The sequence below is a fragment of the Komagataeibacter saccharivorans genome (assembly GCF_003207825.1).
GTDB lineage: Bacteria > Pseudomonadota > Alphaproteobacteria > Acetobacterales > Acetobacteraceae > Komagataeibacter > Komagataeibacter saccharivorans.
Genome location: NZ_NKTY01000003.1, coordinates 115344 through 205955, shown reverse-complemented (window position 1 = coordinate 205955; position 90612 = coordinate 115344). Strand labels below are relative to the sequence as shown.

75 protein-coding genes, 1 tRNA gene and 1 riboswitch (1 of these 77 cut by a window edge) are annotated in these 90612 nt (G+C 64.8%); of the genes, 42 read left to right on the top strand and 34 right to left on the bottom strand.

What is annotated here, in order from left to right:
- Window positions 1-619: 619 nt before the first annotated feature.
- The 5 genes from CFR79_RS03825 to CFR79_RS03800 form a co-directional block, all read right to left on the bottom strand.
- Window positions 620-1162, bottom strand: coding sequence for a hypothetical protein (locus tag CFR79_RS03825; protein WP_110546993.1), 543 nt, complete (start codon window positions 1160-1162; stop codon window positions 620-622).
- 582 nt (window positions 1163-1744) lie between these two features.
- Window positions 1745-2764, bottom strand: coding sequence for a DNA polymerase III subunit delta (gene holA / locus CFR79_RS03815; RefSeq protein ID WP_110546974.1), 1020 nt, complete (start codon window positions 2762-2764; stop codon window positions 1745-1747).
- Window positions 2761-3597 carry an LPS assembly lipoprotein LptE gene (locus tag CFR79_RS03810; protein ID WP_110546973.1) on the bottom strand — a complete coding sequence of 279 codons (837 nt, stop codon included), beginning with the start codon at window positions 3595-3597 and terminating at the stop codon, window positions 2761-2763. Before CFR79_RS03810 ends, holA begins: the two co-directional genes overlap by 4 nt.
- 2 nt (window positions 3598-3599) lie before the next feature.
- Entirely contained in the window at window positions 3600-6233 is a 2634-nt protein-coding gene (gene leuS, locus CFR79_RS03805) for a leucine--tRNA ligase (protein ID WP_110546972.1), read from the bottom strand.
- Window positions 6234-6340: 107 nt separating this feature from the next.
- Window positions 6341-6874 carry a DUF3576 domain-containing protein gene (locus CFR79_RS03800; RefSeq protein WP_110546971.1) on the bottom strand — a complete coding sequence of 178 codons (534 nt, stop codon included), beginning with the start codon at window positions 6872-6874 and terminating at the stop codon, window positions 6341-6343.
- 297 nt (window positions 6875-7171) lie between these two features.
- Between CFR79_RS03800 and CFR79_RS03795 the strand changes: the two genes are divergently transcribed.
- Window positions 7172-9121 carry a glycoside hydrolase family 3 protein gene (locus tag CFR79_RS03795; protein WP_258373411.1) on the top strand — a complete coding sequence of 650 codons (1950 nt, stop codon included), beginning with the start codon at window positions 7172-7174 and terminating at the stop codon, window positions 9119-9121.
- Window positions 9122-9135: 14 nt separating this feature from the next.
- Here the strand turns inward: CFR79_RS03795 and CFR79_RS03790 are convergent, their stop codons facing one another.
- The 6 genes from CFR79_RS03790 to CFR79_RS03765 all read right to left on the bottom strand — a co-directional run bounded on the left by CFR79_RS03790 (window position 9136) and on the right by CFR79_RS03765 (window position 15865).
- Entirely contained in the window at window positions 9136-10176 is a 1041-nt protein-coding gene (locus CFR79_RS03790) for a transglycosylase SLT domain-containing protein (protein ID WP_102324861.1), read from the bottom strand.
- A 47-nt stretch (window positions 10177-10223) separates the two neighbouring features.
- On the bottom strand, window positions 10224-10667 hold the full coding sequence (locus CFR79_RS03785; protein WP_110546969.1) for a DUF1489 family protein: 444 nt from the start codon (window positions 10665-10667) through the stop codon (window positions 10224-10226).
- Between the two features lie 19 nt (window positions 10668-10686).
- Entirely contained in the window at window positions 10687-11808 is a 1122-nt protein-coding gene (locus CFR79_RS03780; protein WP_408884557.1) for a nucleoside hydrolase, read from the bottom strand.
- 52 nt (window positions 11809-11860) lie between these two features.
- Window positions 11861-13048: a radical SAM family heme chaperone HemW gene (gene hemW / locus CFR79_RS03775; RefSeq protein WP_181417345.1), complete on the bottom strand. Its 1188-nt coding sequence runs from the start codon at window positions 13046-13048 to the stop codon at window positions 11861-11863.
- A gap of 5 nt (window positions 13049-13053) precedes the next feature.
- Window positions 13054-15054: a potassium transporter Kup gene (locus CFR79_RS03770; protein ID WP_102324754.1), complete on the bottom strand. Its 2001-nt coding sequence runs from the start codon at window positions 15052-15054 to the stop codon at window positions 13054-13056.
- Window positions 15055-15178: 124 nt separating this feature from the next.
- Window positions 15179-15865 carry a YggS family pyridoxal phosphate-dependent enzyme gene (locus CFR79_RS03765; protein WP_110546966.1) on the bottom strand — a complete coding sequence of 229 codons (687 nt, stop codon included), beginning with the start codon at window positions 15863-15865 and terminating at the stop codon, window positions 15179-15181.
- A gap of 83 nt (window positions 15866-15948) precedes the next feature.
- Between CFR79_RS03765 and CFR79_RS03760 the strand changes: the two genes are divergently transcribed.
- The 4 genes from CFR79_RS03760 (at window position 15949) to CFR79_RS03745 (ending at window position 20886) form a co-directional block, all read left to right on the top strand.
- The gene (locus CFR79_RS03760; RefSeq protein WP_110546965.1) at window positions 15949-17283 is read left to right on the top strand and encodes an RsmB/NOP family class I SAM-dependent RNA methyltransferase; all 1335 of its coding nucleotides are present in this window, start codon (window positions 15949-15951) and stop codon (window positions 17281-17283) included.
- A 65-nt stretch (window positions 17284-17348) separates the two neighbouring features.
- The gene (rpe, locus tag CFR79_RS03755) at window positions 17349-18026 is read left to right on the top strand and encodes a ribulose-phosphate 3-epimerase (RefSeq protein ID WP_110546964.1); all 678 of its coding nucleotides are present in this window, start codon (window positions 17349-17351) and stop codon (window positions 18024-18026) included.
- A 41-nt stretch (window positions 18027-18067) separates the two neighbouring features.
- Window positions 18068-19774, top strand: a complete 1707-nt coding sequence (locus tag CFR79_RS03750; protein ID WP_110546963.1) for a heparinase II/III family protein — start codon at window positions 18068-18070, stop codon at window positions 19772-19774.
- Entirely contained in the window at window positions 19771-20886 is a 1116-nt protein-coding gene (locus CFR79_RS03745; RefSeq protein ID WP_110546962.1) for a glycosyltransferase family 4 protein, read from the top strand. The genes CFR79_RS03750 and CFR79_RS03745 overlap by 4 nt, the downstream gene beginning before the upstream one ends.
- Window positions 20887-20985: 99 nt before the next feature.
- Here the strand turns inward: CFR79_RS03745 and CFR79_RS03740 are convergent, their stop codons facing one another.
- Both CFR79_RS03740 and CFR79_RS03735 read right to left on the bottom strand, forming a co-directional pair.
- Window positions 20986-21522, bottom strand: a complete 537-nt coding sequence (locus CFR79_RS03740; RefSeq protein WP_102324748.1) for a hypothetical protein — start codon at window positions 21520-21522, stop codon at window positions 20986-20988.
- Entirely contained in the window at window positions 21519-22766 is a 1248-nt protein-coding gene (locus CFR79_RS03735) for an aminopeptidase (protein WP_110546961.1), read from the bottom strand. The genes CFR79_RS03740 and CFR79_RS03735 overlap by 4 nt, the downstream gene beginning before the upstream one ends.
- Window positions 22767-22879: 113 nt before the next feature.
- Here CFR79_RS03735 and CFR79_RS03730 point away from each other — a divergent pair, with 113 nt between their 5' ends.
- The gene (locus tag CFR79_RS03730; RefSeq protein ID WP_110546960.1) at window positions 22880-23245 is read left to right on the top strand and encodes a Rieske (2Fe-2S) protein; all 366 of its coding nucleotides are present in this window, start codon (window positions 22880-22882) and stop codon (window positions 23243-23245) included.
- On the opposite strand, the gene CFR79_RS03725 is transcribed toward CFR79_RS03730, so the two are convergent.
- The 3 genes from CFR79_RS03725 to CFR79_RS03715 all read right to left on the bottom strand — a co-directional run bounded on the left by CFR79_RS03725 (window position 23172) and on the right by CFR79_RS03715 (window position 25712).
- Window positions 23172-23678, bottom strand: a complete 507-nt coding sequence (locus CFR79_RS03725) for a DUF4186 domain-containing protein (protein WP_110546959.1) — start codon at window positions 23676-23678, stop codon at window positions 23172-23174. The two genes, CFR79_RS03730 and CFR79_RS03725, sit on opposite strands and share 74 nt — an antisense overlap.
- Before the next feature lie 12 nt (window positions 23679-23690).
- A complete protein-coding gene (gene tyrS, locus CFR79_RS03720; RefSeq protein WP_110546992.1) occupies window positions 23691-24935 on the bottom strand; it encodes a tyrosine--tRNA ligase in 1245 nt (414 codons plus the stop codon).
- 111 nt (window positions 24936-25046) lie between these two features.
- Window positions 25047-25712 (bottom strand): alpha/beta hydrolase, encoded by a 666-nt coding sequence (locus CFR79_RS03715; protein WP_102324744.1) that lies wholly within the window; start codon window positions 25710-25712, stop codon window positions 25047-25049.
- 575 nt (window positions 25713-26287) lie between these two features.
- Here CFR79_RS03715 and CFR79_RS03710 point away from each other — a divergent pair.
- From CFR79_RS03710 to CFR79_RS03670, 9 genes are all read left to right on the top strand, one after another.
- Window positions 26288-27421: a cysteine desulfurase family protein gene (locus CFR79_RS03710; RefSeq protein WP_110546958.1), complete on the top strand. Its 1134-nt coding sequence runs from the start codon at window positions 26288-26290 to the stop codon at window positions 27419-27421.
- On the top strand, window positions 27418-28599 hold the full coding sequence (locus CFR79_RS03705) for a cysteine desulfurase family protein (RefSeq protein ID WP_110546957.1): 1182 nt from the start codon (window positions 27418-27420) through the stop codon (window positions 28597-28599). The genes CFR79_RS03710 and CFR79_RS03705 overlap by 4 nt, the downstream gene beginning before the upstream one ends.
- Window positions 28600-28628: 29 nt before the next feature.
- Window positions 28629-28943, top strand: coding sequence for a ferredoxin family 2Fe-2S iron-sulfur cluster binding protein (locus CFR79_RS03700; RefSeq protein WP_102324741.1), 315 nt, complete (start codon window positions 28629-28631; stop codon window positions 28941-28943).
- Window positions 28944-29071: 128 nt separating this feature from the next.
- Window positions 29072-30166 carry a tRNA 2-thiouridine(34) synthase MnmA gene (gene mnmA / locus CFR79_RS03695; RefSeq protein WP_102324740.1) on the top strand — a complete coding sequence of 365 codons (1095 nt, stop codon included), beginning with the start codon at window positions 29072-29074 and terminating at the stop codon, window positions 30164-30166.
- Entirely contained in the window at window positions 30163-30831 is a 669-nt protein-coding gene (locus tag CFR79_RS03690) for a glutathione S-transferase family protein (RefSeq protein ID WP_102324739.1), read from the top strand. The genes mnmA and CFR79_RS03690 overlap by 4 nt, the downstream gene beginning before the upstream one ends.
- A 13-nt stretch (window positions 30832-30844) precedes the next feature.
- A complete protein-coding gene (locus CFR79_RS03685) occupies window positions 30845-31942 on the top strand; it encodes a glycosyltransferase family 4 protein (protein WP_110546956.1) in 1098 nt (365 codons plus the stop codon).
- Between the two features lie 114 nt (window positions 31943-32056).
- Complete coding sequence (locus CFR79_RS03680; protein ID WP_110546955.1) at window positions 32057-33058, top strand: CobW family GTP-binding protein; 1002 nt, start codon at window positions 32057-32059, stop codon at window positions 33056-33058.
- On the top strand, window positions 33055-34116 hold the full coding sequence (locus CFR79_RS03675) for a WD40 repeat domain-containing protein (RefSeq protein WP_110546954.1): 1062 nt from the start codon (window positions 33055-33057) through the stop codon (window positions 34114-34116). The genes CFR79_RS03680 and CFR79_RS03675 overlap by 4 nt, the downstream gene beginning before the upstream one ends.
- Before the next feature lie 39 nt (window positions 34117-34155).
- Entirely contained in the window at window positions 34156-35193 is a 1038-nt protein-coding gene (locus CFR79_RS03670) for a glycosyltransferase (RefSeq protein WP_110546953.1), read from the top strand.
- Here CFR79_RS03670 and CFR79_RS03665 read toward each other — a convergent pair.
- The 3 genes from CFR79_RS03665 to CFR79_RS03655 form a co-directional block, all read right to left on the bottom strand.
- Window positions 35176-36528, bottom strand: coding sequence for a chloride channel protein (locus tag CFR79_RS03665; protein WP_110546991.1), 1353 nt, complete (start codon window positions 36526-36528; stop codon window positions 35176-35178). The genes CFR79_RS03670 and CFR79_RS03665 overlap by 18 nt on opposite strands.
- Before the next feature lie 198 nt (window positions 36529-36726).
- Window positions 36727-37629: a cation diffusion facilitator family transporter gene (locus CFR79_RS03660; RefSeq protein WP_102324857.1), complete on the bottom strand. Its 903-nt coding sequence runs from the start codon at window positions 37627-37629 to the stop codon at window positions 36727-36729.
- Between the two features lie 22 nt (window positions 37630-37651).
- Window positions 37652-38701 carry a cation diffusion facilitator family transporter gene (locus CFR79_RS03655; RefSeq protein WP_102324734.1) on the bottom strand — a complete coding sequence of 350 codons (1050 nt, stop codon included), beginning with the start codon at window positions 38699-38701 and terminating at the stop codon, window positions 37652-37654.
- Window positions 38702-38853: 152 nt separating this feature from the next.
- On the opposite strand from CFR79_RS03655, the gene CFR79_RS03650 reads away from it, so the two are divergent.
- Together CFR79_RS03650 and CFR79_RS03645 are read left to right on the top strand one after the other, a co-directional pair.
- On the top strand, window positions 38854-40539 hold the full coding sequence (locus CFR79_RS03650; protein WP_110546990.1) for an NAD(P)/FAD-dependent oxidoreductase: 1686 nt from the start codon (window positions 38854-38856) through the stop codon (window positions 40537-40539).
- An 11-nt stretch (window positions 40540-40550) separates the two neighbouring features.
- Entirely contained in the window at window positions 40551-41978 is a 1428-nt protein-coding gene (locus CFR79_RS03645; protein WP_110546952.1) for a DNA methyltransferase, read from the top strand.
- 3 nt (window positions 41979-41981) lie between these two features.
- On the opposite strand, the gene CFR79_RS03640 is transcribed toward CFR79_RS03645, so the two are convergent.
- Window positions 41982-44228 (bottom strand): primosomal protein N', encoded by a 2247-nt coding sequence (locus tag CFR79_RS03640; RefSeq protein WP_110546951.1) that lies wholly within the window; start codon window positions 44226-44228, stop codon window positions 41982-41984.
- Between the two features lie 148 nt (window positions 44229-44376).
- On the opposite strand from CFR79_RS03640, the gene CFR79_RS03635 reads away from it, so the two are divergent.
- Genes CFR79_RS03635 through CFR79_RS03625 form a run of 3 tightly spaced genes read left to right on the top strand, consistent with a single transcriptional unit; the run spans window position 44377 to window position 47294 of the window.
- A complete protein-coding gene (locus CFR79_RS03635; protein WP_181417347.1) occupies window positions 44377-45366 on the top strand; it encodes a tyrosine recombinase XerC in 990 nt (329 codons plus the stop codon).
- Window positions 45367-45378: 12 nt separating this feature from the next.
- The gene (gene pip, locus CFR79_RS03630) at window positions 45379-46335 is read left to right on the top strand and encodes a prolyl aminopeptidase (RefSeq protein ID WP_110546950.1); all 957 of its coding nucleotides are present in this window, start codon (window positions 45379-45381) and stop codon (window positions 46333-46335) included.
- A 50-nt stretch (window positions 46336-46385) separates the two neighbouring features.
- Complete coding sequence (locus CFR79_RS03625; protein WP_110546988.1) at window positions 46386-47294, top strand: aspartyl protease family protein; 909 nt, start codon at window positions 46386-46388, stop codon at window positions 47292-47294.
- Between the two features lie 25 nt (window positions 47295-47319).
- Here CFR79_RS03625 and CFR79_RS03620 read toward each other — a convergent pair whose 3' ends face one another.
- Window positions 47320-47808 carry a hypothetical protein gene (locus CFR79_RS03620; protein ID WP_110546949.1) on the bottom strand — a complete coding sequence of 163 codons (489 nt, stop codon included), beginning with the start codon at window positions 47806-47808 and terminating at the stop codon, window positions 47320-47322.
- 41 nt (window positions 47809-47849) lie between these two features.
- Entirely contained in the window at window positions 47850-48188 is a 339-nt protein-coding gene (locus CFR79_RS03615) for a P-II family nitrogen regulator (RefSeq protein ID WP_102324728.1), read from the bottom strand.
- A gap of 203 nt (window positions 48189-48391) precedes the next feature.
- On the opposite strand from CFR79_RS03615, the gene CFR79_RS03610 reads away from it, so the two are divergent.
- Genes CFR79_RS03610 through CFR79_RS03595 form a run of 4 tightly spaced genes read left to right on the top strand, consistent with a single transcriptional unit; the run spans window position 48392 to window position 53299 of the window.
- Window positions 48392-49624, top strand: coding sequence for a UbiH/UbiF/VisC/COQ6 family ubiquinone biosynthesis hydroxylase (locus tag CFR79_RS03610; protein ID WP_102324727.1), 1233 nt, complete (start codon window positions 48392-48394; stop codon window positions 49622-49624).
- A 53-nt stretch (window positions 49625-49677) separates the two neighbouring features.
- The gene (gene cysE, locus CFR79_RS03605; protein WP_102324726.1) at window positions 49678-50541 is read left to right on the top strand and encodes a serine O-acetyltransferase; all 864 of its coding nucleotides are present in this window, start codon (window positions 49678-49680) and stop codon (window positions 50539-50541) included.
- Complete coding sequence (locus CFR79_RS03600; RefSeq protein ID WP_110546948.1) at window positions 50541-51797, top strand: TIGR03862 family flavoprotein; 1257 nt, start codon at window positions 50541-50543, stop codon at window positions 51795-51797. Before cysE ends, CFR79_RS03600 begins: the two co-directional genes overlap by 1 nt.
- Window positions 51794-53299: an ATP-binding protein gene (locus CFR79_RS03595; protein ID WP_110546947.1), complete on the top strand. Its 1506-nt coding sequence runs from the start codon at window positions 51794-51796 to the stop codon at window positions 53297-53299. The genes CFR79_RS03600 and CFR79_RS03595 overlap by 4 nt, the downstream gene beginning before the upstream one ends.
- Before the next feature lie 231 nt (window positions 53300-53530).
- On the opposite strand, the gene CFR79_RS03590 is transcribed toward CFR79_RS03595, so the two are convergent.
- Entirely contained in the window at window positions 53531-56464 is a 2934-nt protein-coding gene (locus CFR79_RS03590) for an Rne/Rng family ribonuclease (protein ID WP_110546946.1), read from the bottom strand.
- A 101-nt stretch (window positions 56465-56565) separates the two neighbouring features.
- On the opposite strand from CFR79_RS03590, the gene CFR79_RS15770 reads away from it, so the two are divergent.
- The 3 genes from CFR79_RS15770 to CFR79_RS03565 all read left to right on the top strand — a co-directional run bounded on the left by CFR79_RS15770 (window position 56566) and on the right by CFR79_RS03565 (window position 59973).
- Window positions 56566-56748, top strand: coding sequence for a hypothetical protein (locus tag CFR79_RS15770; RefSeq protein WP_162900392.1), 183 nt, complete (start codon window positions 56566-56568; stop codon window positions 56746-56748).
- Between the two features lie 374 nt (window positions 56749-57122).
- Window positions 57123-58073 (top strand): N-acetylmuramoyl-L-alanine amidase family protein, encoded by a 951-nt coding sequence (locus CFR79_RS03575; protein ID WP_110546945.1) that lies wholly within the window; start codon window positions 57123-57125, stop codon window positions 58071-58073.
- Between the two features lie 325 nt (window positions 58074-58398).
- Window positions 58399-59973 carry a 2-isopropylmalate synthase gene (locus CFR79_RS03565; protein WP_110546943.1) on the top strand — a complete coding sequence of 525 codons (1575 nt, stop codon included), beginning with the start codon at window positions 58399-58401 and terminating at the stop codon, window positions 59971-59973.
- A gap of 86 nt (window positions 59974-60059) precedes the next feature.
- Here the strand turns inward: CFR79_RS03565 and CFR79_RS03560 are convergent, their stop codons facing one another.
- Window positions 60060-60593: a hypothetical protein gene (locus tag CFR79_RS03560; protein ID WP_102324718.1), complete on the bottom strand. Its 534-nt coding sequence runs from the start codon at window positions 60591-60593 to the stop codon at window positions 60060-60062.
- A 304-nt stretch (window positions 60594-60897) separates the two neighbouring features.
- On the opposite strand from CFR79_RS03560, the gene CFR79_RS03555 reads away from it, so the two are divergent.
- The 6 genes from CFR79_RS03555 to CFR79_RS03530 all read left to right on the top strand — a co-directional run bounded on the left by CFR79_RS03555 (window position 60898) and on the right by CFR79_RS03530 (window position 67134).
- Window positions 60898-61944, top strand: coding sequence for a rod shape-determining protein (locus tag CFR79_RS03555; RefSeq protein ID WP_102324717.1), 1047 nt, complete (start codon window positions 60898-60900; stop codon window positions 61942-61944).
- A gap of 143 nt (window positions 61945-62087) precedes the next feature.
- The gene (gene mreC, locus CFR79_RS03550) at window positions 62088-63002 is read left to right on the top strand and encodes a rod shape-determining protein MreC (protein ID WP_102324716.1); all 915 of its coding nucleotides are present in this window, start codon (window positions 62088-62090) and stop codon (window positions 63000-63002) included.
- Window positions 62999-63565, top strand: a complete 567-nt coding sequence (locus CFR79_RS03545) for a rod shape-determining protein (RefSeq protein ID WP_102324715.1) — start codon at window positions 62999-63001, stop codon at window positions 63563-63565. Before mreC ends, CFR79_RS03545 begins: the two co-directional genes overlap by 4 nt.
- A gap of 36 nt (window positions 63566-63601) precedes the next feature.
- On the top strand, window positions 63602-65521 hold the full coding sequence (gene mrdA / locus CFR79_RS03540; RefSeq protein WP_102324714.1) for a penicillin-binding protein 2: 1920 nt from the start codon (window positions 63602-63604) through the stop codon (window positions 65519-65521).
- 63 nt (window positions 65522-65584) lie between these two features.
- Window positions 65585-66739 (top strand): rod shape-determining protein RodA, encoded by a 1155-nt coding sequence (gene rodA / locus CFR79_RS03535; RefSeq protein ID WP_102324854.1) that lies wholly within the window; start codon window positions 65585-65587, stop codon window positions 66737-66739.
- Entirely contained in the window at window positions 66739-67134 is a 396-nt protein-coding gene (locus tag CFR79_RS03530; RefSeq protein ID WP_110546942.1) for a DUF3293 domain-containing protein, read from the top strand. Before rodA ends, CFR79_RS03530 begins: the two co-directional genes overlap by 1 nt.
- Before the next feature lie 30 nt (window positions 67135-67164).
- Here CFR79_RS03530 and glyS read toward each other — a convergent pair whose 3' ends face one another.
- Window positions 67165-69225, bottom strand: coding sequence for a glycine--tRNA ligase subunit beta (gene glyS, locus CFR79_RS03525; RefSeq protein ID WP_110546941.1), 2061 nt, complete (start codon window positions 69223-69225; stop codon window positions 67165-67167).
- Window positions 69226-69232: 7 nt separating this feature from the next.
- On the bottom strand, window positions 69233-70123 hold the full coding sequence (locus CFR79_RS03520; RefSeq protein ID WP_102324853.1) for a glycine--tRNA ligase subunit alpha: 891 nt from the start codon (window positions 70121-70123) through the stop codon (window positions 69233-69235).
- A 212-nt stretch (window positions 70124-70335) separates the two neighbouring features.
- On the opposite strand from CFR79_RS03520, the gene CFR79_RS03515 reads away from it, so the two are divergent.
- Both CFR79_RS03515 and alkB read left to right on the top strand, forming a co-directional pair.
- Window positions 70336-71085, top strand: a complete 750-nt coding sequence (locus CFR79_RS03515; RefSeq protein WP_110546940.1) for a DUF2076 domain-containing protein — start codon at window positions 70336-70338, stop codon at window positions 71083-71085.
- Window positions 71086-71156: 71 nt separating this feature from the next.
- Window positions 71157-71813, top strand: a complete 657-nt coding sequence (gene alkB, locus CFR79_RS03510) for a DNA oxidative demethylase AlkB (RefSeq protein WP_110546939.1) — start codon at window positions 71157-71159, stop codon at window positions 71811-71813.
- Between the two features lie 47 nt (window positions 71814-71860).
- On the opposite strand, the gene eda is transcribed toward alkB, so the two are convergent.
- From eda to ssb, 7 genes are all read right to left on the bottom strand, one after another.
- Window positions 71861-72475 carry a bifunctional 4-hydroxy-2-oxoglutarate aldolase/2-dehydro-3-deoxy-phosphogluconate aldolase gene (gene eda, locus CFR79_RS03505; protein WP_102324709.1) on the bottom strand — a complete coding sequence of 205 codons (615 nt, stop codon included), beginning with the start codon at window positions 72473-72475 and terminating at the stop codon, window positions 71861-71863.
- 42 nt (window positions 72476-72517) lie between these two features.
- Window positions 72518-74356 (bottom strand): phosphogluconate dehydratase, encoded by a 1839-nt coding sequence (gene edd / locus CFR79_RS03500; RefSeq protein ID WP_110546938.1) that lies wholly within the window; start codon window positions 74354-74356, stop codon window positions 72518-72520.
- Between the two features lie 719 nt (window positions 74357-75075).
- Window positions 75076-75151: transfer RNA gene (locus CFR79_RS03495), tRNA-Lys, on the bottom strand.
- A 230-nt stretch (window positions 75152-75381) separates the two neighbouring features.
- Window positions 75382-75873 (bottom strand): peptidylprolyl isomerase, encoded by a 492-nt coding sequence (locus tag CFR79_RS03490; protein ID WP_110546987.1) that lies wholly within the window; start codon window positions 75871-75873, stop codon window positions 75382-75384.
- 63 nt (window positions 75874-75936) lie between these two features.
- Window positions 75937-76449 carry a pantetheine-phosphate adenylyltransferase gene (gene coaD / locus CFR79_RS03485; RefSeq protein WP_102324851.1) on the bottom strand — a complete coding sequence of 171 codons (513 nt, stop codon included), beginning with the start codon at window positions 76447-76449 and terminating at the stop codon, window positions 75937-75939.
- Window positions 76442-79234: a DNA gyrase subunit A gene (gene gyrA / locus CFR79_RS03480; RefSeq protein ID WP_102324707.1), complete on the bottom strand. Its 2793-nt coding sequence runs from the start codon at window positions 79232-79234 to the stop codon at window positions 76442-76444. The genes coaD and gyrA overlap by 8 nt, the downstream gene beginning before the upstream one ends.
- Window positions 79235-79384: 150 nt before the next feature.
- Entirely contained in the window at window positions 79385-79942 is a 558-nt protein-coding gene (gene ssb / locus CFR79_RS03475; protein ID WP_110546937.1) for a single-stranded DNA-binding protein, read from the bottom strand.
- Window positions 79943-80256: 314 nt separating this feature from the next.
- Between ssb and uvrA the strand changes: the two genes are divergently transcribed.
- The 3 genes from uvrA (at window position 80257) to speE (ending at window position 84899) form a co-directional block, all read left to right on the top strand.
- Window positions 80257-83286, top strand: coding sequence for an excinuclease ABC subunit UvrA (gene uvrA, locus CFR79_RS03470; protein ID WP_110546986.1), 3030 nt, complete (start codon window positions 80257-80259; stop codon window positions 83284-83286).
- A gap of 159 nt (window positions 83287-83445) precedes the next feature.
- Window positions 83446-83910, top strand: coding sequence for an adenosylmethionine decarboxylase (speD, locus tag CFR79_RS03465; RefSeq protein ID WP_025437442.1), 465 nt, complete (start codon window positions 83446-83448; stop codon window positions 83908-83910).
- Window positions 83911-84035: 125 nt separating this feature from the next.
- On the top strand, window positions 84036-84899 hold the full coding sequence (gene speE / locus CFR79_RS03460; protein ID WP_102324705.1) for a polyamine aminopropyltransferase: 864 nt from the start codon (window positions 84036-84038) through the stop codon (window positions 84897-84899).
- Between the two features lie 83 nt (window positions 84900-84982).
- Here the strand turns inward: speE and CFR79_RS03455 are convergent, their stop codons facing one another.
- Window positions 84983-85294: a putative quinol monooxygenase gene (locus CFR79_RS03455; protein WP_110546936.1), complete on the bottom strand. Its 312-nt coding sequence runs from the start codon at window positions 85292-85294 to the stop codon at window positions 84983-84985.
- Between the two features lie 103 nt (window positions 85295-85397).
- A riboswitch (glycine riboswitch) is annotated at window positions 85398-85487 on the top strand.
- A 257-nt stretch (window positions 85488-85744) separates the two neighbouring features.
- Here CFR79_RS03455 and gcvT point away from each other — a divergent pair.
- The 4 genes from gcvT to CFR79_RS03435 all read left to right on the top strand — a co-directional run.
- Window positions 85745-86878, top strand: coding sequence for a glycine cleavage system aminomethyltransferase GcvT (gene gcvT / locus CFR79_RS03450; protein ID WP_102324703.1), 1134 nt, complete (start codon window positions 85745-85747; stop codon window positions 86876-86878).
- A gap of 48 nt (window positions 86879-86926) precedes the next feature.
- On the top strand, window positions 86927-87292 hold the full coding sequence (gcvH, locus tag CFR79_RS03445; RefSeq protein WP_102324702.1) for a glycine cleavage system protein GcvH: 366 nt from the start codon (window positions 86927-86929) through the stop codon (window positions 87290-87292).
- Window positions 87293-87319: 27 nt separating this feature from the next.
- Entirely contained in the window at window positions 87320-90214 is a 2895-nt protein-coding gene (gene gcvP, locus CFR79_RS03440) for an aminomethyl-transferring glycine dehydrogenase (protein ID WP_110546935.1), read from the top strand.
- 73 nt (window positions 90215-90287) lie between these two features.
- Window positions 90288-90612: the beginning of an ABC transporter substrate-binding protein gene (locus CFR79_RS03435; protein ID WP_110546934.1), read on the top strand. Its footprint extends 731 nt past the window's final position; 325 of the gene's 1056 nt are visible here — the first part of the coding sequence; the start codon lies at window positions 90288-90290; its stop codon lies beyond the right edge, outside the window.

Here is a 90612-nt window from a genome sequence, read left to right as displayed (position 1 = left end):
CTTCAACCACATCATCGTCAGCCGCAACAGCCAGCTTTACGATCTGGTCGGGCGGGACGGAAACTCCGTCGCCGGACGTATTCAGGCCGCTTTCTAAAATATTGTCTGAAAAGAAATATTCATAAAAAACGGGAAAAGCTTTTGGGTGTTGCCTTTTTTAAAGAGGCAACACCTTTCGAAGTTTTTTGAAAAGGCTTCACCAAAAACTTTCTTATGATTTCTGTCTGTTTTTTTTTGGATATAATATTTAATGTGGCCATGTAAAATGGTCCCATGACGTAAGTATATTTCCGTCTGTTAAAAAACAGGTGGGAGTATTGTCATGATACGTCCGTATGATACCTTGGATGGACTGGCATTACGTAGCATGGGAAGAGCGTTTCCTATAACTGCGGATGCACCATCGGGCCGGGCTACATTCTTTCACCTGCCGCGCCGTGGCATTTTTGGTCCCGCTGACGACCCGGATTCCGGGGGCGTGTCACACAGGGGCAGCCTGTTGCACAGTCCCTCATGTCCGCTATGTTGCGCGGCTTGGGAGCGACCAACCGGCTACGGAATGCCCGATCCGGGTGGTTTAAGTCCCATCGCCGGAAAAACTGTCGTCAGTAACAGGCGTTTACTGCAGCCATTCCTGCTCGTCATCAAGATCATGCAGCAGGGCTTGCGTCAGAGCCTGATGGGATTGGATCAGTTTCACATTGTCCCGGTTAAGCGCAGGTGCATCCTTTCTGGATCGGGGTATTTCCTGCATCCGCGCGGCGGTCATTTCAAAGGTGGTCAGCGCCATGACAAAATCCTGCGCTGACATGTTGTACTGCTGAAGGATGGGCTGAAGTTCCGGCATCGCCTGCGTGCGGCGGATGGTTGTCGCCAGCGTCATGTTCTGGGTCTGGGTCGGGGCCGTGATATGGGCGCGCCTGATCTGGCGGACCATGGGGAGCATGCGGGCAAAGAAATCCGTAGGCAGCCTGTATTGCGCCACGGTCTGTATATCGTGCTGGAGTGCTTCGTGCACGGCGCGCTGGATTTCCGCCTTCTGTTCGGCGGTCGGCCCATGCTGTTCGGCCTGCTGGGCGGCAGCAGGGGCAACCGGCAGGCTGGCCGCCACAAGGATAAGGGCCGTAACCAGAAGGGGCAGGCGCGGGGAATAGGCAATCATGATCGGTCGTTCCATTCGCCCCGGGCGACGGGGGCACAAATATCATCATGGCTGATAGCATCCATGCTGATTTTGCGGGACCTGATCGTCCAGTCAATACGGAAGAAACCGGGGATAATACGGATCGGTTTTTCGGATCATCATTCAACGTGGCGGCGCATATCCCGGCGCTCACGTCAGGCCATAAGGCCCCGTTCCGAAAGGTGGTGTCCGCGGCGGGATTCGAACCCACGGCCCCAGGATTCATACCACTTCGACTTTCGCCGCCGCCATGAAGCCATGGCGTTCGTGGTCTGGACTGTCCCTTCACCATGGGCCGCGAACGGCCTGCAGGTGCTGCCCATCCAGTCTCTACACCTTGCCGGGTGAACCGGCCTTGGCTCGGGATTGGCACGGTATGAAACCAGAGCGTTCCCCGAATTTGAGCAGATCCGTCACGTGGTTTCCCGTCGTGACGCCCAATTGAAAACCAGGAATCCTGTGCTCTATCCGGCTGAGCTACGCGGACACACACAGGCGTTTTCTAACCGAGAGCACGCACCCCGGCAAGGTGTTTCAGGGCAGGGTGGGCATATTTCGCACTTACCGCCGCCTGCGGTCCTGCTGCGCCTGCGCGCACAGGCGGGCGACATGGCGCAGGCACAATACGATATCGGGGCTGCCGGTCTGTTTGCAGGCCAGTTCCAGCGCCTGCGTTTCCTCTGCCGCGCGCAGCAGGGCGGCAGCGGACCAGTGCCCCAGCGCCTGCGTGAAACTGTCCGTGCGCTTGAAAAATACGGGCGGGCGCAACTGGCGCATGGCATCAGCCCGGCTCATGCCGCCATCGACGGCAATCCGCGCGCGGCGCAGGCGATGGATGTGCGACAGCAACGCGCGCGCAAGGGCGATGGGACTGCTGCCATCGGTAGTCAGTGCCCGTTCGGCTGCCGCGTCCGCCGCCTTGCGATCTCCCGCCATGGCCGCAAAGGCCGCGTCTTCCAGCGAGACCCCGGCGGCATCACCCACGCAGGCGCGCACGTCCTCAAGCCCCAGCCTGCCCCCCGCGCCCGCGAACAGAGCCAGCTTTTCCACCTCGCTGCGGGTCGCCGCGCGGTCTGGTCCGGCGCGTTCAACCATCCATCCCAGCGCATCGGGGTCGATGCCGACATTCTGTGCTGACAGCATCTGCCGGATCGCGCCCTCAAGTGCGCGACCTTCCTCCGGGTAACAGCCGATGACGCCGCACAGTCTGTCCTTTTCCGCAAAGGCGCGGAGCCTGGCGCGCGCGGGCAGTCCCGCTGCCTCCACGATGATCAGCGTATCGGATGGCTGCGCCAGACTGCGCTGAAGCGGGGCAAGCAACCCATCACCCGCGTCACGCACCCAGATCACGCGACGGCCACCAACCAGCGAAAGGGCGGTGACTTCCTCCTCCAGCCGGTCATGCTCGTCACGTCCCAGCACGGCAACGCGGAAGGGATCGTTCAGGTCGGGGCAGATCGCCCGGGCGGCGGTCGTGGCGCGTTCGCGGATCAGGCCCGCATCATCCCCATGCAGGATGATGGCCCGCAGCGCGCCCGGCGCCTGCAGGGTTGCACTGGTGGCGCGGGCGTCGATCTTCACTGGTTTTCGTTGCCCCCGATACTGATGCCCGATGTGTCATTATCATTATCATCGGACCCGGCATGGCTGCGGGCAGGCGTTGTATCCGTCGTCGTGCCGGACCCGGTGGACACGTCCATATCTTCGTTATTCTGTTCGTTAAGCTGTGCGTCGGTCCGGCCTGTCGCCAGCGCGGGCAGGCCATCGGCGCCCGGTGCCTGGGCGGGCATCTGGTTGTTTGGATTGACGATGGCGTTGGGGTCGGTATAGCGCGGCTGGTTCCTGCCCGCGACCGACCCGTTGACGGCTGGCTTGGCATGTGTGCGGAACCACACGCTGACCTGCTGTGTAATCTGGTCCGCCATGTTCTTCGCAACACGGGTGCGGACGTTTTCCAGATTCAGCGTCAGGGCGAAATACTGTTCGTAATTGTTGTTGACGCCATCCACCACCGAGGCATCGCCGCTGGCCAGAAGCTGCGGGTCCTCCGCAATGGTGTAAAGCTGCCAGTGGGCGAAGGCTGTGGTGCGGGTGCGGCCACTGGTGTTGTCGGCATGGATGTCGACGGCCTCGTTCATGAGGTAGGTGCCGATGTGCAGCGAGTACCGGGTGGGGTTTTCAGGCCCGTCGCCCGACATGTCCTGCTGCAGGAACTGGCGTAGCTGCTGGCCGTAGCGTTCCTTGATCAGCGGCACGTAAACCTGCTTCAGTTCCGCCAGCACGTTCCCCACGGTCGGCTTGCCATCCGCGCCCAGATGGGTGCCCGTCGTCTTGTACATCGGGGAAAAGCCGCAGCCTGCCAGCGTAAGCAGCGTGCAGATCAGGCCGGTGTAACGGACGACGGGATGGGCCATGTCTATTTCGCAACCACGAAGTTGACGATACGGCCGGGCACGTGGATGCGCTTTACGATCCGCGCACCTTCCAGCAGGCGCGCGACATTCGGTTCCGCCTGCGCCAGCGCAATCACTTCGTCCGCGGGCATGTCCGGCGGGACGGCGATCGTGCCACGCAGCTTGCCCATGATCTGCACCGCGATGGTCAGTTCACTGGCCTTGAGCAGTTCGGGAATGGCGGTCGGCCATGTCCGCTCCACCACCGGCTTACCCGCCGGTTCCAGCAGCGCCATCATGGCTTCCGCCTGATGCGGAACCATGGGGGCTATCAGAAGGGAGATGACACTTGCGGCTTCGCGCCGGGCAAACGCCATGCCGTCTTCGCCCGCCGTCTTTTCCGCATCGGCCAGGGCGGAGGTCAGTTCATGCAGGCGGGCCACGGCCACGTTGGCGCTGAAGGCTTCCAGCGCGTCCGTTACCGCAACGATGGTGCGGTGCGTGGTCCGGCGCAGGCTGTCCGCCGCGCGGGACAGCGTATCGGGGCAGGTGGTGTCGGCGGATGTCTGTTCCGCCACGGTGCGGACCACGCGGAACAGACGCTGCAGGAAGCGCGCGGCAGCCGCGACACCGGCTTCCGTCCATTCCATATCGCGTTCCGGCGGGCTGTCAGACAGCACGAACCACCGTGCCGTATCGGCGCCGAAGCGTTCGATGATGGCGACAGGGGCAACCGTGTTGCGCTTGGACTTGGACATCTTTTCCACGCGGCCGATAGTGACCGGTGCGCCGGTGTCGCGGCGGACGGCGGTATCCCCCCGGCGCTCGACTTCATCGGGATAGAGCCAGTTGCCTGCGGCGTCACGATAGCTTTCGTGATTGACCATCCCCTGCGTGAACAGGCCGGCAAAGGGTTCATCCACATGCAGGTGCCCGGTCTCGTGCATGGCGCGGGTGAAGAAGCGCGCATACAGCAGGTGCAGGATCGCGTGTTCGATGCCGCCGATATACTGGTCCACCGGCAGCCAGCCATCCGCCGCGGCCGGTACGGTCGGGGTGGCGGCATGCGGGGCGGTGAAGCGGGCGAAATACCACGAACTGTCGACAAACGTGTCGCAGGTGTCGGTTTCACGCAGTGCGGGCCTGCCACAGGACGGGCAGGCCACATGCTTCCATGTCGGGTGGTGTTCCAGCGGGTTGCCGGGACGGTCGAAGGTCACGTCCTCGGGCAGGGTGACGGGAAGCTGGTCGTCGGGCACGGGCTGCGCGCCGCAGTCGGTGCAGTGGATGACCGGGATGGGGCAGCCCCAGTAGCGCTGGCGCGAAATGCCCCAGTCGCGCAGCCGCCAGTTGACGACACCCTGACCGATCCCCATGCCTTCCAGCCGGGAAATGGCTTCCTTTTTGGCCGCATCCGTGTCCAGCCCGTCCAGAAAGCCGGAATTGAACAGGGTGCCCTGTCCTTCATACGGTTTGTCCGTCGTGGTGAAGGTGGCCGCTTCCTCGCCGGGCGGCAGGATGACCGTGGCGAAGGGAAGGTTGTATTTGCGGGCGAAATCGAAATCGCGCTGGTCGCCGCAGGGGCAGCCGAATACGGCGCCCGTGCCGTAATCCATCAGCACGAAATTCGCGATCCATACCGGAAAGGACTGATCGGGCAGGAAGGGGTGTGCTACGCGCAGGCCAGTGTCAAAACCACGCTTTTCCGCCGTCTCGATCGCTTCTTCCGATGTGCCCAGCCGGTGGCATTCGGCAATGAATTCCTGTGCGCCCGGATTGTTGGCCGCAACCTTGGCCGCGAGCGGATGGTCGGCGGCAATGGCCAGGAAGGACATGCCGAACAGCGTATCGGGACGGGTGGTGAACACTTCGACCGAATCAAGGTCGGTGTCGAAACCTGCCGGGGGTTCATGCAGCCCGAAGCGGACTTTCGCCCCTTCCGATCGGCCGATCCAGCGTTCCTGCATGGTCCGCACCCGTTCGGGCCAGCGGGACAGGGTGGACAGGCCATCCAGCAGTTGCGGGGCGAACTGGGTGATCTTCAGGAACCACTGCGAAAGCTTCTTCTGTTCGATCAGCGCGCCCGAACGCCAGCCGCGCCCGTCCACCACCTGTTCGTTGGCCAGAACGGTATTGTCCACCGGGTCCCAGTTGACCCAGCTTTCGCGGCGTTCAACCAGCCCGCCACGCAGCATGTCGATGAACAGCTTCTGCTGCTTGCCATAGTATTCCGGCAGGCAGGTCGCGATTTCGCGGTCCCAGTTGAAGGAAAAGCCCAGCCGCTTGAGCGTGGCGCGCATGGCGGCGATGTTGTCCATCGTCCACTTGCCCGGATGCACGCCACGTTCGCGCGCCGCGTTTTCGGCGGGCAGGCCAAAGGCGTCCCAGCCCATCGGGTGCAGTACGCTGAAGCCGCGCGCGCGCTTGTAACGCGCCACCACATCACCCAGCGTGTAGTTGCGCACATGCCCCATGTGAAGCTGGCCCGACGGGTAGGGGAACATCTCCAGCACATAATATTTGGGCCGGTCGGCGGGGGGCACGTCGGGAACATCGAAGATGCCCGATGACGCCCAGCGTTCCTGCCACTGCGGCTCTGCCGTGTGGAAATCGTAGGCGGGGGCGGTGCTGTCCGGTGGGGTGCTGGTTTCAGTCATCTTCTTCTGGTTCGGTATGCGGTGGCAGGCGACGGGGCCTGCGGGAAAGGGCGCGGGCGGCCCGGTGGGCTACCCGGCGGGAAAAAGGAAGTGGCGGCGCCAGAGGATCAGTGCTGTCCGCTATCGGTGCGGAGCTGGCGCGCGCGGGTCAGGATGCGGGCGGTGATGTCGGATACGGTATTGGCCGCAACGGGGGTATCGACCCACTGGCTGTTTTCATAAACCTGACGGAAAACCGATACCCGCAGCGCATCCGAACGCAGGCTGCGCGACAGGATGAAGCAGGTGATCTTGAAGCGTTCGTCCTTGGTCGCAGGCGGGGTGTACCAGTCCGTCAGGATCACGCCCGCCACCGCATCGGCTGACGAGAACGGCATGAAGGACAGCGTATCCAGCGCCCCGCGCCACAGGAAGGCGTTGACCCCGTCATTCTCCAGCGGGGTGGAGCCGCCATTGGCGCCGCGATCTTCCTTCAGCAGGCGATTCTGCGGTATGGCCAGCCCGCTTTTGTCATGTTGCGGTGCGCTGCCGCAGCCCGCCAGCACGGCGGTCGCCAGAAGGGCGGGCAGGGCCGCGCGGGGTAGCATGCGGCGGCCCGCATGCGTGGCGGAGGGGGCGGGATAGGACGGGCGAAGGGTCATGATGCCTCTGTGGACGCCGGGGATGGCCCCCGCATGTGGTAATCCGGCCATGCGCCTGCCCCGCTGGCGATACCGGGCGGGATGCGTTCTGGCCTGTCGCATTGTCTGTTCTTCATATCCTGCCCCGCCTGTCCCGCCAAGTCGCATGGCCATTTTACCTTGCGTTGCGTGACAACCGGGGCATTAAGGCGCAAAAATAAGGGGATTTTTCAACAGTAACGGGACAGGATGAAACATTCAGCCAGATGGCGTGCAGCCATGCTGTGCGCGGTGAGCCTGCTGGGGGCCGGAACCCCAATGTTAGCCCATGCAGGTGTAGGAAATGGTCAGGGCGCCGTGCATGCCGCGGAGATGGCCGCGCGCATGCAGCCTGCCGAACAGCAGGCGGTGGTGCAGGCGCGTCCGACGGGTGCGGGCGGCAGCGGGCTGCTGGCATGGCCCGGCGTGCCCCGTCTGGGTCTGCCCGTCCTGCGCATGCCGGATTTTTCCGCACCCATGCAGTCGGGTGCGGGCAATGCCAGCCCGATGCTGCCGTGGCTGGCCCTGGCCGCGACATGGGACCCTGATCTTGCACATCGCGCGGGAACGGCACGGGCACGGGCTGAATGGCAGCATGGCCGTGCGGTCGTGCGCGTGGGCGGGGTGGACCTGCTGCCCTCAGGCCGGCTTCAGGCTGGTGAGGATGAAGTCCTGTCCGGCACGATGGCGGGGGTGATCGGCGCGGGCCTGCTGGCGGGGCATGTGCTGCCGGTATTCGGTTCGGTCGTGGCGGAGGAACAGGCACGTGCCGATGGCACCGTGCCCGCGCGCGCGCAGCCTGTTCCCGCCGCCCGGCTTGCGTCCCATAGCCTGCTGGGGGTGGCCATGGCGCTGGAGATCGCCCATGGCGGGGCCATATTATGCGGTGGCATGGCCCCATGCCCGACCGTGACCGATCTGGGCGCCATGGTGCATGACGCATGGCGCTTCCCCGGCATGGTCATCGCCCCGCCCGGTGGGGCAGGCCGTTCCATGAAGGAAGATGACGCGGACCCCGCAATTGCCGCCGTCGCGGCCGGGGTCGATATGGAACAGGTCGCGGCCGGTGAAGACGGGCATGATGTGTTCGGCGCAGTCCTGCGGCAGGCGGTGCAGGCCGGTAATATAAAGTCCGCGCAGGTACAGGCCATGGCGACCCATATTCTGGCGTCCTTTTACATGGCGGGCAGCCTTGACCATCCCCCGCCATTCGCCAGCACGCGCAATGCGTCAACGCCGCCGGGGACTAACGATACGCTGGTGAGCGATGTGGAGATGGAGGGTGCCGTCCTGCTCCAGAACGAGAACCGGGTCCTGCCTTTCGATCCGGCCCTTGGCCCGGTGCTGCTGCTGACACGTAATGCCATGCGTCCTGCCGGTGATCTGCTGGCGGCGGCCCTGCGTCATGCGGGACTGACTGTTACCACCGCCACCGTGCCCGATGGCCCGGGTGCATCCCCGCCGCCCGCCGCGACACAGGCCGCGCGGATACTGATGCTGACCGGCAGTAATGACGATAACAGGCTGATTACCACACTGGCCGATCTTGGCGGTCATGTCGCGGTGGTCCTGACTGCCGATGACCCGGACCGGCAGATGCCATGGCTGGATATGGTGGACAGCGTGGTGCAGGCCTGGGCATGGCGCGATGAATATGCCCAGGCCCTTGCCGCCCTTCTGTCTGGACAGCAGGATTTTTCCGGTCATCTGCCCGTAACCCTGACCGGCGGGTTCTACCCGCCGGGCATGGCTGATGCGGATTACCGGGCCTTCGCATCTGCGCATATCGTGCCGCTGTTTCCCTTCGGCTATGGCCTGTCCACGCGTAGTCACCTCACGCTGGGCGATCTGCATGTAACCCGTGAGGGCAATCATCTGCTCGCCAGCTTTTCCCTGACCAACCCCGGGGACGGGCCGGTAAGGGCGACGCCGCAGCTTTATGCGGAAATGCCGCCTGACATGGCCGGTGCGTCGCGGCGGCTTGCGGGGTGGCGCAGTATCATGGTTGCGCCGGGGCATACGGTGCGGCTGGGCGTGCCCGTCAGCCTGCGACTACTCGGGCAATGGGAGCAGGGGAGCGGGAACTGGAATGTGGCGGCGGGGGACTACACGCTTTCGCTCGGCTTCTCATCCGTCATGCTGCTGCGCCATGTCACCCTTCACCTGCCCGCGCTGCATGTGCCGGGCGCGCTGGAAAACGCGCCCCTGCCGGGTGTTGCGGCGGAATAAGGCTATGGGCCGCCCTACTGTCCCGGCCTGATGACGGAACAGGGCAGCCCCTGATTTTTAAGCGTGGCGCATGCCGATACCGCCGCCACCTGTGACAGACCGGCCAGACGGGCGCGATAGATCACGCCAGCCGGCCTGTTGACCGGTATGACCATGCTGCGCGCGCCCTGTAGCTGCGCAAAATCGCCCTGCCGCGCCATGGTGGTGGCGAAGCGGGCCTGTCCCTCCGCCGAGAAGGCGCCGACCTGCACCATCCATGTCCCGTAATCCACGCCCGTGCTGGTCGCGGGCGGTGCGGCGGCGCGGGTGTCGGTGCGGCAGTTGGCCGTGCCGGGCTGGTACGCAAGATTTGCGTCCTGCACACAGGCGGTGCGGTGCTGCACGGGGGCGGGCGGGTTAAGTGTTGCGTACTGGATATAGGTATGGTCCGGCTGGACCGTGTTGCCCCTGCCCAGCGGGGGCGGGTTGGCGCTTACCGGCTGCGACGGCGCGCCGTAGACCGCCAGCGGGCCACTCAGGGCGACCTGCGTGCCAAGGTTGGGTGTGATGATCCGCAGGTAGCGCACCGTCTGGCTTGGCAGCGGACGGCCGTTTTCCAGATAGTCGTTCAGTCGTTCCGTGCCCGCGTTATAGGCCGCAAGGAACCCCGGCGCGCCATACAGGCCGTAAAGGATGCGGATATAGGCCGTTCCCGCCAGAATGTTGTTGTGCGGGTCATACGGGTCGGAGCCAAGGTGATTGCGGCGCTGCATGTCGGCATAGGTGGGCGGCATGAGCTGCATGAGGCCGATTGCCCCGCTGGCCGAACGGGTCAGGTGGCCATCGATATATTCATGGCCTCCCGATTCCTTCTGGATAACGGCGCGTATCCATTCCGGCGGCACCGAAAAGCGGTTCGACGCATCATTGATATAGGGCTGCCACGGGTCTGATGGGGGACCGGGGGGGCGGTAGGCGGCCTTGCCTTCGTAATAGTTGCCGTAGCGCGAACCGCCGGAACTGGCGCACCCGGCAAGGCCGAGCCCCGCCATGCCCAGCAGCAGCAGGCGTGTCAGGCCGCGCAGTGTCGGGGCAGGAAGCAAGGCAGGTCGTGGTGGCGCGATCAGATCAGACACAGTTCAGCCAGTTCGTTGCGTAAGGCTTCGGGCAGCACGTCGCCGGTATGGCCATTGGCGGTCAGGTCGGGTGGCGCGTCCTCGGGGCGGAGGTAACGCCAGCCCTGGAACGGACGCATGGCGCGGGGCGAGACCGGGATGATTTCGGGGTCCATCACCACCAGCGCGCAGGATGCGCCATCATCGCGCGTGTCGGGACGGATTGCGGTAATGCGCTGCCGACACAGGATACGGCCCGCGATCACGCGGTAGATGGACCCGCCATCGACAATTTCCGCCGCCCTTCGTGGATACATGCGGGTGCGGAACCACGGCATGCCCGTGGCATCCGTGCCGTCAAGGTCATCGACCGGCGGTGTCTGGTGGGACTGGCGGCGGGCCAGATCCTCGATCGACTGGATACCAACCGCCAGTTTGACCATGTGCAGCATGCGATGCGCTTCCCCGTCCTTACTGTGCGTGGGCGGGCAGGTCCGTCTGCGCCTGACGGAGGAACATTTCCCGGAACCGGTCGCTGTCCACCGTGCGCACGATATGGACCGGACGCATGGGGCTGTCATGCGGGGCCAGTGCGTCCGGCACGACAAAGGCATGGCCGTAATGCGGGCCACGGCTGGTGTCGATATCCATGCGCGCATCCACAGCGGAGGTGATCAGCGTGGGATCGGTCGCGATGGCGGTGGTCAGTTCATCCCACAGGGGCAGCGGGTCGTAGTAACGGCCGATATAGGCGGTAAGCGGTGTCTTTTTGCTGGTGATCCGGTCCAGATATGCGCGCGACAGCATGAGATCGTTCGAAACGCTGCCGACACCCGTAATCGCTTTCCATGGCGCGGTCAGCGTGATGTGCGCGGCTTCGGGGTCGAAGATCATATTGAAATCGGAAGCAAAGTCCGCATTGCCGGTAATGGACATCATGCTCGTATCCAGCATGCCGCCCATGAAAATAAGCTGCTTCGCCGTGGCGGCGAAAGTCGGGTCCTGGCGTATGGCAAGCGCCAGATTGGTCAGCGGACCCGCGGCAATGATGGTCACTTCATGCGGGTGGGCATGCACCTGTTCGATCAGGAACTGCGCCGCACTCTGCGCCACGGGGGCAAGATGCGGCGCTCCTTCCTTCATGGCGGGAATGGCGGGCTGCACGTCAGGCGCCTTGTCTATGGAACCAAGGCCACCCCATGCGCCTTTCCACGGTATGGCGCCGAACTGCTGTTCATGCACCCGCATCGCCGCGCGCGTGTTGACCAGCGGGTAGACCGCGCCATCGGCCACCGGCACATCGGTCCGGCCCACGATTTCCAGCAGGCGGCGCAGATGGGCGGATTCCGCGTTTTCCCATCCATCGCCCGATACGACCGTAAAGCCCAGCACGCGCACATGCGGGTTGAACAGGAGCGGAATGGTGGAAAGCTGGTCCGACCCACCGGGGCCAAGGAAATCATTATCCTCGATCACCAGTTCGGGCCCGTCGGATGCGGGCGCGGGAGCCGCGAAAGCGGTGGAGGCCATAAGGGTCAGGGCTGCGGCGCAGGTAGCCAGCCGGGCGGGAAGCGACAGGATGGAAGAAAGCACGCGGTGAACTCCTTGCCGTGGATGCGCATCCGCCATCGTATTGCCTAAATTCCTAAAGCACCAGCGCGGCAAGCAGGCTTTCCAGCCGCAGGCGGCCCGCAGCCGTCGCGCGCAGTATGCCGGTGGCCTGATCATGGACCAGATATTCTTCCCCGATTGCTGCGTGCAGTATGTCGGGATCGGTTGCGTCGGGCACGGTCATGCCGGTACGGCGGCGAAAACGCGTGGTGGAAATGCCTTCGGCCAGCCGCAGGCCCATAAGCAGCATTTCCCGCGCGCGGTCGCGGTTATCCAGCCGTTCCTCGGGGTGGGCACCGGTACCGGTGCGCTCCACCCGTTCGGCCCATGGTTCGGGCGCGCGGTGGCGGCGCGTGGCGAAGGTCGCGCCATTGCGCGTCAGCCGCCCGTGCGCGCCGGGGCCGATGCCCAGATAGTCGCCATAACGCCAGTATGTAAGGTTATGGCGGCTTTCAGCCCCCGGACGGGCGTAGTTCGAGATTTCGTAGCCCCGCAGCCCGTGCGTCGCCGCAACGTCCGCCGTCAGTTCATACAGGGCCGCGGCGTCATCATCATCGGGCAGGTGGAACCGGCCCTGACGGAACAGGCTTTCAAAACGGGTGCCGGGTTCGATCGTCAACTGGTACAGCGACAGGTGATCCGACACCAGCGCCAGTGCTGCATCCAGTTCCCGCCGCCATGCCCGCGCATCCTGCCCCGGGCGGGCATAGATCAGGTCGAAGGAAATGCGGCTGAACAGGGCGCGCGCGGTTTCCAGCGCCGCGATGGCCTGTGGCGCATCGTGTTCACGGCCCAGAAAGCGCAGGGCTTCGGGTTCAAGGCTCTGGATACCCATGGAAATGCGGTTGACCCCCGCATCGCGGAAGGCGCGCAGCAGCCCGGTTTCCACGCTGGTCGGATTGGCTTCGAGCGTGATTTCCACGTCGTCCGTCATGCCGAACAGCGTGCGTGTATCCTCGATCAGTCCGGCGACCGTCTCCGGCGCCATGAGGGATGGCGTGCCCCCGCCGAAGAAGATGGAACTGACCACCGGGCGTTCCGCCCGTTCCCCCATCCGGCCTGCTTCATGCGCCAGTTCGCGCCGCAGGGCATTGCCAAAGCGTGCGCGCGGGATTTCCGCGCGCACATGGCTGTTGAAATCACAGTAGGGACATTTGGACAGGCAGAACGGCCAGTGCACATAAAGCGCCAGCGGTTCTTCCCTGCCCATCGGGCCATCCATGCGGATCAGATCCCCAGCCGCACGCCCAGTTCGACCACCCGGTCCGGCGGGATGCGGAAGAATTCCGTGGCCGGCGTCGCATTGCGCGCCATGAACAGGAACAGCGACATGCGCCAGCGCGAAAGCTTGGGCACGGACGAACGCACCAGCAGTTCCCGGCTGGTGAAATACGATGCCTGCAACGCGTCGAAATCAAGGCCGTTGGCCTTCAGGTCTTCCAGCGCGCGGGGCAGGTTTGGCATTTCCATGAAGCCGTAACGCAGGATGATCCGGTAAATATCGGGTGCAAGTTCCTGCAGCGCGACACGGTGGCCATGATCGGCTTCGGGCTGGTCCAGTGTCTGCACGGTCACGAACAGCACATGGTCATGCAGCACTTTGTTGTGCTTGAGGTTGTGCAGCAGGCACGCAGGCACGAAATCGGGGTTGCCGGTCATGTAGACGGCCGTGCCCGGAACGCGGATGATGCGTGACTGCGGCAGGCGCGCAAGGAACGAGTTCATCGGCATGCTGTCCTGCTTCTGCCGGTTCATGATGAGCTGGCGACCTTTTTTCCATGTCGTCATCATGAGTGTCAGGACAATGCCCAGCAGGACAGGCACCCAGCCACCCTGCGGGATCTTGAGCGCATTGGACGCGAAGAACGTCGTATCAAGCAGGAAGAAGCCGCCAAAGGTCGCAATCGCGGCAGGCCGCGACCAGTGGTACAGCCTGCGGAACACCACCATCGCCAGCACGCAGGTACACATGAACGTGCCCGTTACCGCAATGCCGTAGGCGGAGGCCAGGGCTTCCGAACTGCGGAAGCTCAGCACCAGCAGCAGCGCGCCGACCATCAGGAAGCGGTTGAATTCCGGCAGGTAGATCTGGCCCTCTTCCTCCGCATTGGTGTGGGTGACGCGCATGCGCGGCAGGTAGCCAAGCTGGATGATCTGGCGGCATAGGGAGAAGCCGCCCGAAATTCCCGCCTGGCTGGCGATGACCGTGGCCATGGTGGACAGGATGATCATCGGCACCTGCAGCCAGTGCGGACCGAGCAGGAAGAACGGATTGGCCAGTGCCTCGGGGCTGGTGATGATCAGCGCGCCCTGACCCAGATAGTTCAGCGCAAGGCACGGCAGCACGCAGAACAGCCACGCATAGCGGATGGGCTGGCGGCCGAAATGCCCCATATCGGCATAAAGCGCTTCCGCACCCGTGACAGACAGCACGACGGAGCCAAGCGCGATGAACGAAAGCCAGCCGTGATAGACGATGAACTGCACCGCATAGGTGGGCGATATGGCCAGCAGAACCGTGGGGTGATGCAGGATCTGGAGCGCACCCAGTATGCCCAGCAGGCTGAACCATACCAGCATGATCGGCCCGAATATGGCCCCTACCTTGCCCGTGCCGTAGCTCTGCACGGAAAACAGCCCGACCAGCACCAGCAGCGCGATGGGAATGACAAGGTCGTGGGCGGCGGGAAAGCTGACTTCCAGCCCTTCCACCGCGGACAGGACCGAAATGGCGGGGGTAATCATGCCATCGCCAAAGAACAGGCAGGCCCCCGCGATTCCGACCATGCCAAGGCCGATGCGCAGCCGGTTGCTGGGGGCCACGCGTTGCGCCAGCGACATGAGGGATATGATCCCGCCCTCACCATTATGGTCGGCGCGCATGATCAGGATGACGTATTTTACCGTCACGATCAGGAACAGCGACCAGATGATAAGGCTGAGGACGCCCAGCACTTCCCACGGTTCGATCTTATGGTGCTGCGATACGACCATGATGGTCGAACGCAGGGCGTAAATCGGGCTTGTGCCGATATCGCCGAACACCACCCCCAGCACCCCCAGCAGCGCGGCGAAGCCTACCGGGTTGGCGGCGTGTTCGTGCTGGTCGGCACCGTATTCGGTAATCTTGGACGGCGCGGGGTTCTTGTCCGCGGCGGCGGCGGTGTGGCCACCGCCATCCGGCGTCGTTGATGATCCGGGGGCAGAAGGCCCCGTGGGTTGCGTCATGTCGTGACGGCTCCGCGGCAATAAAGACAGAAAACCGGCATCAGATCGCGACCGGATAATCCCGCATTACCGTCTCGACCCATGCACAGCAAGGGCCGTATCTACGCAGGTGCTATTCACATCGTTAACAGGGGTGGGCTGGCCGCGTCCCGAAAATGGCGCTGCCCACCCGTACCAGCGTGGCGCCACAGGCAATCGCCTGCTCGAAATCGGCTGACATGCCCATGGACACGACCGGCAGGCCGTGGCGCGTTGCCATGTCGGCCAGCAGGCGGAAATGGGGTGTCGGGTCCTGATCGTGCGGGGGGATGCACATAAGCCCCCGCACCGACGGGCCGAAGCGGGTCAGGCTGTCTTCAATGAACCTGTCGGCGTCTTCCAGCCTTATGCCGGATTTCTGGGTTTCGTCGCCCGTATTGACCTGTACCAGCAGGCCCGGCAGCCTGCCCGCCTTATCCGCGCCGCGCGCGATCGCATCAGACAGGGAAGGCCGGTCGAGGCTTTCGATCATGTCCGCGATCCGTACGGCTTCCGCCGCCTTGTTGGTCTGCAGGCCGCCGATGATGTGCAGCCGCAGGTCGGGCCAGCGGGCGCGCAGGTCCGGAAATTTCGCGGCCGCTTCCTGCACGCGGTTTTCACCGAACAGGCGCTGTCCGGCCTCAAGGGCCGCGATGACGCTGGACTGCGGATGGAACTTGGAAACGGCGACCAGATCCACGCTGGAAGGGTCACGGCCAGCGGCGCGCGCGCTGGCCGCGATACGGGTGCGGATGCCCGACAGGGCATCTGCTATGGATGCGGATGTTGACATGGCTCTAGGCTTGGCCTGAATACCTCCCCGGTCAAGTCCCCGGTCCGGCCGTCCATGCGCCACCGTTCTCAGGTCAGGATTACATGAAGTCTCCCTCGTCCCCCGCCTCCCGCCCCACTGGCCGCCGTCCTGCCTCGGGCCGCCCCGACCGGCGGGGGGGCAAGGTCGCCCCGGACCCGACGCGCGATATCGCCTTTGATATTGTCGAAGGCGTGATCGCCCACCGGCGCATGCTCGACACATCGCTGGAACATTCTGTCGCCGCCCGCACGGCGGAACCGCGCGACCGCGCCGCCGCCCACCGTCTGGCCGCGACCGTGCTGCGCCATATGGGCACGGCGAACGAAATTCTGGCCCCCTTCCTCAAGCGTGAACCGCCCGAACCGGTGCGCGTGGTCCTGCTGATCGGGGTAACGCAGCTCCTGTTCCTCGATACGCCGCCGCATGCTGCTGTCGCCACGTCCGTCGCCCTTGCGCGCAGGCGGGGGCTGGTGCCTTTCGCCGGGCTGGTGAACGCGGTGCTGCGCCGCGTATCCGCCGGTGGGGCGGAAGCGCTTGAGGGACTGGACCAGCCACGGCTGGATGTGCCCGCATGGCTGTGGCAGTCGTGGGGCAGGATGGCGCGCCCCATTGCCAGCACGCTGGGTCATGAACCCCCGCTTGATCTGACCATCCGTCCCGGCAGCGAAGCGCCACCGGGTGGCGAGGTCCTGCCCAATGGCAGCGTGCGGTTTCCGGCGGGCGCGGTGAAGGTTGCCGAACTGCCGGGCTTTGCCGAAGGGACTTTCTGGGTGCAGGACATGGCGGCGACCCTGCCCGCGCGCCTGCTTGCCGCCAGACCGGGCGAACGGGTCGCCGATCTGTGCGCGGCCCCCGGCGGCAAGACCGCCCAGCTTGCCTGCGCCGGGGCGGAGGTCTTCGCCATCGAACGTGAGGGACGCCGCCTTGAGCGCCTGCGCGCGAATCTGGCCCGGCTGGGGCTGGATGACGTGCATGTGGTCCATGCGGATGCGGCTGAATGGCGGCCCGATGCGCCGCTGGACGCCATTTTGCTGGATGCACCCTGTTCGGCGACCGGCACCATCCGCCGCCATCCCGATGCAATGTGGATCAAGCGCCCGCGCGACATCGCCACCATGACGCAGGGGCAGGACCGCCTGCTGGCCGCTGCCCGCGACATGCTGCGCCCCGGCGGGCGGCTGGTCTATGCCGTGTGCTCCCTCCAGCCCGAGGAAGGTGAACAGCGCGCCGCCGCGGCAGCCGCCATGGGGCTGGTTCCCGATCCCTTTACGGAGGAGGAACTGGCCTTCCTGCCGCAGGCCCGCACGCCCGAAGGCTGGCTGCGCACCCATCCGGGCATGCTGGGGGAACGCGGCGGGATGGACGGCTTCTTCGCCGCGCGCTTCCGCCGTGCCTGATGCGAGGGGGAGGGGCCTGCGATGAAAGCTTGGCGTCAGTCATGGGTTTCTGTTAAAAAACAGGCATGGCTGCTCTTAAAACTCCCCTCATCGCACCCAGCGTCCTGTCCGCTGATTTTTCCCGCATGGCGGACGAAGTCGCCGCTGTTGAAAAAGCGGGGGCGGACTGGCTGCATCTGGATGTAATGGACGGGCATTTCGTGCCGAACCTGTCCATGGGGCCGCAACTGATCAAGGCGCTGCGCTCCGGATCGAAGCTGCCTTTTGACGTGCATCTGATGATCGCGCCGGTCGATCCGTATATCGAAGCCTTCGCCAGGGCGGGCGCTGACCATATCCACCTGCATGTCGAAGCGGGGCCGCACACGCACCGCTCCCTCCAGCATGTGCGTGACCATGGGGTGAAGCCCGGCGTGGCCATCTGTCCCGCCACCCCGCCCGAAGCGGTGGGGGAAGTGCTGGATCTGGTGGACATGATCCTTGTGATGACGGTCAACCCCGGCTTCGGTGGCCAGAAATTCCTGACCAGCCAGCTACGCAAGATCGAAACCCTGCGCCGCATGGCCGATGCGACGGGCCGTGACATCCGCATCGGCGTGGATGGTGGCATCACGGCCCAGACCGCGCCGCTGGCGGTGGCGGCGGGCGCCGATGTGCTGATCGCGGGCACCTCGGTCTACGGGCAGGATGATTACGCCGCCGCGATAAAGGGCCTGCGTGGCGGAGCGCACAGCCCGGCGTGAGGACATGCCACGCGACGATGCTCCGCGGGGGTAGGTAGGCGATGACGTTGAAGCGTATGACGCGTGGCGCGCGCCTGTCGCTTGCGCGGCTGCCCCTGTTCGGTGGCGGCAGGAACCTGCCTGCGGCCCCTGTTCACAGCATGCGCGACCTGTGGCCGGGCGATCCGGTGGCGGGCGCACAGCTTACGCGCGGCAGCCTGACATGGGCGGGCTATACCCATCCCATCGGGCCGGGGCTGTGGGATTCACCACAGTTCGAACCTGCTTTCCGTGAGGGGCTGCTGGGGTTCCGCTGGCTGCGCGACCTGCGCGCGGTGGGCACGGATGCCGCGCGGCTGAAGGCGCGCGCGCTGGTGGATGACTGGCTGCATCATCCCTCCCAGGATCCTGTTGCGCTGGAATGTGGCGTGATTGGCGCGCGGGTGGCGGCGTGGCTGGGGCATTATGATTTCTTTGCCGCTTCCGCCAGTGATTCCTTCCGTCAGCGGCTGATGGCCCGCCTGCTGGTGGAAGGGCGCACCATCGCAGCCATCATGCCGCCCGAACGGCATGGCTGGCAGTCCCTGACCGCCCTTAAGGGATTGCTGGCGGTTGCCGTGGCCATGCCTGAATATACCGGCTTCCTGACCCGCTACCGCCGCTATATCGATGCGGAGGTGGAAAGCCAGATCCTGCCCGATGGCTGGCATATCGAACGTAGTCCGGAAGTGCAGTTGCGCGCGCTGCGGGAACTGGCGGAAATGCGGGCCATGATGCAGGCCGCGCGCCATGCGCTGCCGCATTCCGTGGCCCTTGCGCTGGACCGGATGAGCCCGGTGCTGCGCGCCATGCGCCATGGGGACGGCGGGCTTGCCCTGTTCAATGGCAGCCATGAACGCACAAATGCACTGATTGAAATGGTGCTGTCACAGGCCACGCGGACGCGGGTCGTGGCCCACACCATGCCCGATGGCGGTTTCGTGCGCATGCAGGCGGCCCGTTCGCTGCTGCTGGTCGATGCCGGGATTCCTGCCCCGCCGGGTTACGACCACAATGCCCATGCCGGAACGCTGTCGTTCGAGTTTTCGTGCGCGCGCCAGCGCCTGATCGTCAATTGCGGGGGCGGCGTGCTGCCCGCGTGGAAGGACGCCCTGCGGCAGACGGCAGCCCATTCCGTTGTGGTGGTGGAGGACATGTCATCTTCCGAATTCGCACCCGATGGCACGGTGGCGCGCAGGCCCCCGCATGTCGGCGTGGAACATGTGGTGGCGGAAGGCGCGCACTGGCTGGACCTGTCGCATGATGGCTATCATGCTTCCGCCGGGGCCACGTATTATCGCAGGCTCTATCTCGGTGCGGATGGTGAGGTCCTGCGCGGGGAAGAAACGGTGGAAGGCGAGCGTGAAGTTGCCTTCGTGCTGCGGCTGCACCTGCATCCGTCCGTAACCGCCGTGGATGCGCGTGACGGTTCCATCCTGCTGGGCGCGGGGGAGCAGCACTGGCGCTTCCGTGCGGCGGGCGGCACGGTCGGGATTGAGGAAAGCGTGTATTGCGGCGGGCAGAACCCGCGCGCTTCCCTGCAACTGGTGGTGCGGGTCGATCCCGCCGCCAGGAAGGCGCGGGAGGAAGCGGAGGCCGAAGCAGAAGCCGATACCGCGCCCCCGGCACAGGATGATGATATGGATATGCCCGATGCCAGCAGGCCGGGCATGGTGCGGCAGGTGGTGCGCTGGGCGCTCCAGCGTGAAAAAATCCTGCTGCTGGCATGAAGATCCTTGAAGTCACGAATGTTGACTTCTCCCTGCGGCAGTTTCTCTTTCCCCTGATGGTGGCGCTGCGGCGCGAAGGGCATGACGTGGCTGGCGTGTGCGCCGACGGGCCGCTTGTAAACAGCGTGCGGGCACAGGGGCTGCGGGTGGTGCCCGTGCCCATGTCCCGCACTTTCTCGCCTGTGGCGCAATGGCGGGCATGGCTGGCGCTGGTGCGGCTGATCCGGGCTGAAAAACCCGACATGGTGCATGCCCACATGCCCATCAGCGGCCTGCTGGCGCGTTTTGCCGCATGGTGGTGCGGTGTGCCGCGCGTGGCCTATACCGGTCATGGTTTCCTGTTCAACCAGCCCGGCCCATGGCCGCGCAGGGCGCTGGCGCTGGCGCTGGAATGGCTCGCCGGACGGGTGAGCGACATCTACATGACCGTATCGGAAGCGGATGCCCGGCAGGCCCGGCGGCTTGGTATCCACCCCGCTGCAACCGCCACGGGCAACGGGCGCGATCCGGCCCTGTTCCGCCCTGATCCCGACCGCCGTGCCATGCTGCGTCACCAGTTTGGTGTAAGGGAAGGGCAGGTTGTCATCCTCGCCGTTTCAAGGCTGGTGCGGGGGAAAGGATACCCGGAACTGCTGGCGGCCATGACGGATCTGCCGGATAACGCGGTACTGTGGATTGTGGGGGAACGCCTGCCCAGCGACAGGGGGCCGGATATGACACCCCTTCTGGCGCAGGCCCGGTCAAGGCTGGGTACGCGGCTTGTCTGTCTGGGGTATCGTGATGACGTGGCGACCATCATGGCGGCGGCTGATATTTTTGTGCTGCCCAGCCATTTTGAAGGTCTGCCGATGAGCGTGATCGAGGCAATGCTATGTGGCCTGCCGGTGGTGGCCAGCGATATTTCCGGCCCGCGTGAACTGGTGATCCCCGGTGAAACCGGCACGCTCGTGCCCCCGGCCAATGTGCCGCTTCTGGCCACGGCGCTGCGCCAGATGGTGGAAGACGGGGCAATACGCCAGCGCATGGGGCAGGCGGGCAGGGCGCGCGCCCTGACCCGTTATACCGAAGCGGCTGTCATGGCCCGTACGCTGGTCCTGCTGGGCGCGGCCTGAACCGCAGCCTTCGCCCCATAAAGAAGGCTTTGGTGAAGCTTTTTGCAAAAAGCTTCGGCAGATGCCGCCTTTTTTGAAAGACGGCACCCAAACTTTTATCTAGCGCGCCGGGGCCTGCTGGCCGCCCTGACCGCCGCCCATGGCCTGAAGCAGGGCCTGCACTTCGGGCTGGTGGGTCTTGATCAGGGTGATGTTATGCGGGTTGAGCGGCGGCATGTCCTTGCTGTCCTGCGGCGGATGCTGCAGCACGGCCTGCGTCATGCCGAAAGTGGTGATGTTCATGACGAACTCACGCGGGGACATGCGGTTGCGCTGCAGGATCGGCAGGAGCTGCGGCATGGACTGGGTACGCTGGATGGTTTCCTCCAGCGTCATGCTGGGGGTTTCCGGCGGATTGATATGGGCCAGCTTGATCTGCTGGATGACCGGCAGCATGCGCGCGAAAAAATCATCCGGCAGGCGATACTGCGCCACGGTCTGCACGTCGCGCTGGATGGCGGCCTGCTGTTCGGGGGTGAGTTCCTGCTGCTGTGTGGGCTGCTGGGCCATTGCCGGGCGCATGCCGCCGGGCATGTGGGCTACGGCAAGGGCGCACACGGTGGCCAGAAGCGCTTTGCGCACGAAGGAAGAGGTCATGGCTGGTTGCTCCATTCGCCCTGTCTCATCAGGGGTTCGCGGCTGCCATCGTGGTTGATGGCGTCGACATTGATTTTGCTGGACCCGATCATCCAGTCAATATGGATGAAACTGGTATTGGCGCCCTGCTGCGCCAGATGGGCTTCGGTCAGGCTGTCCGCATCGACCATGCACTTGGCATAGGACTGGCCCAGCGCGATATGGCTGGCCGCGTTCTCGTCAAACAGCGTATTGCGGAACAGGATGCCGCTTTGGGAAATGGGGGACGATGCGGGCACCAGCGCCACTTCACCCAGCCTGCGCGCGCCCTCATCGGTATCAAGGATGCGTTCCAGAACGGCCTGACCGCTGCTGGCACGGGCTTCGACAATGCGGCCTTCCTCAAAACGGACGGCGATATTGTCAATCAGCGTGCCCTGATGGAACAGCGGCTTGGTCGCGCATACCGTCCCGCTGACCTTGCGGGCATGCGGGGTGGTGAACACTTCCTCGGTCGGGATGTTGGGATTGCACACGATTCCGTTCCCGGCGGGTTCGGCGCCGCCTGCCCAGGCGTGGCCATCCGCCAGCCCCACGGTCAGGTCCGTGCCCGGTCCGGTGAAATGCAGGGCCGCGAAGCGCCGCTGGTTCAGCCATGTCGTGCGCCGGTTCAGGTAGGCGTTATGGGCTTTCCATTCGGCCACCGGGTCATCCACCGTTACGCGCGATGCCTGAAAGATCGCATCCCACAGGCGGCTGACCGCTTCATCCTGCGGCAGGTCGGGGAAGACCTGCGCTGCCCATGCGGGGGTGGCGAAGGCCACGATGTTCCAGTTGACGGCAAAGCGGGTGATCAGTTCCATGGCCGGGCGACCGGCGCGCGATGCCGCGCGTGACACGCGCGATACCCGTTCGGGGTCCTGATTGGCCAGAAGGACGGGATTGCCGCCCGTGATCGCCATGCGCGCCGCACCCTTGCGATAGGCATTGGCCATGCCTTCGTGCAGCCAGTCGGCTGCGGTATCCAGCGTATCATCGGCGGCGTAATGGAAACGGGCGAGCGTTGCCTCATCATCCGCATAGAATGGTGTCACCAGCGATGCACCCGCCCGGTAGGCATGTTCGGTAATCCGGCGCACCAGCGGCACGGCGTCAAGCGGGGCGGTGATGAGAAGCTGCTGCCCGTGCGCGATGTTCACGCCAGTACGGACGGCGACCTCGGCCAGGCGGTCCAGAAGCTGTTCATGCCGGGGGGAGAAAGCCATGCGTCATCAAATCCTGTAAATGGCGGGCGATGCCTGCGGAATGCTGTCAGGATAGACGACACGCCCACCGCGCGTAAGATGGTATCCGCAAACCGGGCGGGAGTAAGGCATTAATGAAACGGGCGTTACCGGGTTCCCGCATGCTGTGTACTGTGGGGGATGCGCGCATGGCCCCGCAACGCGTGCTGTGTGCCGGGCGGGCGCTGGTGGTATGGATGGCGGGTGAACGTCCCGCCGTGCTGGATGACCGCTGCCCGCATGGCAATGCCCGCCTGTCCGCCGGTTATGTGCTGGATGGGCGCATTGTCTGCCCGGCCCATATGTGGGGCTTTGCGCCCGATGGCACCGCCCATGCGCCGGGTACTGATGTGGCGGCTCCCGTGGCGCAATCTTATGAATGCTGGATCAGCGACGATCGGATATGGGTGTGTCTGCCGCATCCTGTGCCGCAGCATCCCGGCGCAGCCATTCCTGTATGACGGCCAGCAGATAGGCCTGCTGCCCGTCATCAAGCGGCTGGCCCGCCGGCATGGCGTGCCATTTGGCGACACATCCCCGGCAGCATGTGCCGGTCGCATGCTGGGCGATGAAGACCGGATGCCCGCGCCAGGGCGTCTGCCTGCCATCCTTGTCGGGATGGGCGGGGGCCAGACGGGTCGCAAGGAACCGGGCAGCATGCGTCATGACTTCCGACAGGCCATGTCTGTCCAGATAGGCGCGTTCCCTTGCGCCCAGATGGAACCGGGCGCGAAAGCGCGAATAGGCCAGCCGTTCCCATAGGGCGGGCGGTATGGCGGGCAGGTCCCGTGGCGGGGCGGCCTGTTCCGGTGCCACCGGATCTGGCGGCGCAGGCGCGAACAGGTCGGCCTGCCGCGTTGCTGCCGCATCCCTGCCTGTGCGCCTGCGGGGCATGGCCGTATTACCTCAGGCCGGGCGGACCAGAATGTGCCGCTTGCGCCCTGAGGAGAGCTTGATGGCGCCATCATGCAGGTCAGCAGCGGATACGGCCTGCGCCTCATCCGTCACCACCACATCATTCACGCGCGCGCCGCCACCACGGATCAGGCGGCGGGCTTCCCCGTTGCTGGCGGCGAAACCGGCTTCCACGAACAGGCGGAAGGCGGGTAGTCCTTCGGTCAGCAGGGCGGACGGTATGGTAACCGTGGGCAGGGCAGCGGTCGTGCTGCCTTCCTCAAACGTGCGGCGGGCGGCTTCGGCGGCTTCCTCGGCGGCGGCGCGGCCATGGCACAGGGCCGTGGCTTCGGTGGCTAGGATCTTCTTCGCCTCATTGATTTCGGCCCCGCCAAGGGCGGCAAGGCGGTCACATTCGTCGATCGGCAGGTCGGTGAACAGCCTGAGGAAGCGGCCAACATCCGCATCCTCCACATTGCGCCAGAACTGCCAGTAATCGAATACCGGCAGGCGGTGGGCCGAAAGCCAGACGGCACCCTGCGCCGTCTTGCCCATCTTGGCCCCGGAACTTGTGGTCAGCAGTGGCGTTGTCAGGCCGAAAACCTGTGCCCCATTCATCCTGCGGACAAGATCGATGCCCGACACAATGTTGCCCCACTGGTCCGATCCGCCCATCTGCAGCGTCACACCATGACGGCTGTTCAGTTCCTTGAAATCGTAGGACTGGAGAATGGAATAATTGAATTCCAGAAAGGTCAGGCCCTGTTCGCGGTCAAGACGCGAACGGACCGAGTCGAAGGACAGCATGCGGTTGACGGAAAAATGGATGCCCACATCGCGCAGCAGGTCGATGTAGGACAGCCGGTCCAGCCAGTCGGCATTATTGGTCAGCAGCGGTTCGTTCGGACCGGTGCCAAGCGGCAGGAACTGGCGCAGGCAGCCTTCCACCCCACGCAGGTTGGTGGCGATGGTTTCCGCCGTCATGAGCTTGCGCGCTTCTTCCCGGAAGGAGGGATCGCCAATCCGCGCCGTGCCGCCACCGGCCAGCGCCACCGGGCGGTGGCCATGGCGGTGCAGCAGGCGCAGCATCATGATCTGGATAAGGCTGCCCACATGCAGGCTGTCCGCCGTGGGGTCGAAACCGATATAGCCCGCTACCGGACCGGCCTGCATGGCGGCGTCCAGCGCCTCCATGTCGGTGCACTGGAATATGAAGCCGCGTGCTTCGGCTTCCCGGAGGAATTCACTCTTGGGCATGATCTGTTCCGCGCTGAGATGTGCATCGCTGGCCGGGCCGCCCCGGCGCGGACCAGCCTCTAGCATGTTCGCCGCACTTCATGGAACAGCCCGCCCCACCGGGTGGGTGAATCAGTCGGCGGCCAGCGCCAGCGCCTTGCGGTTCATGACGGTGCTGACATGGTCTTCCACCGCGTCGGCCACCTGATCGGCATGGTTGGCGAAAACATGGTCCGCACCCTTGAAAATGCGGTAATCCACGGTCACGCCCTTCTGGGTGTTCAGCTTGTCCACCAGCTTGCGCACGGCGGGTTCGGGTACGAGTTCGTCGTTTTCCCCCGCGATCATGAGCCCGCCACAGGGACACGGGGCAAGGAAGCCGAAATCATAATGGTTGGCAGGTGGCGCCACGCTGATCCAGCCCGTGATTTCCGGGCGGCGCATGAGAAGCTGCATGCCGACGAACGCCCCGAACGAATACCCCGCGATCCACAGGCCGCTGGCGTTCGGGTTGACCATCTGCATCCAGTCAAGGGCTGCTGCGGCGTCCGAAATCTCGCCGATGCCACCATCATAGCGGCCCTGTGAACGGCCAACCCCGCGTGAGTTGTAGCGCATGACGGAGAAGCCCATCTTCTCGAACGTGCGGTACATCGCGTAGGTGATGCGGTTATTCATGGTCCCGCCGTGCAGCGGATGGGGATGCAGCACCAGCGCAAGCGGCGCGTTGGGCGCGCTTGAATGGTGGTATCGACCTTCCAGACGGCCATCAGGGCCGGCAAACATGACCTCAGGCATAGGTATCCCGCATTTTCGTTTCCCGACGCATTTCAGGCATTGCATCGGGAAGGTTACTGTTACAGCCTGCTGACCGGCGATGCCCCGTCAGGTCGGCAGGCAGAGAATACGCTGTTACCCGTCATTCCCGCGCCGGGGGCGGGATGGTACCCGGTATTCATCCGGCTCTGACTGGGTGGAAACAGAAACTGCCCGGTCTGGAACTGTCAGCCCGGAAGTATACCAACCCACCCGATAATGGGCATTCCACCTACTGTATGAAAGTGCATCTTCGGCAGGCGTGCCCTGCGCGGGGGGCAGATATGGTGCAGGGTTTGTTGGTGTCCCGGCCCGCAGAATGGCTTTTATGCGCCGTCCGGGCGGGGTGTATCGTGCTGGTTCGCTCTCCTTGCCATGCCCGGCAGCCGGGCGGGCGACATTGAGGCAGCGGTATGAAAAGATGCGGCCATCCCCCATAACACGTTGCAATAAATATTATGTTGCGCTGCCTTATAGCGGTGTGGATTCACAAAATGCCAGATAAATCGTAATTCCTGTCGCAAAAGGACTTGGCGCAACCCATATGGCCGGACAGCATGAGTACCCCACGCGATAGCTTTACCTACCTTGACGCGAATGCGTCCGAGCCCATCCGGCCAGAGGCGCTGGCGGCCATGATGCAGGCGGCGCAGGTGGCGGGAAATCCGTCATCCGTGCATCGCGCGGGACGTGGTGCGCGGGCGGAACTTGAAACCGCGCGCGAGGGGCTGGCCGCCCTGTTTGGCGTGCAGGCGGAAAACTGCGTCCTGACATCGGGCGGGACGGAGGCGAACGTGCTGGCGGTTACCGGGCTGGGTGCCGGGCGGCGCGTGCTGGCGGGGGCGACGGAACATGACGCCGTGCGCGCGGCGGGGGTGGCCGGTGTCATTGCGGTGCGCCCGGACGGCGTGCTGGACATGACTGCGCTGGAACGGATGCTTGCGGCGGCGGATGATCCGGCGCTGGTCTGTGTCATGCTGGCCAATAATGAAACGGGCGTCATCAATCCGGTGCGTGAAATCGCCGCGCTGTGTCACGCCCATGGCGCGCTTGTGCATGTCGATGCGGTGCAGGCGGCGGGGCGGATCGCATTCACGCTGGACGGTCTGGACGCGGACAGCATCGCGATTTCAGGCCATAAATTTGGCGGTCCCAAAGGCGCGGGCGCGCTGCTGCTGGCGGGCGACCGCTTCCGCAGCGTCCAGCCGCTGCTGGCGGGCGGGGGACAGGAACAGGGGCGGCGCGGCGGTACGCCGGGCCTGCCCGCCATTGCAGGCATGGCTGCCGCAGCCCGCATCGCCTGCGCGGGCATGGCGGCGCAGGCGGACCGACACCGCAGATGGCGTGACCGGATTGATGCCGCTGCCGTGGCCGCGGGGGCTACGATATGCGGGGCAGGCGCGCCGCGCCTTGCCAATACAGGCACGCTGCTGCTGCCCGGATGCAGTGCGCAGACCCAGATCATCGCGCTGGACATGGCGGGATATGGTGTCTCGGCCGGGTCCGCATGCTCGTCGGGCAAGGTGGCGCGATCGCATGTGCTTGAAGCCATGGGCTATGGAGAGGATGCGGGCTGCGCCATCCGTGTCTCCCTGCCATGGTCGATCACGCAGGCCGAAGTCGATGGTTTCATTGCCGCCTATACCGCCATGGCACTGCGGCTGGGCGCGCGGGCAGGGGGCAGGCCATGAACGCGCAGGACCTGATCTATCTGGATTATCAGGCCACGACACCGTGTGATCCGCGTGTGGTGGCTGAAATGCTGCCATGGTTTACCGACAGCTTCGCCAATCCCCACAGTCTGGATCACGTCGCCGGTCGCGCGGCCCATGATGCGGTGGAACAGGCGCGTGGCGAAGTGGCGCAACTGCTGGGTGCCGAAGCGCGTGAAATCGTGTTCACATCCGGCGCGACCGAAGCCAACAACCTCGCCATCAAGGGGGCTGTCCGTCACCTGCTGGAACGTGGCGATCCGCGCAGGCGCGTCATCACGGTGGCGACGGAACATAAATGCGTGCTGGAATCCGTGCGCGACCTTGCGCGCGAAGGGTGCGAGCCGGTGATCCTGCCCGTCAGGCCCGATGGCACGCTGAACCCCGAAGTGCTGGCCCGTGCGCTGGAAGTACCCACGCTGCTGGTCAGCATCATGGCGGCGAATAACGAAACCGGCGTGCTGCACGACCTCGCCGCCCTCGCGCCGCTGGTGCGCGGGGCGGGCGCGCTGCTGCACAGCGATCTGGCGCAGGCGGCGGGCAAGGTGGATGTGGACGTGCGGGCGTGGGATATCGATCTGGCTTCCGTTTCCGCGCACAAGCTGTATGGGCCGAAAGGGGTGGGCGCGCTGTTCGTGCGCCGCAGGCCGCGCGTGCGGCTGGCCCCGCTGTTTTCCGGTGGCGGGCAGGAGCGCGGGCTGCGTTCGGGCACGCTGCCCGCGCCACTGCTGGTCGGATTCGGCGCGGCCTGCCGCATCGCACGGGAAGAAGGCGCGCAGGAACGGGTCATGATGGCCAGCCTGCGTGACCGGCTGCTGGCGGCGCTGCGGGCCGGGTGTGGGGACGTGCATGTGCATGGCACCCTGTCCGGGCGGCTGGCGGGCAACCTGAACCTGCGCTTTTCAGGGGTGCGGGCGGTGGACCTGCTGGCGGCGGTGCCGGAACTGTGCCTGTCCACGGGTTCGGCCTGTTCCTCGGCGGAGGTGGTGCCGTCCTACGTGCTGACGGCGATGGATATGGACGCGGCGCAGGCGGCGGAAGGCTTGCGTCTGGCCGTCGGACGCTATACCTCACCCGCCGATGTGGATCGCGCGGCGGAGATCCTGTGCCAGGCTGTGGCACGGTGCCGCGCGACAGGCAGTTCTTCGCCCCGGTAACGGGCGGATGATACAGGCAGGATGGAAAGATGGCGCATATAGTATTCATAGAGCGTGACGGCACCCGCCGCGAAGTCGCGGCCCCGCTGGGTCTGTCGGTACTGGAAATCGCCCATAAGAACGGGGTCGACCTTGAAGGCGCATGCGAAGGCTCGCTGGCCTGCGCGACCTGCCACGTGGTGGTGGACCCGGAATGGGCCACGAAGCTGACCCCGCCGACCGAGGACGAGGAAGACATGCTCGACCTTGCATTCGGTCTGGAAAAGACATCCCGTCTGGGCTGCCAGATCGTGATGACCGAAGCGCTTGATGGACTGGTCGTGCGCCTGCCGCGCACGTCCTGACGGCTGGACAGGCAGGCGCCGGCCCCGGATGGCCGCGCCCTGTCGTAAACATGATGTTTGACCTGTGGTGCCCGGGGGCTGATAGTCCTGCGGGCATTGCTGGCATTTAGGGAAAGTGGAACCGAGCCATGCGCATTCTTGTGGCCATGTCTGGCGGGGTGGACAGTTCTGTCGTTGCCGCACGTCTGGTGGACGAGGGGCATGAAGTGATCGGCGCCACGCTCCAGCTTTACGATTCACGCGAAAGCAGCAAGAAGGGCGCATGCTGTGCCGGGCGCGACATTCACGATGCCCGTCGCGTGGCCGACAGGCTGGGCATCCCCCATTACGTGATCGATGCCGAACGCCGTTTTCATGACAGCGTGATCGGCACTTTCGCCGATGCCTATGCGGCGGGGGAAACCCCGGTTCCCTGCGTTGCGTGCAATCAGGGCGTCAAGTTTACCGATCTGCTGGGCATGGCGCGCGACCTTGGCGTGGATGCCATGGCCACCGGGCATTACGTCCGCCGCGTGGAAGGCCCCGACGGGGTTGAGATGCACCGCCCCGTGGACGCCGGGCGCGACCAGTCATGGTTTCTGTTCGCCACCACGCGCGACCAGCTTGATTTCCTGCGCTTTCCGCTGGGTGACATGCCTGACAAGGCTGCCGTGCGCGCGGAAGCTGAACGTTTCGGGCTTGCCGTCGCCGCCAAGCCAGACAGTCAGGACCTGTGTTTTGTTACCGATGGTTCCTATGCCGGGCTGGTGGAAAAGCTGCGCCCGGACGTGACCGGGGCCGGTGAGATCGTTGACCAGAGCGGCCATGTGGTCGGCCAGCATGAAGGTGTGACCCGCTACACCGTGGGCCAGAGCAAGCGGCTGGGCAATGCGGCGATGCGCGAAGGCGAACGCCAGATGGTGGTGGGCATCCAGCCCGCGACGCGGCGCGTGGTGATCGGCCCGCGCGCGCAGGCCGTCGCCCGCACGCTCATGCTGCGCGACATGAACTGGCTGGTGACCCCGCCGGGGGCGGAAGGCATGCGGTGCGCGGTGCAGATCCGTGCGCGCGAAGCCGCACGCCCCGCCACCGTGTTTCAGGCCGAAGGCAATGGTGCGCGCGTGGAACTGGACGAAGGTGCGGTTCCCGCCCCCGGTCAGGCCTGCGTGATGTATGACGGCAGCAGGGTTCTGGGCGGTGGTTTCATCCGCCGTCACGAAAGCGAAGGAAAATTGGCATCATGAGCGATGGTATTCTGGTCATAGGCACACGCCGGTATTCCTCCTGGTCGCTGCGGGGCTGGCTTGCGGTGCGTCTGGCCGGGCTGGATGTGCGCGAACAGATGATCCCCCTGGCCGATAATGGGGAGACCGCCGCCATCCGCACCATCTCCCCCAACGGCAAGGTGCCGTATCTGGAACACAAGGGCATCGCGGTGTGGGAAAGTCTTGCCATATGCGAATACTGCGCCGAACAGGCGCCGGGCCTGTGGCCTGACGATGCCCGTCAGCGTGCCTATGCCCGCAGTATCGCAGCCGAAATGCATGCCGGGTTCCGCGCCGTGCGCGCCGCCATGCCGATGAATACCGGCCGCGACGGCACGCCGCTTGCCGCAGGCACCACGCAGGATATCGATGCCGATATTTCGCGCATCGACGCGATCTGGACCGAATCCCGGCTGGATTTTGGCAAGGACGGTCCCTTCCTGTTCGGCAGCACGATGGGCATGGCCGATGCCATGTTCGCGCCCATCGTCTCGCGTTTCCTGTCCTATGGCGTCAATCCGTCGCCGGAATCGCGGGCGTATATGGATGCCGTCCGCGCGCATCCGCTGGTTGATGAATGGTACCAGCTTGCGGCGCAGGAACCCAAGGAATGGCGGCAGCCGCGTTTTGAAGGCATTGCCTGATCCATATCGGGACATGATCCGGCCCGCCGCCATTGTCCTGCCCGCGCGGGAGGGATTCAGCGCGGGCGCGGTCGGGGCCATCGGGGGGCAGGTGGCGGCGCTGGCCGTGCCCGGCGATGTGGTTGTAGGCGCGCCGCTAACCGCAGCCTCACTCCTGCCGCGGCATGATTACCGGCCTGTGCGGCCCGGGCTGTGGCCGCCGGGCGGGCGTAGTGTGCGCTATGCCGCCGCGGTAACGCGCGTGGTGCGCGATCTGGGAACGGACGTGATTGAAGTCCATAACCGCCCCGATATCGCCCGCTACATCGCCCGACATTGCCCCCGCCACAGGGTGCTGCTTGTTTTGCATAACGATCCGCAGGGCATGCGCGGGGCCGATACGCCCGCCCTGCGTGCCGACCTGCTGTGCCGTATGACGGTGGCGTGTGTTACGGACTGGTTGCGCGGGCGGTTTGTCGATGGCGTGCCAGCGCACCACGCGGCGCGGGTTCTCCTTTCCCCCAATGGCGCGGCATTGCCCGCGACGGTGCCCCCCATGGCGGAGCGCGCGCAATGCGTGCTGTTTGCCGGGCGTGTCGTGGCGGACAAGGGGGCGGACCTGTTTGTTGCCGCCTGCGCCGAATTGCGGCGCTCCCATCCGGGCTGGCGCTTTGACATGATCGGTGCCGACCGTTTCCGCGTGGATGCTCCCGCCACTCCGTTCCTGACTGACCTTGTGCCCCGCGCGGATGCGGCAGGTGTGGAAATGACAGGCTATCGACCCCACGCGGCGGTGCTGTCCGCCATGGCGCAGGCTGCCATAGTGGTCGTGCCCAGCCGCTGGCCCGAACCGTTTGGCCTCACCGCGCTGGAGGCCATGGCCGCAGGCGCCGCGCTGGTTGCGGCCCCCACAGGCGGCCTGCCGGAAGTGGTGGGGGATGGCGGTGTCCTGTGCGCACCCGATCCGCCCGCCGGCCTTGCGCGGGCGATCGCATCCCTGATGGATGACCTGCCTGCGCGCCAGGCCCTTGCCGTGCGGGGGCGTGCGAGGGCTGCGCGGTTCAGCATCGAACGCGCCGTGGCCCTGCGTCAGGCGGCCCGCCTTGCCGCCCTGCATCATGGGGCTGGATGAAGGGTTTTTGGCTTTTATGCGCTGCCGGGTATGGGACACGCCGCCGCATGGCCCTATATCTGGACAGATCAAGCTACACGCCACCATGGCGCAGAGTGAAAGACCGGAGGCCACATGTCCGATACCGTTCAGGCGTCGCCCGATGCCGCAGCCCAGAATGCCCTTGTGCCGGTTACGGTGCTGACGGGATTTCTGGGTGCGGGCAAGACGACGCTGCTCAATCATATCCTGACTGCCCAGCACGGTCGCAAATACGCCGTGGTGGTGAACGAGTTCGGTGAACTCGGCGTGGACAACGACCTCGTGGTCGATGCCGACGAGGAAGTGTTCGAGATGAACAACGGCTGCATCTGCTGCACCGTGCGTGGGGACCTGATCCGTATTCTCGGCAACCTCATGAAACGCCGCGCGAAGTTTGACGGCATCATTGTCGAGACCACCGGCCTTGCCGATCCCGCTCCCGTGGCCCAGACATTTTTCGTGGATGAGGACGTTCGCGGCAAGACCCGTCTGGACGCCGTGGTGACGGTGGTTGATGCCTACAACGTCATCCAGACGCTTGAGGAAAGCCCTGAGGCGGTGAACCAGATCGCCTTTGCCGATGTCATCATCCTCAACAAGACCGACCTTGTGGATGAAGTCGCGCTGGCGACCATTGAATCGCGTATCCGCTCGATCAACGCGGTCGCGCGCCTGCACCGCGCGCAGCGTGGCGATGTGCCCCTGTCCGATGTGCTGGATCAGGGTGGTTTCGATCTGCAGCGCGCGCTTGAACACGCCCCGCATTTCCTTGAGGATACCAGCCACTCCCATGAGGCGGACGTGACCTCCATGTCCTTCGAGGTGGAAGAACCGCTCGACGCCGCGCATTTTCAGGCATGGATCGGCGCGCTGCTGCAGGAAAAGGGCGCGGATATCCTGCGCGCCAAGGGCATCCTGAACTATGCGGGCGAAGACCGTCGCTTCGCCTTTCAGGCCGTGCACATGATGGCCGATGGTGATTTCATCGGCCCGTGGAAAGCGGGTGAGGAGCCTGTCTCCCGCCTTGTGTTCATCGGGCGTAACCTCAACCGTCCGCAGCTTCGTCGCGGTTTTGAAAGCTGCCGTGCGAAATGAGCGGGACCGTGAACGAAACAATGACGCCGTCCCTGCTGGAGCGGCGGGGGGCAACCCGACAGCTTGAAGGTCAGATCACCGGTTGCGCCATCGCGCGCGACAGCGGGCAGGTTGCCTTTGTCACCGGTGAAGGCGACATCATGGTCGCCAGCCGCCCGGACTGGGGCCGTTCGGATGCGTGGGATGTTACGACCGTTCATGACGGCGCGATCCTTGCCATCGCCCCCGATGCCGCCAGCACCGGCTTCCTGACCGGGGGGGACGACAACGCCCTGCGCCGTGTCGCCGCCGATGGTAGCGTGACCGATCTGGTCAAGGGGCGGCGGTGGATCGAACACATCACCACATGGTGCAACGACAAGGGTGGCGTGATCGCGTTCGCATCGGGCAGGCAGGTCGAACTGCGTGACGCCAGCGGGCAGACGACGCTGAAGGTGCTGGAGCATCCCTCCACCGTCAGCGGGATCGTGTTCGATGCGAAGGGCAAGCGGATCGCGGCCTCGCACTATAACGGCGCATCCATGTGGTTCGTGCAGGCGAAGGTGGACACCGTCCGTCCGCTGGAATGGAAGGGCAGTCATATCGGCATCGCCATCCACCCGGCGGGCGAGGCGCTGGTCACGTCCATGCAGGAATCGGAACTGCATGGATGGCGTCTGTCCGATGGGCATAACATGCGCATGAGCGGCTATCCGTCCAAGGTGCAGTCGATGGCCTTTACCCGTAATGGCAAGTGGCTGGTGACAAGCGGGGCGGATACCATCGTGATGTGGCCGTTCTTCGGTGGTGGCCCGATGGGCAAGCCTCCGGCCGAGGCAGGCGGCATCCCCGGTGTCATGTGTACCCGCATCGCCTGCCATCCGGTGCATGACATCGTGGCGGCGGGCTTTGCCGATGGTTCGGTGCTGATGGCCGATACGGGTGCTCAGCGTATCCTGCCGGTCTGCCTTGCGGGTGGTGGCGCGGTGTCGGCGCTGGCCTTCAGCCCCGATGGCTGCGCGCTGGCTTTCGGCACGGAAGACGGACGGGCTGGCGTGGTGGACCTGTCCGCCAGATAGGCGGCAGTCACGGCAATGCCGGAAGGAACGGGACAGCGCATGCGCGTGCTTCATGTCATGGCGGCCCAGGGCAATGGCGGGGCGGAACTGTATTCCACCGATGTCATGCTCAGCCTGCAGGCCGCCGGACTGTCGCAGAAGGCGGTCCTGCATCCCCATGCGCCGCGCGTGGCGGAAATGCGGGCGGCGGGGATGGATGTGGAAACAGCGCCGCTGCGCTTTCCCCTCCGCCTCGGCGCGCGTCTGGCGCTGCGGCGGCTGATTGCGCGCATGCGGCCCGATATCATCCATTGCTGGCTGCGCCGCGCAGCGGAAATCGTGCCCACGGGCACAGGCATCCCGGTCATTGGCTGGTTCGGCAATTACAAGGACCTGCGTCCCTTCGCGCATTGCGACTGGTTCGTGGGCTGCACGGCGGACATGGCCCGCTCCATGCGTGAACGGGGGGCACCGGCTGACCGGGTAGCCTATATCCCCACTTTCCCCTCTGTCCGGCCCGAAGCGCCGGTATTGCGTCAGTCGCTGGATACGCCTGCGGATGCGCCGGTACTGCTGGTGCTGTCACGCCTGCATCCCGCCAAGGGGCTTGAAACCCTGCTGGATGCGCTTGCAGCCCTGCCGCGCTGCCATGTCTGGCTGGCGGGGGAGGGCAACCTGCGCGCTGCCCTTATGGCGCAGGCCGAAAGGCTGGGCATTGCCGGTCGGGTTCATTTCCTTGGCTGGCGGTCGGATCGGGGGGCCTTGCTGGCGGCAGCGGATATCTGCGTGTTGCCGTCACGCTATGAACCCTTTGGCACCGTTATCCTTGATGCCTGGTCGGCGGATATCCCGCTGGTGGCCTGTGCCGCCGATGGTCCGCGCGCGCATATACGCGACGGCGAAAATGGCATGCTGGTTCCCATTGATGATGTGGGGGCACTGGCCGGTGCCCTACGCCGCGTGCTGGATGACCCGGCACTGGCGGCCCGGATCGTGTCGGGTGGCCGCCGGGATTACGAGGCGCATTTCACCCCGCAGGCCGTCACCGCGCAGTGGCTGGCGCTGTATGACCGCGTGCTGTCAGCGGGGTGCCGGTAACGGCGGCACCGGCGGCGGTGGGCTTGCGACAGGTGGCTTGGGGGCCGACGCCATGCCATCAAGGAATGCTTCAGCCAGTGCGGAATAGAGCGCCTGCGAACAGATCATGCGCGAAACGCCATAGGCCAGAAAGGATGTGGCCAGCAGCGCCAGCGTGACCTGCTGGTTGTCGCACATTTCCATGACGATGACGGATGCGGTCAGCGGGGACTGCACAACGGCGGAAAAATAGGCCACCGTACCCAGCAGCACCACCGCCCCCGGCGTGGTGTGCGGCAGGAACTGCGCCACCCAGCCGCCAAATCCCGCCCCGATGGCCAGTGACGGCGCAAACAGGCCGCCCGGAATGCCGGAACAGTAGGATATGATGGTGGCGATGAATTTCAGGATGAAGAACGACGCGGGGTAGTGGGTCTTCCCCTCGATGATTTCATGCGCCTGAATATAGCCGGTGCCGTAGGTAATCCCGCCCGATGCGATGCCGATGATGGCCAGAACCAGACCACAGCTTGCGGCGAACGCCACCGGACGCCCCTTGGCGAAGCGACCCAGTCCCCCCGGCAGTCCGCGTGTCGCGCGGATCAGGATGGCGGAAAACACCCCGCCCCCAATACCGCCCAGAATGCCGCAGGTCGGCACCGCGATCCAGCTTATGCCCACGGGCACGATCACGTCGGTATGGCCGAAATAGCTGTAATTGCCCACCAGTGCTATCGCGGTCACACCTGACAGGATGACACCCGTGAGCATCGTGCCGCTGGTGCGCTGTTCAAAGGAATGGCTCAGTTCCTCGATGGCGAAGACGATACCCGCCAGCGGGGTGTTGAACGCGGCGGACACGCCGGACGCGCCGCCCGCCAGAATCAGGCCACGGCGCATGCTGACGGTGGACAGGTTCAGCCACCGCCCGCATGCATGCATGATCGCAGCCCCCACCTGCACGCTTGGCCCTTCACGCCCGATGGAAGCCCCCGCCAGCAGCCCCAGCGAGGTCAGCACGATCTTGCCCGCCGCCACCCGCAGCGCCAGCAGCCGATCGATGATGGCGAAGTTTTCCAGATGCAGGGTCGCAATCGTCTGCGGTATGCCGCTGCCCTGCGCGCCACGGAACCATGTGCGTGTCAGCCATGAGGACAGCGCCAGTCCACCCGGCGTCAGCACCAGCATGATCCACGGATTGATATGGATGATGTGCGTGCGCAACGTGGCCGCCGCGTCCGCCGCCATGGCGAAACCCACGGCCACGAATCCCACCACGACAGCCGCTGCCCAGCAGGCCAGCTTGCGTCGCCACTGTTCGGTGGTGATGCGGGCGGAACGGCGCAGGTGGCGCATGTGCCGCTTGCGTCTTTCGGTCAGGTCGGTGCGCATGAACGGCAATGCACTTTCAGTAACAGCACGGACGGATAAACCGGGTTGGGCAGGCCGGTTGCGGGTGCCGGACCAGTTTTAACGCAGGCCCGGTGGTTATTGCCAGTATTAGTGGCCCCATCATGGCGGGATGGAGACCCCATTCGGGCGGGAGGCTGCCCGTCAGGGCAGGACCAGCACCCCGCTATGCTTGGCCTTGCGTTCGGGTTCGACGTGAATGTTGATCAGCGCATCGCCCAGCCCTTCGCGCAGGCCATCTTCTATCCGGTCGCAGATATGGTGGGCGTTTTCCACGCTCATGGAACCCGGCACGACCAGATGGAATTCGATGAAGGTCATGGCGCCGACAATGCGCGCGCGGATGTCGTGGGCTTCCAGCGCGCCAGCGGCGGTATGGGAAATGATGGAGCGGATTTCGCCCAGCGTTTCCGAATTCGGTGCTTCATCCATAAGCCCCGCGATGGAGGTGCGCATCATCTCCCACCCCGTGCGCAGCACATTCACCGCGATCAGTGCCGCCAGCAGCGGGTCCAGCCACAGCCAGCCGGTCAGCGGGATCAGGATGAAGCCCACGATCAGCACGCCGGATGTCGAAACATCCGACAGGACATGATGTCCGCTCGCCACAAGGGCGGGAGAGTGGTGGGCACGGCCCATGCGCAGCAGGAACAGCCCCCACACAAGGTTGAGCAGCCCCGCCCCGCCATTGAGCGAGATGCCCAGCAGGGAATCCTCCGGCCGGTGCATGTGCTGGAATCCGATCCATGCCTCATGCGCGATGGTCACGGCGGTAATGACGACCAGCACGCCTTCCGCCACGGCGGACAGGTATTCGGCCTTGTAATGACCGTAGGTGTGGTTGTGGTCGGGCGGCAGGCTGGCGACGCGCAGCGCCCATAGCCCGGCCACGGCGGACACCACGTTGATGATTGTCTCGATCGCATCGGAATACAGCGCGATACTGCCGGTGGTGCGCCATGCGGCGTATTTCATGCCCAGCGCGATAAGGCTGACGGCAACGCTGCACCATGCCGCGAGGATCTTGGTATCGGTATTGGCAAACATGCTGGCTGACATACCCCTGCGGTCAGACGGTGTGGGCGCTGGCAAGACTGCACTGGTCGGCATCGTTCAGGGTCTCGATCTGGAAGGTGGGATGCACGATGCCGAAGCGTTCATGCAGTTCGCGCGCGGCCCGGTTCAGCAGGCCGTCGGTCGCCTGACCGTTTTCGGTGGCGGCGCGCACAAGGTGGACGGTCAGCGCCGTCTCGGTGGTGCTGAGTGGCCAGATATGCAGGTCATGCAGGTCGCATACGCCGGGCAGCGTGCGCAGGTAGGTGTCCACCTGCGCGGGATCGATGCCACGCGGCACGCGGTCCAGCGCCATGTCCAGCGAATCGCGCAGCAGCGACCATGTGGCAAGGATGATGGACAGCGACACGACAAGACAGATGACCGGATCAGTCCGCAGCCAGCCGGTCAGCAGGATCAGCCCGCCCCCGGCCACGACCGCAAGCGACATGAGCGCGTCCGATGCCATGTGCATGAACGCGCCGCGCAGGTTGATGTCGTTTTTTCCGCCGCTTGCGAACAGCATCGCGGTCATCCCGTTTACGGCGATGCCGATTCCGGCCACCACCATCACCTCGACACCGGCGACCGGATGCGGATGGATCAGGCGCAGCACCGCTTCCCACATGATGCCGCCGGTCACGACCAGCAGCGCCACGGCATTGCCAAGGGCCGCAAGGATGGAGGACCGGCGCAGCCCGTAAGTGAAATTCGTGCTGGGGGAGCGGCGCGAAAGGATTTCCGCCACCCACGCGGCCCCCAGCGCCAGCACGTCGGACAGGTTGTGCCCCGCATCGGCCAGCAGCGACAGCGCATGGCTGCGCACGCCCCATATGGCTTCGCCCGCTACATAGGCAAGGTTGAGCGTAATCCCCAGCGCGAACGCCCGGCCATAGGACGCGGGCGTATGCACGTGATGGTGGCCAAAGCCCCCGCCATGGCCATGGTCGCACCGGTCATGACCATGATCTCCATGCTCCGCATGACCGGCGTGGCCAGCATGATCGGTATGGTCGTGGTCATGGGAATGGCTGTGTTCGCCATGGTTGTGCTGGCATTCGCCCATGGGGCCGCATCCATTTGTCAGGGAGAACCGGAACTGTCGCCGCCTTCTAGCAGAAGGTTGCGTCGCGTCACCAGCACTTAGCACATTTTGTACGGCCACCCGGCATGATATGGCACCCGTACGGCCCCAACCTGCCATGGAAACGTGACCCGATGATCAGACTGACCCAACTGCGCCTGCCGATCGACCATACACAGGCCGAGCTGAAACAGGCCGCGGCCGCGCGGATGGGCGTGGCGGAGGCGGATATCGGGCAGATCACCGTATTCCGTCGCGGGCATGACGCGCGCAGGCGCGGGCGGATCGTGCTGGTCTACACGCTGGACTGCGCCGTGCGTGACGAAGCCGCCGTTCTGGCCGCCCATGCCGATGCCCGTGACATCATGCCGACGCCGGATACGTCGTACCGTTTTGTCCTGAATGACGGGGCACAGCTTGCCGCCCGCCCCGGTTTCATGCGCCCTGTTGTGATCGGGGCGGGTCCATGCGGGCTTATGGCCGCACTGGTGCTGGCGCAGATAGGGCTGCGGCCACTGGTGCTTGAACGCGGCAAGGCGGTGCGTGAGCGCACGGTCGATACCTTCGCCCTGTGGCGCAAATCCATCCTGACCCCCGAAAGCAACGTGCAGTTTGGCGAAGGGGGGGCGGGCACGTTTTCCGATGGCAAGCTGTACAGTCAGGTCAGCGATCCCCGCCATTACGGGCGCAAGGTGCTGGACGCCTTCGTGCGGGCTGGCGCGCCGGAGGAAATCCTCCACCTTTCGCATCCGCATATCGGCACGTTCCGGCTGGTTTCGATGGTGGAGCATATCCGTGCGGAGATCGGCGGACTGGGCGGGGAATACCGGTTCGGCGCGCATGTCACTGATTTTATCACGGATGATGACGGCGCGGGCGGCCAGCGCCTGACCGCGCTGCGTCTGGCCGACGGGGAGGAGATAGCCGCAAACCACGTCGTGCTGGCCATCGGGCACAGCGCGCGCGACACGTTTACGGCCCTGCATGCGGCAGGGGTGGAGATGGTGGCCAAGCCGTTTTCCATAGGGGTGCGGATCGAACATCCGCAATCGGTCATCAATACCGCCCGTTACGGCCAGCCCGAAACGCCATCCCTGCTGGGGGCCGCCGATTACCGGCTGGTCCACCATGCAACGAACGGGCGGTCGGTCTATTCGTTCTGCATGTGCCCTGGTGGCACGGTCGTCGCCGCCACGTCGGAGGTAGGACAGGTGGTGACCAACGGCATGAGCCAGTATTCCCGCGCCGAACGCAACGCCAATGCGGGCATCGTGGTGGGTGTGACACCCGAACGCGATTATCCGGGCGGTCCGCTGGCGGGCATCGCCTTCCAGCGTGAATGGGAACGTAAGGCGTATGAGGCCGGTGGCGGGCGCTATTTCGCACCCGCGCAGACGGTGGGTGATTTTCTGGATGGCCGGGCATCCACCACGCTGGGTGACGTGGTCCCATCCTACAGGCCCGGCGTGACCCCGTGCGACCTGTCCGCCTGCCTGCCCGATTTCGCGGTTACGGCCATTCGGGAGGCGCTGCCCGCGTTCGAGCGCAAGCTGGCCGGTTTTTCCATGCGTGACGCCGTCATGACGGGGGTGGAGACACGCACTTCCTCGCCGCTGCGCATTCCGCGCGGGGCGGATGGACAGGGCGCGAACCTGCGCGGGCTGTTCCCTGCTGGCGAAGGGGCCGGTTATGCGGGCGGCATCCTGTCCGCCGGGATTGATGGCATCCGCATTGCCGAAGCGGTTGCCCTGTCACTGGCCGGTCGTGCGCCGGAAGCGGGTGCGCAGCGTGGCATGACCCACGCGACCGAGGCGCAGTGACGCAACGCCCCATGGGTGAGACAGCGGACTGGGGCCCGCCAGCCCGCTATGCCGGACTGCACGGTTTCCACCGTTACTGGGGCAAGAAACCGCTGGAGCCATTGCGCGGGCTGGTCGCGCTCCTCAGTCAGCCTGGGGATGTGGTGGCTGATCCGTTCATGGGAACGGGTGCGATCGCGGGGGATGTCGTGCGCGGCGGGCGGCGTTTCGTGGGGGGCGACCTTAACCCGCTGGCGGTACAGCTTGCCCGCTTCCAGCTCGATCCGGGCGGGAAAGGGCATATCCACGCGGCCCTTGCCCATCTGGCGCGGGTGACGCGGCCGGAAATAGAACGGACCTACTGCGGCGGGGACGGGCGTATCGCCACCCACCTGCTGTGGAACGGCCCGGAGATCGAGGCGGTATGGCATCGCCCCGCAACCGGGCGCAGGCGGGCGTCGCGCGCGGCACAGGCCCCGGATTACGCCATGATGGCACGCTTTGCCGCCTATTATCCCCATGGCTGGCGGCGGCTGGCGCTGTTCGATAACGGGCGCATCAACGCCAGCGCGGCACTGGACTGGCCGGATCTGTTTACCGGGCGCGCGCTGCATAATATCGACCTGCTGCTGCACGCCATACGGCAGGTGGACGATGCGGCGGTGCGACGCGCGCTTGAACTGACCCTGAGTGCGGGCATCGGCCAGATGTCGCGCATGGTCTGCGCGCTGAAACGCGACGGGCGGGTCGATCCGGGTAGCTGGACCATGGGCTACTGGCGGCCTGCGCGGCATTTTGAATGCAATGTGTGGAACGGCTTCGCCCAGCGTGCCGGTCGCCTGCGCCGGGGACTGGTGGCAGGGGGGGATGCCCGTCCAGTTCCCATGACTGATCTGGGGCATATCATGAACGGTGGTCCGGCGGCGGTGCTGGCCTGCATGGATGCGGGCGACCTGCTTGCGGCCTTGCCTGCCGGGGGCGTGCAACTGTTCCTGACCGACCCGCCGCATGGGGACCGTGTGCCCTATCTTGAACTGAGCGAGATGTGGAACGCCATGCTGGGGCTGGATGTGGCGATGGCGCGGGAAATCGTGGTGTCCAACGCGCGGGGACGGGACAAGAACACGGCGGTTTATGATCGTGCGCTGGGGGCCGTTCTGGCGGGGTGCGCCACGCGGGTCAGGCCGGGTGGCTTTGTGGTGACGGTGTTCAATTCCGCCCGCCGGGGTGACTGGAGTGGCCTTGGGGCACTCGACAGCCAGCCGGGCATGACGCTGCTGGGTGCCGTGCCGCTTGCCTATTCCGCGGGATCACTGGCGCAGGACATGCGCAGGGGCGCGCTGCGGGGGGATTATGTGGTGGTCCATGCCCGTGCGCCGGTCGATGCGGACCGCCATGCGGCGTTACGCGCACTGCCCGGCTGGCGGTCTGATCTGGCGCAGCTTCAGGCCGCCGGATAGGGATTACAGGAAGGAAACCGGGTCGATATCCACGTCAATTCGCGCCCCGCGTTCCGGTCGTACGCGGGAAAGCCATTCGCGCACGATCGGCTGCACTGCGATGTTGCGCCGCGCGCGCAGCAGCAGCCGGTGGCGATGGCGCCCCCGCAGGATGGCCAGTGGCGCGGGGGCGGGGCCAAGCACCTGCACGCCGTCAAGCTGCGGGGCGTTCTGGCCCAGCGCACGGGCGGTCATGTCGGCGGCGTCGGGCGTATCGGCGCTGACGATCAGGGCGGCCAGACGGCCATAGGGCGGCCAGAAGCCGGGGCGGCGCTGTTCGGCTTCCTGCTGCATGAAGCTTGCGAAATCGCCCGATACCAGCGCCTGCATGACCGGGTGGTCGGGCACGTAGCTCTGTAACAGCACGCGCCCCGGTGCTTCCGCGCGACCGGCGCGGCCCGCGACCTGATGCAGGAGCTGGACAGTGCGCTCGGATGCCCGCAGGTCGCCACCCCCCAGGCCAAGATCCGCATCGACGATGCCTACAAGGGTCAGATGGGCGAAATGCCAGCCCTTGGCCACGATCTGCGTGCCGATCACCAGATCGACCTCGCGCCGAGATATGCGCTCCACGGCGGCGGCGGTGGCGGCGGGACCGTTCAGCGTATCGCTGGCCATGACCAGTATCCGCGCATCGGGGAAGGTGGCGCGCGCTTCCTCCGTTATCCGCTCCACGCCGGGGCCGATGGGGGTCAGGCTGTCGGTATCGGCGCATTTGGGGCAGGTCTGCGGAATGGGTTCGTCATATCCGCAATGGTGGCAGGTCAGGATATGGCGCGCGCGATGTTCCACCAGCCATGCCGTGCAGTTGGGGCACTGCATGCGGTGGCCACAGGTACGGCACAGCGTAAGCGGCGCATACCCCCGGCGGTTGAGGAACAGCATCGCCTGTTCGCCCCGGCCGATGGCGTCATTGATCGCACCCGTCAGCACCGGCGACAGGAACAACCCGCGTTCGGGCGGGTCGGCGCGCATGTCCAGCGTCTGCACTTCAGGCATGGTGGCGTTGCCATGCCGCGCGGTCAGGCGCAGGTGGCGGTAGCGACCGGCCCCGACATTGGCAAGGCTTTCAAGGCTGGGGGTTGCGGAGACCAGAATGACGGGTGCCCGGCTCATGCGCGCGCGCACCACCGCCATGTCGCGGGCATGATAGGTGACGCCGTCCTCCTGCTTGAAGGCGGTTTCGTGTTCCTCGTCCACGATGATCAGCCCGAGCTGCTCGAACGGCAGGAACAGCGCCGAGCGTGCCCCCACCACCACGCGGGCCGTGCCATCGGCCACCGCCCGCCATGTCAGGCGGCGCAGGCGCGACCCCAGTTCGGAATGCCATAATGCCGGTTCCGCGCCGAACCGGCGGCCAAAGCGTCCCGTCCACTGGGCCGACAGGGCGATTTCGGGCAGCAGCACCAGCGCCTGCCTGCCCGCGTCCAGACAGGCGGCAATGGCTTCCATGTAGATTTCGGTCTTGCCCGATCCCGTCACCCCTTCCAGCAGGGTGATGGAAAATGCGTCCTCCGTTACCCTGGCGCGCAGTTCGGCGGCGACCTGCGCCTGTTCACCGCCCAGTTGCGGGGGGCAGTGCGCGGGATCGGGTGTGGCGAAGGGTGGTGGCGGGGTGATTTCAACCGCGTTGAGCGCGCCCGCCTGCGCAAGCCCGCGTATGACCGCCGTGCTGACCCCGGCCTGCCGGGCAAGATCGCCGGTGGAAAGGGGGGATGCGCTGGCCGCGTCCAGAACCTTCTGGCGCGGGGGCGTAAGCCGCAGGCCGGTCGGCAGCGGGCTGGCCGCAACCCAGCCGCTGGCGGGCCGGGGCGGGGCGGCCAGCGCGTTGGCCCGCAACGCCATGGCCAGAACCATGCCCGGCGGCGACAGGGTGTAGGCGGCAACCCAGTCCACGAACTGGCGTAACTGCGCGGGTAGCGGCGGCAGATCAAGGCGGGCTGCGACGGGCTTGAGGCGGCTGGCGGGCACTTCCTTTTGCGGGGGGGGCATGAATTCCGGCGGCAGGCTGGATGTCGCATCCCATATCACGCCGGTTTCCGTGCGGCGGCCCAGCGGCACGGTTACGATATCACCCGGTCGCGCCATGGCCAACGCGGGTGGCACAAGGTAGTCCAGCGGCCCCGCGAAAGGCAGCGTCAGCATGACCCGCACGCGCCCGTCGGCGGGGGGGGGAAGCAGGTCTGTCTGCATGGGATTGCGATGCGGCATGTGTTTTTCTACCGTCAGGCAGCGCCTGTGTCTTGTCTATCCGTCATGTGCGGGCAGTTCCATGCAGACAGTCATGCATGCGTATGGCTGGCATGAATGCCCGGCGGGGTATAAGGCGGGCAGGAACCGGATGAAAAGGGCTGGCGGCATGATGGCGACCGGGGCACGCGATGCCTTTCTGCAGTGGATGGAGACCGAACGCCGTGCCTCCCCCCTTACGCTTACGGCCTATCGTGGCGATCTGGACCGTTTCATTGCGTTCGTGACCGGACATATCGGGGCGGAGCCGGATATGGGGACGCTTGCTGGCCTGTCCCTTGCCGATCTGCGCGCCTGGCTTGCCCATGAACATGCTGCCGCCCTGAGTGGCAGGCGCACCACCACGCAGGACCGTGCGGCCCGCACGCGCGCGCGGCGGGTCTCGGCGCTGCGGTCATTTTTCCGCTACCTTGCCCGGTATCACGGGGTGGACAATCCTGCTCCGGCCCTGCTGGCCACGCCGCGCACGCGCCGCCCGCTGCCGCGCCCGCTGGCCCGAGCGCAGGCGCTCGACGTCCCGGAAGGCGTGTCCGACCTTGCCCATACCCCGATGGCGCAGATACGCGACGGCGCCCTGTTCATGCTGCTTTACGGGTGCGGGCTGCGTATTTCCGAAGCGCTGGGACTGGATATACGCGATCTGGATCAGGCACGCGCGCTGGGCGATGTCACGAAAGGTGATGGCGTGCTGCGCGTGCGCGGCAAGGGTGATCGGGAACGCATGGTTCCCGTCCTGCCCCGGGTAATGGAAGCACTGGAACACTGGCGGGGCGTGCATCCGCTGCCGCACGCGGATGCGCCACTGTTCGTGGGCGTGCGTGGTGGCCGGCTTCAGGCCGGAATTGCCCAGCGCGCCATGCGCACATGGCGGCACATGGCGGGGCTGCCTGACCATGCAACGCCCCATGCCTTACGACATTCCTTTGCGACCCACCTTATGGAAGGCGGGGCCGACCTGCGCGTGATACAGGACCTGCTGGGCCATGCCAGCCTGTCCACGACCCAGCGCTATACCCTTGCCGATGAGGCCCGGCTTCTGGATGTCTGGACACGCGCCCATCCGCATGCCACCGATACTCCGCCCGATACTGCACGATGAACAGGATTGCCCATGCCAGAGCGGTTTGCCTACCCTCCGATCGACCCGTACGATCACGGCTGGCTTGATACGGGAGAGGGACACCGCGTCTACTGGGAACTGTGCGGCAATCCCGAAGGGATTCCCGTCGTGTTCCTGCATGGTGGTCCCGGCGGCGGGTGCTCGGCTTTCCAGCGGCGCATGTTCGATCCCCGGCGTTACCGTATCCTGCTGTTCGACCAGCGGGGCTGCGGGCGTTCGACGCCGCATGCGGCGCTGGACAACAACACCACCTGGCATCTGGTCGCCGATATTGAACGCCTGCGTATCATGACCGGTGCGCAGGAATGGATGGTCTTTGGTGGTTCATGGGGGTCGTCGCTGGCGCTGGCCTACGCGCAGGCGCATCCGCAGCGTGTCAGCGCGCTGGTGCTGCGCGGCATCTTCACCCTGCGCCGGGCGGAACTGCTGTGGTACTATCAGGAAGGGGCATCATGGCTGTTTCCCGATCAGTGGGAACAGTTTGTGGCCCCCATTCCCGTGCAGGAACGCGGGGATCTGATGGCCGCCTATAACCGTCGCCTGACGGGTTCGGACGAGAAGGCGCGGATGGAAGCCGCCATTGCGTGGAGCGTGTGGGAAGGGCGCACCATCACCCTGCGCCCTGCCGCGGAAAGTGCCGTGCAGCATGCCGATCCGCGTTACGCGCTGGCTTTCTCCCGCATCGAAAACCATTATTTCGTCAATGCCGGATGGCTGGATGAAGGCCAGTTGATCCGCGACGTTGACAGGATACGGCATATCCCCGCCGTGATCGTGCAGGGACGGTATGACGTGGCGACCCCCATGCGCACGGCATGGGACCTGCACCGCGCATGGCCCGAGGCGGCATTCCATGTGATCGATACGGCAGGTCATGCCATGACCGAGCCCGGCATCCAGTCCGCCCTGCTCGATGCGACCGATGCCATGGCGGAACGGCTGGGCTAGTGGCGCGCGCGCGTTCGTGCCTGGCGGCCTGCCTGCTGGCCGCCATTGCCATGACCGGCATGGGACAGGGCAGCAGCCGCGCACAGGATACCGCGCGGCTGTGCAATCATGAACGCGTAGCCCAGGTGCCCCTGCGTGATGATGGCGGCTACCTTTCCATCGTTGTCAGTATCGCGGGTCATGAACTGAGCGCGCTGGTCGATACCGGGTCCGACGGGGGCCTGCTTACGCCCGATATGGTGGGTTATCTGCGCCTGCGGCTTGATCCCGACCATGAAACCATCGTTCACGGTACGGGTGGTGTGGCGCAGGCGACCCCCAATGCCATGGTGCCGGACCTGCGGGTGGGTAATGTGGATTTCGGGCCGCGTTCCGTACCGGTGGGCGAACTGCCGGGCAAGCCGATGATCCAGCCGCCCGTCGCGGGCCTGCTGGGGGGCGATATCCTGTCGCGTTTCGATCTGGACGTGAACGTGCCCGGCGGCACGCTGACCCTGTGGAATATCCAGCATGCCTCACTGGTATGCGCCCCGCCACCGGCATGGGACGGACCCTATGAAACCCTGCCCCTGACCCGGCAGGACAACCGCTTCCTGCTGACGGTGGGGCTGGATGGCAGGCCGGTTACGGCATTGCTGGACAGTGGCGCGCGCTCGCGCATCGTCTCGCCCGAAGTGGCCCATCGCGCCGGTGTCAGCCAGTCCCGGCTGGAACGTGACCCCGGTGGCGTGACCGCAAGCGTGGACGGGCACAGGGACATCTACCACTGGCACCGTTTTGACAGTCTGCAGGTCGGCCATGAACTGGAACGCAATGTCACGCTGACCGTGGCTCCACTGCGCGAGCATCTGGAAATGCTGCTGGGATCGGACTGGTTCGCCACGCACCGCGTGTGGATTTCGTATGCCGTCAATCAGGCCTTTGTCCGTCCCGCGCCCGGGCGGCCGGAGCGACCGTAAGGTCGTCCCGGATGCAGGCGGGCGCTCAGCCCTTCAGTTTGGCGTTGCAGGTGCTGTAATAGCCGCCGCCGCGCTGGATCCAGCGCAGTCCGCCATTGGCGTTGGCAGCCTTGTTGGCATTGTACTGGTCAAGGCAGGTGTGCATGCGGGCCTTGCCTGCTGATTCCTTGCTGTATTTGGGGGAAATGGCGTCGGGCATCGTCGCCGTGGTCGATGCGGCGGCGGTCGTGGCCGGAGCCGTGGCATGCGGGGCAGGCGTGGTCGCCACGGGTGCCGCAGCCGGTGCGCTTTCCGTTGCGGGGCGGGCAGCGGTTGTTGCTTCCGCCGTGTCGGTGTCACACTGCGCGGCCTTGAATGCCTTGTAGGACTGCCCGTTCAGGGTGCCGGCAGTGCGGGCGGCGGTAAATTTCTGGTGGCATGCCTTGGCGGTTTCACGCGCCTGTGCCGCACCGGTGGACAGGGTGAGCGCCAGCAGCGAAACGGTTGCAATCTTGAAACGGAATGATGTGGCCATGAGCTTGGTCAGTCCTGAAATAATATAGTGGAAATAAGGCGTCAGAGCGCGCTGTCACCCGTTTCGCGCGTGCGGATGCGGATTACGCCTTCAAGCGGGGAAATGAAAATCTTGCCATCCCCGATCTTGCCGGTATGGGCGGCTTCCAGAATGGTTTCCACCGCCTGATCGACCAGTTCGTCCGCAACGGCGACCTCGATCTTGATCTTGGGCAGGAAGCTTACGTGATATTCCGCCCCACGATAGATTTCCGTCTGCCCCTTCTGGCGGCCGAAGCCCTTGACTTCCGATACGGTCAGGCCCTGAATTCCCAGCGGGGTCAGGGCCTCACGCACATCGTCGAGCTTGAAAGGCTTGATGATGGCTGTGACAAGCTTCATCTCACCATGTCTCCATTTCTGCTGTCCGGCCGGGCTGACCGTGTGTGAAGGATAAGGTAACCACCCGTCCTATACCCCGATTGGATGATACATGTCATCCGCCTTCGTATGGCCGATATGGTAAGCGCGCTTGTGCGTTCCCCCGTGTGGGGAGTAAATCCGGTGGGCTTGCCCCGCCCGCAGGGTCCAGAACAGGAAACACGATGACCGCCACCATGACATCCAGCACCACGCCCGACGCCATTGCGGCCGATGTCTGCATCGTGGGGGCCGGGCCTGTCGGTGTCACGCTGGCCTGCCGTCTGGCGCAGGGCGGCATGCGGGTCGCCATCATCGACCGTGCCGAACTGCCGCCCATGGAACATCCCGCCTTTGACGGGCGCGCCTATGCCATTGCCGCCGGTTCGCGCCGCCTGCTGGAACAGGCGGGGGTATGGGCGCGCCTGCCCATGGATTCGTGCGACATCCGCGAAATCCGTGTCACGGACGGCCGGCCGGGTCAGCCGCCCTCGCGCCTGTTTCTGGAATTCGGGCGTGAAGATGCGGACCAGCCCTTCGGCGCGATGATCGAGGCCCGTGCCCTGCGTGTCGCCCTGAATGCGACATTATACGCAACGCCGGGCATACAGGTTTTCGCCCCCGATGAAGCGCGCGTCACCCGCACGGCGGAAGGGGCGGTAATCCGCACCACCAGCGGGCGCGTCATCAATGCCCGCCTTGTCATCGCGGCGGAGGGGCGTCGCAGCCCGCTGCGCGAACAGGCCCGTATACCCGTCACCCGCCTGCCGTACAACCAGTGCGGTATCGTGTGCGCCGTGGCCCATGAACGCCCGCATGAAGGACGTGCGCTGGAACATTTCCTGCCCGCCGGTCCCTTCGCGCAGCTTCCCATGGCCCCGACCGCCGAATATCCCAACCTGTCCGCGCTGGTCTGGACCGAAAGCGAGAAAGTGGCCTACCGGCAGGCCGAACTGCCACATGAAGCCTTCACCCATGAAATCCGCCGCCGCATGGGCGATGAGTGGCTGGGAGCCGTGACCCCGGTCGGGCGGCGGTGGGTGTACCCGCTTTCCGCCCAGTACGCGCAGCGTTATGTCGATACGCGGCTGGCGCTGGTGGGGGACGCGGCGCATGGCGTCCATCCCATCGCGGGGCAGGGGCTCAATCTGGGATTTCGCGATGTGATCGCACTGACGGAGGTTCTGGTGGGCGTGCATGGCCGTGGCGGCGATGTGGGCGCGCCGGAGGTGCTGCGCAGCTATCAGGCGCGCACGCGCCCGGCCAATATGCTCATGCTGGCGGCAACCGACGTGCTGGAGCGGCTTTTTGGCAATGACAATCCCGCGCTGCGTCTGGCCCGCGACGTGGGGCTTGCGGCGGTCAATCGCATCACCCCCCTGCGGCGCAGTTTTGCCCGGCACGCGATGGGGCTGTAAACAGGGCGCGCTCTTGCATGTTAACGCGGCCGTCAGGCCGGAACGGATATGTCATGTCAGAAAAGCAGTCTGCCGTCATTCCCGCAAACCCGCGCGTCAGCCGCGTATGGCCACCCACGCTGGGGCATGTCGATCCCGACGTGCTGTGGCAGGAAATCCTGAGCGGCGCCTGCGGCTGCTGCGACCCGCTGGTCAAGGGGCTGGTGGCGACGGGCATCCGCAACCATGCGTCCTTCCGTGGCGCGCTGGCCGCGCTGATCGGACGCAAGCTGGGCGATCGCTCCGTGGCGGATGATGCGCTGGCCGAACTGGTGACGGAAGTATTCGAAGCCGATCCGGACATCGTGCATGCGGCGGCGGCGGATCTGGTGGCCATACGCGAACGCGACCCGGCCACGGCGGATTACGTGACGCCTTTCCTGTTCTTCAAGGGTTATCATGCCGTACAGAGCCACCGCGTGGCGCACTGGCTGTGGCACAACGACCGCAGTTATCTGGCGCTGCATCTGCAGAGCCGGTGTTCGGAACTGTTTGCGGTGGATATCCACCCCGCTGCCCGGCTGGGGCGGCGCATCCTGCTCGACCATGGCACGGGCATCGTGATCGGGGAAACTTCGGTTCTGGAAGATGATGTCTCCCTGCTGCAGGGCGTGACCCTTGGTGGCACGGGCAAGAATGTGGGCGACCGCCACCCCAAGGTGCGGCGCGGCGTGCTGATCGGGGCCGGGGCGAAGATTCTGGGCAATATCGAAATCGGGGAGGGGGCGAAGGTTGGCGCGGGGTCCATCGTGCTGGAATCCGTGCCGCCCTATACCACCGTGGTCGGAAATCCCGCGCGTATCGTGGGGACCCGGCATTCCGGCCTGCCCGCCTTCACCATGGACCAGATGCTGCCGCCGATTGATTATATTATCTGATGACCGAATTCGTTTTCAGGCCGCATGTCGCTGTTATTGGCGGCGGCCCGGCAGGACTGGCGGCTGCCGAAATACTGTCCGCCCGGGGATGTGCCGTAAGCGTGGTGGAGCAGATGCCCACCATGGGCCGCAAGCTGCTGATGGCGGGCCGTGGCGGGCTTAACCTGACCCATTCCGAAAATGCCGACCTGTTCGCTTCCCGCTATGGCGCCTCGCGGCCCATGATGGAAGCGGCCCTGTCCGCCTTTACGCCACAGGACATGGCGGCGTGGGCCGAAGGGCTGGGCCAGCCCTGTTTTGTCGGCAGTAGCGGGCGTGTATTTCCCCGCGGCATGAAGGCGTCGCCCCTGCTGCGGGCATGGCTTGCCCGACTGGCGGCAAAGGGTGTGCGGCTCCTGACCCGGCATCGGTGGGAAGGCTGGGACGCGGCCGGTCGGCTGAAGGTATCGGGTCCCGGCGGCGAAGTGACCTGGCGGGTGGATGCGACCGTGCTGGCGCTGGGTGGCGCAAGCTGGGCGCGGCTGGGTTCGGACGGTGCCTGGCGCGCGCGATTACAGGCGCTGGGGATTGATGTTACCCCCTTCGCCCCTGCCAATTGCGGGTTTTCTACCCGGTGGAGCGACGCCTTTCGCACGCGTTTTGCGGGCACCCCCCTGCGTGGCATCGGCATCGCGCTCGAAAACGGGGAAACGGTGCGTGGCGAGGCCGTCGTGACGGAAACCGGCATCGAAGGCGGTGCGGTATATGCGCTTTCGGCCGCCATCCGTGACCGTATTGCCCAAAGCGGCAGTGCCCGCGTCAGGCTCGACCTGCGTCCGGCGCTGGGCGTGGGCGAGATTGCAACCCGTCTTGCCCGCGTGCGGGCCCGCGAAAGCCTGTCCAACACATTGCGCAAGGCCCTGCGGCTGTCCCCGGTCGCCATGGCGCTTCTGTATGAGGATCGCAACGGGCCGCCACCGCGCGATCCCACGTCGCTTGCCCTGCTGGTCAAGGGGGTGCCGGTTGAACTGAGTGCCGCCACGGCGCTGGACCGCGCCATTTCGGTGGCGGGTGGCATCGCGTGGTCGCAACTGGATTCACATTTCATGCTGCGGGCGTTGCCGGGTGTTTTCGCCGCCGGTGAAATGCTGGACTGGGAAGCGCCAACCGGCGGTTATCTGCTTCAGGGCTGCATGGCGACGGGCCGCATGGCGGGCGAAGGGGCATGGGAGTGGTTGCGTGACTCGCAACGCGGGCGGTATCCGTCACCGCCATGAGTGTTGCAATCACGATCGGGGACCGGCGCGGGGCCATCGCCGGGGATGCCCCGGTGACCATGGACCTTGCCGAACTGCTGTCCACACGCCTGCTGGTGCAGGGTAATTCCGGTTCGGGCAAGTCCCACCTGCTGCGCCGCCTGCTGGAACAGTCGGCGCGCATGGTGCAGCAGGCGATCATCGACCCGGAAGGCGATTTCGTCAGCATTGCCGAGCGGTACGGCCATCTGGTCATCGACGCCGCCGAACACACCGAAGCCGCCCTGCAGGCAGCGGGGGAGCGGATGCGCATGCACCGGGCCTCTGTCGTGCTGAATCTGGAGGGCGTGGACGCTGACGTGCAGATGCGCCGTGCAGCGGCCTTTCTGGGCGGGATGTTCGAAGTACCGCGCGATTACTGGTATCCGGTGCTGGTCGTGGTGGATGAAGCCCAGCTTTTCGCCCCGGCGGCGGCGGGTGAGGTATCGGACGAAGCCCGCCGTGCCTCGCTCGGGGCCATGACCAACCTTATGTGCCGTGGGCGCAAGCGGGGACTGGCGGGCGTGATCGCAACCCAGCGTCTGGCCAAGCTGGCGAAGAACGTGGCGGCGGAAGCGTCGAATTTCCTCATGGGGCGCACGTTTCTCGATATCGACATGATGCGCGCGGCTGACCTGCTGGGGATGGAACGGCGGCAGGCGGAAAGTTTCCGCGATCTTGAACGCGGTTATTTCGTGGCCCTCGGCCCGGCGGTGTGCCGCAGGCCGCTGGCTGTCAGGATCGGCCCGGTCGAGACCGAAAGCCGCTCCGCCGGACCCAGTCTCATGCCATTCGAGCCTGTTGCGGCGGGCGATGAAATCCGCGAGCTGATCCTGACCCCGGTACCCGAGCGTGAAATGCCGCAGCGGCCTGCGCGTAATTTCAGCCCGCCGCCGGATATCCTGGCCCAGCTTGCCGCCCATGCCGAAACTGCGACGGTTGAAACGGAAGAGGACGCGGTAGCAGAAGCCCCGCCCGTGGACGCGGCAGCCCAGCGGCTGCGTTTTATCGAAATCCTGACCGACATACTGCGCGATGAGGATGCGGGCTTCCGCCCCGCCCATGTGCTGTATCAGGATTTTCTGGTCCGCTGCCGGATCGAGGGGATGGGGCGCGATGCGCTGGACATGCCCCGTTTCCGTCGCCTGCTGGCCGTGGCCAAGGCCGGGGTGGACAGCACCACGGCGGAAAGCGAGCAGTGGCGGGACGCCGAACAGATGGCCGCCGCTCTGCCCGATGATGTGCAGGGGATATTCCTGCTGATCGCCCGTGCGGCCCTTCATAACCAGCCCTGCCCGTCGGACAGCGTGATCGCCCGCACCTATGGCACCCATTCGCTTGGTCGCGCCCGGCGTCAGCTTGCCTATCTGGAGGAGCAGAACATGATCGTGCTGCGCCATGACGGGCTGGGCCGCCGCAGCGCCGCCATCATCGGTGCAGGCTGGCAGACCGCTCCGGCCATGCCGGACGGGAGCGAGGGTTAGGGGCCAGCACATATATTTTCGGGACGAGGAAGTATGCCACCGAAGCCGAAAGTGCAGCGTGATTGGGAAGGGTGCCGATCACCCTCAAGCTATGGAAAAATGATGGCTGGCGTCAGGTTCGTCTGAACAGGCACCATCCCGGTTTCAGGGGCGGAGCTTCTGTCGCAGACAATAAAAAACCTGCCTTCTTGCGAAGGCAGGTTTTTTACTTTCAGCCTGCTGGCCGCGCTATCAGCGCTTCCACCAGCCGGTGCGGCGGCGTGGGGCGGGACTTTCGTCCACGTCCACCGGTGCGACCACCGGGGTTTCCGGTGTGGCTTCCGCAGCCGCCGCTTCCGTTGTCTTACGGGTGCGGCGGGCGCGGGTGGCCGTTGCAGTGGTGGTGGTCGCCTTGCGGGTCGTGGTCCGCTTTTTCGGCGCGGGCTTTGCCTCGGCTTCCGGTGTCGCCTTTTCCGCTACGGCTTCCCCTTCCGGTGCGGCTTCAGCCGGTTCCACCTTCTTGCGGCGCGTGGTGCGGCGCGGCTTGGGTGCTTCCTCCGCGGCAGGGGCCTCGGCTGCGGGTTCGGCTGCCGGGGTTGCGGCTTCGACCGGTTCGTCCGCCTTGGCCGTCTTGCGCGTGGTGGCGCGGCGACGGGTGGTTGCCGTGGTGCCGGTCGCGCGGCTTGCCGCCCGCTTGCGTGCGGGTTTGGCCGGGGCCGCTTCCTCGGCTGCCGGTTCTTCCGCCGGTGTGGCCTCGGCCTGCGCCGGTGCGGCTTCTTCCGGCGTCTCGGCTACCTTGCGGCGCGTTGTCGTGCGGCGCGTGGTGGTCGCGGCACGGCGGCGGCGCGGCTTGGGCGCTTCCTCCACCTGTTCGGCTTCCGCAGGGGCGGCTTCCGGCTCAGGCTGCGGTTCGGCTTCCGGCGCGGTGGCTTCGACAGCAGGGGCTGCTTCGGCTTCCACCGGTGTAGTGCCTTCCGCTGGCGTGCGGCTACGGCGCGTGCGACGGCGGCGGCGCGGCTTGGTGGTTTCTTCCTCCGCAACCGGGGTTGCTTCGGCTTCCACGATCACCACCGGCTCGGCCTGCGGCAGGTCCACCACTTCTTCCACCACGGTTTCCACGGGGGCCGTGGTCTGCTCGATCACATCGAAGATGTCGATGATGGCATCGCCATACGGATCGGCCGGGGTGGGGCCACGATAGGCCGGGGTTGCGGCAGGCGTTTCCTGAGCGGGGACCGGTGCGGCTTCGGCTTCCACGCTCTGGGTCGCCTGTTCGGGCTGCGTGGTCGTGGCTGCGGCGCTGCCACCACGACGGCGACGGCGACGACGGCGGCGACGGTGGTCGGTGCCCGATGCGATATCCTCGTCCTCTTCCGTCGCGCGGGGGGCTTCCGGTGTCACTTCGGCCACGGGCGGTTCGGTCTGGATCTGGATTTCACGCACATGGCTGTTTTCGGCAGGGGCGTGTTCGATGGCGGCGGGCGCCTCGAAGCGGGCCGTCTGCTGGCTTACGCGCTCGATCTTGCATTCCTGCGGCTGCAGGCTGGCGTCGGGGGCGAAGGCGACATGCATCTTGTGCCGCATTTCGATTTCCGAAAGCCAGGTACGCTTGTTGTTGAGGATATAGAACGCGATTTCCGGCGCGACCTGAACCGAAATCTCGGCGGCCTTGCGCTGCATGCCTTCTTCCTCGATCGCGCGCAGCACATGCAGTGCCGAGCTTTCGATCCCGCGCACGATGCCGGTGCCCTGACAGTGCGGGCAGGGCATGAACGCGGATTCGGCAATGGAGGGGCGCAGGCGCTGACGCGACATTTCCAGCAGGCCGAAATGCGAGATCTGGCCAACCTGAATGCGGGCGCGGTCGGTGCGCAGGGCGTCCTTCAGCTTGCGCTCGACCATGCCGTTATGCTTGCGGCTTTCCATGTCGATGAAGTCGATGACGATCAGCCCGGCCAGATCGCGCAGGCGAAGCTGGCGGGCGACTTCCTCGGCCGCTTCAAGGTTGGTGCGCAGGGCCGTTTCCTCGATATTGCGCTCACGCGTGGCGCGGCCCGAGTTCACGTCGATCGCCACCAGCGCTTCGGTCTGGTTGATGACCAGATAGCCACCGGACTTGAGCTGCACGGACGGCGACAGCATGGAATCCAGCAGTCCCTCCACCTTGTAGTGGGAGAACAGGCTCTGCTCGTGATCCTGCCACAGGCGGACCTTCTGCGCGTTCTGCGGCATGAGCATGCGCATGAACTCACGCGCGGACTTCCAGCCCGGCTCGCCATCGATCAGGATTTCGCCCACTTCGCGCGTATAGATGTCGCGGATCGCGCGCTTGATGAGGCTGGCTTCCTCATAGATCAGGGCAGGGGCCACAGATTCCAGCGTGTGCTGGCGGATGTCGTCCCACAGGCGCAGCAGGTATTCGCAGTCGCGCATGACTTCGGCGCGCGGGCGCTGGGCGCCGGCGGTGCGTACGATCATGGCCATGCCACGGGGAATCTGCAGTTCGGTAATGATGTCACGCAGGCGGCGGCGGTCGGCCACCGACGTAATCTTGCGCGAAACCCCGCCGCCGCGCAGCGAGTTGGGCATCAGCACGCAGTAACGGCCCGCCAGCGAGACATAGGTGGTCAGCGCCGCGCCCTTGTTGCCGCGTTCTTCCTTGACCACCTGCACCAGCAGGACCTGACGGCGGCGGATGACTTCCTGAATCTTGTAGTTGCGCAGGAAGCGCGCGATGCGGCGCTGGGCCTGTGCCTCATCACCGGTGTCGTTCTCGCCGCCAACCGTCTCGGGCTCGTCGCCTTCGGCGTCGGTGGTGGTTTCGCCTTCTTCCGCCGTGGGGGCGGGCGCGTCTTCTTCCTCGTCATCGCGGGCGCGGCGTTCTTCTTCCGCGCGGCGTTCCTCCTCCTGCAGCGCGAGCAGCTTTTCGCGGTCGGCTACGGGGATCTGGTAATAATCGGGGTGAATTTCGCTAAAGGCGAGGAAACCGTGGCGATTGCCGCCATAATCCACGAACGCGGCCTGAAGGCTGGGTTCCACGCGGATAACCTTGGCAAGATAGATGTTGCCCTTCAGCTGCTTTTTTGATGCAGCCTCGACATCGTAATCTTCAAGGTGGTTACCATCCATCACGACCACGCGGGTTTCTTCCGCGTGTGTCGTGTCGATCAGCATGCGTTTGCTCATAAATAGGCGCACTCCGGTATGTCACGTTCCGGCATCCGGGCTGCGCGCGCGATCCGTGGCGGCAGAGGGGAGCGGGGGAACGGACAGAAACATTAAAAATAATGGGACCGGATTCGGATCGGGCGCTCGCGCGTGGCAGGCGGACGGACAGCGCATGCCCATGGACCACTGGCGGCATGCTGCCGCCCGTGTTCGGGCATGGTGTCATCGTCGGTGCGGAAAAAGCCCGCGTGGTGTCCAATCCATCCTCGGTCATGATCTGGGGAGGGCGCTGCCCGGCCTGATTGCCGGGGCGGGGCCTTCCGTATCGACAGGTCTGTCATCCGGTTTCCTGTCGATCGGGAACACCGGCGCGGCTGCATCAGGTCGTGCGCCGCATAGGCCCCCACGCCGTGGCGTGGCCGGATGTAAGGCCGGTAAGCATCTGCCGCGCATGCATGAGGCATGCCGGATGGAGTCAATCATGCCTTGGGGCATCCAGCCGTTTCGGACATGCCCTGCGGCAGTTCGGACTTGGCGTGGTCCATCACGGCTGGGCAGCATGACGCAATGTTTCCCTTTCCGCAAGGGGGCTGCGCGTTTATCCCGCTGACGGACGGCCCGTATGATGATAATGGAAAGGGATTCGCCCGCAACCGTTTTGCCCGGAACCCCACGCATGACCACAGGCCGGCCCGATGGACAGGACGCGCAGCCGCGCAGGCCGCACGATGACGCCCCGGCGGCAAAGGGCGCCATCATCCAGCCGGGACGGCGCGCGGTGGTGGCCGGTCTGGGCGTTCTGGTGCCTTCCGTCGCCGTGGCGCGGGTGGCGGCCCCTGTGCCTGCGCATGTCCATGCGGCCGCCGCCGCGCACCATGCCACCCACCCCCTGCATGCCCCGGCCATTATCGGGAAAGCTGCCGCCCCGAAGCCGCTGGTGATGCTTGACCCCGGCCATGGCGGGAAGGACCCTGGCGCCATCGGCATTTCCGGCACGTATGAAAAACATGTGGCGGAGGCCGCCGCCAGTGAACTCCAGCGCCAGCTTGAGGCCAGCGGACGCTACCGCGTGGCCATGACCCGGGCCGATGACCGTTTCATCCCGCTGGAAGGCCGGGTGGATATTGCGCATACCCACAAGGCGGCGCTGTTCATTTCCATGCATGCCGACGCGCTGCATGACCCCGCCGTGCGCGGCGCCAGTGTCTACACCCTTGCCGCCAGGGCATCGGACCGGCAGACGGCCATGCTGGCCCAGACCGAAAACAGCGCCGACCGCTATGGCGGCCCGCAGGTGCATGCGACATCCCCCGAAGTGCAGGAAATCCTCGCCAGTCTGGTGACCGAGGAAACGCGCCACGGCGCGGCCCATATGGCCAGCAGCATCGTAACCGCCTTCCGTCCGCGTGTCGGGCTGTTGCAGCATCCTTCCCGTCACGCCTCCTTCGTGGTGCTGAAATCGGCCGATATCCCCTCCGTGCTGGTGGAGATGGGCTTCATGTCGAATCATATGGACGAAGCCGCCCTGCGTCAGGCCGCGCACCGCATGGTCGTGGCCAGCGCCATGGTGCAGGCGATCGATCGTTATTTCGCGACCGACAGCATGGTAACGCATGCCACGGGGTAGGCCGCACCACCACCACAGCCTGTGGCCAGACCTGTTTTTAGCGGTTGCAATCAGCCCGCCTGCCTGTATTGTGCGCGGCATGGTAACGATAGCGCACATCGCTGGGGCTGGATCGGGCGCATATGCGCACCTGTCCGCGCGCGCATGTGCCGGTGCCGGGCTTCTTCGTCTTCGACTTATCCGCCCCTGAGCGAGCAGGGCCGGCCCGTGCCGGTGCGCCCAGGGGATTGATCGGGCCGGTCATGCGGTCCGCGAACACGAATTGACAGAGGCGGCACGCAGCCGTGCCACCCGTCCCACATCCGGATATGTCCGAGGTATTACCATGAGCATCGATCATCCCTCCTTTGGCCGTATTGACGCCAGCCGCGTCATCATTTTCGACACCACCCTGCGTGATGGTGAGCAGTCGCCCGGCTTTTCCATGAATCTGGCTGAAAAGCTGCGCATGGCCGAAGCGCTGGAGGAACTGGGCGTGGACGTGATGGAGGCGGGCTTTCCCGTCGCATCGAAGGGGGATTTCGACAGCGTCCACCAGATCGCGCAGAAAGTGAAGAACACCGTCGTATGCGCACTGGCGCGCAGTGGCGGCAAGAACGACATCGCCAGCGCGGGCGAGGCGATCAGGCCCGCGAAGCGTGGGCGTATCCACAACTTCATCTCCACTTCGCCGCTGCACATGAAGTACAAGCTGCGCATGGAGCCCGAAACGGTTCTGGAAGTGATCGAAGCCGGCAACCGTGCGGCCCGCCAGTTCACCGATGACGTGGAATGGTCCGCCGAGGACGGTTCGCGCACCGATCCCGATTTCCTGTGCCGCTGTGTGGAAACCGCCATCCGCGCGGGTGCGACCACCATCAACATCCCCGATACCGTAGGCTATTCCACGCCCGAGGACATGGCCCGCATCTTCAACGACCTGCGTACCCGCGTGCCGGGTGCGGATAAGGTGATTTTCTCCACCCATAACCATAACGATCTGGGGCTGGCGGTCGCCAACACGATCGCGGCACTTGATGCGGGTGTGCGACAGGTGGAATGCACCATCAATGGCATTGGCGAGCGCGCGGGCAACGCGGCGCTGGAAGAAATCATCATGGTGCTGCGCACGCGCCATGACGTGCTGCCCTACACCACGGGCATCCATACCGAACGCCTGCTGCGCACATCGCGCATGCTGTCCACCATTACCGGTTTTGACGTACAGCCCAACAAGGCCATTGTCGGCCGCAACGCCTTCGCGCATGAAAGCGGCATCCATCAGGACGGCATCCTGAAAAATGCCGCCACTTACGAAATCATGACACCCGAAAGCGTGGGCTGGACCCGCTCGTCACTGGTTCTGGGCAAGCATTCGGGCCGCGCGGCCTTCCGCGACAAGCTCAGGGCGATGGGGTACGACAATCTGGAAGAAGCCCAGTTCAACGAGGCGTTCAGCCGTTTCAAGGATCTGGCCGACCGCAAGAAGGTCATCTATGACGAGGATCTGGTCGCACTGGTTGACGATGAAGTGCGCGACCATGCCCGCATCCGCTTCGTGGCGCTGGATGTAACCGCCGGATCACGCCGTCCCGCCACCGCTGATCTGGTGCTGGAAGTCGATGGCAGGCGTGAGGAAGGCCATGCGGAAGGGCAGGGGCCGGTCGATGCCGCCTTCAACGCCATCCGCGCCATCGTTGCCCATGATGCGACCCTGCAACTGTATTCCGTCGGTGCCGTGACCGAGGGCAGCGACGCGCAGGCCCGTACCTCGGTCCGTCTGGAAGAAGGCGGCAAGCTGGTTGACGGTCAGGGTGCGGATGCGGACACGCTGGTTTCCGCCGTGCGGGCCTATGTCCATGCGCTGAACAAACTGCTGGTCAAGCGCGACCGGGCGGAACCCGCTGCGCTGGATGCCTGATCCCGCGTTCCTTGTAGCATGACCCGTTCATGCATGCAGCGCCCCGGCACGGTATTGCGTGCCGGGGCGTTGTCATTTTCGCGGGATCAGTAGCCGCCATATCCGTCAGGATAGGCGCCCTGCGGATAGCCCGGCTGGCTGTAGCCGTCCGGCTGCTGGGAATAGCCGCCCTGCTGTCCGTAGTAACTGCTGCCCTGCTGGCCGTAATAGCCCTGCTGCTGCGCGGGATAGCTGGGCTGGGCATAGCCCTGTGGGGCTGCGTAACCTGCGGGCGCGGCGCCCGCGGGGGGCGGGCAGCTCTGTGGCGGGTAGCCGGGCGGGAGCACGCGCCCGTCGGGGCAGATGGTGGAAGGCGGGGCGTTGCGCGGGCGTCGCGACGGGGTCGTGGCCGCCCCGATGGCCGCACCGCCACCCGCGCCGGCCAGTGCGCCGATCGCAGCGCCCGTTCCGCCGCCCGCCAGGCCACCGATCAGCGCCCCGCCACCCGCGCCGATCAGCCCGCCGCCAATGGCGCGTTCGCCGGGGTCGCGGGTGTTCTCGCACGCCCCCAGTCCAAGGCACAGCCCGGCGGCAAGCAGCAATGCCGGGCGAAAGGTGGTTGAGGGAGATGAAGTCTTCATATGGGTCTTTCCCGGTAGCGCGGACGGGGTGGCACGATGACACCCCTGCCGCGTTCATGATACAAGATGGTGCGGCCATGATGGTCTGACCATGACGAAAGCGGGACATTTTGTAATAATCGCTTCGGGCATGAAGATTTTAACAAATTAAAATCGTCTGGCCCCTTGCCCCTGCCTGTCCGCGTCGGTAATCCCTCGAACTTATCCAGACGGTTTTCGACGTAACGCAGGCATGTCATGATGACATGGGTTGCCAGTCGGGATGTGGGACAGTCCTGTCTGGTTTTGATGTTGGGGGTTCTGGATGTTTGCTCGTGTACTGGGTCTGCTTTCCGCTGACATGGCGATCGACCTCGGCACGGCGAATACGCTGGTTTACGTCAAGGGGCGCGGGATCGTCCTGAATGAACCTTCGGTCGTCGCGCTGGCGGAAGTACGGGGCAAGAAACAGGTCCTTGCGGTGGGTGAGGAAGCCAAGCAGATGGTTGGCCGCACCCCCGGCAACATCACTGCCATCCGCCCGCTGCGTGATGGCGTGATCGCTGATTTTGAAGTTGCGGAAGAAATGATCAAGCATTTCATCCGCAAGGTTCACAACCGCCGCATGTTCGCAAGCCCGCTTATCATCGTATGCGTGCCCTCCGGCTCCACCGCCGTTGAACGCCGTGCGATTCAGGAAAGTGCGGAAAGTGCAGGCGCGCGCAAGGTCTTCCTGATTGAGGAACCGATGGCGGCGGCGATCGGCGCGGGCCTGCCGGTGACCGAGCCTTCGGGCAGCATGATTGTCGATATCGGCGGCGGCACGACGGAAGTGGCCGTGATCTCGCTGGGCGGGATCGTGTATGCCCGCTCCGTGCGCGTGGGCGGCGACAAGATGGATGAGGCGATCATTTCCTACATCCGTCGCAACCATAACCTGCTGATTGGCGAAAGCTCGGCCGAACAGATCAAGATCAACCTCGGTTCCGCCATGCCGCCTGATGATCCCGACGATCCGGGGCCGTGGCGGGAGGTCAAGGGCCGTGACCTGATCAATGGCGTCCCGCGCGAAGTCGTTGTCTCGCAGGGGCAGATCGCCGAAAGCCTTGCCGAACCGGTCAGCCAGATCCTTGATGCGGTGACCACGGCGCTGGAAAACACGCCGCCGGAACTCGCGGCCGACATCGTGGACAAGGGGATTGTCCTGACCGGTGGTGGCGCGCTGCTTTACCGTCTGGATGAAGTCCTGCGGCGCGAGACCGGCCTGCCGGTCACGGTGGCGGAGGATGCGCTGTCCTGCGTGGCGATGGGGACGGGGCGCGCGCTTGAGGAAATGAAGCGCCTGCGCAATGTACTGACAAGCATGTACTGACGAACGGGACAGGCGGGCCGCCCGGAACAGGCAGGGGCGGCACGCTGATGGAGGAGACGCAGGACGATGCAGGTCCGGCGATCAGGCAGTATTGGACAACCCGGCAGGCTGGACGTATCTGTCCCGCGTGAAGGGATGGCGTGATGCCTGTTTCCATCCAGTTCCGTCAGGCGCTTGGCAAGCTGGTCCTGCCTGCGCTGATCCTTGTGGCCTTCGGGGTGATCCTGCTGGGCAAGGCGGATCGCACGCTTGTCGAAAAACTGCGCATGCAGACGGCCGACCTGCTGGCCCCAGCCTACCGGATGGTGGAATGGCCGCAGGAAAAGCTGCGCTGGCTTTCGGGCAACCTGCAGGACATCCGTAATCTGGAAGCGGAGAATATCCGCCTGCGCGCCGAAAACACGTCCCTGCGGCACTGGTACGACGTGGCGGCGGCCCTGGCGGACGAAAACGCAACGCTGAAGGCCAACCTGCACTGGATTCCCGATAACGCACCCACTTTCGTCAGTGGTCGGGTGGTGCGTGACACCAGCGGGCTTTATGCGCGCGCCGTCCTGCTTGCGATCAATCCCGATACGTCCGTCCACAAGGGGGGCATCGCCCTTGATGGCGCGGGACTGGTCGGGCGTGTGACCGAAGTGGGCAGGCGTTCGGCCCGCGTGCTGCTGATTACCGATTCGTCCAGCCGCCTGCCCGTAACGCTGGAAGCCAGCCATGCGGCGGCCATCATGGCGGGTGACAATTCCCCCATGCCGCGCATCATCTTCTACCCGCAGGACAACCTGCCCGTTGAAGGCGAGCGTGTCGTTACCAACGGGGAAATCGAAAGCCTGCCCGCCGGCCTGCCGGTGGGGCATGTGCATTACCTGCGTCCCGGCATGCCGGTGGTGGTGCCGGCGGCGGCGCTGGACCATATCGATATCGTGCGTATCTTTGATTATGAGGACAGCGTCGCCCCGCCAGACGCCCCCGGTCGCGTGCCGCTGCCGCCTGTCGGGCGGACGATGGTGCTGCCCTCGCAGTTCCAGATCAATCAGGACAAGGGGCTGCATGGATGAAAACCTTCTCGCCCCCGCCCATCCGTCCGGGCATCCATCCCCGTGCGGGGCTGGGTAACCGGATCGATCATGGCATGCGCAACAGCGTGCCGTGTCTGGTGGTGTTTTTCGTGACACTGGTGCTGTCGGCGCCACTGAACCTGCCCGGGCAGGTGGAACTGATGCCCGCCATCATCATGGCGATGGTGTTCCTGTGGTCGGTCTTTGCGCCGGCCCTCATGCCGTCCGTGGCGGTGTTCGTGCTGGGAATATGGGCGGACATCCTCAGCTTCGGTCCGGCGGGTGTCATGCTGCTCATGATGCTGATCGTACATGGCGTTGCGCTGTCGGGACGGTACACGCTGGCACGGGTCAATTTTTTTGTTCTGTGGCTTGTGTTTGCCATGGTGATGGTAGGGGTTACGGCGCTACAATGGGTGCTGTGTTCCGCGCTGGCATTGCATGTTGTGGAGTTTCTGCCTTTTGTTTTCGAGACAGTTCTGTCCGTTGGCAGTTTTCCTGTCCTGTATGCAGGATTCGCGTGGACCTACCGTTTTGTCATCAATAACGCGGACCACTCCTGAAGCGGGTGGAATGGCCTCTCCGTGCCGGATGAGTGAATGACGTTTCGTAAAAAGAAGTCTGGCAACCGGCTGATGTCGCGTCCCGACGAAGGCAAGAACCCTTCGCGGGGCGTGTTCACCCGCCGCGCCCTGCTGCTTATGGCGGCACAGGGGGCCGTGCTGGGCGCGTTGGGGGAACGTCTGTACGGGCTTCAGGTTCGTGACGGCAGCCATTACGCCAGGCTTGCGGAAAACAACCGGCTGAGCAAACGCTTCTTCGCGCCGCCGCGCGGGCGCATTACGGACCGTTTCGGCATTTCGGTCGCGGCCAACCGCATCAACTGGCGCGCGCTCCTGCTGGCGGAAGAAACCAGCGATATTCCCGGCACGCTGGAACGCTTTGCCCAGATCGTGCCGCTGGAACAGCGCGACACCACCCGCATCGAACATGAACTGCGTCACAAGCGGCGGTTCATCCCGATCATGCTGCGCGATTTCCTGTCATGGGATGACATGGCGCGGCTGGAACTCAACATGCCGTCGCTGCCCGGCGTGCTGATCGATGTCGGGACCACGCGCGTCTACCCCTTCGGGCCGCTCATGGCGCATGTGGTCGGTTACGTGGCGCCCCCGGCCGAAAAGGACGTGGTGCATGATGCCGAACTGGCGCTGCCCGGCATGCGGGTGGGGCGTTCGGGCATCGAACAGACACAGGACACGAACCTGCGCGGGCAGGTCGGGTCCGTGGAAATGGAAGTCAACGCGGTAGGCCGCGTGATGGCCGAACTGGACCGCGATGAAGGACAGGCGGGCGACGAGATCGCGCTGACCATCGACAGCGGCCTCCAGCAGCAGGTGCTCGGTCGCATCGGGGAACAGTCGGCCAGCGCGGTGGTGATGGACTGCCGCAATGGCGAAGTGCTGGCCATGGTCAGCAACCCGTCCTTCGATCCCTCCCTGTTCGATAGTGGCGTCAGTCAGGCGCAGTGGATCGAATGGACCAATAACAGCCAGACGCCCCTTATCAACAAGGCCGTGTCGGGACTGTATCCGCCCGGTTCCACCTTCAAGCCTGCCGTGGCCATGGCGGCGCTGCGCGCGGGGACGCTGTCGCCCAGTGACCGGATCAGTTGTCCCGGCTATATCGATGTGGGCGGCACGCGCTTTCACTGCTGGTCGCGTTGGGGGCACGGGTCGATCAACCTGCGTCAGGGGCTGAAATATTCCTGTGATGTGTTCTTCTACGAAGTCGCGCGGCGCACCGGCATGGATGCCATCGCCGCGACAGCCGAACTGTTCGGTCTGGGCACAAAACTGCCTGAAATCGAACTGCCGCATGTGCGGCAGGGATTGATTCCCACCCCGGCATGGCGGCGCGCGCATGGCCGGCACTGGAACGGGGGGGATACGATCGTCAGCGGTATCGGGCAGGGATTTGTGCAGGTGACGCCGCTGCAACTGGCCACCTACGCATCGCGCATCGCCACGGGGCGCAATGTCCAGCCGCATCTCATCCGCTCGGTGGCCGGGCATATGGCCGACCTGACCGACCTTGGCCACGCGCCGGGCATGAGCATGCCCGATCATTTCTTTGCGGACATCCGCGCGGGCATGTTCGCCGTGGTGAATGAGGAAGGGGGAACCGCCCCCAAGGCGCGGCTGGATATTCCCGGCGTACAGATGGCGGGCAAGACCGGATCGGCGCAGGTGCGGCGCGTGTCGCGTGCGCTGCGTGAAAGCGGGCATTTCAATTCCGCCAACCTGCCATGGGAATACCGGCCCCATGCGCTGTTCATCTGCTTTGCGCCCTATGACGCGCCGCGCTATGCCACGGCGGTGGTGATCGAACACGGCAATGCGGGCGCGGATGTGGCCGCCCCCCTTGCGCGTGATATCATGACCGATGTCCTGCGCCGCGATCCGGTCAATCACCGTGAGCCGCCGGGGCAGGAAGTGGCGCAGGCGGAAGTGGACTAGACCACCCGCCCGCAGGCCCCGTATGGGGCTATGGCCGCGTCCGTGCCTGTTGTGGAGAATGGAATGAAATTCCAGAAGCGCCTGCTGCGCGCCGAGCCCAATTTCCAGATCCTGACCAAGCTGTGGCAGATCAACTGGCTGTATGTGCTGCTGATCTGCGCGCTGGCGGTGGTGGGATATGGGGCGCTGTATTCGGCGGGTGGGGGCACGTCGCGCCCGTTTGCCGGGCCGCAATCCATCCGGTTCTGTTTCGGGCTGGTCATGATGCTGTGTATGGCGCTGATGAGTCCCGCCATTCTGGTACGCATGGCATGGCCCATCTACATCTTTTCGCTGGTCCTGCTGGTGGCGGTGCTGCGGATGGGCCATGTGGGCAAGGGGGCCGAGCGATGGCTGATGCTGGGTGGCATGCAGGTCCAGCCATCGGAACTGGCCAAGATCGCGCTGGTGCTGATGCTGGCGACATGGTTCCACAAAATCAGCTATCGCAGGATGGGCAATCCCCTACGGCTCATTCCCCCGGCACTCATGGTGCTGGTGCCGGTCGCCCTTGTGCTGAAGGAACCCAATCTTGGCACCGCCGTCATTATCGGTACCGTTGGGGCCAGCATGTTTTTCGGCGCGGGCATGCGGCTGTGGCAGATTGCCCTTGTGGTGCTGCCCGTGCCGTTTCTGGCCAGGATTGCATACAGCCACCTGCATGATTACCAGAAGGCCCGCGTCACCACCTTCCTGCACCCCGAAAGCGATCCGCTGGGGGCGGGCTATAATATCATCCAGTCCAAGATTGCGCTGGGTTCAGGCGGGATGTGGGGGCAGGGCTATCTTCAGGGCACGCAGGGGCAACTTAACTTCCTGCCTGAAAAGCAGACAGATTTCATCTTCACCATGATTGCGGAGGAGTGGGGCTTTGTCGGTGGCATCGCCATAATCGGCATGCTGCTACTGCTGATTTTTGGCGGCATGCTGATCGCCATGCGCAGCCGCAACCAGTTCGGGCGGCTGCTGGGGCTGGGCATTTCCATGAACTTCTTCCTGTACTGTGCGGTCAACCTGTCCATGGTGATGGGGGCGATCCCGGTGGGGGGCGTGCCGCTGCCGCTGATTTCCTATGGGGGGTCGGCCATGCTCATGGTGATGTTCGGGTTCGGGCTGCTTATGTCCGCATGGGTCCATCGGAATGCCACGTTCGGGGAAACCACGGGGGAAGACAACTGATGGCGGGCATCCTGCCCCCAACGCCCGCCGTCAGCCGTTCCTACCGGCTCAGCACCTATCATGTGCCGGGCCTGCCGGTGATCCGTATCGGGCGCAGGCCGCAGTGGCGGCGTTGCGTGGTGCCGCAGGGGGATATCGTGCTGCTGAGCGCGTGCAATCCCGGCGGCAGGTTGCGTCCCGATGGCTGGAATCACCGGATGATGCAGGCGCTGTCGCAGCATCTGCGTGGGGTGAAGCATGAACTGGGGGAAGGGCGTCTGGGCAGCTGGTCCGAACCGCTTTATGCGGTGCGCGTGCCCTTGGCGCGGGGGCTGCGTCTGGCGCGCCTGTTCCGGCAGAATGCGGTGGTCGTGCTGAATGGTGACCGACCGGCGCGACTGGTCTATCTGGCCTGACACCGCTCGGGGCGTCAGGCCAGAGCCGGGTCAGCCTTCGATCTGGCTGAAATCGGCGATCAGCACCGTCATCCGGCGCAGTTCCGACAGCAGGCGCAGGCGGTTGGCGCGCACGGCGGGATCGTTGTCATTGACCGTCACCACCTCAAAAAACCGGTCGAGGGCCGGGCGCAGCGCCGCCACGTCGCGCATGGCGTCGGCATAGCGTTCCTGCGCGATGGCCTGTTCCACGGCGGGAATGGTCTTTTCCAGTTCTCCGGCCAGTTCCCGCTCTTCAGGCTGGGTGTAGAGCGCGGGGTTGGGCGCGCCCTCATGCGGGCCGTCCTTGCGGTCCTCGATGCGCAGGATGTTGGCCGCGCGCTTGGTGGCGGCCAGCATGTTGCGCCCGTCCTCGCTGGCCAGCATGTCGGCAATGGCGCTGGCGCGGGCCAGCAGGCGCACGATGTCGGTATCGGTATTGCCAACCGACACGGCGGCAAGGATGTCGTGCCGCGCACCTTCGCCACGCAACTGCACCCGCAGGCGGTCGGCCACGAATTCCGGCAGAACATCCAGATCGGGCGCAAGGCGCAGATCCTCGGGCAGGCCCTGTGCTGCTTCCCAGAAGACGCGCGCCAGATCAAGCCGCAGCCCGTTTTCGCGGATGATGCGGATAACCCCCAGTGCCGCCCGACGCAGGGCATACGGATCGCCCGACCCGCCGGGCTTTTCACCCACGGCGAAGAAGGCCACCAGCATGTCGATCTTGTCCGCCAGCGCGACCGCGACCGAAACCGGCGCGGTCGGCACGTCATCGTGTGGGCCGCGTGGCATGTAATGTGCGCCGATGGCATCGGCCACCGCATCGTCTTCCCGGTCATGGCGGGCGTAATAGGCCCCCATGATGCCCTGCAGTTCCGGGAATTCGCCCACCATGCCGGTGGTCAGGTCCGCCTTGCACAGCAGGGCCGCGCGTCTGGCCTGCGTTTCATCCGCGCCGGTCATCCCGGCCAGTATGCCCGCCAGACGTTCGATGCGCTGCACGCGCGCGCCCTGACTGCCCAGTGCGGCATGGAACACGATCCGGTCCAGCGCGGGTACGCGCTCAGCCAGACGGGTGGCGCGGTCCAGATCCCAGAAATGACGGGCATCGGCAAAACGGGCGCGCAGCACGCGCTCATTGCCCGCAATGGTCAGGCTGCCGCCATCGCTGGGCAGCAGGTTGGCGACAAAGGCAAAACGCGGTGCCGCCGATCCATCCGAATTGCGCAGCGCGAAGTAACGCTGGTTCACCCGCATGGACACCTGCATGACTTCGGGCGGCAGGCTCATGAATTCGTCGTCAATCCGGCCAAGGAAGGGGACCGGCCATTCCGTCAGGCCCGCGACCTCGTCAATCAGGCCGGGATCGGCGGCGACATTCAGACCTTCCTCACCGGCAAGACGGGCGACGCCTTCGGCAACAAGGGTGCGGCGCGCGGCGGCGTCCGGTTCCACCTGTCGCGTGCGCAGACCATCCAGCCAGTCTTTCGTGCTGCTGACGGCAAATGCCCCCGGCGCGGTGAAGCGGTGGCCTTCCGTCAGGTTGCCCGAACGCAGGCCATGGCCGTTATCCTCGCCTTCCGCCAGCGTGAAATCGACGACCTCACCATCAAGGATACAGACGATCCTGCGCAGCGGGCGCACCCATGTAAAGGCGCTGCCAACGCCCCAGCGCATGGATTTGGGCCACGGGAAACGCCGCAGCAGGCCGGGCAGGACATCCGCGATCTGCTGGCCGGCGGCCACGGGCGCGATGGTGCGGCGCAGGACCCAGAAGCCGTTTTCCAGCGCCAGCGCATCACGTTCCACGCCATGTTTGCGCATGAAACCGGCCAGCGCCTTCTCGGGTGCGCTTTCACGCGGGCCGCGTTCTTCAACCGTCGCACCCGGCACGGTGGCGTCCACCGTAACGGACAGGGCAATGCGGCGCGGACCGGCAAAGGTCGTGGCGTCGCGCGGGTTCAGCGGGGCCAGCGCCTCGCACACAAGGCGTTCGAGGTCGCTTGCCCCGCGCGCCTGCATGCGGGCGGGAATTTCCTCGGAGAAGAGTTCGATAAGAAGTTCGGGCATGATGGTCTTATTCCTCGCCCGCCAGCCACGCTTCGCAGCAGCGTTTCGCCAGCGCGCGTACGCGGCCGATATAGGATGCGCGTTCGCTGACGCTAATCACGCCGCGCGCATCGAGCAGGTTGAACAGGTGACTGGCCTTCAGGCACTGGTCATAGGCGGGCTGCGCCAGACCGGCCTTTGCAAGGGCCGTGGATTCGTTTTCGGCATCGATGAAGTGGCGGTGCAGCATTTCCACATCCGCCAGTTCGAAATTATGGCGGGAGTAATCCTGTTCCGCGCGCAGGAACACGTCGCCATATTTCAGCCCCTGCCCGTTGAAATCGAGGTCATAGACATTCTCGATTCCCTGCACGTACATCGCAAGGCGTTCCAGACCATAGGTCAGTTCGGTCGAAGGCATGACGGTGGGAATGCCGCCGACCTGCTGGAAATAGGTGAACTGCGTCACCTCCATCCCGTCGCACCAGACTTCCCAGCCCAGACCCCATGCGCCGATGGTCGGGTTTTCCCAGTCATCCTCGACAAAGCGGATGTCGTGTTCCAGCGGATCGATCCCGATGGCGCGGTAGCTGTCCAGCAGCAGTTTCTGGCTTTCCTCCGGCGTGGGCTTGAGGAGGACCTGATACTGGTAATAGTGCTGCAGGCGATTCGGGTTTTCGCCATACCGCCCGTCGGACGGGCGGCGGCAGGGCTGGACATAGGCGGCCTTCCACGGGCGCGATCCCAGCGCGCGCAGCGTGGTATGCGGCGACAGCGTACCCGCCCCCACTTCCGTATCGTAGGGCTGGAGAATGGCGCAGCCCTGATCGGACCAGAACTGGTGCAGTTTCAGGATAAGCCCCTGGAACGACAGCGGGCGCGGGGATGTGGGTGATCGGGGCACGGGGGCCGGGTCCATGAACAAGATGCTCCGGTAAACGGGGACAGGGTATGCACCATCTGGCGCAAAATCGCGCGCCAGCATACCGTTATGCCGCCGCGACCGAAAGGCGGGGCATGGCATAAGGCCAAACCTGTCATGATCTGGCGGTATTTGGCCTTGCGCATCGCCATTGCACGGACCACATCTGCGGGGATACGCTTTTCCCAGCCCAAGGCAGGACAGACAGGATGAACGACCAGGAACGTGATCTGATCACACAGTTTTTCGCGCGGGTGGGGGGGGCTGCATCGGGCAGCGTGCCGCAGACGACCTCCCAGCTTCCGCCGATTGACCCGCAGGCCAATCAGTATATCGGGCAGATGTTCCAGAAATATCCTGAAGCCGGTTATCGCGTCACCCAGATGGCGGTGGTGCAGGAAGCCGCCCTGGCTGAAGCGCAGAACCGGATTCGCCAGCTTCAGTGGCAGCTTCAGCAGGCGCAGCAGCAACTCCAGCAGCAGCAGGCCGCCCCCCAGCAGCCCAGCGGCGGTGGCGGATTCTTCAGTGGCATGTTCGGTGGTGGCCAGCGTGCGCAGGCAGCGCCCCCTCCGGGGTGGGGTGGTGGTGCCGCTCCCACATCCCCGCCGCCGCAGCCGGTCTATCCGCAGGGCATGCAGCCGGGCATGTTTCCCGCCCGTGGCTCGGGCTTTCTGGGGTCGGCCCTGACCACCGCCGCCGGTGTGGCGGGCGGTATGATGGTGGGTAACGCGCTGACGGACCTGTTCAGCGGCCATCATGACGCGGGTGGCTTCGCAGGCGGCATGTCCCAGCCGGGCGAGACCATCATCAACAACAATTACGGTGACGGCGCGGGCGGCGGCGATCCGTTCGCAGGTGGCGGCACCGCTGCCGATTCCGGGTTCGACGCAGGCGGCGATGCGTCCGGCGGGTTTGATGACGGCGGTGGCTTCGATGCGGGTGACGATAACAGCTTCTGATCCGCTGGCGGCTGAAATAGGGAAGGGGGCATCCGTTATGGATGCCCTTTTTCATTTCGGGGGGAGGAGCGATGACCCAGCGGGAATTTCCCCTTGATCTTCCCCAATCCGCCGGATCAGGGCCCGAACCACTGGATGATGGCGCGTTGATCCTGCGTGGCCATGCGTCATCCCATGCGGCGGACATGATTGCGCAGATCCGGCGGATGGCCCGTCAGTCTCCGTTCCGGCGGATGACGACTCCGGGCGGGGGCAGCATGTCCGTTGCCATGACCTGTTGCGGGTTACGGGGCTGGTGCAGTGATGCGTATGGTTACCGGTATGAGGAACGCGATCCCCTGACGGGCCAGCCATGGCCCGCCATGCCGGAGGGGTGGCGGCAGATGGCGGTCGCGGCTGCCGCAATGGCGGGATATGAGGGTTTCGCGCCCGATTCGTGCCTGATTAACGGTTATCGGGTTGGCGCACGCATGGGCCTGCATCAGGATCGTGACGAACGCGCAGACGCACCGGTCGTGTCCCTGTCCTTCGGCCTGCCCGCCATCTTCCTGTGGGGTGGGCTGCTGCGTACGGACCCGTTACGGCGCATTCCCCTGCTGCATGGGGATGTGGTCGTATGGGGCGGGACGACACGGCTGGCATTTCATGGCATCGCGCCATTGCGTGAGGGGGACCATCCCCTGACCGGGCCGTGCCGGTATAACCTGACCTTCCGCCGCACGGCATAGCGGGGGTGATGGTCAGCGGCCCATTACGGACCGCCGAGCGTTGTGGATCAGGCCGTGAGGGCAGCGGCTTCGCGTGCCCGCTGGGTAATGGCGGCCACATCCGGTGTTCCGGCGGGAACCAGCCACGATCCGCCCACGCACAGAACCGAAGGCAGGCCCAGCCATTCCGAAGCCGTATCCTGACGGATGCCGCCGGTGGGGCAGAAGCGTGCGCGGCCAAAGGGAGCGGAAAGCGCCTTGAGCGCCGGAATGCCGCCCGCTGCCGTGGCAGGGAAAAACTTGAAATGCGTCAGCCCGAGGTCGAGGCCGCGCATGATGTCGCTGGCATTGGCCGTGCCGGGCAGCAGCGGCACATCGGCAGCGGTGGCCGCCCTGGCGACGTCCGTGGTCAGGCCGGGGCTTACGATGAAGCGCGCGCCCGCATCGACCGAACTTTTCAGGTCATCGCCGTTCAGCACGGTTCCGGCACCGACAACGGCCCCTTCAACCTTCGCCATTTCCGCAATCACTTCCAGCGCGCATTCGGTGCGCAGGGTGACTTCCAGCGCGCGCAGGCCCCCTGCAACCAGTGCTTCCGCCACGGGGCGGGCATGGGCGGGATCATGGATGACCAGTACCGGAATAACCGGCGCGATGGTCATGATGTCTTCAATCTGGGCCATGGGCTGGCTCCCTTTCACAACTGTTTGCGGCGCCTGGCCGCCTTACGCGTTCTCTTGTGCGGCCATACGGTCCATGGAGGCAAGGATGGCTGATGCCCCGCGTTCGGGGCTGTCCACGCCGCCGCGCATGAGCGCGAACAGTTCCCGCCCGGTGCCGAACTGTGGTGCGGGCGGACGGGCCGGGGTGCGGTCGGTCCACTGTGCTGCGTCCACTATGGCCTCGATCCGGCCCGTATGGGCGCACACACGCACCATGTCCCCATCGCGCAGCAGGGAAAGCGGGCCGCCGACATAGGCTTCCGGGCCGATATGGATGGCGGCGGGCACCTTGCCGCTGGCGCCCGACATGCGGCCATCGGTGACAAGGGCCACCTTATGTCCCCGGTCCTGCAGCACGGCCAGCGTGGGGGTGAGTTTGTGCAGTTCGGGCATGCCGTTGGCGGCCGGTCCCTGAAAGCGCACGACCACCACCACGTCACGATCCAGCTTTCCATCGCGGAAGGCGCGCAGCACGTCCTCCTGATCGTCGAACACTGCCGCCGGGGCTTCGATTGTCCAGCGTTCGGAGGCGACGGCGCTGGTCTTGTAGATGCCCCGCCCCAGATTGCCTTCCATCACCTTCATGCCGCCATCGGCGCGGAAGGGATTGGCGGGCGCGCGCAGGATGCTTTCATCGGTGGACGGGCCTGCCTCTTCCCATACCAGCGCATCGTCACGCATGACCGGGCGGTTGCGATAGGCGGCAAAGCCACCACGCGCCACGGTCAGGATATCGGGATGCAGCAGCCCCGCATCCAGCAGGGAGCCGATCAGGCTGGGCATGCCACCCACGGCGTGGAAGGCGTTCACGTCTTCCGACCCGTTGGGATACACGCGCGTCAGTTGCGGCACGACGGAGGAAAGCCGGTCCAGATCGCTCCAGTCGATCACGATGCCCGCCGCGCGTGCAATGGCGGGCAGGTGGATGGCAAGATTGGTGGACCCGCCCGTCGCCAGCAGGCCTACGGCTGCGTTGACGATGGCGCGTTCATCCACGCACAGGCCCAGCGGACGGTAGTCATCGCCCCGTGCGCCAATCTCGCTCAGGCGGTGGATGGCGGCACGGGTCAGTTCCTGGCGCAGCTTCGTGTTAGGCGGGACGAAGGAGGAGCCGGGCAGGTGCAGCCCCATCACTTCCATCAGCATCTGGTTCGTATTCGCCGTGCCGTAGAACGTGCAGGTGCCCGCAGCGTGGTAGGATTCGGATTCCGCATCCATCAGCCGGTCCTTGCCCACCTTGCCTTCGGCGTAGAGCTGGCGGATGCGCTGCTTTTCGCTGTTGGGCAGGCCCGATGGCATGGGGCCGGAGGGGATCAGCAGCGCAGGCAGGTGGCCAAAGCGCAGCGCGCCGATCAGCAGGCCGGGCACGATCTTGTCGCAGATGCCCAGCATGGCCACGCCTTCGTACATGCCATGGCTCAGCCCGACGGCGGTGGACAGGGCGATGACATCGCGGCTGAACAGCGAGATTTCCATGCCCGGCTGCCCCTGCGTCACGCCGTCGCACATGGCGGGCGTGCCACCGGCCACCTGTGCCGTCCCGCCGACTTCACGCGCGTAAAGCTTGATCTGGTCCGGGTAGCGGCCATAGGGCTGATGGGCGGACAGCATGTCGTTATAGGACGTGATGATGCCCACGTTCATGCCGCGCGCTGCGCGCAGGCCCTGCTTGTCCCCTTCCGACGCCGCGATGGCGTGGGCCAGGTTGCCGCAGGCCAGACGGGGGCGGCTGATGCCGTTTTCACCTTCGCGCGCGATCAGGTCCAGATAGGCGCGGCGACTGCCAGCCGAACGTGTGATGACCCGTTCGGTCACGGCGGTCAGGACGGGATGCAGACTCATGGAATCTCACAGACTTTTCTAGACCCGACCTATGGGAGGGGGCCGGTTCGCAGTCATCGCACGGGCGATGAAGGCGGGTTTGAAAGCGGTCGGAATGTGCGAATGTCGTATGACCGCAAGGCTTGTGGACATCTATTTGAAAAAACACCCATAGATCAAGACATAAAATTATAAAAATAATCACAAAATTATAACTAAATTATGAAAGCGAATGATTTTCGATCAAGAAACGAACAGCCATCACCTGTCAGCGGCTACAGGGGCATGCGCGGGATGGTTCTTCCTTTTCCCTGAAAGGTGGGGCAGGGCCTGTAAAAACACCATATTTCATTCCCCTAACAGGAATTCAGGTCACAGGTTCCCGCTGCTGCTGGCGAACACGTCCATCTATTTGGCGCCTGCCAGACAATACCCTTCCGCCGGGGATCATTAAGCGGGATTTCCGGCCTGATCGGGCAGGGATGGCGGTACGGTGTTCGGTTTTTGTGGGCGTTTCAGCCAGAAGACTGCCGTCGCGCGAACACGGCAGGGCATGCGCGTGCCTGTTGATGCGCGCATCGCGGTTCGCAGGAGGATTTAGCGAACATTCCCCGGTCGAGGGTTCTGTCCGTTACCGCACCATGACCGTTAAGCCCTGGCGGGACTGTGCAACAGATTCAGGGGCCGTTCAGAAACGCGGCCAACCCTTCAGGGGAGTATTTTATGGGGGGAACAGGGGATGGTGAGCCGGGTGGGATTCGAACCCACGACCATTCGATTAAAAGTCGAATGCTCTACCGACTGAGCTACCGGCTCACATCGCCTGTATGAAGGGGCTAAAGCACAGGAAAAACCCGTGATCCGCCGCCTTGCGCAGGTCTCTAAACATCCTCGGCGGGGGTGTCAACCTGTGCGTGGGGCCGCAGGTCGCCGGGATGGAAAAACCGGCCGGTACCATGGGCCGCAAACGGCTGTCTGGCTCCGACCGGAAACAGGCCGCCGGACAGGTGCGCAGGTGGCGCACGCTGTCCGGCGGGATGGATCAATCAGGCTTCGGCGTCGGCGGGACGCATCTTGATGATGCGGTCAGGGTCCTGAACCATGCCGCTCTGGCCCGCACCACGCTTGATCTGGTCGATGTGGTCCATGCCTTCGATCACCTGGCCCACGATGGTGTACTGGCCGTCAAGGTGGGGGGAGGGCTCGAACATGATGAAAAACTGGCTGTTCGCGCTGTCCGGGTTCATGGTGCGGGCCATGCCCATCGTGCCACGCTCGAACTTGGCCGCGCGGGTGAATTCCGCCTTCAGGTCGGGCAGCTTGCTGCCGGACGTGCCGGTGCCCGTCGGGTCGCCGCCCTGCGCCATGAAGCCCTGGATCACGCGGTGGAAGGGCGTGTTGTCATAAAACCCTTCGGCTGCCAGCGTGCGGATACGCTCGGCCGCCAGTGGTGCAATGTCGGGACGCAGGCGGATCACCACCCGTCCTGTCTTGAGGTCGACGTTGATCAGGTCGGATTTGTTTTCTGTAGCAGACATCATGATCCGTTTCGTGATTGGGGTGTGAAGGAACCGGCAGCGCGGGACGCGACCGCCAGCCTGTCAGCCGCGCAGGCGTTTTAGGATGTGCCCGCGGGTAAAAGGTGGAACAAAACCGGAAATATCACCATCCAGCCGGGCTATTTCCTTTACCAGCCGGGAAGAAATGTACTGGTGCCCTTCCCGTGCCATAAGGAACAGGGTGTCAATGTCGGGCGCCAGATGCTGGTTCATACCAAACATCTGGTTCTCGTATTCGAAATCTGCAACCGCCCGCAGTCCGCGAATGATTGCATGCGCCCCATGCGTACGCGCCGCATGCACCGCAAGTCCCGTAAAACCGATGACCGTGATCGGGTTCGCCCGCCCTTCATTCAGGGGGGCGATATCGGTCCGCAGGCATAACAGCCGTTCCTCCAGCGGGAGAAGGGGCTGCTTGTCCCGGTTTTCGGCCACGCCGATCACCAGCCGGTCCATCACGCCCGCCGCACGTTCGATGATATCCATATGCCCGCTGGTCACGGGATCGAACGTGCCCGGATAGAAGCCGGTACGGGATGGGGCGGGTTCAGTCATCCTGCCCTGCATCGGTGGCGGGGGTATCGGCTTCCGTATCAGCGATTTCGGCTTCTTCCCCGTCGTCATCTTCATCCATGACGGGGAACACGCTGGTCACTTCCTCGGTGTCGTTCAGGCGGAACAGGGTTACGCCGCTGGCCTGACGCGACATGATGCGCACCTGCCCGATCGGCAGGCGGATCAGGCGGCCCGCATCGGTTACCAGCATGACATCCGTGCCTTCCAGCACCGGCAGTGTCGCCACGACCGCATTGCCGCGCTTGTTGGCGGAGAAGGTCATGTTGTTGATGCCCTGTCCACCACGCCCGCTGACGCGGTAGTCATAAGCCGACGAACGGCGGCCGAAACCCGCATTGCTGACGATCAGCAGCACTTCTTCCGCCGCTTCCAGCTCCGCGAACCGTTCGGGGGACAGTGGCAGGTCGTCTGCCACGATTTCGGCATCGTCCGTTACGACGGTTTCTTCCGCTTCCTCGCCTTCCTGCGCTGCTTCGGCGCGGCGGCGGGCATTGGCCATGCGCAGATAGGCGGCGCGTTCCTCTACCGTGGCCTCGACGTGGTTGAGCACGCACAGGCTGTTCACGCTGTCGCCTTCAGCCAGTTTGATGCCCCGCACGCCCGAACTGCCGCGCCCGGCAAAGACACGCAGCGTGTCGTCCGTGATCTGGAAACGGATGCAGCGCGCGTTGCGGGTGCCAAGGAATACATCCTGCCCTTCGCGGCACGTGGCGACGCCGATCAGGCGGTCCTCGTCATCCAGCTTCATCGCGATCAGGCCGGATGAACGGATGTTGCGGAAATCGCTCAGCCGGTTGCGGCGCACGCTGCCCGATGCCGTGGCGAAGACAAGGTGCAGGTTTTCCCACAGATCCTCATCCTGCGGCAGCGGCAGGACGGCGGTGATCGTGTCGCTGCCAAGATCGGGCAGCAGGTTGACCAGCGCGCGCCCCTTCGCGGTGGGGCTGGCTTCAGGCAGACGCCAGACCTTTTCGCGGTATGCCTTCCCGCCCGAGGAGAAGAACAGAACCCACTGATGCGTATGCGCGTTGAACGAACGCACGATGATGTCGTCGCCCCGGCGTCCCGCCGCCGTGCGGCCACGGCCGCCACGATTCTGGGCGCGGAATACGTCCAGCGGCGTGCGCTTGATGAAGCCTTCGCGGGTGATGGTGACAACCATCTGTCCCGGCTCGATCAGGCTTTCATCGGTCTGGTCGCCCGCGTAATCGGCAATGTCGGTGGCGCGCGGGGTAGCCAGTTCGGCGCGGATGGTGGCCAGTTCGGTACGCATGACCTCCATGCGGCGCGGCCGGCTGGCGATGATTTCCAGCAGGCTGTTGATGCGCACCGCCACTTCGGACAGTTCCTGCTGGATCTTGTCGCGTTCCAGCCCGGTCAGGCGCTGCAGGCGCAGTTCAAGGATGCCGCGAGCCTGTGCTTCCGTCAGGTGGACCCGACCATCGACGATGACATTGCCTTCGTCATGGATCAGTTGCAGCAGGGGCGCCACATCGGCTGCATCCCATGCCTGCGCCATCAGCGCGGCACGCGCGGCCCCCGTATCGGGCGCTGCGCGGATCAGGGCGATGACCGCGTCGATATTGGCAACCGCGATGACCAGACCGACCAGCAGGTGGGCCCGGTCACGCGCCTTGTTCAGGTCAAAGCGCGCGCGGCGCAGGATCACGTCCTCACGGAAGCGGATGAACGCTTCCAGCACGTCCTTGAGCCCCATGAGGCGCGGCTGCCCGCCATCCAGCGCCAGCATGTTCACGCCAAACGAGGTCTGTAGCTGCGTGAAGCGGTAAAGCTGGTTCAGCACCACTTCCGGCGTCGCCTCGCGCTTGGTCTCGATGACGATGCGCATGCCTGAACGGTCGCTTTCGTCCCGAATGTCGGAAATGCCTTCGACCTGCTTGGTGCGCACCAGATCGGCAATGCGTTCCTGCAACGTGGCCTTGTTCACCTGATAGGGGATCTCGGTCACGATGATGGCCTTGCGGTCCTTGCGGATTTCCTCGATCTCGGCCTTGGCGCGGATGATGACCGAACCGCGTCCCGTCTCGAATGCGCTGCGGATACCCGCACGGCCCAGAATGGTGCCGCCCGTGGGGAAATCAGGTCCCGGCACGTATTCCAGCAGGTCATCGAGCGTCATGTCCGGGCGCTCGATCAGCGCCAGGGTCGCATCGATTATCTCGCCGGGGTTGTGCGGGGGAATGTTGGTCGCCATGCCCACGGCGATGCCGGATGCGCCATTGATCAGCAGGTTGGGGAAGGCGGCGGGCAGGATCTGGGGTTCCTGCTCGCTTTCATCGTAGTTGGGCTGGAAATCGACGGTATCGCGGTCGATGTCGTCCAGCAGGAAGGAAGCCGCCTTGGCCAGACGGGCTTCGGTATAACGCATGGCGGCGGGGGAATCGCCATCGACCGACCCGAAATTGCCCTGCCCGTCGATCAGCTTCACCCGCATCGACCACGACTGCGCCATGCGCACCATGGCGTCGTAAATGGAGGAGTCGCCATGGGGATGGTATTTACCCATCACGTCACCGACCGCGCGGGCCGATTTGCGATAGGGCTTGTCGTGGGTGAACCCGCTTTCGCGCATTGAATACAGGATGCGGCGATGAACCGGCTTCAGCCCGTCACGCACGTCCGGCAGGGCGCGGCTGACAATGACGGACATGGCGTAAGCCAGGTAGGAGGAGCGCATTTCCTCCTCGATCGTGACCGGCAGCATGTCGGACGGGGGCAGGGGATCGTCGGGTATCTCGGTCAAGGCAGTTCCGTCATGTCAGGGTTATCCCACCCCGGGCGACCATAACGGCGCAGGGGCGGGACGGTAGGCAGGAATGGCGCGTTGGGGCCGCCATCAGGTCCATGCGTACCATAGCACGGTCAGCGGCCCGGCGCGAAGCGCCAGCGGGGTTCAGAACGGGATTTCATCATCCAGATCGCTGCCGCCAGCCGGGGCGTCCCAGCCGCCGCTGCCGCCACTACCGCCGCCACTGGCGGGGCGGTCGTTGCGCTGCGGCTGCTGGCGGGCCGGGGCGCTGTAGCCACCGCCGCCGCTGCCACCACCGTAGCCGCCACCATAACCGCCGCCTGCGTCGTCACCGCCGCTGTCGCCACCGCGATTGCTGTCCAGCAGCACCAGATCGCCACGGAAGCGGTCGACCACCACTTCGGTCGTGTAACGGTCCTGACCGCTCTGGTCGGTCCATTTGCGTGTCTGGAGCGAGCCTTCCAGATAGACCTTGCGGCCCTTGCGCAGGAAACGCTCGGCCACGTCGGCTATCCGGTCGTTGAAAATGACAACCCGGTGCCATTCCGTCCGCTCGCGCCGTTCGCCCGATGCGCGGTCATTCCATGTATCGCTTGTCGCCAGTGTCAGTGAGACGATTTTCGCCCCGCTCTGGCTGTTCCGTACTTCCGGGTCCTTGCCCAGATTGCCCACGAGAATGACCTTGTTGACGCTGCCCGCCATATGCTGTCCTGCTGCAGTTCGAGTATGGGACCGGCAGTGGCTGAACCGCTGCCGACTGCCGCCACAGGCAGCCCGATGGCGGCCGTGGCGGATATATGCGGCGATCTTACCGGATCGTCCCTTAAAATGCGAGTGTGAGGACGATACCGCGATCAACGCCGGCATGGGGCGTGGCAGCAGGCATGTAACGGGCGCTGTCGTGGCCGGTCAGTCACGGCCCTTGTCGTGATGGACCGGCAGGCCCAGATTAGATGTGGGTCCGCAATGGTGGCCGGTATCCGCTTTCCCGCACGGGAGCGGAACAGGGAGAGTTCATGAGCGTTTCTTCGCGTCCGGAACAGGTTCCGGCGGCACAGCATGTCAGCCAGCAGTCCATTCGCGTGCGTGGGGCGCGTGCGCATAATCTCAAGAACGTCGATGTGGATGTCCCGCGCGATGCGCTGACGGTCATGACCGGCCTGTCAGGTTCAGGCAAGTCGTCACTGGCGTTCGACACCATCTACGCCGAAGGCCAGCGCCGGTACGTGGAAAGTCTGTCCGCCTACGCGCGCCAGTTCCTTGAACTAATGGGAAAGCCGGATGTCGATTCGATAGAAGGGCTGTCGCCCGCCATTTCCATCGAACAGAAAACCACATCCAAAAACCCCCGTTCCACCGTTGGCACGGTGACGGAAGTGCATGATTACATGCGCCTTCTGTGGGCGCGCGCGGGCGTGCCCTATTCGCCCGCCACCGGCCTGCCGATCGAGGCGCAGACGATCAGCCAGATGGTTGACCGCGTGATGGCCATGCCCGAGGGCACGCGCCTCATGTTGCTGGCCCCGGTGCTGCGCGACCGCAAGGGTGAGTGTAAAAAGGAACTGGCCGAACTCCAGCGCAAGGGCTTCACCCGCGCCAAGGTGGACGGCACGCTCCATACAATTGATGAAGTGCCGGAACTCAACCGCCGCCTGCGCCATACGGTCGAGGCCGTGGTGGACCGCATCGTGGTCAAGGAAGGCATCGAAAGCCGTCTGGCCGACAGTTTCGAGACAGCGCTCGGCCTGTCCGATGGTCTGGTCTATGCGGAAGAGGTGGTGAAGAACGCCCCGGAAGGCGAGGAAGCCCCGCGCACCGTCTTTTCCTCACGCTTCGCCTGCCCGGTCAGCGGCTTTACGCTGGAGGAGGTCGAACCCCGCCTGTTCTCCTTCAACGCGCCGCAGGGTGCGTGTCCGGCCTGTGACGGGATTGGTCAGGAAACATTTTTCGATCCGCGCCTGATCGTGCCGGACGATTCGCTCTCGCTCGCGGCAGGGGCGATCGCCCCGTGGCGCAATAGCCAGAGCCCGTATTACACCCAGACGCTGGCCGCCATCGCGAAGCATTATGACGTATCGATGGATACGCCGTGGGAAGACCTGCCCGAAAACGTGCGCGATGTGATTCTTGAGGGGGGAAAAGACCCGATCGAGTTCACATACCGCGATGACCGCCGCAGCTACAGCCTGACCAAGCCGTTCGAGGGCGTGGTCAAGAACCTGCGCCGCCGCATGGCGGAAACCGACAGCGTATGGGTGCGCGAGGAACTGTCGCGCTACCAGTCCGAAAAGCCATGCCATGTGTGCGATGGCGCGCGGCTGCGGCCCGAGGCCCTGTCGGTCAAGGTGGCGGGGCTGAACATCGCGCAGGCATCCGACATGCCCATCCGCAAGGCGCTGGACTGGTTCGGCACGGTGGAGGAAACCCTGACACCCCAGCGCGCCGAGATCGCGCGACGCATATTGCGTGAAATCCTTGATCGCCTGCGCTTTCTGGATGACGTGGGACTGGATTACCTGACGCTTTCGCGCGGTTCGGCCACCCTGTCGGGGGGCGAAAGCCAGCGTATCCGGCTGGCCAGCCAGATCGGTTCCGGTCTGACCGGCGTGCTGTACGTGCTGGATGAACCCTCCATCGGGTTGCACCAGCGCGATAACGAACGCCTGCTGGGGACGCTGGACCGGCTCAAGAAGCTGGGCAATACCCTGATCGTGGTCGAGCATGACGAGGATGCCATCCGCGCCGCGGACTGGCTGATCGACATGGGGCCGGGTGCGGGCATCAATGGCGGCAATATCGTCGCCGCAGGCACCCCGGCGGAGGTCGCGGCAAATCCCGCCAGCCTGACGGGCGCTTACCTGTCGGGGCGCAAATGTATCCCTGTCCCCGCGAAACGCAGGAAAATCGATCCCAGACGGGAGCTGGTGCTGCGCGGGGCCACAGGCAACAACCTGAAGGATGTTACGGCCAGATTCCCGCTGGGCACCTTTACCTGTGTTACCGGGGTTTCGGGTGGCGGCAAGTCCACGCTGGTAATCGACACGCTGTACAAAGCCCTGTCGCGCAGGCTTATGGGATCGGGGCAGAACCCGGCACCCTATACGGCCATCGATGGGCTGGATCAGCTCGACAAGATCATCGACATCGATCAGTCCCCCATCGGGCGCACGCCGCGTTCCAACCCGGCAACCTATACCGACCTGTTCGGTCCCATCCGTGACTGGTTTGCCGAACTGCCCGAAAGCAAGGCGCGCGGCTACAAGCCGGGGCGCTTTTCCTTCAATGTGAAGGGTGGCCGGTGCGAGGCATGCCAGGGGGACGGGGTACTCAAGATCGAGATGCACTTCCTGCCCGACGTGTTCGTCACCTGCGATACCTGCAAGGGCGCGCGTTACAACCGCGAGACGCTGGACGTGAAGTTCCGGGGCAAGTCCATTGCCGATGTGCTGGCCATGTCGGTGGATGAGGCGCTGCCCTACTTCTCCGCCGTGCCGCGCATCCGCGACCGGCTGGCCATATTGCAGAAGGTGGGGCTGGGCTACGTCGCCCTTGGCCAGCAGGCGACCACGCTGTCAGGTGGCGAGGCGCAGCGCGTGAAACTGTCCAAGGAGCTGGCGCGCAGGGCCACGGGGCGCACGCTCTATATCCTTGATGAGCCAACCACCGGACTGCATACCGAAGACGTGCGCAAGCTGCTCGAAGTGCTGCATGCGCTGGTGGAGCAGGGCAATACCGTGGTGGTGATCGAGCATAACCTCGAAGTCATCAAGACGGCGGACTGGGTGATCGACATGGGGCCGGAGGGTGGTGATGGCGGTGGCCAGATCGTCGCCTGTGGCACGCCCGAGCAGGTCGCGGCCTGCGCCGAAAGCCATACGGGGCGATTCCTCAAGCCCCTGCTGGACAGGCAGCCGCTGGTGCCGCCTGCGCCCGCGCCGGTGGCGGGGCGAAAGGGGCGCGGCAAAAAAGCCACAGTGGCGGCGGAGCCGAAAGTGGTAAAAAAGCAGGAAAAACCGGCAAAAACCCGTCGCAAAAGCGTAAAATAGGCGCGCCGCCACCGGTGCTGGATGGTGGGGCCTGAAAAAAACTGGCGTGATGATGCGGAAAATACTTGCATCGTACCGTCGGCAGGCCCTATCAGCGCCTCTCTTGGCCCAAGGGGGCAATAATGCCCAACAGGCTATCTACTGGTTTTGGGGTACGTGATGAACGCACTTGCTCAACTGGGGATGGTCTCGGAACACCCGAGCGATAACCAGATCTCTTCAGCGCCGTTTTCGTCCGAGGACGACCGGAAGGACTATTTCGTCGAAAAAGACGGAATGAAATTTGCGGGAACGCATCTCCTCGTCGATCTTTGGGATGCCCGGAATCTTGATGATCCGGAACAGATCGACCGTACCCTGTGCGAAGCCGCAGTGACGGCCGGGGCCACCATCCTGCACAGCCATTTCCATCATTTCACGCCCAATGGCGGCGTGTCGGGTGTGGTCGTGCTGGCTGAAAGCCATATCTCGATCCACACATGGCCCGAGCGGAATTTTGCCGCCGTGGATATTTTCATGTGTGGCGCGTGCGATCCGCACCTTGCGATTCCGGTCATGCAGCGCCTGTTTCAGGCCGGCCGGATCGAAGTGGACGAACAGCGTCGCGGGCGCGTGCAGCTCTAGCCTGCCTTCGCCGGGCTGGTGATGACCAGACCGGCATGCCCTCCTTAAATAACGAAGTGTCGGGCCGGATTGATTTCCGGCCCGTGCTTTTTCATGTGCATTGATTAGACGGAAGGGGAACCGCAATGTCCCGTGAGTGGATCAGCGAAGGCCTGTACGAGGGCTGGCGGCAGGAACTGCGTGTGGACCGGATGCTGGCGCGTACCAAAAGCGCGTTTCAGGATATCGCCGTGTTCGAGAATGTCGATCTTGGCCGGGTCCTGATGCTTGATGGCGTGGTCCAGATCACCGAACGGGACGAATTCGTCTATCAGGAAATGCTGACCCATGTGCCGCTGCTGGAGCATGGCGATGCGAAGCGCGTGCTGATCATCGGCGCGGGCGACGGCGGTGTGCTGCGGCGCGTGCTGGAACACGGCACGGTGGAAAAGGCGGTGATGGTCGAGATCGATGGCGAGGTCATCGAACTGTCCAAGAAATTCCTGCCCTCCATCGCCGGTGACGCATGGAACGACCCGCGCGCTGACGTGATCGTGGGCGACGGCATCGAATACGTGTCCAATGCCGCCGATGGCTCGTTCGATGTCATCATCGTGGACAGCACCGACCCGATCGGTGTGGGTGAAGTGCTGTTTACCGATTCGTTCTACCGGCACTGCGCGCGTATCCTCAGCGCCAACGGCATTATCGTGAACCAGTGTGGCGTGCCGTTCATGCAGGCGGACGAACTGCGTGACACCAGTGCGCGCCGTGCGCAGTTTTTCGCGCATGTTTCGGCCTATGTCGCCGCCGTGCCGACCTATGTCGGCGGGTTCATGACGCTGGGTGTGGCCGCCAAGGGGGGCGTGCCGGGCCGCAACAGCGTTGAGGTGATCCGCGAGCGCGCGCAGCGCGCGGGCATTGGCGAAGGCTGTCGGTACTGGACGCCGGAAATCCATGGCGCGTCCTTTGTCCTGCCGCCCTATATCGCAAAGAACCTGCCGCGCTGACAGGTACTACGGTCTGCGGGTATGAAAAAAGGCCGGGGAACAGCAGTTCCCCGGCCTTTTTTCTGTCTGGACCGCAGGCAGGATCAGGCCCTGGGCGCGTAGCGGGCCGTCTTGCGCACGCTGATTTCCTTTACCCCCAGTTCCTTTACCCCATCGGCAAAGACCTTGAAGTGCGGCGTGGCGAGATGCGTGTCGAATGCGGCTTCATCGTCATACACTTCCACCAGGATGATGGTCTGCGGATCGTCGATCGGGCTTACGGCCTCGAAGCGCTGGCAGCCTTTTTCATCCGCGACCGAGCGTTCGCTGTCATAGGCGCAGAGTTCGAGAAAACGCGCCCGGTTTTCGGCAGATACGCGAAATTCGGCCACGATGGTCAGCGGGGCGGTGGTCATGGCTGGATGATCCTTATTTCTGTTCCGGGCGCACGGGGCAACGACCTGTCACACTGAGCGCCTTTCATGGATTGACTTGGCATATCCGGTCATGTCAAGTCAGGCCTGTCGACACGGGAGAGACTGGCCCAGCGCCAGCGCCGAAGGAGCAACCGCCCCGGAAACTCTCAGGCCAAAGGACCGGTCGGCCAAGACTTCTGGAAAGAGGCGTCCGGCAACGGGCGCCCGCCGACGGGATAGCGATCTCAGGCACATGCGACAGAAGGGGCACTTGGAACCTATCCGGGTTCGACAGGAGTGCCGCATGTCCACAACGCTACCTGCCTATTTTTCCGTCTGTTCTCCGTTTTCCATTTCCTGTTCCGCTGGCGCGTACCGTGCCACTGCACCCGCATGCCCTGCGTGCGCGAACGCATGCGCGCACGCGGACCTGCACAAGGCCCAGCCCGCATGAACCAGCCCCTGCTGCGCACCCCGCTTTACGACCTTCACCTTGAACTTGGCGCCCGTATGGTGCCGTTCGCGGGTTATGACATGCCCGTGCAGTATCCTGCGGGCGTCATGGCCGAACACCTGCATACGCGCGCCAGCGCGGGGCTGTTTGACGTGTCCCATATGGGACAGGTGCGCGTCCGTGCCCGTTCGGGACAGGTGGCCGACGCCGCCCGCGCGCTTGAGGCGCTTGTCCCCGCCGATATCGTCGCCCTGAAGCCGGGCCGCCAGCGTTACGCCCTGTTCACCACGGAAGATGGCGGCATCAGCGATGATCTGATGGTGGCCAATATGGGCGACTGGCTGCTGCTGGTGGTCAACGCGGCGTGCAAGGATGCGGATTTCGCCCATGTAAATGCCGCACTGGCCGATAGCTGCACGGTGGAAATGCTGTCTGACCGCGCGCTGATCGCGGTGCAGGGACCGGCGGCGGAAGCAGCCGTGGCCAGCCTGAACCCGAAAGCGGCGGCGATGCGCTTCATGGACGTGGCCGGGCTTGATCTGGCCGGTGTGCCCTGCATCGTTTCGCGCTCGGGCTACACGGGTGAGGACGGTTATGAAATCGGCATGGATAATGCCGCCGCATCCACCGTTGCCCGCGCCCTGCTGGCGCAGCCGGGGGTTGCCCCCGCCGGTCTGGGCGCGCGTGACAGCCTGCGGCTTGAGGCCGGTCTGTGCCTGTATGGTTCCGATATCGACCTGACCACAACGCCCGTCGAAGGCGCGCTGGAATGGTCCATCCAGAAAAGCCGCAAGCCCGGTGGCGCCCGTGCAGGCGGCTATCCCGGTGCCCGGATCGTGGCGGACCAGCTTGCGGATGGCGCGACACGCCGCCGGGTGGGCCTGCGGGCGGAAGGGCGCGCGCCGGTGCGTGGTGGTGCCGAACTGTTTGCCGATGAAGCAGGCCAGATCCCGGCAGGGCGCGTGACCTCCGGCGCATTCGGGCCCAGCGCGGGCGGCCCCGTCGCCATGGGCTATGTGCCCACCCATCTTGCAACCCCCGGCACGCGGCTGTTCGCTGGCGTGCGCGGGCGGTTCCTGCCGGTTCAGGTGGCGGCGCTGCCTTTCGTCGCACCGACATTCCGCCGCTGAACCCTGCGCGGATTTTTCACAGACCATTGTAATTTATGGAGCACGGACATGACCGTCTATTACACAAAAGAACATGAATGGCTGCGGGTCGAAGGCGATGTCGCGGTTGTCGGCATCACCGCCCATGCGGCCAATGAACTGGGCGAGCTGGTCTTTGCCGAGGCACGCGACCCCGGTACCACGGTGGAGCAGGGCGACAGCGTGGCCGTGGTGGAATCGGTCAAGGCGGCATCGGACATCTACGCGCCGGTAACGGGCGATGTGCTGGCGTTCAACGACGCGCTGGGTGATGACGCGGCTCTGGTTAACCGTGACCCGGAAGGCGAAGGCTGGATCGTGCGCATGACCGTGGCCGATGCCTCGCAGCTTGAGGGGCTGATGGACCACGCGACCTATACCGCGCTGGTTGGCTGATTTTCCACTTTCCTACCCTTACGGAGTATGCTGGCCGTGACGTCTTCCTCCTGCGGTTCTTCTTCCCTGTGGCACGATCTGGGTGATGATGCCGGTGCGTTCTGCGCCCGCCATGTCGGGCCGGATGCACATGACGTGGCGGGCATGCTGCGTGTGGTGGGAGCCGACACGCTTGATGCCCTTATGGCGCAGACCGTGCCGGGCAGCATCCGCCTTGATGGTGCGATGGGCCTTGGCGCGGGCGTGCCCGAGCATGTGGCGCTGGCGCGCCTGCGCGCGATCGCGGGTGAAAACCGCGTCCTGACATCACTGATCGGGCAGGGATATTACGATACGATCCTGCCCGGCGTGATCCAGCGCAACGTGCTGGAAAACCCGGCATGGTACACGGCCTATACTCCGTACCAGCCTGAAATCAGTCAGGGGCGGCTTGAAGCGCTGCTCAATTTCCAGACCCTCGTCATGGAACTGACCGGGCTGGATGTGGCCAATGCGTCCCTGCTGGATGAGGGAACGGCCGCGGCCGAAGCCATGGCCATGGCCCGCCGTGTGGCGAAAAACAAAGCCACGGCCTTTTTTGTCGATTCCGACTGCCATCCGCAGACCATTGCGGTCCTGCGCACCCGTGCCGAGCCGATGGGCTGGGAACTGGTGGTGGGCGATCCGGCAACCGATCTGGACCCGCAGGCCGTATTCGGCGCGCTGTTCCAGTATCCCGGCACGTCGGGCGCGCTGCGTGATCCGCGTGCATGGATTGAGGGGCTGCATGCGGCTGGCGCGATTGCCAGCATGTGCGCGGACCCGATGGCGCTCCTGCTGGTGGAAAGCCCCGGTGCGCTGGGGGCCGACATCGCCGTGGGGTCCATGCAGCGTTATGGCATGCCGATGGGGGCTGGCGGTCCGCATGCGGCCTATATGGCTGTGCGCGATGCGTTCCGGCGCAACATTCCGGGGCGTATTGTCGGCGTGTCCATCGATTCGCGCGGGGAACCGGCATACCGTCTGGCGTTGCAGACGCGTGAGCAGCATATCCGCCGGGAAAAGGCGACATCCAATATCTGCACCGCGCAGGCGCTGCCCGCCATCGTATCGTCCATGTACGCGCTGTATCATGGACCGCAGGGGCTGAAGGCGATTGCCGGACGCATCCACCGCCTGACAGCCATCCTTGCGGCAGGACTGCGGGCGCTGGGTGGCACGGTGGTCACGCAGGCGTTCTTTGATACGCTGACACTGCAAACCGGCGCGCAGACGGATGCGATCATGGCGCGCGCGCTGGATGCGGGCATGAACCTGCGTCGTGTTGATGATGCGCATATCGGCATAAGCCTTGACGAGACATCGACCCCCGATACCGTGCGCGCCATCTGGGCCAGTGTTGGCGGGGAAAGGGTATCGGTTTCTGAAATCGAATCCGGCCTTGGCGATATCGTATCCTCCATCCCGGCGGGGCTTGCGCGCAGGGGCAACCTGCTGACGCAGCCGATCTTTTCCGCCTGCCGGTCCGAAACCGACATGCTGCGCTACCTGCGCCGTCTGGCCGATCGTGACCTTGCGCTGGACCGTTCCATGATCCCGCTGGGGTCATGCACGATGAAGCTGAACGCCACGGCGGAAATGCTGCCGATCACATGGCCGGAATTCTGCAACATCCATCCCTTCGCGCCCGCTGACCAGATGCGCGGCTATGCCCGCCTGTTCACGGACCTGCAGCGCATGCTGTGCCAGATCAGCGGGTATGATGCCGTCTCCCTCCAGCCCAATTCCGGCGCGCAGGGCGAATTCGCGGGGCTTATGGCCATTCGGGGCTATCATCGCGCGCGGGGGGATATGGGGCGTGACGTATGCCTGATCCCGGCTTCCGCTCATGGCACGAACCCCGCTTCCGCGCAGATGGCGGGCATGCGGGTCGTGGTGGTGGCGTGTGATGCGCAGGGCAATGTTGATATCGACGATCTGAAAGCCCGGATCGCGAAACATGCCGACCAGCTTGCCGCCATCATGATCACCTATCCTTCCACCCATGGCGTGTTTGAGGAAAACGTGCGCGAGATCTGCGATCTGGTGCATGCCGCAGGCGGGCAGGTCTATGTGGATGGCGCGAACCTGAATGCGCAGGTGGGGCTGGCGCAGCCGGGGCGCTACGGTGGCGATGTCAGCCATTTCAACCTGCACAAGACTTTCTGCATTCCCCATGGCGGCGGTGGTCCCGGTATGGGGCCGATCGGGGTGGGGGCGCATCTGGCACCCTACCTGCCCGGCGTGCCGCAGCAGGGCGGGGCGAATGTGATCTCGTCCGCGCCGTTCGGTTCGGCGGACGTGCTGCCCATTTCGTGGATGTACATGGTCATGATGGGCGATGCGGGGCTGAAGCGGGCTACCGAGGTCGCGATCCTGAACTCCAACTACATCGCGGCCCGCCTGTCCGGGCATTATCCGGTGCTGTATCAGGGTGCGAACGGGCGTGTGGCGCATGAATGCATCATCGACCTGCGTCCCATCAAGGACGAGACCGGGGTAACGGTGGACGATATCGCCAAGCGTCTGATCGACCATGGCTTCCATGCGCCGACGGTCAGCTTTCCGGTTGCGGGCACGTTCATGATCGAACCGACCGAATCCGAAAGCCGGGCCGAACTGGACCGTTTCTGTGATGCGATGATCGCCATCCGCGCGGAAATCAACGCGGTGGAGAAGGGGGATCTGACGGTGGAGCAGAGCCCCCTGCGTCACGCCCCGCATACGGTGCGCGACCTGACCGATCCCGACTGGACGCGGGCATATGACCGCGCCGCCGCCTGCCTGCCCGGCGCGGTTGTGGCCGCCAGCAAATACTGGTCGCCCGTAAACCGGCTGGATAACGCATATGGGGACCGCAACCTTGTCTGTTCGTGCCCCGACATCAGCACCTATGCCAGCTAGGAACTGATTGCGTCCCTCCGGTTCGTGTATATATCTGCAAGGATATAACAACACGACCGGAGCGGGGACCACCATGAACTGGGGCAGATGGAGTGTAGCCATGGGGGCGCTGGCATGGGGCCTGATGACCGGCGCCGCCGCCCCTGTAGCCGCCAGCGCGCGCGACATTACCGATATGGCGGGCACGTCTTCATCCGTGCCGGATCATCCCGCCCGCATTGCCGATCTGTGGTTCGCCCATAATGAACTGGTGCTGATGCTGGGTGGCGCGCCCCAGATCGTCATGACCGTTGACCGCCCGCAGGCAAGGCCATGGATGTACCAGGTCTTTCCCGTTCTGTATCAGGCCCATGCGGTCAACGGCCCGCAGGTCAATGCCGAAACCCTGCTGCGTGACA

Excerpts from the sequence above, each read along its gene's own strand:
- CFR79_RS03825 (WP_110546993.1), bottom strand. The coding sequence starts at position 1,162 with ATGATTGCCTATTCCCCGCGCCTGCCCCTTCTGGTTACGGCCCTTATC.
- CFR79_RS03810 (WP_110546973.1), bottom strand. The coding sequence starts at position 3,597 with ATGGCCCATCCCGTCGTCCGTTACACCGGCCTGATCTGCACGCTGCTT.
- leuS (WP_110546972.1), bottom strand. The coding sequence starts at position 6,233 with ATGACTGAAACCAGCACCCCACCGGACAGCACCGCCCCCGCCTACGAT.
- CFR79_RS03800 (WP_110546971.1), bottom strand. The coding sequence starts at position 6,874 with ATGACCCTTCGCCCGTCCTATCCCGCCCCCTCCGCCACGCATGCGGGC.
- CFR79_RS03795 (WP_258373411.1), top strand. The coding sequence starts at position 7,172 with ATGTTAGCCCATGCAGGTGTAGGAAATGGTCAGGGCGCCGTGCATGCC.
- CFR79_RS03785 (WP_110546969.1), bottom strand. The coding sequence starts at position 10,667 with ATGCTGCACATGGTCAAACTGGCGGTTGGTATCCAGTCGATCGAGGAT.
- hemW (WP_181417345.1), bottom strand. The coding sequence starts at position 13,048 with ATGGATGGCCCGATGGGCAGGGAAGAACCGCTGGCGCTTTATGTGCAC.
- CFR79_RS03770 (WP_102324754.1), bottom strand. The coding sequence starts at position 15,054 with ATGACGCAACCCACGGGGCCTTCTGCCCCCGGATCATCAACGACGCCG.
- CFR79_RS03765 (WP_110546966.1), bottom strand. The coding sequence starts at position 15,865 with ATGTCAACATCCGCATCCATAGCAGATGCCCTGTCGGGCATCCGCACC.
- CFR79_RS03760 (WP_110546965.1), top strand. The coding sequence starts at position 15,949 with ATGAAGTCTCCCTCGTCCCCCGCCTCCCGCCCCACTGGCCGCCGTCCT.
- rpe (WP_110546964.1), top strand. The coding sequence starts at position 17,349 with ATGGCTGCTCTTAAAACTCCCCTCATCGCACCCAGCGTCCTGTCCGCT.
- CFR79_RS03750 (WP_110546963.1), top strand. The coding sequence starts at position 18,068 with ATGACGTTGAAGCGTATGACGCGTGGCGCGCGCCTGTCGCTTGCGCGG.
- CFR79_RS03745 (WP_110546962.1), top strand. The coding sequence starts at position 19,771 with ATGAAGATCCTTGAAGTCACGAATGTTGACTTCTCCCTGCGGCAGTTT.
- CFR79_RS03740 (WP_102324748.1), bottom strand. The coding sequence starts at position 21,522 with ATGACCTCTTCCTTCGTGCGCAAAGCGCTTCTGGCCACCGTGTGCGCC.
- CFR79_RS03735 (WP_110546961.1), bottom strand. The coding sequence starts at position 22,766 with ATGGCTTTCTCCCCCCGGCATGAACAGCTTCTGGACCGCCTGGCCGAG.
- CFR79_RS03730 (WP_110546960.1), top strand. The coding sequence starts at position 22,880 with ATGAAACGGGCGTTACCGGGTTCCCGCATGCTGTGTACTGTGGGGGAT.
- CFR79_RS03725 (WP_110546959.1), bottom strand. The coding sequence starts at position 23,678 with ATGCCCCGCAGGCGCACAGGCAGGGATGCGGCAGCAACGCGGCAGGCC.
- tyrS (WP_110546992.1), bottom strand. The coding sequence starts at position 24,935 with ATGCCCAAGAGTGAATTCCTCCGGGAAGCCGAAGCACGCGGCTTCATA.
- CFR79_RS03715 (WP_102324744.1), bottom strand. The coding sequence starts at position 25,712 with ATGCCTGAGGTCATGTTTGCCGGCCCTGATGGCCGTCTGGAAGGTCGA.
- CFR79_RS03710 (WP_110546958.1), top strand. The coding sequence starts at position 26,288 with ATGAGTACCCCACGCGATAGCTTTACCTACCTTGACGCGAATGCGTCC.
- CFR79_RS03705 (WP_110546957.1), top strand. The coding sequence starts at position 27,418 with ATGAACGCGCAGGACCTGATCTATCTGGATTATCAGGCCACGACACCG.
- CFR79_RS03700 (WP_102324741.1), top strand. The coding sequence starts at position 28,629 with ATGGCGCATATAGTATTCATAGAGCGTGACGGCACCCGCCGCGAAGTC.
- mnmA (WP_102324740.1), top strand. The coding sequence starts at position 29,072 with ATGCGCATTCTTGTGGCCATGTCTGGCGGGGTGGACAGTTCTGTCGTT.
- CFR79_RS03690 (WP_102324739.1), top strand. The coding sequence starts at position 30,163 with ATGAGCGATGGTATTCTGGTCATAGGCACACGCCGGTATTCCTCCTGG.
- CFR79_RS03685 (WP_110546956.1), top strand. The coding sequence starts at position 30,845 with ATGATCCGGCCCGCCGCCATTGTCCTGCCCGCGCGGGAGGGATTCAGC.
- CFR79_RS03680 (WP_110546955.1), top strand. The coding sequence starts at position 32,057 with ATGTCCGATACCGTTCAGGCGTCGCCCGATGCCGCAGCCCAGAATGCC.
- CFR79_RS03675 (WP_110546954.1), top strand. The coding sequence starts at position 33,055 with ATGAGCGGGACCGTGAACGAAACAATGACGCCGTCCCTGCTGGAGCGG.
- CFR79_RS03670 (WP_110546953.1), top strand. The coding sequence starts at position 34,156 with ATGCGCGTGCTTCATGTCATGGCGGCCCAGGGCAATGGCGGGGCGGAA.
- CFR79_RS03665 (WP_110546991.1), bottom strand. The coding sequence starts at position 36,528 with ATGCGCCACCTGCGCCGTTCCGCCCGCATCACCACCGAACAGTGGCGA.
- CFR79_RS03660 (WP_102324857.1), bottom strand. The coding sequence starts at position 37,629 with ATGTTTGCCAATACCGATACCAAGATCCTCGCGGCATGGTGCAGCGTT.
- CFR79_RS03655 (WP_102324734.1), bottom strand. The coding sequence starts at position 38,701 with ATGGGCGAATGCCAGCACAACCATGGCGAACACAGCCATTCCCATGAC.
- CFR79_RS03650 (WP_110546990.1), top strand. The coding sequence starts at position 38,854 with ATGATCAGACTGACCCAACTGCGCCTGCCGATCGACCATACACAGGCC.
- CFR79_RS03645 (WP_110546952.1), top strand. The coding sequence starts at position 40,551 with ATGGGTGAGACAGCGGACTGGGGCCCGCCAGCCCGCTATGCCGGACTG.
- CFR79_RS03640 (WP_110546951.1), bottom strand. The coding sequence starts at position 44,228 with ATGCCGCATCGCAATCCCATGCAGACAGACCTGCTTCCCCCCCCCGCC.
- CFR79_RS03635 (WP_181417347.1), top strand. The coding sequence starts at position 44,377 with ATGATGGCGACCGGGGCACGCGATGCCTTTCTGCAGTGGATGGAGACC.
- pip (WP_110546950.1), top strand. The coding sequence starts at position 45,379 with ATGCCAGAGCGGTTTGCCTACCCTCCGATCGACCCGTACGATCACGGC.
- CFR79_RS03625 (WP_110546988.1), top strand. The coding sequence starts at position 46,386 with ATGACCGGCATGGGACAGGGCAGCAGCCGCGCACAGGATACCGCGCGG.
- CFR79_RS03620 (WP_110546949.1), bottom strand. The coding sequence starts at position 47,808 with ATGGCCACATCATTCCGTTTCAAGATTGCAACCGTTTCGCTGCTGGCG.
- CFR79_RS03615 (WP_102324728.1), bottom strand. The coding sequence starts at position 48,188 with ATGAAGCTTGTCACAGCCATCATCAAGCCTTTCAAGCTCGACGATGTG.
- CFR79_RS03610 (WP_102324727.1), top strand. The coding sequence starts at position 48,392 with ATGACCGCCACCATGACATCCAGCACCACGCCCGACGCCATTGCGGCC.
- cysE (WP_102324726.1), top strand. The coding sequence starts at position 49,678 with ATGTCAGAAAAGCAGTCTGCCGTCATTCCCGCAAACCCGCGCGTCAGC.
- CFR79_RS03600 (WP_110546948.1), top strand. The coding sequence starts at position 50,541 with ATGACCGAATTCGTTTTCAGGCCGCATGTCGCTGTTATTGGCGGCGGC.
- CFR79_RS03595 (WP_110546947.1), top strand. The coding sequence starts at position 51,794 with ATGAGTGTTGCAATCACGATCGGGGACCGGCGCGGGGCCATCGCCGGG.
- CFR79_RS03590 (WP_110546946.1), bottom strand. The coding sequence starts at position 56,464 with ATGAGCAAACGCATGCTGATCGACACGACACACGCGGAAGAAACCCGC.
- CFR79_RS15770 (WP_162900392.1), top strand. The coding sequence starts at position 56,566 with ATGGGACCGGATTCGGATCGGGCGCTCGCGCGTGGCAGGCGGACGGAC.
- CFR79_RS03575 (WP_110546945.1), top strand. The coding sequence starts at position 57,123 with ATGACCACAGGCCGGCCCGATGGACAGGACGCGCAGCCGCGCAGGCCG.
- CFR79_RS03565 (WP_110546943.1), top strand. The coding sequence starts at position 58,399 with ATGAGCATCGATCATCCCTCCTTTGGCCGTATTGACGCCAGCCGCGTC.
- CFR79_RS03560 (WP_102324718.1), bottom strand. The coding sequence starts at position 60,593 with ATGAAGACTTCATCTCCCTCAACCACCTTTCGCCCGGCATTGCTGCTT.
- CFR79_RS03555 (WP_102324717.1), top strand. The coding sequence starts at position 60,898 with ATGTTTGCTCGTGTACTGGGTCTGCTTTCCGCTGACATGGCGATCGAC.
- mreC (WP_102324716.1), top strand. The coding sequence starts at position 62,088 with ATGCCTGTTTCCATCCAGTTCCGTCAGGCGCTTGGCAAGCTGGTCCTG.
- CFR79_RS03545 (WP_102324715.1), top strand. The coding sequence starts at position 62,999 with ATGAAAACCTTCTCGCCCCCGCCCATCCGTCCGGGCATCCATCCCCGT.
- mrdA (WP_102324714.1), top strand. The coding sequence starts at position 63,602 with ATGACGTTTCGTAAAAAGAAGTCTGGCAACCGGCTGATGTCGCGTCCC.
- rodA (WP_102324854.1), top strand. The coding sequence starts at position 65,585 with ATGAAATTCCAGAAGCGCCTGCTGCGCGCCGAGCCCAATTTCCAGATC.
- CFR79_RS03530 (WP_110546942.1), top strand. The coding sequence starts at position 66,739 with ATGGCGGGCATCCTGCCCCCAACGCCCGCCGTCAGCCGTTCCTACCGG.
- glyS (WP_110546941.1), bottom strand. The coding sequence starts at position 69,225 with ATGCCCGAACTTCTTATCGAACTCTTCTCCGAGGAAATTCCCGCCCGC.
- CFR79_RS03520 (WP_102324853.1), bottom strand. The coding sequence starts at position 70,123 with ATGGACCCGGCCCCCGTGCCCCGATCACCCACATCCCCGCGCCCGCTG.
- CFR79_RS03515 (WP_110546940.1), top strand. The coding sequence starts at position 70,336 with ATGAACGACCAGGAACGTGATCTGATCACACAGTTTTTCGCGCGGGTG.
- alkB (WP_110546939.1), top strand. The coding sequence starts at position 71,157 with ATGACCCAGCGGGAATTTCCCCTTGATCTTCCCCAATCCGCCGGATCA.
- eda (WP_102324709.1), bottom strand. The coding sequence starts at position 72,475 with ATGGCCCAGATTGAAGACATCATGACCATCGCGCCGGTTATTCCGGTA.
- edd (WP_110546938.1), bottom strand. The coding sequence starts at position 74,356 with ATGAGTCTGCATCCCGTCCTGACCGCCGTGACCGAACGGGTCATCACA.
- CFR79_RS03490 (WP_110546987.1), bottom strand. The coding sequence starts at position 75,873 with ATGTCTGCTACAGAAAACAAATCCGACCTGATCAACGTCGACCTCAAG.
- coaD (WP_102324851.1), bottom strand. The coding sequence starts at position 76,449 with ATGACTGAACCCGCCCCATCCCGTACCGGCTTCTATCCGGGCACGTTC.
- ssb (WP_110546937.1), bottom strand. The coding sequence starts at position 79,942 with ATGGCGGGCAGCGTCAACAAGGTCATTCTCGTGGGCAATCTGGGCAAG.
- uvrA (WP_110546986.1), top strand. The coding sequence starts at position 80,257 with ATGAGCGTTTCTTCGCGTCCGGAACAGGTTCCGGCGGCACAGCATGTC.
- speD (WP_025437442.1), top strand. The coding sequence starts at position 83,446 with ATGAACGCACTTGCTCAACTGGGGATGGTCTCGGAACACCCGAGCGAT.
- speE (WP_102324705.1), top strand. The coding sequence starts at position 84,036 with ATGTCCCGTGAGTGGATCAGCGAAGGCCTGTACGAGGGCTGGCGGCAG.
- CFR79_RS03455 (WP_110546936.1), bottom strand. The coding sequence starts at position 85,294 with ATGACCACCGCCCCGCTGACCATCGTGGCCGAATTTCGCGTATCTGCC.
- gcvT (WP_102324703.1), top strand. The coding sequence starts at position 85,745 with ATGAACCAGCCCCTGCTGCGCACCCCGCTTTACGACCTTCACCTTGAA.
- gcvH (WP_102324702.1), top strand. The coding sequence starts at position 86,927 with ATGACCGTCTATTACACAAAAGAACATGAATGGCTGCGGGTCGAAGGC.
- gcvP (WP_110546935.1), top strand. The coding sequence starts at position 87,320 with ATGCTGGCCGTGACGTCTTCCTCCTGCGGTTCTTCTTCCCTGTGGCAC.